Source organism: Xanthomonas bromi, from assembly GCF_900092025.1.
GTDB lineage: Bacteria > Pseudomonadota > Gammaproteobacteria > Xanthomonadales > Xanthomonadaceae > Xanthomonas > Xanthomonas bromi.
In genome coordinates this window covers 1-85,782 of record NZ_FLTX01000006.1, presented here as the reverse complement: position 1 = coordinate 85,782, position 85,782 = coordinate 1, and the positions used below count along the sequence as shown (strand labels likewise).

Sequence of the window (85,782 nt, the reverse complement as noted above, 5' to 3'; positions counted from 1 at the left end):
GCATCTGCAACGCGCGCAGGTCGGCGCCGTGGTTGAGCAGATGGGTGGCAAAACTGTGGCGCAGCCCATGCGGGCTGACCGTCGCCGGGTCGATGCCGGCCACCGCCGCGTAGCGTTTGACCAAGGCCCAGAAGTGCTGCCGGCTGAGCGGTTGGCGGGCGGCATCGATGAACAACGGCACCTGCCCGTCCACCGGCGCCACCGGCTTGTTCGCGGCCAGCAGCGAGCGCGCCTCGCGCAGGTAACGCTCCAACCAGTGCTGGGATTCCTCGCCCAGCGGCACCAGCCGGTCCTTGCTGCCCTTGCCGGTCACCCGCAACACGCCCTGACGCAAATTCACCCCGACCGCCGGCAGGTTGACCAGCTCACTCACACGCAGGCCCGCGGCGTACATCAGCTCCAGCATGGCGCGGTCGCGCAGGCCCAGCGGGGCGTCCACGTCGGGCGCAGCCAGCAGCGCCTCGATCTGGCTTTCGGTCAACGCCTTGGGCAGCGAGCGCGGCAGCTGTGGCGGGTCGATCAGGGCCGTGGGGTCGTCGCTGCGCACGCCATCGCGCAGGCACAGCCCGTAGAACGCACGCAAGGTCGACAACAGCCGCGCCGTGCTGCGTGGGGAGTAATTCGCCTGGGCACGCCAGCGTAAATAGTCGAACAACGCGGCGCGATTGATACCAGGCAGGCCACCGCCCTTGCCGTCGCGCCAGCGCGCGAGCCCTTCCAGATCGCGCCGATAGCTTTCCAGCGTCTGCCGCGCCACGCCTTGCTCGGCCCAAAACCGGTCGAGGAAGCGTTCGATCACCGTGGCATCGGCGGCCGGCACCGGCGGCAATTGGCGGGCAAGTTGACGGCGTTCGGCGGGGCTGCTGGCAGACATCCTCACAGCATAAAACGTGGCGCGCGTTTTGAGCGCCGCTGCACTGCAAGTCGCATGCGGCTTGATGTGGTGCGTTGGGCGGTGGTGCAAGTGCGCGGTGCATCGTTGTTAAGCGTCGCTAGCACGCATCGGCCGCAGGCGCTAAGGCAACCCGGAACGGGACGCCGGAGATGCAGCGTCAACACGACCGTGCGTTGGCGCCATGGGGAGTGGATTCCGGGCATGGGATCCGCACCATCGAACACCATTACGCCCCCGCCGTTGCGCCAGCATTGCGTTGATGGTGGATCGATCTATCCAATGCGTCAGCGCGAGCGCCAGAGCGCGGCTACCGCAGCGCGGCGTTGCGCCGCGCTTGGCGGCCGTTATGCTCGTGGCATGACCGCAATCCCTTCGCCTCGCGTTGAGCGCGCGCCTGCCCTGGTGGGCTGGCGGCTGCTGGGGCTGTGCTACGACGCCTGGCCGGTGCTGGCGCTGTCGATGCTCATCTCCACCGCGTTCACGCTGGGCTTTACGCTTGCCGGGCACCCGGCGCGCGAAAACATCGCGCCTTTCAGCGGCTGGCAATGGCTGTTGTGGCTGTGCTGCTGGATCGCCGCCGGGGTGTACGCCACCGTGAGTTGGCGCCGCGGCGGGCAGACGCTGGGCATGCGCCCATGGCGACTGCGCCTGATCGATCCACAGGCCTCATGGCGTGCGCTGTGGATCCGCTACGCGGTCGGCACCTTGTCGCTGGGGCTGGCCGGGATAGGATTCTGGTGGGCGTGGCTGGATCGCGATCGGCTGACCTGGCACGACCGCGCAAGCGGGACCAGGCTGCAACGCATTTCCAGACCGCCGCGCTGACAGGCGATCACGGCGCGGCACGCGTCAGGTGACACTGCGTGCCGGCACGACGATGCGGCCTTCCAGTCCGCGCCACCTGTTTGGACCCGACGCACACATCGCGCTCAGCGCCCAGGCCGAGTGCAGCCCCCCCCATCCTGCCTGGCCGATGCTTCCTTCCCTGGCCGGCCACGGACTCTGAAAGCGCCCAACCGACCACGTAAAGCAGCACGAACGCTGGTGTCGCAAACCACACGGATGTCACCACGTAGGGGAGCCAGCCGAACACAGGCTCAAGACCTACAGCCGAAGTCAACACCATCTGCGGCAAGACCGGCACTTGTTCCCACACCAGCCGGTTTTGTCGTTGACCTACGGCGCGTGCGCCAACCGCTGCCACTGTCCGATCAGGCCTGCGCAAGGCACACACATCGCCAGTCCGCTCAGCTTGGTCGCCTCATGCCGCCTAGATCCTCGGTCGTCGTGCTGCCCATTGCGGATCAATCCCGCACAGGCACGCACATGCGTCACCCGAGCCAGCTCGCCGTCGCATGACGCTTTAGGGAATCTCTGAACAACTCGTGGCGTTGCGAGCAAACTTGGGATTTCGCTTGATCGCGGCGGTCGCTCATTCTGCGAATCAAGGACTTGCGCGTTATGGAGGCTGCCCGAGGTACTGATCGGATGCTAGCGAAACAGTTGTTCAGAGGTTCCTTAGCTGCTTCGCCGCCGGAACAACCACGCCGACACCCCCAGCATCACCATCGGCGGCAGCGCGTAGGCGATGCGGTAGTCCAGCTTGAGCGCGCCGGCCATGCGGCCAAAGAACAGCTGCAATAGCCAGAAGCCCAGCGCGAACAGGATGCCCAGGAACAAGCGCTTGCCCAGACCGCCGCTACGCAGCGAACCGAACGAGAACGGAATGGCCGCCATGCAGAGCGCCAGCACGTTGACCGGATAGAACCAACGGCTCCAATACTGATCTTCGTAGTCGCGCGCATCCAGCCCGTTGCGGCGACGGTATTCGATGCTCTTCTCCAGATCGCGGGCAGACAGGTTGCGCGGCTTGGCAAGCCCGGCCGCCAGTGCTGCCGGGCTCAACTGCGATTGCCAGGGCAATTCCGGGAAGGTCTCGCGCTGCACCGAGCGTTCCTGGAAGGTGTCGCGACGCACCTGGCGCAAGGTCCAGCGGCCATCGCGATGTTCGGCCACGGCTGCATAGGTCAGTTGCTGCATCCGGCCGGCGGTGTCCAGGTGGTACAGGCGCACGTCGTGCAAGGCCAGCGCGGTGCCGCCGCTGTCGAGCAATTTTTCTTCGCCGCTCAGTGCATTGAGGAAGGTGTCGCCCTCGCGTGCCCACAGACCGGAATAACGCGCCATGGCCATGTCGCTGTTGTAACGGGCGCTGGTCTTGAGCGTATCGGCCTGGTTCTGCGCCCACGGCCCGATGGTCTCGCCGCTGATCACCATGGTGGCGGTCAGCAAGGCCATCGCAGCGACCACCGAGGCGGACATGCGCTTGCGCGACACGCCCAGCGCGCGCAATGCGGTCAGTTCCGAGGTGGCCGCCAGTTGCCCCAGGCCCATCAACGCGCCGATCACCGCAGCGGTGGGGAACAAGGTGTAGGCACGGCGCGGCACCGTGTAGGCCACATACGCCACGACATGGCCGAAGGTGTAGCTGCCCTGACCGATGTTCTTGGCCTCGCTGGCGAAGGCATTGACCAGATCCAGCCCCAGCAGCACCGCCCAGGTCAGCAGCACGGTGGACACCACCACGCGGCCGACATACCAATCATGGACCCGCGGCATCAGCCTCATGCGCGTGCCCTCGGCCGACGCACGCGGCCATCGCGCGCATACGCCCACACCGCCACTGACAGCAGCGGCAGCGTCAGCCACCACAGGCCCAGCGCCGCCGGGGTCTTGCCGTTGGCGATCCACTGGGTGCCGACGATCATCAGATTGGTGCCCACCATGTAGGCCAGGAACGCCAACATGATCCGTCCATAGCGCTGTTGCCGCGGCGCGCTGCGCGACAGCGGCAAGGTGAGCAATGCAAACGCCAGGGCCAGTAAGGGCGGTGCCAGGCGCTCATGCAACTGGGCACGCGCGGCGGGCCGCTGGTCGGACAGCAGTTGGGTGGTCCACATCACTTCCGGGTCGTTGGCATCGTGCACCCGGGTGCGGTCAGGCAAGGCGATGTCGCTGCTGGCGAACTTCATCAAACGATAGTCCAAGGTGGCGCCGCCCGCCGGACCCTCGGTCCGGTAGCCATCGTCCAGGCGCAGGTAACGGTCGGTCTTGCCTTCGAAGAACATGGCGCCGCGGTCGGCGGTGACCACATCGATGCGGTCGTTTTGCTGCCGCTGCATGAAGACCTTGCCCAGGCCCTTGCCGTCGGCAGAGATCGTCTGCATGTACACCACCCCACCGCCGGACAACGGCGTGAACTGGCCCGATTCCAGGCCGGCCATCAGCACGCTGCGGTTGGCATCTTCCAGCATCGCCTCGGCGGTGCGGCTCGCCCAAGGGCCAAGCCACAGCGAGCACAGCCCGATGATCACCACCACCGGCACCACCAGCATCAGCATTGGGCGCAACATGCGCTTGGGGCCGACGCCAATGGCGGTGATGACGGCCATTTCTGAATCGCGGTACAGCCGCGCCAGTGCCAACAACAGGCCCAGCATCAACGCCAGCGGCAGGATGATGGGCAGGTAAGCCACGAATTGCAGCCCCACCTGCGACAGCAGCAAGCGAGCCGGGATGCGGCCATCGGCGATATTGCCGAGGATATCCACCAGGACACCGCCGACGCTGACGACCAGCAGCACGATCAAGGTGGCCAGGAAGCTCTGGGTGAAATCGCTAAGCAGGTATCGATCGAGCTTCGGCATGGGGTGGGCTTGTTTTAAACTCTCGGATTCGTTCGCGGCGCCGCCAGCCTAGTCCGGTTGGCGTAAACAGCCCGCGATTGTACGGATTTGCCTACGGAATCTGATCAATGGCCCTGCAATTCACCCTGAACCAAGACGCGCCGGCAAGCGCTGCCGTCGACTGCATCGTGGTTGGCGTGTTCGCCGACAAGACCCTTTCGCCCGCTGCCCAGGCGCTGGACAGCGCCAGCCAGGGCCGTTTGACGGCCTTGGTGGCACGCGGCGACGTGGCCGGCAAGACCGGCAGCACCACCCTGGTCCACGACCTGCCGGGCGTCAGCGCCCCGCGCGTGCTGGTGGTCGGGCTGGGCGAAGCCGGAAAATTCGGCGTGGCGCCCTACCTGAAGGCGATCGGCGATGCGACCCGTGCGCTGAAAACCGGCGCAGTCGGCACCGCCCTGCTGACCCTGACCGAGCTCACCGTCAAGGCCCGCGACAGCGCCTGGAACATCCGCCAGGCCGTGATCGTCAGCGACCACGCCGCATACCGCTACACCGCCACCCTGGGCAAGAAGAAGGTCGACGAGAGCGGCCTGACCACCCTGGCCATCGCCGGCGACGACGCCCGCGCATTGGCCGTGGGCGTGGCCACCGCCGAGGGCGTGGAATTTGCCCGCGAGCTGGGCAACCTGCCGCCCAACTACTGCACCCCGGCCTACCTGGCCGACACCGCGGCTGCATTTGCCGGCAAGTACACCGGCGCCGAAGCCGAGATCCTGGATGAGGCGCAGATGGACGCGCTGGGCATGGGCTCGCTGCTGTCGGTGGCGCGCGGTTCGGCGAACCGCCCGCGCCTGATCGTGCTGAAGTGGAACGGCGGCGGCGACGCGCGCCCGTATGTACTGGTCGGCAAGGGCATCACCTTCGATACCGGCGGCGTCAATCTCAAGACGCAGGGCGGCATCGAGGAAATGAAGTACGACATGTGCGGTGGCGCCAACGTCATCGGCACCTTCGTGGCCACGGTCAAGGCCGAACTGCCGATCAACCTGGTGGTGGTGGTGCCGGCGGTGGAAAACGCCATCGACGGCAATGCCTACCGCCCGTCGGACGTGATCACCAGTATGTCCGGCAAGACCATCGAGGTCGGCAATACCGACGCCGAAGGTCGCCTGATCCTGTGCGATGCGCTGACCTACGCCGAGCGTTTCAACCCCGAAGCGCTGGTGGACGTGGCCACGTTGACCGGTGCCTGCATGGTGGCGCTGGGCCACCAGACTGCCGGCCTGATGAGCAAGCACGACGACCTGGCCAATGAACTTCTGGCCGCCGGCGAGCACGTGTTCGACCGCGCCTGGCGCCTGCCGCTGTGGGACGAGTACCAGGGCCTGCTGGATTCCACCTTCGCCGACGTCTACAACATCGGCGGCCGCTGGGGCGGCGCGATCACCGCGGGCTGCTTCCTGTCGCGCTTCACCGAGAACCAGCGCTGGGCGCATCTGGACATCGCCGGCGTGGCCAGCGACGAAGGCAAGCGCGGCATGGCCACCGGTCGCCCGGTCGGCCTGCTGACGCAGTGGTTGCTGGATCGCGCCGCAGGTGGGAATTGAGAATCGGGAATAGGGAATCGTGAATTCCATCTTCTCTCAGTCATCGCCGCGACCTTCGAGGTCGCGGCGGTGCCGTGACCATTCCCAATTTTCCTCTCCCGATTCCCTGCCCTGATGCCCCGTGCCGACTTCTACCTGATCGCCAAGCCGCGCTTCCTCAACGAACCGCTGCGGCTGGTGTGCGAGCTGGCGCGCAAGGCCAACGATGCCAACCTGTCCACGCTGATCCTGGCGCGCGATGCCGCACAGGCCGAGGCGCTGGACGACTTGTTGTGGGCATTCGACGACGAAGCCTACGTGCCGCACCAGATCGCCGGCACCGACGAGGAGGACGAACTGGCGCCGGTGCTGATCGCCACGCCAGAGTTCGCCGCGCCCTCGCGCCCCCTGGTCATCAACCTGCGCGACGACCCGTTCCTGGGCGCCTGCGACCGCGTGCTGGAAGTGGTGCCCGCTGATCCCGCCGCCCGCGAACCGCTGCGCGAACGCTGGAAGCAGTACAAGGCCCTGGGCCTGGAACTGACCAAGTACGACATGTGAGTGGGGCGGGGATTGGGGATTCGTCAGAGCAGATTTCTGCGTGCCCCGAGGCTACATCCAACGACCAATCGAAAACGGCCGATGTTCGCTCCATCGCACCAACACTGACGTTATTGAGTGGATTGCCAGCGATTCTCGCCGGCCCCATGACGCAACTAATCCCGAATCCCGAATCAACGAATCCCAGCCCCACTATGACCACCCTCGCCTCCAGCTACGACCCCGCTTCCTTCGAATCGCGCCTGTACGCGCAGTGGGAGGCGGCCGGTTACTTCGTGCCGTCCGGCAAGGGCGAGCCCTATACCGTGCTGCTGCCGCCGCCGAACGTGACCGGCACGCTGCACATGGGGCATGCGTTTCAGCAGACGCTGATGGATGCGCTGGTGCGCTATCACCGCATGCGCGGCTTCGACACGCTGTGGCAGGTGGGCACCGACCACGCCGGTATCGCCACCGAGATGGTGGTGTCGCGCAACCTGGCGCTGGAGGGCAATGGCGACACGCGCGATTCGCTCGGGCGCGAGGGCTTCATCGCCAAGGTGTGGGAATGGAAGGCCGAATCCGGCGACACCATCGAGCGCCAGATGCGCCGTTTGGGCACCTCCAGCGACTGGTCGCGCAGTACCTTCACCATGGACGCGCAGCCGTCGGCCGCGGTCAACGAAGCCTTCGTGCGCTGGTACGAGCAGGGCCTGATCTATCGCGGCCAGCGCCTGGTCAACTGGGACCCGGTGCTGAAGACCGCCATCTCCGATCTGGAAGTGGAAAACGTCGAAGAAGACGGCTTTTTGTGGTCGATCCGCTATCCGCTGGCCGATGGCGTGACCTACGCGCACGTCGAGCACGATGCCGACGGCGTCGAAATCCTGCGCGAAATCCGCGATTACCTGGTGGTGGCCACCACGCGCCCGGAAACCATGCTGGGCGACACCGCCGTGATGGTGCACCCGGACGATGCGCGCTACGCCACCCTGCACAGCGCACGCATCGTGCTGCCGCTGACCGGCCGCCAGGTTCCGGTGATCACCGACGAGTATGTCGATCGCGCCTTCGGCACCGGCGTGGTCAAGGTCACGCCTGCGCATGATTTCAACGATTACCAGGTGGGTGTGCGGCACTCGCTGCCGATGATCAACCTGTTCACCGTCACCGCAACCCTCAACGACGAAGCGCCGGAGCGCTATCGCGGTCTGGATCGCTACGACGCACGCAAGCTGGTGCTGTCCGAACTGGAAGACCTCGGCCTGTTGGTGGAAACCAAACCGCACAAACTGCAAGTTCCGCGCGGCGACCGCACCGGCCAGGTGATCGAGCCGTATCTCACCGACCAGTGGTTCGTGAAGATGGACGCACTGGCCAAGCGTGGCCTGGAACAGGTCGAAACCGGCAAGATCAAATTCGTGCCGCCGAACTGGATCAACACCTATCGCCACTGGATGGAAAACATCCAGGATTGGTGCATCAGCCGCCAGCTGTGGTGGGGCCATCGCATTCCGGCGTGGTTCGACGAGGCCGGCAAGTGCTACGTCGGCCACGACGAAGCCGAGGTACGCGCCAAGCACGGTTTGGGTACCGAGATCGCCTTGCATCAGGACAGCGACGTGCTCGAAACCTGGTTCTCCTCGCAACTGTGGCCATTTTCCACGCTGGGCTGGCCGGACGCCGATGCGATGGCCGAACGCGGTTTCGCCCGCTATCTGCCGTCCAGCGTGCTGGTCACCGGCTTCGACATCATCTTCTTCTGGGTGGCCCGCATGATCATGGCCACCGACAGCTTCACCGGCCAGGTGCCGTTCCGCGATGTCTACATCACCGGTCTGATTCGCGATGCGCAGGGCCAGAAGATGTCCAAGTCCAAGGGCAATGTGCTCGACCCGCTGGACATCATCGACGGCATCAGCATCGAGAACCTGGTGGCCAAGCGCACCAATGGCTTGATGCAGCCGCGCATGGCCGAGAAGATCGAAAAAGCCACGCGCAAGGAATTCCCGGACGGCATCATCGCCCACGGTGCCGATGCGCTGCGCTTCACCATCGCCGCACTTGCTACGCATGGCCGCGACATCAAGTTCGATCTGGGCCGCGCCGAGGGCTACAAGAACTTCTGCAACAAGCTGTGGAACGCCACGCGCTTCGTGCTGATGAACACCGAAGGCGCGCGTTTTGCCGGCGTGCCGCAACCGCGCACCGAAGCGGAGAAGTGGATCCTGGCGCGGCTGGACAAGGTCACTGCGGAAACCCACGCGCACTACGCCAACTATCGCTTCGACCTGCTGACGCAGGCGTTGTACGAATTCGCCTGGAATGCGTTCTGCGATTGGTTCGTGGAGCTGGCAAAGCCTGCGCTCAACGGTGCGGTGCAGGACAACGATGCCGCCGTGAGCACGCGCCACACCCTGCTGTATGTGCTCGAATCGCTGCTGCGCCTGTTGCACCCGCTCACCCCGTTCGTCACCGAAGAGTTGTGGCAGCAGGTCGCACCGCGCCTGGGCATCACCACCGCGACGATTTCGCTGCAGCGCTTCCCGCAGGTTGGCGATGTCGATACCAGCGGCTATGCCAGCGCCGAAGCCGATGTCGAATGGCTGAAATCGATGGTGTCGGCGCTGCGCCGCGTGCGCAGCGAATTGAACGTACCGCCCTCCAAGCAGGTGGGTTTGCTGCTGCAAGCCGGCACCGCCGACGACCGCCCGCGCGTTGCCCGTTTTGCCTCGCAGCTGTCGTTCCTGCTCAAGCTGGAGAGCATCGACTGGTTGGACGCCGGCCAGGACACGCCGCCGTCGGCCGCCGCCATCGTCGGCGAACTCACGCTACTGGTGCCGCTGGAAGGCCTGGTCGACATGGATGCCGAACGCACCCGCCTGGACAAGGAAATCAAGCGCGTGGAAGCGGAGATTGGCAAGTGCAACGGCAAACTCGGCAGCGCCACCTTCGTGCAAAACGCACCGGCCGCGGTGGTCGAGCAGGAGCGTGCGCGCTTGAACGACTGGACCATGCAACTGACCGGCCTGCGCGAGCAGCGCGCCAAGATCTGAGGAATTGATCAGCCAGGCGCGGCGCCGTCATGCGGTCGCGCCCAGTGGCAGAGCAGCTGGAGAAATCATTGGCGTGCTCCGACGATCCGATGTGAGAATCGAATCGGTCGGAACATCGCATGACCGGCGTGGTTCGCCGACATGGCCCCACACCGCCTGCAAGCGAGCACACCACGCACTGCACGGGTCTAACCAAGCCCCGTGGACTCCTCACGGTCACGTTGAAGATCGCGCTGCTTCACAAAGCATGGCGTAGCAAGTGCGCGGTGCCCCCGCCGCTCACAGGACACTGCACCGTGAACCCGTCTATGCGGGACCGATAGCGGCATCCTTGGCGCCATCGGTCCCGCAAGCGGTGAGGACACCGCGCTAGACAGTTGGTCGCTGGATCTGTTGAAGAACGAGCACACCGCGTCGCTGGTTTGCTCGTTGCCTTTCTAAAAAACTCTGCGCACCGATCAACTCAACCGGCCCTTGCGCGCGTACCGTCGCGGGACCCTGGGCGGCATGGATGCCGCCAAGGAGCTTACAAGGACGCGCTTGCAGCGTGTCCGGCAAGGGTGGGCGGGAAGAGCCCTGCAGTGAAGTGACACTTCACTGCTTTCCCACAATGCCCTGCGCCCACTTCACCGCACCAGCCATGCGCCGTTGGACTAGAACTTCAAATCCACACGCGCATACCAGAACCGTCCACCGGGAATATCGTAGGTGGAGGCGTCGTAGCCATTGAGTGAGCACGACAGGCAGATCGGCGGATCCTTGTCGAACACGTTGTTCAAGCCGGCCGTGAGCTGCAGGCCCTTGAGCCAATCGACGCGATAGCCCACTTGCGCATCGTGGTAGGTCACCGCATCCAACCGGTTGGTTCCCGTCGACGGATCCGAACACACCGCAAACTCCACGGCATCACCGCATTGCTCGGTGAGTTTGGAGATGTGCCGCGCGGTCCACGATGCCGTCCAGTTGCCCAGCGACCAATCCAGTACTGCGTTGCTGGTCCACTCCGGAATTGCGCTGTCGACCACCTCGATGCCCGGCCCTTGCGGCTGCCGCTGCCCCGCCGCGCCCAGCGCCTCGTAACGGCCCACCAAGGTGTTCTGCCACGACAGTTTGAAGCGCCCGAACGCAGTTTCCGGCAAGGTCCAGAACAGATCCACGTCCCACCCATCGGTCTTGATCGAGCCAAGATTGGTCAACCGGTTGTTGAAGGCGTTGATGCCGCCGGTGGATGCCCGCCCGATGCCATTGCAGTACAACGCATCCAGCGTATCCACGCACAGATCCAGCTGCGTCTGCGCATTGATGGCCTGGATCGCACCGTCCACATGATGGCGATAGAAGGTCACTTCCATGTCGAGCCGATCCGACCAACTGGCATTGCTGGCAAAGCCCGGACTGAAGACGAAACCCGTACTGAAACTGCGCGAACGCTCCGGATCCAGTTGCTCGTTACCGCCGGTGGTGACCGAGATCTGCTGATTGGCCTGCTGATAGCCGGCAGGCACGCCGAGCGCCGCGCAGTTGGTCGCGCTGCCACGCGGCGCGGTGCCGCCCAGGCCGATCGAGCACGGGTCCGACAACTGCAGGTCCGCACGTGCCGCCGAACCGAACAACTCGCCAATGGTTGGCGCACGGAACCCTTCCGCATAACTGGTGCGCAACACCAACTCATCGGTGACCTGCCAACGCAGGCCGTACTTCGGCGTGAACTCGCCACCGAATGTCGAATAGTCCGAATAGCGCCCGGCGATATTCAGATCGAGTTTGTCACCCAGCGACGAGTTGGCGAAGATCGGAATATTGAGTTCAAGATAGGCTTCGTTGACGTCGTAGCTGCCCGAGGTGGGCAAGGATGGCACGCCGTTGTAACGCCCGGCCACCGTGAGCGGATCGGGTTGATAAGCACCTTCGTACTTGCGGTATTCGTAGCCGCTGGCGAACGACACCGCGCCGCCCGGCAACTGGAACAACTCGCTGCTGAGGTTGGCCGTGAACAGGCTCAATTCGTTCTGGCTGCGGTCGTGCACCACTGGCTGGATCCAGCGCAACATCTCCGGTGTGATGCTGCCGGCGCCGCTGAAAATATCCAGCGGCACACAGCCGGCCACGGCCGCGCAGGCAGCTGGGTCGCCCAGCGCCAGGTTGATGTTGTAAAGGTTGTAGCTGCCGTAGTTGGTCTGTTCGGCCTTGTTCTTGCTGTACATGCCGTTGACGTCCCAGAACCAGGTCCGCCCTGCAGCTTCGAACGTGCCGACCAAGCCGGTGCCGAAGTACTGCGTGTCCACCTGTTGCTCGTAGCGCCGTGGCCCGCCTTCCACCGGCCGCCGGCCGATCTGGATCAGGTTGGTGGCCGAGTTCAGATCGAAACCAAACGGATTGAATGGGTTGAGCGCAGAAATCACGATGTTGTCGGCCAGCGGATTGCCGGTACCGGCGTCGGGCCCGAGGAAGATCGGCTCCGGTGCGGCCTGGTTGGTCGATTCGCGCCGATTGCCCAAGGCCTTGACGTACCACTGCACATCGTCGGTGAAGTAATAGCGGAACTGCGCGAACACGCCCTCGCGCTCGGACGGTGTCAGCAGCAGATTCTGCTCGGCGAAGTTGTAGCGGTCTGCGGTGCCGAAGCAGTGGTAATCGTCGCTGCGCGTGCACCCGCCGCTGCCGTCGTATTGCGGTGTGCCCACGCCGGCATTGGGTGTGAGGTTCTGGCGCACGCCAGTATTGGGATCGACGAACTGGAAACGGCCATCCGGTGTTGCCGAGCTGGCGAAGGTCAGCCCGGTGCCAGGAATCGGAAAGCGCGCCTGCGCACGATCGCGCGCATAGATCGGATCCTGTTTGACGTAGCTGGCGCCCAGAAACAGGCTGAAATTCTCGCCACTTTTGCCCCAGGCCAGATCCATGCCCTGGTTGGCGCCATCCCCCTTACCGTATTGCCCGTAGTTGAGCGTGACCTGCGCACCGTCGAAGGTGCGACGGGTAATGATGTTGACCACACCAGCAATCGCATCCGAGCCGTACAGCGACGAGGCGCCGTCTTCGAGTACTTCGATGCGCTCGACGATCGCCAGCGGAATGGTGTTGAGATCGGTGGACGAACCCACGCCTGAGGCCGAGGATTCATTGACCCAACGAATACCATCGACCAAGACCAGCACACGCTTGGAGCCGAGATGGCGCAGATCCACCTGCGCAGAGCCCGCGCCCACGCCGCCGCCGTCGGGCGGAAAGCCGAAGTTACCGGAAGAATTGAACTTGGCATTGAGCGCCGAACCGGAGGCCGTGAGCTCCTGCAGCACTTCGCCAATCGAGGTCAGGCCAGTGCGTTCGATGTCGGCGCGGTTGAGCGTCTGGATCGGTACCTGGCCCTGCAATTCGGCGGTTTTGATACGCGTGCCGGTGACCTGCACGCTGTCGAGCGTGCGCGTGCTCGGTGCAGCCGCGGGCTGTTGCGCCCAGGCGAGTGTGGGAATCAGGCACAACGACAACTGCACGGCCAGGCACGACCGATGGGGACCAATCAGACGCTTCATCCTTTCTCTCTCCAGAAGGATTCTTAAGTGTCCGCACGCCCCCGTGCCCTGCGGTCCATCCCAACTTGTAAACGAAACATTAACGTGCCGCAACTGGCAGTGCAGCAGCGCGCGCCTGCCGCAGCGGTGGCTACCGCGTGGTGTCCGCAGGTCAGTGCGTCTCTGACGCGCCGCACATGCAGGCGAGTGCAGCGCATTCACCCAGGTCCACGATGCGTATTCACTCAGGCACTCAGGCGTGCTTCGGTATCATCGCGCCATGACTTATGCCCCCCGCCTTGCCACTGTTTTCATCGGCCTGCTGTGCTTTGGCAGCACTGCACTGCATGCGCAAACGCTCGACCCGCAATTGACTGCCATGCGCGATGCCATCGCGGCCGCAGAGCGCGGCCAGACCGACGCCGGCCAGCTCACCGCATTGAGCCGCCATCCGCTGTATGGATGGCTAGAATTTGCCACGCTCAAGCGCAACATCGATGCTGTCTCCAATGCGCAAGCGCAAGGGTTTCTGCAGCGCTATGCCGGCCAACCGGTGGCCGAGAGCTTCCGCAGCACGTGGTTGCCGGCGGTGGCGCGTCGGCAGGACTGGAACACGCTGCTGGCCAACTGGAAGTCCACCGACAACCTCGGCCTGCGCTGCGCACAGCTAACCGCGCGCCTGGCCACCGGGAAAGCCGATGCGCAGTGGAGCCGCGATGCGCTGACGCTGTGGCGCAATGGCAAGGCGCTGCCAGATGCCTGCGATGCCGTGGTGGCCGGGCTGGAATCGCGCGGTGAACTCACCCCGGCGCTGCGCTGGGAGCGCGTGGAGGCGGCTGCCGATGCGCAGCTGCCTGCGGTGATGCGTACCGCGGCGCGCGGCTTGCCGTCGGCTGATCTGGCCCTGGCAACCGATTACGCTGCCTTTCTCGACAACGTCCACCCGCGTGCACTAGGTTGGCCCAAGACCGAGCGCAGCCGCCGCATCGCGGTCGATGGCCTGGCCAAGCTGGCCAAGAGCGACCCGGATGCTGCCGAACAGCAGTTGCCGCAGCTTGCCGGCGCGCTGGGTTTCAACGAGGCACAGCGCGGGCAGGTGCTGTATCAGATCGCGTTGTGGACGGTCGCTTCGTATCTGCCGGATTCGGCGCGTCGGCTCAACGCCGTGCCGGAGGCATCCTACGACGAGCGCCTGCACGAATGGCGCGCGCGCGAGGCGATGTCGCGTAGCGACTGGCCGGCAGCGTTGGCTGCGATTCGCAAGATGCCGGCGAGCCAGCGCAGCGATTCGCGCTGGCAGTACTTCGAAGCACGCCTGGCCGAAAAGACCGGCGCTGCCGCGGCCGCACAGCCGCTGTATCGCGCCGCTGCGCAATCGCCGACCTTCCACGGTTTCCTGGCCGCCGACCGTCTGCAGCAACCGTACCGACTGTGCCCGTGGGAGCCCAGCGACAGCCCGCAGGCGAAGGCGGCCGTTGCACGCGACCCGGCCTTGATCCGCGCAATCGCCTTGTTCCAGATCGACCGCCCCGGCTGGGCGGTGGCCGAATGGAACGATGCCGCAACCCGCTTCGACGACACCCAGCGCCGTCTGGCAGTGGAAGTGGCCAGCGACAACGGCTGGTTCGACCGCGCGGTGTTCGCGCTCGGCAAGCAACCGGACGAACAACGTCTGTATTCGTTGCGCTTCCCATTGCATCACGACGACAGCATTCGTCGCGAAGCCGCCAAGAACGCAATCGACCCGGCCTGGGTGGCTGGGGAAATTCGTGCCGAAAGCATCTTCAACCCGCGCGCACGTTCGCCGGCCAATGCAATGGGCCTGATGCAGGTGTTGCCGGGCACCGGCGCGGCCGTCGCCAAGGGCATCGCCCTGCCCGGCTATGCGGGTGCCAACAGCCTGTACGAGCCGGACACCAACATCGCCATCGGCACGGCGTATCTGCGCCAGTTGCTCAACACTTACGGGCTACCCTACCTCACCATCGCCGCCTACAACGCCGGTCCCGGCCCCACCGGGCGCTGGCAGTCGCAGCGGCCGAATTTCGAGCCGGACTTCTGGATCGAGACCATCAGCTACAAGGAAACCCGCGACTATGTCGCGCGCGTGCTGGCCTTCAGCGTGATCTACGACTGGCGCCTCAACGGCGACATGCTGCCGCTGAGCGACCGGCTGATGGGCAAGCGGGTGGACAAGCGCCTCAAGCCGATGTGTCCACCGGGGCAGGCTGCGAATAACGCGGCGCAGGATTGAGCCAAGGTGGGGGACTATCGCCGGGTTCAGTCGATGGCGTGATGCCTTTACCGCTGGCCGGATGCGCCATGCACCCGTTGATGAGGTTCGATGGCGGTATCCATGCCAACAGCAGCGCAATCGGTGCGCACACCGCATCGGACAGTCTGCTGGCTGTTTTATCGAAACCGATACACTGCCGCATCTCGGCTGGTCTTTGCAGCCACCACGCGGACCTGCGGCTCTACGACTGATCCATCCGCGCCATCCAACTCTCTCGAACGAGCGATCGTGCCTGCCGACATGGTTTGGCCTTGCCCGCGCTCGGCCAACAATCGTGAGCAACAGGTGCGGATCATTTCGGCCCAACCACCGCATCGGGCATCATGCGCGTATGAAGATCTATCTCGTTGGCGGCGCAGTCCGCGATGCATTGCTTGGTCAGCCGGCTGGCGACCGCGACTGGGTGGTGGTCGGTGCCGATCAAGCGCGGATGGAAGCGCAGGGGTTCAAGCCGGTCGGCAAGGATTTCCCGGTCTTTCTGCATCCGCGCAGTGGCGAGGAATACGCACTGGCCCGCACGGAGCGCAAGTCCGGCCGCGGGTATCGCGGCTTCGTCGTGGATGCCGATCCATCGGTGACGCTGGAAGAGGATCTGCTGCGCCGCGACTTCACCATCAACGCGATCGCACGCGACGAGGACACCGGCGAGTTGTTCGACCCGTACAACGGCGCACGCGATCTGCAGGCGCGCGTCGTGCGGCATGTCGGTCCGGCGTTTGTCGAAGATCCCGTGCGCGTCTTGCGTGCCGCACGCTTCATGGCGCGATTGGCGCCGCTGGGCTTCACCATCGCCGCGGAAACTGCAGAATTGATGCGGCAAATGGCCGCCAGTGGCGAACTGGATAGCCTGGTGCCGGAGCGCGTCTGGCAGGAGCTGCGTCGCGCATTGACCTGTGCGCAACCTTCGGCGTTCCTGCGCACGCTGCACGAGACCGATGCGCTACGCGTCGTGCTGCCGGAAATCGATGCGCTGTACGGCGTGCCGCAGCGCGCCGAATTCCATCCGGAAGTGGATACCGGGATTCACCAGGAAATGGTCAGCGACAGGGCCGCGCGCCTAGCGCCTGGCGATGCGCTGGTGGGCTTTGCCGCACTGACGCACGATTTGGGCAAGGCACTCACGCCGCCAGAGGAATGGCCGCGCCATGTCATGCACGAACAACGCGGCGTCGCGCCGCTGCAGGCGCTATGCGAGCGGCTCAAGGTGCCGCTGGAGTATCGGCAGCTTGCCGTCATCGTCTGCCGTGAACACTTGAACGTGCATCGCCTGGCCGAGCTCCGCGACCGCACCGTGCACGAGCTATTGGTCCGTTGCGATGCATTCCGCCGGCCCGAACGCATCGCGCAGCTGGCATTGGCCTGTGAAGCCGACAAGCGTGGCCGCCTGGGCCATGAAGATGCCGCCTACCCGCAAGGCGAAGCACTCAAGCGACTGCACGCCGCCGCGCTGGCGATCAATGCACGCGATCTGGCGGCCGAGGGCCTGCAAGGACCGCAGATCGGCGAGGCGCTGACAAAGGCGCGTATTGCCGCGATTGCAGCAGCGCGTAAAACCACCGCTTAGCGCATGCCGTTGCATAGACAACGGCGATGTGAGCGAAGTAAATAAGAGCCTTATTGCACCGACCGACGAAAAATTTCCAGTTCCAATTCGGGAATCCGTTGCGAACGTGGGTTGTCCGCAATCAAATAAAAGCGGCTGCACACGTGCAGCCGCCCCGGTCAGGCATCACAACTTGAAATTTAGACTCAGCATGAAAGAGCGGCCGTTCTTGTAGATGTAGTACGGCTGGTTCTTGTTGCCGATGTAGCTGAAGTAGGTTTCATCCAGCAGATTGGTGGCTTCCAGCGCAACGCGCAAGCGCTCGGTGGCCTGGTAACCGAATGATGCATCCACTTGGGTAAATGCATCGGTCATTTGCTGACCGTTGAGCCGGCCGATCTGGGTGAAGTATTCCGAACGCCAGCCCAGATTCACCCGCGCGCTCCACTTGCCTTGCTCGTAGTACGGGCTGATGTTGTACGCATTGCGTGAGTTGTACGGCAGGCTGTAGTCGCCATCGGTCTTGGAATCGGAATAGGTGTAGTTGGCTACCACGCCGAAGCCATTGCCGAAATTATGCTGCAGATTGAGCGCCACACCGCGCACCTTGGCATCGCCTGCATTGGTGGGCACCGATGTCTGGTAGGTGCTCGATCCGCCAGTGGCGTTATTGAAGAACACGCGGTCCTGCACGGTGGTCAAAATATAGTTGGAGATGTCACGCGAGAAGAATTCACCGCTGAGCAAGCTGCTGTCGGAGAAATACCACTCCAGCGATGCGCCGAGGTTGGTCGACGCGTACGGGCTCAGACCCGGGTTACCGGTCGACGCCGTCAGCGTGGTGTCGTCGGTGGCCACATACGGGGTCATGTTGGTGTAGCGCGGCCGCGCGATGACCTTGGAGGCGGCAAAGCGCAGCATCAGGTCATCGCGCAAGTCGTACGCAAGATTGAACGAGGGCAGCCATTTGCCGTAGCTACTCAGAAAATTGACCGGCGTGTAGCCGCCACCCGGCGCATAACTGTAACCACCTGTGGAATCGCGCGAATGCACGTAGCGCACCCCGATGTTGCCGCGATAACGCTCACCGGAGAAGTTGCCTTGCAGGAACCATGCACGGTTCTGCTCCTCGATGCTGTAGTTGCCCGCATAGCTGATGGGCAACCCGTCATCGCCCTCCAATCCACCGATGTACCGGCTGATCGCACCCCGATCGATGGTAGACCAGCGCTGCATGTCGGCGCTGGTCGAGAGTCCATCCAGATAGCCCGATGGTGTGGTGCCCGGCGAGAACGCCGCAAGCGTGCTGCCATCGTTTGGGGCCCAGGTGCGGCTATAGGCCGACTGCCCGGTGGCATGATTGGTGAGCTTGATACCGGTAAGGATCTGCGTAAACGGCCCCCACTCCACCGCATGATCGACATCCAGCTGCAGATAGCGCTCTTTGTCGTATTGCGGGCTGTGGCTGGCCGAGGCGTTGTTGAGCTGCATGGCAGCCGCATTGGTGGGATCAGTGCTGTAGTCCATCGCGGTACGGCGCCCGTCGATGTTGTAGCGATAGCCGGCGAGATTGCGGAACTGGATACCGTAGATACGCTCGGCACCGCCCTGCGAGCTGGTGTAGCCCACCTGGCTCGACGCATTCCAGCCATCGCCATGCCAGTCGGCACGCAAGTGGATGCTGCCGGTGGTGACGTCGCTGTTGCGCAGGTAGCCATCCAGGAACGTGGTGGACTGGTCGCCAAACGTACCGGAGGTGGCCACGCCGTTTTCGAAGCCCAAGGCCTGTGCGTCGCCCGGATTGGAGCCCCAGTAGCCGTAGCGGCTCTGATTGTAGTTATCGAAGCTTTCCTTGACGTACAGGCCGGTCAGGTTGAGCTCGAAGTCGGCATCGGGTTTCCACTGCAGCGCGGCGCTGACACCATCGCGCTTGCGCGTCTGCTGGAACAACGCGGTGTTGATCGAGGTCGGGAACACACCGGTGTTGTTGCCGACCACAGCGGCGGGAAACCCGGCGCCTTGCACATTATCGTAGCCGAAGATCTCCACGCCATCGCGGCGCAAGACACGCTGCGAATGCATCACCGACGTCAACACGCCCAGCGTTTCGTCCTGATTCTTCCAGCTATACAGCGCCGACGCATTCGGCTTGCCTTGATCGGAACGATCGTTGTAGCCATAACTCACGGTGCCGGTGAGCGTATTGCGATCCAGATCGAGCGGCCTGCGCGTATGCACGATCACGGTGCCGCCGATGGAGCCTTCGTCGATCCGGGCTTCAGGGGTCTTGTAGACCTCCATCAAGCCAACCACTTCCGGCGCCAGCGTGCTGTAGTTGAACGAGCGGCTATCCGGGTCGTTGGGATCGCCGCCCCAACTGGTCGATGCAATCGTCTGACCATTGAGCAGCACGCGGTTGAGCGCCGGGTCGGTGCCCAGGATGCTGACTTTTTCGCCCTCGCCGAACTGGCGATCGACGGTGATGCCGGACAGGCGCGACAACGATTCGGCCACGTTGGTGTCGGGGAACTTGCCGATGTCTTCGGCGCTGATCGCATCGACGATCGCATCGGCGTTGCGCTTGACGTTGAGCGCCTTACCCAGACTGGCCTGGTAACCCACCACCTTGATTTCGTCCAGCGTGGAGACCGAAGGATTTGTTTGTGCTGGCGCCTGTTGCTGCGTGGGTGCTGCCTGCTCCTGCGCAAACGCTGGAAGGCTTGCAACGCAGGCCAAGGTGGCCCCACCGACCAGCAAGCGCCTCACGGCAGCACTCAATGGCGAGTGGCGCAGCGGTTTGACAGAAGCAGATACCGGCACACGAGAAGATGAAGCGGACATACGGGGAAACAGCATTGCGTAGACCTCATGACTGATATCGAATAGCAACCGTCTGGCTGCACAACGGCGCGCGTGCCATGCCCGCGATCCGCCCCTGTGCCGGATACGAGCAGCAACCCGCATTGCGTGACGACACGCGGGCAAAAACCGGACTGCTGGAACAACGGCCGGCTGTCGTCGTCTCAAACGTGGAGCGGATTCTTCCCCGCTGAGACTGTGGTCAACGAAGGTGCCTTTCACACATTGCACTGTCAACCCGACACTACTCACATGCAGGTTTATGCGCTAAACGACGTATTGCCTGCGGATATCGGGATGATGGCGTGATCGCTGTCTCACTGCATTTGGCTCACATGCAGACCACTGCGCCTTGTACCCTGCTTGCACAAGGTTGCGCACCCGAATGTTGCAACGCAGAGTGCCTGCGCAGGCAACGTGTGTTGCGCATGCAAGGATGGCTTCGCGCGAAGCGGTGCCAGGAAGCGCACTGCGCTGCAGCCCGATAGCGGATCGCCATCTGCACGCGTGTGGCGTCAAATGCCGGCATTACCACTGCAGCACCGGTTACATCGCTGACGCGAGACAGGCCGGCACCCGAAGTATGTCAGTCGTCCGAGCGTCAATACTGAAGCCAGCAACGCAGACAGTTCGCCTGTTTTTGGATCAGCAAGGCGGAACGCAAGCGCGCATGCGATGCACGCCGCAGCTGCATGAGCGTTTGCAAGACCGCGTCATTCAGCCATTAGATGCGAGCGCCGCGTCCTGCAACGCAGCGTGTCGGGACGTGCAGCAACCAAAGAACGTAGCAACCGGTCGCCAGCTGGGCACGGACGACGCACAGGAACGGCAACGGACCGGCGGCGCAACCGATTCCGAGCACCGGCCACACCCGGCTGGCGGCGATGCAGCGTTTCGTCAGCAGCCCTTAATCGCGCTGCCCGGCCACCCAGGTGTTCAACACCTGCACGTCGTCATCCACCAGCACCAAATCGGCCTGGTAGCCGGGTGCGATGCGACCCAGGCGTTCGCCCAGGCCAATGCATTGCGCGGGATAGGTGGAGGCCATGCGTGCGGCTTCGGCCAGGTCCACGCCGAGCCAGCGCACGCTGTTGCGCACAGCGGTGGCCATGTCCAGCGCGGAACCGGCGAGTGCGCCATCGGCGTTGCGTACCACACCGTCCACCGCAGTGATGGTTTCGCCATACAGGTCGAAGCTGGGGCTGTCGCTGCCGACCATCGGCATGGCGTCGGTCACCAGCAACAGCTTGCCGCGTGGCTTGGCCGCCAACGCTACGCGCAGGCTGGCCGGATGCACGTGCACGCCATCGACGATGACACCGCACCACACGTTGGGGTCTTCCAGCGCCGCGCCGACTGCATTGGGTTCGCGGCCAGCCAGTTGCGACATCGCGTTGTACACGTGCGTAAACCCGCTGACGCCGGCAGCGATGCCGTCGCGTGCCTGCTCATAGGTCGCCGCGGTATGGCCGGCGAAGACGATCGCGCCGCCGGCGATGAAGGCGCGAATGTCGTCCAACGGCACGCGCTCGGGTGCGAGCGTGATCAAGGTGACGCCGTTGTCCAATGAGGTATCGACAGCAATCTCATGCGCGTCCGGCAGGCGGAACTTGTGCACGTCGTGCGTGCCCTTGCGTGCAGGACTCAGGTACGGACCTTCCAGATGGATGCCGAGCACCCCGGGAACGCCTTGTGCGATCGCTTGGCGGGTAGCGTCGATCGCTTCGGCCATCACCTGCGCGGTGTCGCTGATCAAGGTCGGCAGCATGCCGGTGGTGCCGAAGCGACGATGCGCGGCGGCAATGGTGGCCAGCGCCTGCAGGTCGCGCGCGTTGTTGAACAACACCCCGCCACCGCCATTGACCTGGATGTCGATAAAGCCGGGCAACAAGGTGGCGCCGCCCAGATCCACGCGCATGTGCGCCTGCGCAACGCGCGCGTCGTCGGCCGGCACGATCGCCTGGATCCGCGTGCCAGCCAGCAGCACGACCAGGCCTTCCTGCAATCCGTGGTCGGTGAGCACGCGTACATTGCACAGTGCCTGAGTCGTGAGAGCGTGCATGATCAGACGGTTTCCGTGACCTTGTTCAGATGCGGCGGAAGATCGGGATTGTTGCCGCGCTGCAGCGCCAGTGCGTTGATCGCGCGATAGAAGCTTTGCACGGTCAGCAGCGGCGCGCAGGCCGGATGCGCGGCATCTGCCAGCGGCAAATCGCCACCGGGCGCGGCCAGCCATACCTGCGCGCCGCGCGCACGAAATTCTTCGGCCAGTGCGCGGGTGCCGGCACCGGTTTCGTCGGGCTGTGCGAATACCAGCACCGGGAAGCCCGGCCCCACCAGGGCCATCGGGCCGTGCTTGACCTCGGCCGAGCTGTAGGCTTCGGCATGCAGGCCGCAGGTTTCCTTGAACTTCAGCGCCGCTTCCTGCGCCGCACCCAATCCCAGGCCGCGACCGAGCACGAACAAGTTGTGTGCGGGCACCAAGCCGGCGGTGAGTGCAGACCAATCGGCCTGCCAGGCATTGCGCAACTGCTGCGGCAAGGCGTCGAGCGCGGCAAGCAACGCCGGGTCGTTCTTCCACACCGCGCCCAGGTGCAGCACCGCGGCCAGCGAGGCGAGATAGCTCTTGGTGGCGGCCACGCTTTTTTCCGGGCCTGCGCACAGCGGAATCACCACCTCGGCCAGTTGCGCCAGCGGCGAGTCTTCCACGTTGACCAGGGCGACCACGCGCGCGCCGGCGGCCTTGGCGGCTTCGGCATTGCGCAACAGGTCCGGGCTTTTGCCCGATTGCGAAATCACGATGTACAGCGCGCCCCGCAACTGCAGCGGCGCCGCATACACCGAGCCCACCGACGGCGACGCAGAGGCAGTGACGATGCCGAGCTGGGTTTCGAACAGATACTTGGCATAGGTCGCCGCATGGTCGGAACTGCCACGCGCGCAGGTCACCACGAACGGCGGCGGCGTGTCGCGCAGCGACTGCGCAAGCGCGGCGATGGTGCTGGCGTTACGGGTGAACTGTGCAGCAACCACATCGGCGGTCTGCGCCGCTTCGCGGAACATCAAGGTGTCGGTTTCGGAGGGAAGGCTCATCGTGGCTCAGGCGGATTCGGGGAGGAGGGGTTTGCCGATGGAGGCGGGCGCCGGCGCGGTGGAGCCGCGCACGACCAATTGCGGCACGAAGCCGCGGTTCTGCAATTGCGCGGGCTGGTCGTCGTAGGCATCGCTGCGCAACTGGCTGATCAACAAGCGCGCGGCATGCCGGGCAATGTCTTCGGTGGCCTGCTTGGCGGTGGTCAATGCCGGCCACGACTGCCGCGAGAACGGGCTGTCTTCGAACCCGGCGATCGACAATTCATACGGCACGTTCATGCCGATGGACTTGGCTGCCGCCAACACGCCTGCAGCGATCTCGTCGTTGCTGCCGAAGATGGCGGTGGGCGGCTCGCGCAGCGAGAGCAGCCGGCGCGCACCACGGAAACCATCGTCGAAGGTGTAGTCGCCCGGGATGACCAGGTGCTTGTCCAGGTTGATGCCGTAATCCTTCAGCGCGGCTTCGTAGCCGGCGTAGCGCTCACCGCTGGAGCGATGCTGCGGGCCGCCCCACAGGAAACCGATGCGCTGATGGCCGAGCTGGATCAGATGCTCGGTGATTTCATAGGCGGCAGCACGGTCGTCGATATGCACGCACGGGCCGTCACCGGGATCATCGGTGGCGGCGATGATGCGCACGCTCTTGATGCCGCGCGCCGCCAGCCCGGCCAACAACTCCGGGCGTTCGGACATCGGCGCGGTCAACACCACACCGGCCAGACGCGAGCGCTGCACCCATTCGGCCAGTTCTTCGGCCAACAACGGCGAGGTGGAATCGCAGGGATGGATCTGCAAGCCGAAGCCGGTTTCGCGACACGCGGCCAGCACGCCGTTCTGGATGCCGATGATGTGGTACGGGTTGGGGTTGTCGTACACCAGGCCGATCACGAACGGCGTGCCGCTGCGCAGATTGCGCGCAGACGGATCCGGTTCGTAGTCGAGATCGGCGATGGCGCGCAACACGCGCGCACGCGTGGCCTGCATCACCGATGGCTCGTTGTTGATCACCCGCGACACGGTCTTCAACGAGACCTTGGCGCGTTCGGCGACATCTTTGATGGTGGGCCTGCGCATGGATGTACCTTGTCCGTCGGCACGCATCATGTCCGCGATCACTTGGCCTGGGCCGGCAGGCCCACGCGATAACCACGCAGCGAATAGAACAGGATGTACAGATAGCACGGCACCATCAGCGCAGCGAACACGAGCTGGAAGTCGTAGTGCTGTTTGAGAATGGCAAACAGCTGCGGAATGATCGCGCCGCCGGCGATGCCCATCACCAGCAATGCCGATCCGATCTCGGTGAAGCGGCCCAGCCCGCGGATGGCCAGCGGGAAGATCGCCGGCCACATCATCGCGTTGGCGAAGCCGAGCGCGGCGACGAAGCCCACCGACACGTAGCCATGGGTGAACAACGCGCCCAGCGAAAACAGCACGCCCAGCACCGCAGATACGCTCAAATAGCGCGCCTGCGAGATGACGTTGGGAATCAGCACCAGCCCGGCGATGTAGCCCAGCAACATCGCGCCCAGCGTGTAGGAGGTGAAGATCTTGGTGCTGTCCAGCGGCAGATCGAAACCGTGGCCGTAGGTGCCGATGGCATCGCCGGCCATCACCTCAACGCCCACATAGACGAACAGGCACAGCACACCCAGCCACAGATGCGGAAACTGGAAAATGCTGGATTTCTGCACGCCGCTCTTGGCGTGGGGCGTGGCATTGGCCTCGGACGCCTTGAGCTCCGGCAGCGGCGAGAACAGCACACCGACGGCCAGCAGCAGCAGCACGCCGGACATCACCAGATACGGTGCATGGATCTTGGCGGCGAACGCAGTCAACAAGGTTTCCTTGGTGGCGGCATCGGCGCTGGCCACCTGCTCGGACAGGTCGCCGATGCCATGCAGCACCAGCGTGCCGATCAGGATCGGCGCCAGGATGCCGGCGATCTTGTTGCAGATGCCCATCAAGGCGATGCGGCGCGCGGCGCTTTCGATCGGCCCGAGAATGCTGATGTACGGGTTGATCGCGGTTTGCAGCAAGGCCAGGCCGCTACCGATCACGAACAGGCCGCCCAGCGCGCCCGGATACCAACGCTGCGTGGCGAACTGACCGAAACTTGCTGCGCCGACGGCCATCACCACCAGGCTCAACGCCAGACCTTTCTTCATGCCGGTGCGCTTGAGAATCCAAGACGAGGGCAATGCCAGGAAGAAGTACGACAGGTAGAACACCATCAGCACCAGGAACGCATTGACCTCATTGAGATCGAACGCCAGCCGCACGAAGGTGATCAGCGGCCCGTTGATCCAGGTGAAAAAGCCGATGATGAAAAACAGCACGCCGACGATGGCGATCGAGACAACGGGATTTGCAGGCCTGGCGGTAGTCATGGATCGGCTGGCTCTAAGGTTGTCGTAAGGAATGCCGTCGGCGTCAACGGCGCAGTTCGGCGACGAAATCGTAGAAATCGTTGTGGCAATAAGTATCGGTCAATTCGATCGCGCTGCCGTCGCGGGCATAGCCCACGCGCACCACGTGCAAAATCGCCTCGCCGGTTTTCATGCGCAGATGTTCTGCCAATCGCGCCGGCAGATTGATGGCGCGAAAATATTGCAGGGCGCGCACCACCGGCGTGCCCTGCGTATCCAGATAGCTGTAAAGCGAATCGCCGATCTGCTGCGGGTCGGCCACGATGCGTTGCGGCAACACCGCATGTTCGTAGGCCATGACGCGGTCGTCGGCGCTGCGCAGACGCGTGAGCGAGGCCACCGCCGCATCCGGCGACAACCCCAACCGCAAAATCTCTTCGCCGTGCGCCGGGCGCAACCGCCGCTCCAGCCAGCGCGTGCCGGGCTCGTAGCCTTTGATGCGTAGCGTCTCGCTGAAACTGGTCAGGCCGCTGAGCTGATGCTGGATCTGGGTAGTGACGAAGGTGCCCGCACCCTGCCGGCGCGAGACCAGACCTTGTTCGACCAACACATCCACCGCCTGGCGCAGGGTGACCCGCGAGATCTGCAGCCGCTCGCACAGCTGGCGCTCGGCCGGCAGCGCCTCGCCGGCCTTCCACTGACCGCCGCGAATGGCGTCGGTGAGCTTGGCGGCCAGTTGCAGATACAGCGGGGTCGGCGCGGAGACATCCAGCGCCAGCGCCTCCATCCTGGGGTCGTCGTCCGTCCTGGCGTTGGTTCTCGGTTTGGCCATTGCCTGTCCTCCAGACCGACTTAAATTTGTTAGGTCCAATATAGTACCAATTTGCCCCGCGCGCATCAGGCCGCGATCACCCGTATAAGCCTGGGACATCCGACCCGCCATGACGCGCCCCATGGACTGCATCCCCTGGTCGGCATGGTGCCGCCGTGGACGGAGCCGGTCAGTGCGGCAGACTGGCGCATCGCCCGATTGGCGATGCAGTCACAGCCGCAGATACCAGCGTCGCCGATCCATCCACCAACCCACGGCGCAACACACCAGCGTGTAGCTCAGCGCGCACAGCAGCGACCCGAGTGGGCCCGGCGCGATGGTCTGGAACACGCGGATGCCCAACCAGGCGTACAGGTCCAGGCCGGAGCTGCCGGCCGGCAGCAGCCGCAGCACCACCACGAACAATTCGGAGAACAGGTAGATCGCCAGCGGGTTGCGCCCGAGCACGGTGAACACGCCGCTGCCTCCGGTCCAGCCACGCAACTCCAGCAAATACACCAGCACGCCCAGCGCCAGCAGATCCAGGCCGACCGTGCAAGCGACGAACGACCCGCTCCAGAGCTTCTTCGACAACGGCCAGGCGGGCGCCCAGAGCAGCGCCAGCACCACCAGCCCCGCGCCTACCAACCACAAGGTGCGTGTGCTGGCAGGGGTCTTGCCGTGCCCCTGCAGGAAGCGCCCGGCCAGATAGCCGGCCAGTACGTTGACCGTGGCCGACAACGTGCCCAGCAGGCCCTCGGGATCAAAGCCGCCGTCCTTGCGGTACAGATGCGCGCGCCCGAACAACCATAGATCGAGCCGGGTGCCAGCGTTGCCGGTCTTGCTCAATTCCTCGCCGGGCTGGCCGAAGGCATACAACACTGCCCAGTAGCCCAGCAGGAGCAGCACGCAGGCAGGCGCGATGCCGCGTGGTGGCAGATAGCGCACCAGCAACGCCGCGGCCAGGTAGCACAGGCCAATCCGCTGCAACACGCCGGTCAGGCGGATCTGATCGATCGCGGTGAACGCCCATCCCCCATCGGGCTGCAGATGGAAAAACGGAAACCAGTACATCAGCACACCGCACAGCACGATCAACACCGCGCGCTTGCTCACGCGGCCGAGAAACTGCCGATGCGGCGTGTTCGTTGCCAGCGCAAAACTCATCGCGCTGCCAACGGCGAACAGGAACGAGGGAAACACCAGATCGGCCAGGGTGAAGCCGAACCAGGCCGCATGGGTCAGTTGCGCGTATGCCTGCGCGCCTGGCCCGGCGGTGTTGACCAGAATCATCAGGAAGATGGTGAGGCCGCGGAACACGTCCAGCGACAGGAAGCGTTCGCGCTTTGGCGGTGCGGTTGCAATGGCAGCCACGGGTGTGTGTGCGCTCATTGCACTCCCTCGCCGACGTCGTCGAGACGGATGCGGCATGCACACGCACCGCTCGTGGCCTGGGTCCTCGCATCGACGCACTCGCGCGCGCGCATCGCCCCACCGTGCAAGACAGAGCCCTTCATTGGACCGCTCCTTGCAGGGTGCCGCGCACGGTGGGGTGCGCACTCTCCTGCGACCGGCCTTGTCCGTGCTCCTGCCACGCGCGTTGCGCCGCGCCTGGCGCGTCCACCTGCGCCAGCAAGCTGTGCAGCAAGCTCAGTGGATCGTGTGGTGGCTGACGCTTCGGCACCTGGTCCTGATCGGCCCATTGGCGTTCCCATGTTGCAAGCTGCTGATCCACTGCCGCCGCGTCGAACGGCGTACCGGCCTTGCGTGCAGCGCGGTACGCACCGAGAAAGCGCGTCCAGCGCTGCAGATAGAAATCCGCATACATGCCCTGCCACGCCTTGGACGCGTAATCGGCCAGGTTGCCGCCGCCGCCCCAGACGCTGACCTGCGCACGCGCATTGCCGACATAGGCGCGACGCAACCCGGCATCGTTGCCAGCGGCCGCTGCGGCCTGGCCGGTCCAGTCGGCAAGGGTTTCGTGCTGACCGCCGACCAGTGCATCCAGCCCCTGCACCAGGCGCGTGGTGCGCGCCAGCAGCGCATCGCCGCGTGCGAAGTCGCCGGCGTCGTACGCCTGCACTACCGCCTGCAATTGACGGTCGGCCTGCAAGCTCAGGTAATGCCGCGCGTCTTCGATCAGGTCGTAGCGGTACAGCGGCGCATCGGCATAACGGTCGGCCTGCTGCAGCAACGCATCGATGGCGCGGCGCAGACGTTGCGGATCGCCGGGGCGATCGTCGAACTTGACGATGTCGGCCGTCGGCCGCTTGAACAGCAGGTAGGCACCGGCACGCTTGTTCCACCAGCGTGGCGACCAGTAGCGGGTCTGGTAGATGCCTGCTTCCAGATCAGACCACGCACTCAGTAATGCCGCATCGCTGCGGCCGTAGCGCGCACGCGTGTACTGAGCGAGCCATTGCGACCAGGATTGCTGCGGGCCTTCCCAAGCCAGCGCGTAGAGATACTCGTGGACCACCGAGTTGCTATGCAGCCCTTCCGGAAACACGCCAAAGCCGCGCAGATTGCGTTTGTCCGGATCGGCCAGCAAGGCCTGCAGATCCTGGCGATAAAATGCGAAGTCGCCGTACAGCGGATTGCTGGCGCCGTAGTTGTGCACGTAGCCGTAGATCCACTGCTTGTTGTCGAAGGCCTGCGAGGCCTTCCAGGTACCGGGATAACGGTCGTTGCCGATGTCCAGCACCATCAAGCGCGCGTCGGGCACCTTGCCGAGAAATGCGGCGATCGCCTGCGGTTGCCAGAATTCGCGGTCGGCACCGAACAGCCAGCCCTGCATGACCCAGGTGGCCTTCGGATTCACCTGCGCGATGGAGCGATACAACGCCTGCCCGTACTCGGCCAGGCGCGCATCGCGTTGCGCTGGCGGTACCGCCTTGGCGCGTGCGGCATCCGAGTTGGCGATGCTGTCGCCGTACTTGGCGGCGGCCACGTCGCTGCCGTCGTCGGCCACTGGCGGCAGCATTTCGTTGAAGGCATCGGCCAGGTAGAACTCGCCTGCGCCATAGGTCTGCGTGTACAGCTCCAGGAATCGCCGCGCGACCTTGGCGAACAACGGATCGCGCGGATCCAGCCAATAGGTTTCGTGGAAGCCTTCCCAGGCGCGCATGCGGTAGATACGTGCCTTTGGATGGGCGTGCGCGAACGCCTTGGGCACGTAGCCGGCAAATGCCGGCAGCACCGGTTGCATGCCCAACTCGCGCATGCGGGTGAGGATCTGCGTCTGCAGCACGCGCTTGCTGTCGATCCATTGCTGCGGCAGCGGCGCACGATAGCCTTCGATATTGCCCATGCGCTGCCACGGCGTGAACGCAGGGCCGGAGAAATACTCCGCCAGTGCGTCATCGCTGACATCGAACTCGCGCCACAGCGCTTGCCAGATCGCTTCCTGGCCTTCCATCGCCAGCGGCATGTCGATGCCGTGCAAGGCCATCCAGTCGATCTCGCGCTGCCAGCGCGGCCAGTCCCAGAACGGTGTGGTGTAGCCGTAGGTGCAGGTGTTGAGATAGGCGCGATGGGCAAACGGCGTGCGCACCTGGCCGCTGCGGTAGGCCGGCCATTGCGCCGGCAGCGCCACGCGGTCGCCTTCCCAACTCATCGACGCGGCGCCGGCCTGGCCGAGATAAGCATAGGCACCACGCGCCAATGCCACTTGCGAGGAACCGGCGATGCGCACCGTGTCGCCGCCGGCATCGATGCGATACCAGTCCGCGCCGTCTCCGCGCGGCGCCACGGTCATCTCGAACTGCGCAGCGCGCGAGCCGATCAAGCGTTGCAGCACGGCCTGTGCGGGCGGCGCGGCCAGCACGGTGGCGGGAATGGCGAGCAACGCGCCCAGCACCGCCGCGAACAGGCGCGCCGGCGACGACGGGGAAAACAGTGGGGCGGTCATGGCGATTTCCGGTAATGCACGGTGACGACGTCGTGGAATCCAAACGGCTGATCGGCAGCGACCTGCAGGATCACCGCCAGTGTGCGTGCGCCGGCGGCGGGAGCAAGCGTCAATGTAATCGGCGTGCCGGCCGCTGCACGGGCAACCGCGCGACCATCCAGAAACACCTGCGCCGGCCCGCTGAGGCGGCCCAGATCGAGCGTGCCGCCGTGGGTTTGCACGCCCTGCCAGGGCGTGAATTGGGTGCGGTACAGCACATAGCCGGCACGCTCGGGAGCGCTTTCCAGCGTGCCGGGCAGCGTGTTGCTCCAGCTGTTATTGTCGTTGGGCCGACGCGACAGATCCGGCGCCGGCGGCTGCGCGAAGGCAGCGGTGTGGCGCCAGCTTTCGACCACCATCACCGGCGCCACGCTCGGCACCGTCGCTGGCGGTGGCACTGCCACGCAGGCGATCTCGATGACCGCATCGCGCAAGCCAGCGCTACGCGCCTGCAGCCGTAACGCCCCTGCACCGCGCCCGGCTTGCACGATCGCCTGCGCCAATCCGTTGAACAAGGCCACCTGCATGCTCTGATCGGCAGCATGCGAATTGGGGTCGCCATTGCCGACACCCAGCAACCGGCCGCCGCTGACCTGTAGTGTCAATACTGCGTTGCAATCGGGCACGTGACGCCCCTGCGCGTCCACCGCTTCCAAGGTGACCGGCTGCGCATCGCGGCCATCGCCGCGTAGCCCACTGCGGTCGGGAGTGAGCTTGAGCGCGACCGGCGCGCCGGTGGTTTCCACCCGCGTGCGCGCCACTTCCTGCCCATCGCGCCAGGCCACCGCTTCGAGCACGCCCGGCACGTAATCCACCTGCCATTGATTCGACTGCGCGCGATCCACCGCTTGTTTCCCGAGCGAGCGGCCGTTGAGCCACAGCTCCACCTGCGCGGCATTGCAGAACGCCATCACCTTGATCGGCTGACCTTCGCGGCCGGGCCAGTTCCAGTGCGGCAACAGATGCAACACCGGCGCATCGTCGATCCACAAGGCGCGGCGCAACCAATAGGCGCCCTTGGCAAATCCGCACTGGTCCATGATGCCGAAGAACGATCCCACCGATGGCCATTCGAACGGCGTGGGTTCGCCGCGATAATCGAAGCCGGTCCACACGAAACTGCCGGCGACGAACGGGCGTTCGGCAATCAGCTGCCAGGCGCGGCGATGGGTATTGCCCCAGTCCGCAGCCAGGCTGTCGTCTTCGGCGACCACGTGTGCGTCCAGATCGGTGAACCACGCACCACGCGTCTGGAACGCACTGGTGTCTTCGCTGGACAGCATCGGCGTGCACGGACGCGCCGCATGCACGCGGTCGTAGTTGTACTGGCGATAGTTGAAACCGAGCACGTCCACCATATCGGCAGCGCCGCGCGTGGCGAACATGCCGTCGTTCATTCCGGCGGTGATCGGGCGGGTGTCGTCGAGCGCGCGCACCGCGCTGGCGGCGCGCGCCATGATCGCGTAACCGTTGGCGGTGCCCTGCAGCGGCTCTTCGTTGAGCAGCGACCACAGGAACACGCTGGGATGATTGCGCTGGCGCCGCACCATGTTGCGCAGCAGCGCCACATAGTCCGGCGCAGGATTGAACAGCCGGTTCTCGGCCATCACCAGCATGCCAAGACGGTCGCAGGCCTGCAGCAGTTCCGGCGCCACGGCATGGTGCAGACGGATGGCATTGCAGCCCATCGATTTCAGCCGCTGCAGACGAAAGACATGCAAGGCATCGGGCAGCGCCACGCCAACGCCGGCGTGGTCCTGGTGCAGGCACACGCCCTTGATCTTGAGCGGGCAGCCATTGAGAAAGAAGCCATGGTCGGCATCGAAGCGCAGGCTGCGAAAGCCGATGTCGCACGCGGCACGGTCGCTACGGCCGTCTGCGCCGCGCACGCTGGCCTGCACGCGATACAGCACCGGCGTTTCCACGCTCCAGCGCTGCGGCTGCGGCACCGCGATGCTGAGCGCCGCCTGCGCAGTACCGAAGGCAGCGACACTGAGTTGCGTCTGGCCTTGCGCCACGACAGCGCCATGCGCATCGCGCAAGACGACCTCTACCCATGCGTCAGCAGGCTGCTCGCCGCTGTTGAGCAGGTCCAGCTGCACCGGCACCTGCCAGACATCGCCCGGACCTTCGCGCGGCACCGCAGCCAGGCCGTCGCCGGCGATATGCAGGGGCGCACGCAGCACCAGCCAGGTGTGCCGGTAGATGCCGCCGCCTTCGTACCACCAGCCATCCATGGCCTCGGCATCGACGCGGATGGCGATGCTGTTCAAGGCATTGCCGTAGCGGGCGACGGACGTCAGGTCGATCACCAGCCCGTTGTAGCCGCTCCAACTGCGCGCCAGCAGCATGCCGTTGACCCACACCGTGGCATGGCTGGCGATACCGTCCAGACGCAATTCCACCGCCTGCCCGCGCATGGACTCTTCCAGCCGCAGCGTGCGGCGGTACCAGCCGATCCCGCGCGGGCGATAGCCCTGCGCGATGTTGGCATCCGCGCGCACCGCCTGCTCCACCACAAAATCGTGCGGCAATTGCAGCTGCAGCCAGGCGGTATCGTCGAAGTCCGGCGCCGCCGCGCCCCAGGCGCGGCCGCCCTTGGCATTGTCGTAGGTCTCGTCCTGCGCGAGCAGGCGCGGAAACGGCAGATCGCCGGCATGGAAGCGCCACCCCTCGTCCAGATCCAGCCATTGGCCGCCGTCATCTGCCGCCAATGTTTGCGGCGCGGGCCGCGGCTTGGCGCCCTTGCCGACACGCGTGGTTCCGGTGGCTGCCGCTCCGGACACCAACGCAGGCACGCCAAGCAGCGAGGAAGCACAGACACTGCCAGCGAGGAACTCACGCCTGCGCACGGCAACGCCCGCCGGTCAAGTGGATTGCATGCACGCCGCGTCGTGCCTGCGCGGCTGCCGTTGCCGGGCACGCGTCCACCGCACCTGCACCGTTGCATTCGCTGCTAGCCGCCGCACGCAACTGCGTACGGCGGCCCGAGGCGCGCTGGTCGCGCATCAAAGCATGTCCCACTGCATCGACAGGTAGTAGCTGCGACCGGTGACGCCGGTCATCTGCCAGCGGCTGGGGATGTCCTTGTACGCTTCTTCCTTTCGGTTGGTGAGATTCAGGCCGCCCAGCTGGAAGCTCAGCTTGTCGTTGACCTGGTAGCCAAGGACCGCATCCAGTTGCGTGCGCGCCTTCATGACATGGCCTTCGCGCGCGAAGAAACTGTCGCTGCTGTCCTGTTCGTACTCGCTGCGATGGTTGAGCGAGAGGCGTGCCGAGTAGTGCTCACTCTCCCAATACGCGGTGGCGTTCCAGGTCTGTTCGGACAGGTTGCGGATCTTGAAATCGGTATCGCGCTGCGGAATGACCCGGGTGAAATTGGTGGTCACCCCGAAGCCGTCGATCGGCAGCCAGGCATCCAGTGACTGGGTCCAGCCCAGCTCGTAACCGCGGATCTTGACCTTGCTCGGATCGTTGGTGGTGGCGGTGATCTCGTAGATATCGCCGTCACTGCTCACGCAGTCGCCGGCTGCATTGCTGGACAGCGCAATGCCGTTGAAAGCGGCCGGACAGACGATGCGATTGAACGTGCCGTTCTTGATGTTTTTCCAGAACCCGGCCACCGTCAACGCGCCGCCTTTGCCGTAATACCACTCCAGGCTCAAGTCGGCCTGGCCGGCGGTCAGCGCCTTCAGATCGGTCTGCCCCTGGGTGACGATGAAGGTGGTGGTGCCGCCGGTATTGGTCCCAGTGGAGATCGTCGAGGCGATGGCGGTATCGCTGTCGAGAATCGGCCGCACCAGCACCTTGGCGGCCGCAAAGCGCAGCAACAGGTCTTCACGCATGTCCAGCACCAGATTCAGGCTGGGCAGCCAGTTGGAATACTCATACGGCGCACGCGCGTTGCCGATCACCACATTGGCGTCATCGCTGACGGCCTGTGCCTGGGTCAGGTAGGTATCAGTGGTGCGCTTGGTATTTTCGTAGCGCATGCCGACGTTGCCGCGCAGACGCATGCTGCCGACATCGGTATCGATGCGCGCCATCGCATAGGCGGACGAGATATCGTTCTCGATGCTGTAGCTGCTTTGCGGCGCAAACAGGACGGGCACCGTAATGCCCGCAGCCGCCAGCGAGCGCGCATACGCCGCGATGTCCGGGGTGACCCAGCTGTCCTGCGAGGCCAGCTGCCCGTCGAGAAAATGATTGACCGTGCTGTTGGCGGCAGACAGTTCCGGGAACATATCGAAGCCCGACACCGCACCGGTCCTGAGCAAGTACAGGAAATCGCGCCGGCGCACATCGCGATCGAAGGTCTCGCGGCGGTATTTGGCACCGAAGCGCACCGCGTTCAACGGACCCAGCTCCAGATACCGCTCGGCATCCAGCTGCAGCGACCATTCCTTGTTGCTGAGCGACTGGATGGAGCCGTTGGGGTATTCGCTACGCACCAGATTGGTCTTGTTCCAGGCGCTGGCATCGGTGGCGTCGGCATCGGTGGTCAGCGAGATCGCATCGGGATTGGAGGTATCCAGCAGCGTCGCCGAGGGGATCCGGCCCAGGATCGCGGCGCGCTCGTTCTCGTCGGTCTTGCCCTGGGTGTAATTGGCCGCGCCACTGAGCGTCCAGGCATCGCCCTTCCATTTGAAGTCGTAGGTGAGCAACTGCGTGGACAGATCGTGTTGTTCGACCTGGTGATTGTTCTCCAGCCAGTAATCCGATGCCGACACCCGTGTGGCGGTCAGCCCGTTGGTCTGCAGCACCGTCAGCGGATTGCGCTCGAACGAGTACACCAACTGGTTCATGTCGTTGGCGGTCTTGTCCTGCGAATACAGCGCAGTGAGGTTCATTTCCAGCTGCTCGCTGGGCTTCCACTGCAACCCGCCATCGAACATCTTGCGCGCCGTCTCGCGCTCGATCGAGCGATAACGCGGGCGGCGTGGGATATACAAGGTGCCGGCGTCGGTGTCTTGCGTATACCAACGGTCGATCCACAGATAATCGGCGCGGTCCCTGAGCTTTTGATAGCCGGCACTGAGAAACACGCCAAGATCGCCTCCACCGAACTTGAACTGGTCGATATAGGTCAGCACGCCCTTGGGCGTTGGCGAGCCGCCGGCAAATTCGGAATATTGGGTCTTGGCCGAGAACAACAGCTTGGTCTGTTGGTAGTCCAGTGGTTTGGTGGTGTTGATGTCGACCGTGCCCGACAGGCCACCGGCATCCATGTCCGCCGATGGCGATTTGATCACCTCGATCCCGGCGGCCACTTCCGGCTGGATGATGTCGTAGCGGAATCCATCGGTGAAATCGGCACTCTTGATCACTTGTCCATTGATGGTAGTGGCCGAGTACTGCGGCCCCAGGCCACGCACGCTGATGGTGGAGCCGCGCCCGTTGATGGTGGAGATCTGCACGCCGGGAATGCGCTGGATCGCCTCGGCGATGTTTTCGGCGGGGAACTTGCCGATGTCCTGCGCCGAGATTCCGTCGGTCATGCGCACGTCGTCGCGCTTGTTGTCCATCGCGGTGATCAGGCTCTTCTGGTACGAGCTGGTGACCTTGACGGTGTCGAGCTGGGAGATCTGCGCCGATGCCGCCGGCGGCGCTTCCTGCGCCTGCGCGTTGGAGCTGCCGGCAAGCAACGACAGCGCGATGGCAATGGACAGCGACGAGGGCGAATAACAACGCAGCGGGGCACGCGGGAGAGCTGACATGAGAAATCCTGAAGTGGAATGGCTGGACGACGACGCGACTGGCATTCCGATCGATCAGCGATGACAGATCCCCGCGTTGGGTCACCAACTACACGCGCACAGGCCACCCGTCCCGGACGTCCGGAACCGCCTGCGATCTGTTGTCTGCGAGCACCCCATACGGCCCCCCGTGGGTGCCGATGCCGCGTCCCTGCCGGGACGAACACCGCATGCCATTGCTGACCAACGGCGCTGACTGGAAAGTACCAATTCAGTGGAGTTGATTCTTATGGTCTCTAAAAGATCGTGTCAACAGTCACTTTCGAAAGTGTTCGATCGGTGGCTGATTAGGCGCCGGATGCCTGCTGTGATTCGCCTTCGACGGTGCTGCAGAGTACCGAGCTGCGTGACGGGCATCGTTGTCACGGGACCAGTCACCGACCAATTCTTATCGACCAGACCAATTCCGTGCGGTCGATGCGGTGGTCCAGGCATCGCACTCATTGCGTGCTGCATCACAGTCCTTGGCAACGTGCTCATGTGCGATCCAAACCGAGGTGCCACGTCTCCTTGCCCAGGCGAGCGACTACCGCGATGACTGAGCGCAGCACCACGACGACAACGTTGTCAGCGGACAAGCCAGCCCGCCCTCACCTTGGCCGAAACGCCTGCGTCATGCATGACGCGTGCGCACTGATGGGTGCACGAGAGCTTTGCTACGGCGCGCAGGCAGTCACGCCGCGTCTAGCGCAACCGACCCTGGTCGTTGCGCAGAAATCCGCGCTCCGGGGTGGCAGCGAAGCCCAGCAATTGCAGGCCGACGCCCAACACTGCGTCCTGCGCTGGATCGACCCGCGACTGCAGCTGCCAGCGCCCATCGCGCCAGAGTTGCAGCTGTGCCTCGGCCTGCACGCCGGCAGGCAGCGCGGTGTCGGGCAACAGGGTCAGCACGGCGGTGTCATCCACGCACGCCGGCTGCCCGGACAACCGCAACGGCGGCAGACCGGGTAGCTCACCCGCACCGCTCGCCAGCAGTTGCAGGCTGACCCGCCCCCGCGCCTGCACGCAGCCAGTGGCATCGAACAGCAGATCTACCTGCTGCAACTGCAACGCCAGATCGACCAGCGCCACGCCACCTGGCTGACGCAACAGGAGCTGGCCCTGTGCATTGCGAATGCCGTGTTGCGCGCCATCCACCAGCAGCAGTTGCAGCTGCGTGGACTGCAGGTGCACCTCACGCTCGCCACGCAACAGCGGCCAGAGGCGCGGCCGCACTGCGACATCGCCGAGCGCCATGCCTTGCCATTGCACCTGACGCAACGTGCCGGCCCATAGCGGGCCCTCCACGTCCAGCACAGAGAACGGCAAGCCCTCGCGCGGCAGCACCAGGCGCAACGGCAGCGATGCCAGCAACGCAATGCCTACCATCGACAGGAAGACCAACACCCAACCCAGACGCGTCATGGGACAGATTCCGCAAACCCGCAGCGTACGCGGAGTTGGCCCTGATCGCGTACGACGCTCAGCTGGGTCGGCGCCAGCCCATGTGCTTGCCGCAACCGCTCGAGCCAGCCGAACAAGGCGTCGGCGCTGACCGCATCGATCTGTACGTCCATCCCGCCCGAGGCGCTGCGCTGCTGGGAGCTGATGTTGACGCCGGCCTCGCGTGCGCTGCTTGCGATGATCTGGGCCAATGCCGCGTTGCCCGGCGCGGTAACGCGCTTGGTCGTTGCTGTCTGCGCCGATGCATCGAGAACCAGCTGCGCGGCATCGGCGTAGTGCGCCCAAGCCCGGGCATGCCAGTGCCGCAGTGGGACGTAAAGCGCATACCAACCGACGAATGCTGCCAGCGCGGCGCACATCACGCCCAGCATGCGCCGCTCTCGCGGCGCACGCGTCTGCCACCACTGAGTACCACGCTGCTGCAAACCTGCCTTCATCGCAACGGCTCCAGTGCGAACGGCGTGCGCAGGCGATCGTCCTCGACCTGACTGCTGCCGGGCTGTACGTGCCAGCCCGCGTCGGCAAGCCGCGCAGAAAGCTGTTGCAGGCTTGCACCATCGGGGGACAGCAAGGTCGCGCGCAGTGGCTGTGCGGGCTGGTAATCGAGCTGATCCAGTTCCGCACCCGGAAGGGCATCGACCGCTGCGAACAAGGTACGCAGTTGCACAGCCAGGCGATCGGCCGCGGTTCCCGCCTGCCGATGTGCCTGCAGTGCGGCCGGCACCGCCGCTGCATCGCGCACCCCCAACTGTGCGGCGGCGCGCCCTTGCAGCACGCGCGCGCCGATCTCGTAGCGCAAGGTCTGCGCCAGCAACAGCACCATCGGCGAGAGCAGCACCACCGCGGCCACGGCGGTAAGCCGGCGCAGGGTGAGCGTCTGCACAACGGCCTTCTGCTTCGCGAACGCGTGCTGCAGAAGAGTGATCGGCAGGTGTGGCGCGCAGCGCGCAAAGCAGGCAATGGACAGCGCAGTCTCGGCCTTCGGCGCTTGTGCCGGCGCGCGATCGCCCAGCAGCATGCGCGCCGCCTCCGGCTCCAGACTGCAGGCTGCAGGCCAGGCCAGCGCCGCGGATCAGCCAGCGGCCATCCCAGTGCATCACCGCTGCCGGCGCATCGGCGCAGGGCTCCAGCAACAGGCAGTCCGGCACCACCGCATCGGGTACGATGCCGAGCTGCGCTACGCGCGCCAACCACTGCTGCATCACCCCGCTGTCCACCGCAGCAACCAAACGCGTGCCATCGGCATCAGCGCGATCGGCGATCACGACATGCAAGCCCTGCGTTTCGACCGCCACATGCTCGGCTAATTGCAGGCGGGCAGCGGCCACTGATTGCGCGATGCTGCGGTCGGGCAAGGTCAACCAGCGTAGATGCACATCCACGCCCGGCACCACCAGAACAGTGCGTGCGGATGGTTCGCGCGGCGTGCTGGCTTCGCCCACCGACTGCACCCGGCCCTGCGCATCCACGCGCACGGCGGTGGCTTGCGCGGTGGCATCGGCCGGCAACAACAGCAAGGTGGTACTCATTGGTCAGAACTCCATTGGCGCGCCACCAGCCGCACACGTCCCGAAGGATCCTGCTGCAGCAAGGCATCCAGCATGACCTGCGCGCCGGCGTGGTCGACCTGGCTGTAGAGAGAAAAATAGCGGGTGCGTAGTTCGAGCTGTTCCAGGACTGCATTGGACAACTCGGCCTGCAGCAACGCCGGCTGGCTCAGAAACATCCTGACGTCGCGCCATCCTCCGGCCGGTCGTGCTGCGATAACGCGTCGCGCGGCCGGCAACTCCAGTGCACCGTCGGTCAACGCCACCAGCACCGGCGCATCCTCCGGGCGCAGCGCGTTGACGTTGATCGGCGACAAGCGCCCTTCCGGCAATGCACAGACATACGGCTGCAGTTGCGCGATCAGTTGCGGCGTGTAGCCGACGATGGCGCGCAGTTCGCTGACGCCTGCCAACAAGGTGGCACCGGTGCGCAGCGGCACGGCGGCCTGCAGATAGCGGTCGTCTTCGGCGCCTTGCGTGCCCGGCTGTGTGTCGCTGTCGATCCAGTCCACCAATGCAGCGGTCAATGCCTGCGCCTGTTGCGGGACGATGCCGAGCACGTCCAACAACGCGCGATATTGACGTGCGCCCTCATCGCTGCGCTGCCATTGTTCGGGCGCACCGACAACCACGCTATTGGGGTTGAAGCAGCCGCCGCGATCGCGCAGACGCACGCTCACGGCCCCGTGGTCCAGCGGAAAACGGATCGGTTGGTCGTTCCAGCCGCCGTCCAGCGTGGTGCGCAGCGGGTCGCGCTTGGCCAAGGCCTGCAACCGTTGCCGTGCGACCGCCTCGCTGCCCAGCGCGTACCACTGCGCCTGCGTCATCGCCTCGCCATTGCCGCTACGGCGCAGGCCAAAGCGCAAATCCTCCAGCACGTCAGCCATCAGCAAGGTCATGACGGCAACCAGCAGCAACACCGTCAGCAAGGCGACGCCGCGTTGCCCGGCAGGTGCATGCAGCGCCCTCACGTGCGCCCCTCCGGCAGCAGGAATAGCTGGCGCACGCGTCCCCAGTGTTCCAGCTCCAGCTCCAACGCGACGGCATCCGGCAATGCTTCCAGACCGCCGCTGCAGCCATCGCTCCATTGCGTGCGGTAATGGAATGCCATCACCGCCGAGCGCACACCGCGCAACAGCACTTGCGGCGTGCCGGCTGCCGCGCCGTCGAGCGCGGAGCGTGCACTGCGCTCCAGCCGTCCCTCCACCACGCGGTATTCCACGTATTGCAGCGATGCACGCGGCGCCTGGTCCGGGTTGCTCCAGCCACGCCGCACGAATCCAAACAACGGCCCATGCGTACCGGGCGCACTCGCGATAAATGCGCTGCGTGCGGCGCTGCCGTCGTCGTTGCGGGTGCGCCGCACCGCAGCCTGCTGCAGGTCGCTGCGCAGCAGACCATGGGCAAGCTGAAAGTCGCGGATCTGTTGCAGCCGCGCGCGCACGGCATCGCGCTGATCGATGCTCTGCCGCATCACCGCCACCGCGGCTGCGGCGACCAGCGCGAACACCGCCAAGGCCACCAGCAGTTCGATCAAGGTGAAGCCGCGCGTGCGCTGCTGCGGATCATTCGGCACTCCGCAACACGCTGAGGCTGGCAACTTCCTGCGCCTGGCCTGCGGCACGCACGCGCACCTCGATCCGCAACAGGCCTGCAGCGCCCGCTGGCATCGACTGACGTTGCCACTCCCAGCTGCGTCCGCCGAGCTCCACTTGCCCGTTCGCAGGCGCGCGCACGGCGGACGCTGGCGCCAGTGTCGCCTCGATCGCCTGATTTTCCGCCACCACCGTGGCCAAGGCGCGCTCTGCCAGCACCACCGCAGTGCGGGTGCTTTCACCGGACAGGTTCAATAGGCCGACCACGGCCATGCCGAAGATCGCCAGCGCGACCATCAGTTCGAGCAGCGAGAATCCGCCCGCTGTGCTTGCATTAGCGAGATGGCGCATCGACCTGCACCACGCCGTTGGCATCCACCACCACCTGCATCTGCTGCCGGCCATCCCCCAACGCGATGCGTTGCGGCGTGGCCGCGCCAGTGGGGTCGAAGCGCACGCTCAGCTGCTTGCTGCCCGCGGGCAGCTGTGCCTGAATGCCCTCCGGCCAGCGCATGGCGGCGAATGGCGGTTCGTCCAACGCACTCCACCGCTGCTGCGCCTGACGACGGGACGCATAGCCGCCGGCATCGATGCTCACCTCCACCATGCGCAAACTCATCATCGCCTCATCGCGGGCATGCATCAGCGCACTCGCCAGCGAGTCGGCATGATCGTGCAGATCGCGCCGTGTCTCCGGCAAGGTCATCACCACCAGCATGCCGGCGAGCGCGGTAATCACCAGCACAGCCAGCACTTCGAGCAGGGTGAAGCCACGCGCACGTCGTGCCGCTATGTGCGTCCACATGAGCGATTGCTGTGCGGTGGCAGAACCTGCAGACACTGCCAGCACTCAGCGCCAGTTGCCGATATCGGCATTGTCGGCATCGCCGCCTTCAGCACCGTCTGCGCCGAACGAGTACACGTCGAAGCCGCCATTGCGGCCCGGGCGCCGGTACTGGTAGGCATGGCCCCATGGATCTTCCGGCAGCCGGCGGATATAGCCGCCCTGCCGATAGCGCTCCGGTCGCGTCAGTCCGCTCGGCGGGTTGAGCAAGGCTTGCAGGCCTTGCTCGGTACTCGGGTAGCTCAGGTTGTCCAGCCGATAGGTTTCCAGCGCCTGCTCCAGTACCGCCACATCGGCGCGCGCTTTTTCGACCATCGCCCGGTCCTGGCTGGGCATCACATTGATCATGACCACGGTGGCAAGCAGGCCGATGATGACGATGACCACCATGAGTTCGACCAGGGTGAAGCCACGTGCGAGGCGATGTGCCGTGAGCGCGCCGACACCTGCGCGGGGGTGGATGGACTGCATGACGATCTCCGAGATAAGCGGTCGCGCTCAACCAAGCGCGAGGGTGTTGAATTGCAGGATCGACAGCACGATCACCGCCACCACCCCGCCCGGCAGCACGCGCAGGTGTTCTGCATCGAGCGTGCGGCCGTTGATCTGGGTCAGCACATCGCCCGGCGCCAGACCGGCCTGACGCTGCCACGCGTGGTGGTGCTGGGCGGTTTTCTTTCCGACGACGAATGCGATGGGTTGATCGCCTTGGCCCAGCCGCGCCTGGCGCGCTCGCGCACCGTGGACAATGCCAATGGCGCGCATGTGGTGCATGCAGCGCGCACCAGCGACAGCATGTGTCTGCGCGTTGGCCAGGATGCGCTGTGCGAACGTATCGAGGCGCGTATCGCACGTTTGCTCGACTGGCCGGTCGATCACGGCGAAGGCCTGCAAGTGCTGCGTTACGCCACCGGTGGGCAATATCAGCCGCATTACGATTACTTCGACCCGGACGCGGCCGGCACACCGATGTTGTTGCAGGCCGGCGGCCAACGCGTCGCCTCACTGGCGATGTACCTCAACACGCCCGAACGTGGCGGCGCCACGCGTTTTCCGGACGAGCATCTGGATGTTGCGGCGGTCAAAGGCAACGCGGTGTTTTTCAGCTACGACCGGCCACACCCGATGACGCGTAGCCTGCACGCCGGCGCACCGATCCTGGCTGGGGAAAAGTGGGTCGCCACCAAGTGGCTGCGCGAACGCCCGGTGCGCATGTCCGGCTGAGCGCGGCGACAAGCACGTCGCAAACAACGGCCAATGGCGTGCCGTCGGCGCGAACGCATCATCATGCTTTCCCGGGAGGCGGCACCTTCGTCCAGGCGCCCGATCGCGTCACCCACGCGACATCTTCCAGCAAGCGCAGATCAGTTCCAGCCACCGGCCACGCATCGGCGCGATGCGCTGTGCTGCGGAGCCCTTCCGTCCAGGCGATGCTCCCGAGAATACGCAGGGACGCCTGATCGGACACATGCCATTTATGTTATAATATTGCAATCACTGACACATTCGCTGGTCAGCCTCGCCACTTCGCATTGGTGCTGTCCGATCCATGAAAACCCACCTTCTCGCAGCGGCTGTCGTCGCTACCCTGCTTGCCCCCGAAGCGCGCGCGCAGTCGTCGGATTCGGCGCTGACGCTCGGCAAGGTCGATGTTCACCAGCATGGCGAAGGCCAGCTCACCGCCCACCAGGTGTTGACCTCGGTGGATGTGCTCGGCGCCGACCAGATCGCAGACAAGAACGTCTCCTACAGCTGGGAACTGCTCGGACAGATGCCGGGCATCCAGCTCACCGAGACCCGCCAGGGCGCCGAGTCCGGCAAGGTCAGCTTCCGCGCATTCAATGGCGAAGGCTATCTGAATGCGATCAAGACGCTGATCGACGGCATTCCCAGCAACGTCAACAGCGGCAACCAGCGTTTCATCGACATGCTGTTTCCGCTGGAAATCAGCTACATCGAAGTGGTGCGCGGCACCAACGACCCACGCTACGGGCTGCACAACATCGGCGGAAACATCAACTTCGGCACTCGCCAGGGCGGCAACTACACCGACGCGCGCATGGCCTACGGCAGCTTCAACACCCGCGGCGCACAGATCGCCGTGGGGCGCGAACGCGATGGCTTCGCACAGAACTACTTCGTGGGCGTCCAGGCATCGGACGGGTATCGCGACCACGATCGCTCCAGCAAATATGCGTTGGGCGGCAAGTGGTTCTACGGCAATCTCGATGACGGCATGCGCATCGGCCTGACCGCACGCCTGTACCACAACCAGGCCGATGAACCCGGCTTCATGACCGCCGCGGAGATGCAGGCCGACCGCCGCGCCTCTGACCTGCGCAATCGCAACGATGGCGACGACCGCGACATGCGCCAACTCGGCGTGCATATGGACGTGAAGCTGGCCGAAGGCCTGTTCCTGGGGACCAAGCTGTACTACAACAGCTACGCCGACGACCGTCGGGTGACCTTCAGCGACCTGCCCACCGGCAATGCACCGCGCCAGCGCCGGATGTGGGACGAGTCGCAGGTCGGCATGCTCAACACACTGACCTGGCGCACCAACGACACCCTTACCCTGGAAGGCGGCGTCAATTACGAACATCAAGACAACGCTTACAGGCGCGAGCGCTTCAGCTATGCCGAGCCCACCGATTTCAACGCCACCCCGGCGCGTGTCCAGAACGACGACCGCCACACCTTCGACAACTGGGGCGCCTACGTGCAGGCGATCTACCAGCCGATCGACGCGCTGAAGATCGTCCCGGCCTACCGCGTGGATCGCTTCGATGGCGACACCCAGTTGCCGGGCGGCGTGCGCGCACCGCTGCAGCGCTACGGCACCATCGGGCAACCCAAGCTCAGCCTGGTCTACGCGTTTAGCCCGACGACCAACCTGTATGCCAACTGGGGCCGCACCTTCCAGGTGCTGACCGGCTCCACCGCACCGGCCTATCTGACCGCCGGCCAGGCCGAGGTGCGCCCGTCCACCAACACCGGCATGGAGTTGGGCATGAAATTCAGCCCGTTTGCAGGCAGCCAGGCGCGCATCGCGGTGTGGCAGCAGGATGCCGAAAACGAGGTCTCCAACATGCCGGCTACCGCTACCACCGTCACCCTGGGCAAGACCCGCCGTCGCGGCGTGGACGCGCAGATCAGCGCGCAGCTGGGCGACAACTGGACGCTGTGGGCGTCGCATGCCTATCAGGAAGCCAAGATCGCCCGCGACGACCGCGATGCCAGTGTGTCGCTGCAAGGCAACGAAGTGGCTGCAACGCCGCGCTACATCAGCAACATCGGCCTGGACTATCGCGCAACCGATGCCCTGCAACTTGGGCTGCAGGGACGCGCCCAGGGCGATTACTACCTGGAAGAGCGCAACCAGGCAGGCAAGTACGGCGGTTTTGCGACGCTGGACCTCACCGCCAGATACACCCTCAACCCCGCCTGGAGCGTAGACCTTCAGGTTCGCAATGCCACCGGCCGCGACTACGCCTATGCCTGGTACGACAGCTTTTTCTGGTCGCAGGCACAACCGATGTTTTCGCCGGCGGCCGGGCGCCAGCTCTACATCGGTCTGAACATGAAGCTGTGACGCGACCGGATCGGTTGACCGGCCCGCGCGCGCGCGGCAACGGCCACCTGCGCGCGGAATGCTGCGGCACGTGCCATGGCATGCAGACAACGCACCGAATATGCGGTGAGCCTGGTGGCGACGTCCGCTGATCGTTGCCACGTCACTGTTGCGGTCACACCGCCAGCAACGGACCGGGATTGCTAGCGATCCGGCTCAACGCGTGCAGGCATCCACGCCAGGCACACCAACGCGGCGCACTCAACGCCGCGCAAACAGGCGCTGATCGATCCGCAACATCACAAAGCGCAGCGGCGTCCAGGCCAGGCATAAACCGGCCAGGATGCCCAGCGTGTCGGCCAGCGCGTCGTAGGGGTCGGCGCTTCGATTGGTCGTCAGTGCGCCTTGCGCGATTTCGATGCCGATCCCCAACCCCACCAGGCCGATGGCCGCAACGAGCTGCGCGCGACGGCGAGCAAACAACTGCACCGCGCCCCAGCACAACAGCGCAAAGGTCAAAAAGTGCTCGCCCTTGTCGCTGTTATCCGGCAGCTCCGGAATCTCCGGCGGCGGCCCCAGGCAGACCGCGATCACCACGACGATCGCAGCGATCCACAAGCCCACCCACAACCGCGGCCGATGAAACGGCCGTAGCGCCGACGTCACAACCGCCATGTGAGATCGCCTGCAAGGAATGCAGGTGCAAAGTCGACATCGCGCGAGAAGCCCATCACCTGGAAGCGCTCGCCCATCTCGCTGGGCAGCGTCAGCCGCTTGATCTGTTCGCGCAGACGCATCCGCCCCACTTCATCGGTGCGCGTATCGGCCTGTGCCAGTAATGCATCCAGCCCGTTACCGAGCAAGAAGCTTGCCTGCGTGCAATAACCGGCCAACTCGAAACCTGCGCCGGTGCCCGCCTCGGCCAACGCGGTGAAGTCCACCGATGCGGTCAGATCCTGCAGACCCGGCCAACGATACAGATCTTCATGCATGCGATGCCGATAGAACGCACGCAAGGTGCCGTCCTCGCGCTGCGCACGATAGAACTCGCCACGCGGGTAACCGTAGTCGACGAACAACATCGCACCGCGCTTCAATCCGCCGGCCACCGCCTGAATCCAGTACGGCAACTGCGGCAGCAACTCGGAGCGATAGCCATCGGCGAACGGCTGCTTCAGATAGCGCTCAAGATGCCGCACGGCCGCGCCGAGCAACGCATCGGCCGGTTGCTCGCCGCGTGCGAACTGCTGCTGCGCATCCAGCACCACGGTTTCTTCGTACACCTCGCCATTGCGCAGTGCGAAGCGCGGCGTGGGCAATGCATCGATGACTTCGTTCGCGAACAGGACGCCATCCCAATCGTCAGGGAACGGCGCATCCAGCCACTCCACCAGATCGAATACCGGCGGAATCAGACTGCGCCCCAGCCGCTCGCGCTGACGCTCGCGCAGGTCGGCGCTGGGCTCCAGGATCGCGTAACGCTCGGGCAGCGCGTCCAGCTCCAACAGCCGCTTGAGCGTGACTTCGGCAAACGCGCCGCTACCACCGCCCACTTCCAGCACCCGTGCCTGCGGCCCGAGCTGCTGCAACACCGGCGCCAACGCGCCGGAGACGGTGGCTGCAAACAGCGGCCCCAATTCCGGCGCGGTGACGAAATCCCCGGCCTCGCCGAACTTGCTCGCACCGGCGCTGTAATAGCCCAGGCCGGGGGCATACAGCGCCAGCTCCATGAAGCGCGAAAACGCAATCGCACCGCCGGCGGCCTGGATTTCGGCGCGCACATGCGCAGCCAGCCGGTCGCTGTGCGCCAGCGCGTCCGGATCGGGTGTGGGAAGGTCGGCGTGCATGCAGGCACCGGTTGCGGGGACAATGCACAGGATAGCCGAGCCCTTTGCAACGCCGAGCGAGTACGCCATGACAGACAGTTCCAAGGTGGTGTTGATCACCGGCGCAGGCCGCCGCATCGGCGCGCAGATCGCCACCACGCTGCATGCCGCCGGCTACTGCGTGGCCTTGCACGCACACCGCTCTGGCGACGCGCTGGACGCGCGCGTGGCCGAGCTGTGCGCACAGCGTGCCGGCAGTGCCCACGCCTTGCACGCCGATCTGCGCCTGCCCGACGCGCCTGCGCAATTGGTGGCCGATTGCCTGGCCGCGTTTGGTCGCCTGGATGGCGTGGTCAACAACGCCTCGGCGTTCTACCCCACCACCATTGGCGAGGCCACTGCAGCGCAATGGGACGAATTGTTTGCGGTGAATGCACGTGCGCCGTTCTTCATCGCCCAGGCAGCCGCAGCACAGTTGCGCCAGCACCGCGGCGCCATCGTCAACCTCACCGATCTGCACGCGCAGCAGCCCATGCGCAACCACCCGCTGTACGGCGCGTCCAAGAGCGCGCTGGACATGCTGACCCGCTCGCTCGCGCTGGAACTGGCGCCGCACGTGCGCGTCAACGCGGTCGCACCTGGGGCGATCCTGTGGCCGGAAGAAGGCAAGCCCTCCGAGGCCAAGCAGGCGCTGCTCGCACGCACGCCACTGGCGCGCATCGGTACGCCGGAAGAAGTTGCCGAAGCGGTGCGTTGGTTGCTGGACGAGGCCAGCTTCGTTACCGGGCATACCCTGCACGTCGATGGTGGCCGACAGCTCAGTTAGCGCGTCCCGCTCCTGCATGCGTTCGCTGCGCAGGGTCGCTCTGCGGGCAGCGCGCGTCAGCTGCGTTGCCACATCGCCAAGTGGCCACTGCCAGACAGTTTCCGCACCTCGTACCGCGACTCGCACGCTTGCGCGGCCGCGCTCATCTACGCCGTCAGAACGGTGCTACTGCGCCGCACTCAACTCCGGCGCAGCGACCTCATCCAGCTCCACCGTGGCAAACGCGCTGCCGTATTGCGGATGCGCTTGCCACAACGCCGCCAACGTTCGCCCACTGAGCGGGTCGATGAAGTGCGGCGCGATATCGGCCAGCGGCTTGAGCACGAATGCGTGCTTGAGCTCGGGCCGCGGGATGCGCAGATGCCCTGGACCTTCGATGATGCAATCGCCGAAGAACACCACATCCACATCCAGGGTGCGGTCGCTGAAACGCGGCCCGCTACGATCGCGGCCGTGCGCGTCTTCCAATGCATGCAGCCAATCATCGAGCGCGTGCAGGTCCAGATCGGTCTCCAGCATCACCGCGTTATTGACGAAGTCCGGCCCGTCGAAACCCACCGCCGGCGTGCGGTACGCGGGGGAAACATCGAGCTGGCCAAAGCGTGTGCGCAAGGCGGAGACGGCCAAGCGCAAGTAGTGGGCCGGCTGGACGTTGCTGCCGAGGCTGAGAAGCACGGTGGTCATGCGGTATTCGCGCATGAGGCCGGCGTGGGCGTCAACTGTTGCAATCGCATTGAACCGACCAACGCACATGCCGAGTGCGTAGAAACGTGATGTCAGGCAACTTCCAGCGCGTGCGAGACGGCGCGAAATACCCGGCGCATTTCCAGCGGTTTGCGCAGCACATGCACCGGCAGATCCGACGGAAAATGCGCACGATGCAGCGGCTTGCCAACATCTTCCAGCACAATCGCCGGGCCCTGATATCCAAGTTCCTGCATGCTCAACAGAATGCTCACTGCCGAGAGCAGGATGATGTCGCTGTCGATGATCACCAGATCCGGCATCGCATGCTGCTGCACCAGCTGCAGCGCCGCAGCACCATCGCTGGCCAACTGCGGTTGATAGCCCTGACTGGAGAGCGCGTTGCCCAGCAGCGACAGGCGCGTGGCCTCGCCATCGACCAACAAGATGCGCTGCCCATGGCCAAGTGCGAACGGCAGTTCGGTTTCGGTCACCGCCACCGACACCGCGCGCATCGGCACGATCATGTCGAAGCGCGTGCCCTCGCCCAGGCGGCTATCGACCACGATGCTGCCGCCGTAACTCTCCACGATGCGCTTGCACGAAATCAGCCCCAGCCCGGTGCCATCAACCTTGGTGGTGAAAAACGGGCTGAACAGGCGCACGCGGGTTTCATCGCTCATGCCCATGCCGGTGTCGACAACACTCATGCGCACGCGCGTGGCATCGAAGTGATCGGCCGACAGGATCAGGGTGCCGCCCGCCGGCATCGCCTGGATCGCGTTCAAGCCCAGGTTGAGCAGGCATTGCTGCAATTCGGTGTAGTTGGCCTCGATGGTCAGATCCGCGGCGATGGTGTCCATCTGCAGGCGTACGCCATCGGGCAGGCTGCTCTTGAGCAGCATCTGCACGGCCTGGAACAGACTGGCAAGGGACACCTGCTCGCGCGGTTTGTTGGACCCCCGCACGAACGACAGCATCGACTCGGCCATCTCATGCCCGCGCCGGCCGCATTCGGCCACCACGTTGGCCAGCTGACGCAGCTGCGGGTCGTCGGTGCGCCCGGCCAACAGGTCGGGCACGATCAACAACGGCTGCAGGATATTGCGCAGATCATGGCTCAGGCCGGCCGCCAGCATCGCCAGGCTTTCCAGTCGCTGCGCGCGCATCAACTCGCTTTCCACGCGCTGACGTTCCAGATCGGCGCGCGCCTCGCGGATCGCACGGATCACCGCGCTCGGCAGGCGGGTCGGGTTGTGTTTGATGATGTAGTCGTTGGCGCCATCCTGCAGCGCCTTGACCGCGGTCTCCTCACCCATGGTGCCGGAGACGAAGATGAAGGGCGTGGCACCGTTCTGGCGCACCAGACGCAGCGCCTGATGGCCGGAAAAGCCAGGCATGCTCAGGTCCGAGAGCACGATGTCCGGCTGGAAGGTATCCAGCGCGGCGCGCAGCGAAGGCTCGCTGTCCACGCGCTCGAATGCCGCATCCAGACCGGCATCGAGCAACTGGTCGGACAACAGCTCGGCATCTTCCGGTGAATCTTCCACCAGAAGGATCTTCAGCTGCTCCAGGTTGCCACCCTCATGCGGCATGGTTCAGTCCAGCTCCGGTGCCTGATTGATCACCGCCCAGAACGTGCCGAGCGTCTTGACCGCGTTGAAGAACTGATCCACATCCACCGGCTTGACGACATAGGCATTCACGCCCAGGTCCCAGCTGCGGGCCAGATCGCTTTCTTCGCGCGAGGACGAGAGGATCACGACCGGCAGGCGCTTGAGCGTTTCGTCGCTGCGCACCTGCTTGAGCACTTCCAGCCCGTCCAGGCGCGGCATCTTGATGTCCAGCAGCAGCACTGCCGGCAGGCCTTCCTCGCGATCGGCGAACATGCCCCGGCGCAACAGATAGTCCATGGCTTCCACGCCATCTTCGACGTGCACGATGGGGTTGGCAAGGCGGGCTTCGCGCAAGGCGTCGACCGCCATCTCCGCATCGGCCGGGCTGTCTTCTGCCAGAAGAATGGTACGGATGGCGGTCATACACTGAACTCTTGGTTGGGCGCTTCAAGCGCAGGAGGTAACACGAAATAAAACGTTGCACCTTCGTCGACGATGCCTTCAGCCCAGACCCGGCCGCCGTGACGCGTCAATACGCGCCGCACGCTGGCCAGGCCGATACCGGTGCCGGCGTACTCGCTAGCCTTGTGCAGCCGCTGAAACACACCGAATAGCTTAGCGCTGTACTCCATGTCGAAGCCGGCGCCGTTGTCGCGCACGCTGAACTGATGGCCGCCGTCGGCCATCGGCGTATAAGCGACCTCGACCTTGGCCACCTCGCGCTTGGCGCTGTACTTGACCGCGTTGCCGAGCAGGTTCATCCACAGCTGGCGCATCATGTTTTCGTCGGCCACCAGCACCGGCAGCGGCGCGATGTGCCATTCCACGCGGTGCCCGGTGTTCTCGCTCTGCACGTTGGAATCCAGGATGGCGCGCGTCTCGGCCACCAGCGATTGCATGTCCACCGCCTGCAGGCGTAGCGCACCTCGGCCCAGGCGCGAATACACCAGCAAATCGTCGATCAGCGAGGCCATACGCCGCGCCGAGCTGCTGATCACTTCCATGTAATGGCGCGATTTCTCGTCGGCCGTATCGCCCAGATGGCGGGCAAGCTTGTCGGAGAATCCGGCCACGTGCCGCAGCGGCGCGCGCAGATCGTGCGAGACCGAATAGCTGAAGGCTTCCAGCTCGCGGTTGACCTCCGATACCTGCTCCACCTTGCCTTCCATCTGCCGGTTGAGCTCCTGGATACGCAGCTGCGCGGCCTTTTGTACGCTGATGTCGCTCACCGTCATCAGCACCACGTCTTCATCGGTGGTGTCGGGCAGGGGCATGCGGCGTGCGTTGATCAACATGGTGCGCAGCACGCCGTCGGCGGTGCGCTGCTCATGTTCGTAATCCCACAACTCGCGCCCACGCAGCAACACATCGGCCAGCCGCTGATGGATTTGCGCATCGCGCCAGACGCCCTCGCCCACATCCTCCAACGCCATCGATTCGTTGCCGCGCTCCTCCAGGTCATACAACTCGGCGAAGGCAGGGTTATGCAACAAGATGCGCTGGCTGCTATCCAGCAACACGATCGGCTCGCGCACGGTCTGCAGCACCGAGCTGGCGCGGCCGTTGGCGCGCAGGTATTCCTGCTCGGCTGCCAGTCGGCGCCGGATCTGCCGTTGCAGCAGCCAGGTCACCGTGCCCAGCAACAACAGCTGCACCGCCAGCGCCGCCCAGCTCAGCACCGCGTAATGCATGCGCTCGGTCTTGGCGCGCAGATGGCGCAGCGCCAGCAACCGGCTTTCGGCGCTTTGCAGATCATCGAGCAGCAACCGGATCGGGTTGTTCGCCGTCAGGTCGTTGATCAACGTGCGGATCTGCTCCGGCGCAGTGGTCACCGCGATGCGCTCGGCCAGCTGCAGCCGCCGCTCGATGGTGCTCTGGATGCGCCCGATGCGCACCAGCTGCGCCGGGTTGTCCTTGGTCAGTTCGATCAACCGCTGCACTGCGGCCACGGATTCGCGCCGCCCGCGCCGCATGTGCTCCTGCAGCGCCTCGCGCTCCACCCCGTACGAGCGCATCAGCGCCGCCGATTCGGTATCGCGCATCGCCGCCTCCAGGTGCTGCGCGGTCTCCTGCACTTCCTGACTATGCGAGACCCAAACGGCGGCCAGGTTGGCGTTACGCGCCATCTGCTGCAGCAGCAACGACGGCACCACCACAATCAGGAACACGGCAACCGCCAACAAAGGCAGGCGCCAGCGATCCCACTTGTCTGCTTCGACCGTTGTTTGCATTGCTGGACCGGTTTCCGCTCGCTAAAGAGGCCAAGGACAGGTCGGTATTGTCTCCGATCGCACACCTTGCCAGATTAATGATTCAGAGAAATCCTGTCGGTCCGTGACATAGCTGAATGGGCATAGCATACGTGCTGTTGGCGTAAAAACCACGCGAGCGCCGCGCCGCCTGTCGGCTCGCCGGGCTGTTTCTTCAGAACGAAAAAAGGCGCACTCCGTAGAGTGCGCCTGGTGCGCGGGCCTGCCGCCTCGCCTCGGCAGCCCCGGCATTCGCAGCGGCTGCGCCTACTTCTTCGCAGCAGTGACCTTCAGGCCAGTCGACTTGACGCTCTTGACGCCCTCGATGCTCTTGGCAACGGCCACGGCCTTGTCGTGCTCAGCCTGGGTCGCGACGGTGCCCGTCAGGGTCACGATGCCGTTCTTGGTCTCGACCTTCACGTCGGTGCCCGACACGTTATCGGTGGCCAGCAGATCGGCCTTGACCTTGGTGGTGATCCAGGTGTCTGTGACCGGCTTCTTGGATTCGTTCATGCCGGCAGTGTGGTCCTTGTGGGCGCCCATGTCCTGCGGCGCGGCAAACGCCTGCGACGCGCCAAGGGTCAGACCGAGCGACAGCGACAGCGCCAACAACTTGTGTGCATGCGTCATGTTCTTCATACCAAGCACCTTCTGTTGAATGTGGCTGTAGTTTGCGGTGGCACTCGTCGAGCGGACGTGACCGTTGCATGCAGAGGCTGTGAACCCTGCGCACACGGGCAGGTGCAATACCATGCGGACTCCACTCGTCGTTGCGATGAACCGTTTTCAATGCCTAAACCGTTCAATCTGGCCGTCGTCGGCTACGGCTATGTCGGCCGCACCTTTCATGCACCGCTGATCGCAAGCACCTCTGGCTTGCAACTGCACAGCGTGGTGTCGTCCAAGCCGCAACAGCCGCAGTCCGACTTCCCCGGCATCGACGTAGTTGCCGACCTCGACCGCGCACTGGCCGATCCCGCACTGGATGCTGTGGTATTGGCCACCCCCAACCAGACCCACGCGCCCTTCGCGCTGCAGGCCCTGGCCGCCGGCAAGCATGTGCTGGTGGACAAGCCGTTCGCACTGGATGCTGCGCAGGCGCAGCAGATGGTCGATGCCGCAAACGCGGCCGGACGCGTCATCAGCGTGTTCCAGAATCGCCGTTGGGATGCCGACTTTCTCACCGTGCAGCGGCTCATCGAAGAAGGCCAGCTGGGTGAAGTGGTGGAGTTCCATTCGCACTTCGATCGCTATCGCCCGCAAGTGCGCGACCGTTGGCGCGAGAGCGATAGTCCCGGCGCCGGGCTCTGGTACGACCTGGGACCGCATCTGCTCGATCAGGCGCTGCAGTTGTTCGGTTTGCCGCAGGGTATCGGCGCGGATCTGCAACGTCAGCGCGACCAGGCACGCAGTGTCGATTATTTCCACGTCACCCTGCACTACTCGCGGCTGCGCGTGGTGCTGCATGCAGGATCCCTGGTGGCCGATGGCAGCCTGCGCTTCGCCGTGCACGGCACGCGCGGCAGTTACCTCAAGCGCGGCCTGGATACGCAGGAAGACCAATTGCGCACCGGCCGTCGTCCCGGCACGGTCGGCTGGGGCATCGACCCGTTACCCGGCACGCTCACCCGCGTGGATGACGAGGGCCGCATCCACACCCATCAACCCGACAACCTGCCGGGCGACTATCGGCAGTACTACGCCGCCTTCCGCGACGCGCTAGCCGGCACCGGCCCGGCGCCGGTCAGCGGCCACGACGCGGTGCAGCTCATGCAGCTGGTGGAACTTGCGCAACGCAGTGCTGCCAATGGCCAGGTGCAGTGGCTGGACGCTGCGCGCGGGCTGTAGCGCCGGAAAGTCGGTGAGGCGCCATGCGTGTGGATACCGCTTGCATATCTTGCATCTGCGCGCGGTCACCCCTGTCTCGCTGCGTGCGGCGTTACATATAACGTCGCAAGCACGTGCAGGTGATCGTCGATGCATGGCGTTGAGCAGTCGGCACCAGGCACTCGGTAAATGATGCTAGGTGCTCGACAGGTTGCATGGCCGGGTAACGAAGCGGCAGCGACATTACCAATGTCGCTCGATGCTTCAAGCACCATCGCACTCTGTTTGACGGCGCGATGCGCTCACCAGTGTCGGTAGCCGCTTCAAACCAGGCGGCTAAGCGCCATAGAACGCCGATGCCGACAGTGCGCGCCGCAATGCAGGCGCGTACTGTCATTGCATCGACGCCTTACGCGTCCTTGCTACCGATCGTCGGCGTAGCAGAAGTCGTGGTCATCACTGCATGCCCACCGAACTGGTTGCGCATCGCCGCCAGCAGTTTGTCGGTGAACGAATCCTTGTCGCGCGAGCGTAGCCGCTCCATCAGCGACAAGGTGATGACCGGTGCCGACACTTCCAGATCGATCGCCTCGGCCACCGTCCAGCGGCCTTCGCCCGAATCGGCAACGAACGGCGCGATGCCGGCCATGGTCGGGTTATGCGTCAACGCATCGGCAGTGAGATCCAGCAGCCACGAACGCACCACGCTGCCATCTCGCCAGATGTCGGCAACCTGGTGCAGATCCAGCGCAAAATCGGTCTTGTGCTGCATCAGCGCAAAGCCTTCCGCATAGGCCTGCATCATTCCGTATTCGATGCCGTTGTGAACCATCTTGGTGAAGTGGCCGGCACCGCTCGGGCCAACCCGTCCCCAGCCCTTGTCCGGCGCAGGCGCCAGCGTGGCCAGGACCGGATGCAGTGTGGTCACCGCCGCCTCTTCGCCGCCAACCATCAGGCTATAGCCTTCCTTCAAGCCCCACACGCCACCACTGGTACCGCAATCGACAAACGCGATACCGCTTTCCTGCAGCTGCGCCGCGCGACGCTGTGAATCCTTGTAATACGAATTTCCGCCATCGATGACGATGTCGCCGGCCTGCAGCAACGGCTGCAGCTGCGCCAGCGTGTCATCGACGATCTTGCCGGCCGGCACCATCAGCCACACCACGCGCGGGCTCGGCAGTGCGGAGACCAGCGCTGCCAGCGCATCGGCGGTGACAATGCCCTTGGCTTGCGCGCTGGTGCGCGCGCCCGCACCCGGATCGTAGCCATGCACGCGATGCCCGCCGTTGACCAATCGCTCGGCCATGTTGGCGCCCATGCGGCCCAGTCCCACCATACCCAGTTCCATACTCGCTCCTCATGATCTGATCAGTGCAGGGTGCCATGCTCAGCTGATGCTGGCATGGCGGAATTCTCAATGGATTGTTCCGCGACGGCGACGGCGACGGCGGCGGCGCTGCACTGCTGCATCTGCCAATCGATCCACCGCCAGTACAACGTGGTGCGCAGATTGTGCAAGGTCAGGTCGATCGCGTACGGCGTGCGCGGGTTACGATCCAGCAGGCGCGCCACGTGATAGCCGATCGGCTTGGTGCCCTTGGGATGCACGTACACCGCAAAGCCTTGGTAGAACGGGTCGTCCAGCAACCTCTGTAATTCCTGCAATCGGGCCTGTTGCTGCGGGTCCAGCGTTGCCCGCAATCCCGCGTCGCGTTCGTAAAGCAAGCGTTCGAAGCGGCGCTTGCCAGGCCCGCGCAGCTGTTTGGCCAACTCCCAGATCTGCCGGTTGCGCGCGTCGTAATACGCAAAGCCGCCGTGCTGCGCCAGCGCCTGGGCAGCTGCATCGCTGACGTCGACCACCACGAAATTTTCGGCCTGATTGTGGATGTCGTCCAGATAGGCCTTGTCGAACACATGCGCAATGAACCCCGGCGCGCCGACAAACGCTTGCCGCCCGAGTTGCGAGGTTTTCACCGCCTTGCCGTCGGCGAAAAATTCGCCGGCATGCGCACCGAGCAGGATGCTGTCGGTGTCGTGCAAGGTCAGAAACGTGCCGATCGAAAGTTCGCCAGGTGTAAACGCCTGATCGAACCCGGCATCGCCGAACAATTCGCGCTGCGTGGCGAGCTGAGCCACCTGCCGGCCCACGCCGCACTCGGAGCGCACCTGGCCGCGGTAGAAGGCCTCCAGCGCCTGGGCATTGCTGCCGCGCGGCTGATATCCGCGACCGAAACTCTTGAATCCACTCCAGCCCTGCGCAGCGGCGCCACGCCAGCCAAATCCAATCCACCCCAGTTGCACTGCCGAGAAGCGGTAGCGCGCGTTGTTCTGCAATTGCGTCACCGCACGACGGGTGGCTGCGCCGAGTTCGAACGCATAGGCGCACTGCGTCGCGGTATCGTCCAGCAAGGCGGTGAGCGCTGCGTGGCGCTGTTGCGTCTTCCAGCCGGCCGGAAGTAGTAGCTGCAGATCGCCGGCGGCCTGCACCTGTGCAAGCGTGCCACGCGTGCACGGTTGACCACGCTGTATCACCGGTGCACTTACCGCGGCGACACGGATGGTCCAACCCAGCCGTCGCAGCAGTGCTTCCACGCAGTCCGCGCTAGCGGCGTTTGCAGTCTCGCTCGGCGCAGCCCCCGCCACCTGCAGCAGTTGCACCGCAAACAGGGCGCTTGCACATACCAACGCGGCAACTCTGCGCCTGCCTGCATGCCACAGCGGCATCGGCGCAGCGGGCGGTTGCGGTAACGACGAACGGCGGTGCGCGTGGGCAACACTCATCGAGGACATGCGCAATCAATCGTCGGCACGGCGCCGCACCCCCAAACGTAGAAAGCCCCGGCATGGCCGGGGCTCGCAAGACTCACAGCAGGCCAGTCACTTCACCAGCCTCAGCGACGTTCGCAGACGCGCTCGACCTGACGATTGCCGTTGGCCTGCTGGCGATTGCCCTGGATGGTGCGGCCGGCTGCCCCGCCCGCCACTGCCCCGGCCACGGTCGCCAGCTTCTTGCCGTTGCCGCCGCCGACCTGGTTGCCCAGCAAGCCACCGATCGCGGCGCCAGCCAGCGTACCGCCGATGCGATTCGGGTCGGTCGAGTTCTTCTGCACCTCGACATTCCGGCAGCGAACGCGGGTGCCATCGTTGAACCTGCGGCCTTCATCTGCTTCCGAATAGCGATGCTGATGCGAATAGTTTTGAGCCTGTGCGAAGGTGCTCGTCGCCATCAGGCCGATCAAGGACATACCCAGCAGGGAGGTGCGCATTTTCATCGTTGTTCTCCACGTTTCTCGCTCGCTCGGCGAGCCATGGGCGCACTGTGGCCAGTGGGTCGAGAACACAACGTGAAGCGCAAGCCCGGCTATTCAGGCTTTAGAGCGGAGCGTGAACCGCGTCGTCACGGCTGTTTGGCCGGTTCGCTCTGCGGCAGCTTCGCCGGTGCCGGTGGCGGGTCCTGCGCTTCGACCGGCAATGGCGCCACCGGCGGCTGGGCAACCGTTGCGGGAGCTGCCGCAGCGGGCGCAGGCGGTGCCGGGGTCGGGGTGGTTGCGGCAGGGGTGGCCGGACCCGCAGCTGCCGGCGCTGGTGCCGCCGCATGCGCGGGTGCGGGCGTGGGCGCCGTACTCGCGGCAGCAGGCACCGCTTCGGTGACCTTGGGGAGATACGAATTCAGGCGTTCGAAAAAACGCTTGTAGAAGGCCGCATCCTGCACCGTGGTGCTGGACACGCGCACCAGCGAATCGCCACTGCTACCGACCGGCAGCGACACCGACCCCAGCATGCCCACGCCTACGCTGGCCGAGGTGGAGCTCTTCTTCAGCGCGTACCGGTCCTGCAGCGCACTCACGAAGACCTGCGCCTTGCCGCCGTCCTGAGTGGCGCAGGAAATGCGCAGATTGAGCTGCTCGCTTTGGTCGGCTTCCTTGAGCTGGAAGTTCTTGCTGCCTTCCACCGCAGCGGCATCGGCACGCGTGACGGCGTAGCCCTGACTCAACAGCACACGCCGCGCCGCCTCGCAAGCTTGCGGCGAACTGGCCACCACGCTGCGCGAATAGGTGTCATCGGAATTGAACGACTCGCGCATCAGCATCGTGTCGCCCTTGCTGCCACCGCAGCCAGCCAGGGTTGACAACGCGCCAAGCAATGCGCCGCGCGCGATCAGGGAAGAACAAGACATAGGGAGATTCCGGCATCCAAAACCGGCATAGAGCATAGCGGCAACTCATGTGTGCGCGCCGTCGCGTTGCCGAATCAGGGCAATGGCGGTTCATCCGCCGGCAGTTGCAGGTCCACCTGCAAGCGACTGCCATCGGCGCCGATGCGCTCGGCGCGCAGGTAGTGGCGCGCACGCACCATCGCCAGCGCTACCGGCGCACGGCACGGCTCGCCCCACAGGCTCAACGCGAAGCCCTGCTGCTGCAGCCAGTGGGTCAGACGGTCCCAGAGCGATTGCTCTGCGCGCAGCATGAGGTCCAGATCGGCCGGGCGCTCGGGCACCAACGTCGGCGACTCCAGCCAGCGCGCGTAGCTGCCATGCACCACCACCGGCAGTTCCTGCGCTTGCACCGCCTGCAGCAAGTGCGCGGCCTGCTGCAGGTCGAGCCGGGAGCGGCTGTGCTGGAAGATCAGCGCGTATTCGTGGCTGCGATTGCTCCGTGCATCTGCATGCGCCAGCGCTGCGCCCGGATGCCGACAGCACAGCACCCGCTCCTCGCGCAGGGTGAACAGGCTGGCCAGGATCCGGCCTAGATCCCACGCCTGCGGAATCACGCGGCCGCCGACCACCACGTTCTGCACCATCGTCACACCCACGCCTTCGGGCCGCAGCTGCTGGCGCAGCGCATGAAAGACCGCACGCATGCCGGCCAGATAGCTGGCGTAATCGCCACTGGCGTAGAGCTGACCAGGCAACGCGCCGCCCTGCCAGTGACAACCGAAATACGGCACGTTGGTCAGACACAGATCGATCGGCGCAGCCGGCGCGGTCTCGGCCAGGCTGCCGACCACCACCGGCGCCTCCACCGCGTGCCGTTGCAGGCGCGTGCGCGCCACCTGCGCGCGTGCCGGATCGATCTCCATGCCATGCGCCTTGCGGCCTTCCAGTGCGGCTGCCAGCAAGGTGCTGCCGAAGCCGCAAAACGGGTCGAACACCTGCTCGCCCGGGCGGCTGAAATGGCGCACGAAAGGGCGCATCTGATCGACCCAGCCACAGTCGCGTCCGTTCAGCGGGTCGGCCGCGCTCAGATCCCCTGGCAACGCCCAGGCGACATCGTCCGAGGTTGGCGTCCACCAACTGCGTTGATCGAACTCATCCATCGGCAGGCTCCCACAGCACATCTGCGTCCGGGTTCCAGCCGGCGCACAGGCGACCATTGGCAAAGAACACCAGCTTGTACAGATCGCCAGTGGCGTGGCGCGCGTGCATCGCCGCATAGTCCGCGCTTTCGAAGACCACCTGTAAGCCGGCCTCGTCGCGCAGTCGTACATTCCAGAAGTAATAGCCTTCGGTCAGACCGTCGGGTTGCCAGCGCGACCACCAGGGCTGCTGCATGCACTCGGCCAGCAATGTGTCCACGCCGACGCGGTGCTCGCCGATGTAGCGCAGTGTGCCGTTGCTGCGATAGGCATCGTCCAGCTGCGACAATTCGCGAAAGATCACCTGCGTGGCGCCACAGCTGCGCGCACATGCGATGTACCGCGCAATGGCATCGGCATTGTCCACGCCACCGCGCTGCACGATACAGACCAAGCGCAGCGGCAACCGCGCCGCGAGACGCTGCGCCGTGTGCACGAAGGTCGCCGCATCGGCGATGGGCTCGTCCGCGCGGAAACGCATGATCGCGTCATTGCGCTCCTGCAACGGATGGTGACGCGACAGCTCGACACACGACACACGACACACGACACACGACAGCCTGAAGGCGACCAGCGCATCGATCAACTGCGCACCGTGTTCGCGCGCCAACCCGGCGCCATTGGTGTACAGCACGCGCTGCTCGACACGTGGACCGTTCGCTGTTGTTGCCAAGGTCTGCAGCAAGGTCTGCAACCACGCTGCATCGTCGGTCATTTCCAGACCGGACAACGAATACGACAGCGGCACAGCATGCAACAGCTGCAAAGCGTCGCTCAACTGCCGGAAATACGCGGGCCCGGGTCGCAACATTGCTCCGGCGCGGCCGCTGCCGTGCTGACGCAGGTTTTCCGAACAGAACCCGCAGCGCGCAGAACACGGCCGCACCGATGCATATGGGGTAAAGGTAATCGGCAACGCCGCGCGATAGGTCCGCGCACCGATGCGCAGTGCATGCCATCGGCTGGCTTCGTCCTGCAGCGGCACGCGCCGCTGCAGGCTAGGCGCTGCAGCACGTAAACGCGCCAACAGCGGTGAAGCAGGCGACAAGGAACTGTCGTCGATGGAAGCGTGCATGGCGAACCCTGCGCGCCGCACCTCAGCGACGCGCGGCGTTGGCACGCGCGCGCACCTGCTCCAGCGTCCACTCCTGTTGCGACACGCCGTTTTCCCACACCGTCACCAGCGCATCTTCGCTGTCGGCATGCGTGCCAACCTCATCGAGCAACGCGCTACGGTAACTGCCATCGTTGCGGTTGCGCAGCAAGGTCAGGCGACCGCGTTTGCTCTGCTTGCCCTGGTCGGTGATCGGATCCTTGTAGACATCGATCCACTGCCCGTCCACGCGTACGGCCGAGCACTTCAACGCGAACTTCTGGGTGTCGCGATCCACCTTCTGCAGCAACGCACCACCCATACCGAAAGCGACATTGTCCGCGGCATAGCCTGCGGCGGTGATGCGCTCCAGAATCGCGCGCAACGAGCCGGGGTTGATGCCGTCGCCCTGGATCACCCGCACATGGTTGAGCACCTTATACCCCTTGCCATTGACCTGATGGCCGAAGGCTTCGTCCAGCAACAGCAGGCACTGTTCGACCACATCCACCGGGTCGCCCGAGTCCGGGCGAATCACCACGGTTGCACCAGAAGCAATCACTTCCTCGCGCAAGGTGGCGCCCCAATGCTCGCGAATGGCACGGTAGATGTCGTAGCTGTCGGATACCACCGCCACGATGGAACCGGGTCGCGCGAACTGCGTCAGCATGTTGCGATACGCATCCACCTCGCGCTCGCGGCCCCAGCTGGTGATGGTGCTGTGCTCGGCAGCGGGAATCGAATACCCGGCCACCGGCGTGTGGTAATGCGCACGCGCCAGCAGCAACGCCGACAAGGTATCGGTGCCAAGAAAATTCACCAGATGCGCGGCACCGCCCAATGCCGCCGAGCCAAGACTGGACACACCACGCGCGCCAAAATCATGCAGTTTGAAAGGCAACTGCCCTTCCGGATCGTCGCTGGTACGCTCCAGGTAGTCGCGCACGATCTGCTTCACCTGCCAGCTCACCGTGGCCACCGTCACCGGGTACCACACCCGCAACAGCAAGGTTTCCAGATACGACGGCACCCAGAACGCCTTGGCGTCGGTGGATTCGATTGTCATCAGCACGTTGTGCGTGGGCACCACCGCACCTTCGGGCACGGCACGGATGCGGATCGGCAACTGCCCACCGAGGCGGTCGACGATATCGCGCCAACCGGCTTCGTTGAACGGCTCGCCGTGCGCGGCCAGCAAGGCCTTGGCATCGTCGATGTCGGCGTGCGTCACCGGCCGGTTGATCGCTTCTTTCAGGATCGATTGCAGGCCGAAGAAGACGGTTTGCTCGTACAGGCCGCCGCGCGATTCGACGTAGAAAAACGAGGCATCGGTGCCGGGCGGATATTGCAGCCAGTGGCTGGCCTTGTAGCTATCGGTATTGAGCAGCAGGTTATCGAGGTAATGCATGACGGAAGCTCCTTCGCGTCGAATGAACCAGCGGTCTGTCCGCCGGCGGGAGGTCGCGGTCCACGCGCTCACACTGCATGCGGTGCGGCTGCATCACCGCAACATGCAGTCGTTTGCGCGCTCAGCCACGGCCCAGAAAGAATTCGAGAATATGCAGATGGTCTTCGTACAGGCGCGGGCCCATCGCCATCACCTCGGCGATCGGGATCCAGCGCGCTTTATCGGCATCGTCGCCACCGCGTACCGCAGGCAATTCGCCGGCGGGAAATTCGAAATGGAATGCATGGGTAATCGTGCGTCCACGCTGGCTACGCTCGGGGTGATCGAACACCTGCCGGCCACGCAACGACCCCTTGAGCACCGGCACCGGCAACTTGAGCCGGGTTTCCTCGCGCAGCTCGCGCAGGCAGCAATCCAGCAGGCCTTCGTCCTGGCCGACAAAACCACCCGGCAACGCCCATAAGCCCTTGCCCGGCTCGGCGCGCCGCCGCACCAACAGCACATGCCCCGAGTGCACCACCACTGCATCGGTGGTTACGAACGTCGGCGGATACGGTGCGTCTTTCCACGCAGCGCGGTATTGCTCGATAAAACGGTATTCGGCCACCAGTTGCGCGTAGCTCGGCGAATTACGCCGGAACGCTTCCAGCATGTCGTACACCGGCGCCGGCACATTGCCGCGCAGCATCAACAACCCGCCATGGAACCCGATGTCGCCGGCTTCGAACAGGTAGCGGCGCAATTCGGTCGCCGACAGCGAGGCCGTATGTTGCACATCCTCCAGCGGCCACTGCGGAAATTCGCGCAGGTAATAACTGCTGGCATCCTTGTCCATGCCGATCAGGCCGATGTGCGCATCCAGCGTGCCGCCATCGGCTTGCACCGCGTCGGCAACCTGACGTTGCACCTCAGCAATCCACAGACTTTCGTTATAAAGATGATCACGTAGCGGGCGCACGATCAGCCGCGCGGTTTCGTCCGGCAATGCCGATTCGATCATCACCGCGCGTTCGGCGACGGTCCACGGGTTGCGGATGGTGCGGGGCGTGTCGGCCGAGCCGATCAGCAGGATGAGCGTTTTCGCCTTGCCCAGCGCGTGGCGGGCGACGGCGGCGTGGCCGTTATGAAAGGGCTCGAAGCGCCCGATAAACACGAGATAGTCGTACGGTGTTGCCATGAGAATCCCTCACGGTTGAGTGGTCAGCTGGCGGTCTCTCCACCGGCGTGCTGCAAAGGCTACGCCGATGCGCGACGGCGTCAAGCGCCTGTCTGGTGCACTGACACAACGGTCATGCATGCTGGCTAGACTCGCCTGCTGCCTTCTGGAGATCCACGACATGCCACGCTCATTGCTACGTGTTGCGCCACGTTGTTTTCTCGCCGCCATCCTCGCGCTATGCATGACGCTGCCAGCCTTTGCCACCTCCGCGCCGGCACCGTTGCGGGTGATGTCGTTCAACGTGCGCGTGCCAGTGGACAGCGACGGCGACAAACGCTGGACGGTGCGGCGGACCTCGATGGTCGCGTTGATCAAACAGGCCCATCCCGATGTGTTCGGCACCCAGGAACTGGTGCAGGCACAGGCGCAGTATCTGGCCTCTCACCTGCCAACCTATCGCTGGTTCGGCAAGGGACGGCGTGCCGATGGCAGCGACGAACATATGGGCGTGTTTTACGACAGCAACGCACTGCGCGTTATCGAATCAGGCGACTTCTGGTTATCCGAAACCCCCGAGGTGCCTGGCAGCAGCAGTTGGGACACCGACCTGCCGCGCATGGTCACCTGGGCATTGTTCGAACGCCGCAGCGACAAGCGCCGCTTTTATCTACTGAATACCCATTTTCCGCATCGCGCTCAGGATGAAGCCGCACGCGAGCACGGCGCACGCGTGATCCTGTCGCGTATCGCAACGCTACCTGCCGAGATCCCGGTGATCGTGACCGGCGATTTCAATAGCGATCCCGATCAAGGCACCTATCGCACGCTCACCGCCGTGCTCGACGATGCGCGTACGCATGTGGCGAAGCCGCAGGGCCCGGAAAAGACCTTCCAGGATTTCACCACCCAGCCAACGCGACGTATCGACTGGATCTTGTTCCGTGGGCTGACGCCGACCCGTTGTTCAACGCTCGACACGCGCCCAGGCGGCATCTTGCCGTCCGACCATTATCCGGTGATGGCCGAATTCAGCTGGCCGCAATGAGTCGCAGGCACACGCAGTGCTTGGGCGACTGGCGCTTGGCGGCAGACACAGCGGTTGCGCTACTGACGCTTGGTGGCAATGCTATCGCGGCGACAGCAGCCTGTTGCAAGCGCACGTGTAGCATGCACTGACGTTGCCCCATGCGGGTCGTGGTTGCCACCACGCTCCGCGATCGCGACGTACCGCACCTCCATCCCACGACCATATACCACCAAAAAAATGCCACCGCAGTGCGGTGGCATGTGTGTTTTCAAACGCTCTCAGCCTTCAAGGGGCCGCCGCCGGTTCAATCCGCCCAGCGCCCCGGCGCGGTCGACTTCGGCAGCACCTCGACAGAGAGCGGCTGATCCTTCGACAGCAGACCCAGGGCATCGGCCAGGATGGCGGCCGATTCGTGCAACAACGGATCCGGACGCTTTTCGGCGGCCTTTTCGCGTGCAGTGTCCTTGACGATGTCGCGCTCGTTACCGGTCAGCCCGTCGTCGCTGTCTTCGGCAAGCGGATCCAGCGGCAGGCCGAGTTGCTTACGAATTTGCTGGCGATCCTTGCGCTGCTGATCCTGCTTCTGGCGCTCGGCAACGCGCTCGGCTTCGTTCAACGAAATGTACTTCTTGGCCTTTTCATCGCGGAACTGCTTGACGTCCTCTTCCCACCACTGGAACTCCTTGTCGGTGGCGATGCGCGCCGTGTGCAGTGCCTGCAACTTGGGCAGCAGCGGCGCGAAATTGCCGTACTGTGTATGCGGCGCAGCGGCGATGCGCGTCCACGGCAATGCATTGTCGTAGGTGCTCTCGCCGAACTCGGTGGCATCCACGCTGGCCGGGAAAGCGATGTCCGGTACCACGCCCTTGTGCTGGGTACTGGAGCCGCTGACGCGGAAGAACTGCGCGATCGTCAGCTTGACCTGCCCATAGCGCTGCCCCTCGGCAGCCGGCCAGCGGTCCAGGTCGACGATGTTTTGCACGGTGCCCTTGCCGAAGCTGGTTTCGCCGATCACCAGACCGCGACCGTAATCCTGGATGGCACCGGCAAAGATCTCCGATGCCGACGCCGAGCCGCGGTTGATCAACACGCTGAGCGGGCCGTCCCAGGCAACCTTGGGATCGCTGTCACCATTGACGGTCACGCGCCCGCCGGATTCGCGTACCTGCACGACCGGCCCCTGCTCGATGAACAGGCCGGTGAGTTCGATCGCCTCATCGAGCGAGCCGCCGCCGTTGTTGCGCAGATCCAGCACCACGCCATCGACCTTGTCGGTCTTGAAGCCGGCCAGCAGCTTGGCGACGTCGCGGGTCGCCGACGCGTAATCGGTTGCATTGCGACGACGTCCTTCGAAATCCTGATAGAAGCCCGGCAGCTTGATGATGCCGATGCGGCGCTGCGGCTCGGTGCCCGTGGCCGGCAATGTAATGGTTTCGCCCTTGGCAGCCTGCTCGGCCAGACGCACCTTCTGGCGGGTCAGGGTCACGGTGCGGTGCTTGCCGTCGATGCCCGATTCAGCCGGGATGTACTCCAGGCGCACCTGGGTGTCCTTGCTGCCGCGGATCTTGGCCACCACGTCATCGATGCGCCAGCCGATCACATCTTCGATCGCGCCAGTCTTGGCCTGACCTACACCGACGATACGATCGCCCGGCTTGAGCGTGCCGTCCACCGCCGCCGGACCGCCGGGGATCACCTCGCGGATCACCACCATATCGTCCTGCTTCTGCAACTGCGCGCCGATGCCTTCCAGCGACAGCGACATCTGCTGGTTGAACGTCTCGGCCGTGCGCGGGGTGAAGTAATCGGTGTGCGGGTCCACGGCGTTGGTATAGGCGTTGACGAAGAACTGGAACACGTCTTCGCCCTTGAGCTGCTTGACCGAATCGGCCAGCGCCGCGTAGCGCTTATCCAGCGTCTTGCGGATGTCGTCGGGCTTCTTGCCGGCCAGTTTCAGGCGCAGCCAGTCGTTCATGACCGACTGGCGCCACAGCACGTCCAACTGCTTGTCGTCAGCAGCCCACGGCACGTCCTTGCGGTCGTATTCGAACTTGTCGCTACCGTTGAAATCGAAGTCCTGCTTGAGCAGGTCGCGCGCGTACTTGACGCGTTGATCGACACGCTTCTTGTAGACCGAAAACACCTGGAAGGCCGGCTCCAGATTGCCGCCGCGCAGCGCATCGCCAACACCCGCCTGCAGCGGCGCGAAGCCGTCGATGTCGGCCTGGGTGAAGAATTGCTTGCCGCCGTCCAGCGTTTCCAGATAGCGCTTGAACACATCCTTGGACATCGCCTCGTCCAGCGCGCGCGGCCGATAGGCGTAGCGGCTGTCGGAGAGCAGGCCGTAGACGAGCTTGGTGGCCGTCGCCTGGTCGGGCGTGGCGGCGGCAGGCAGCGCGGTGTCGGCGCGCGCGAGCAAGGCCATCGGAGTGGTCAACACCAGCGCCAGCAGGCCGGCCTTCATGGACGCAGAAACGTTGTAGGTCATCGAATGGCTCTCGGCACAAGGCCGATGAAAGGAAGGCGGTGAACGGATCGGACAGCATGACAGTGCCGAAAGTTGCTGGCGTTGTCATCCACTGCTGAATCAGCCTAGCGCCGGGCCTGTAGCGGATTGTGAACGAGACCGTACCCTGCGGCTGCGCGCCGCATGGCCCAAAGACGACTCGGCCCCGCGCAGTGCACAGGGCCGGATGGGTTGTTCAACTGAAAGCCGAGGCGTGACCGGCCGAGAAAAAATCGCGGTGCTCGGCGAATCGTGTCATCACAGCAGGCGGGACCTGGCGTTCCGGCGTACCGATGAAGCGACCAATACAGTTGGCTGATTCGAACTTTCGCCTGGGCGGTCATCCCACCGCCTGTCGCTGACTCAGGCAGCGACGCCGGCGCCAGCGGCCTGCCGATCGGCGTGATACGAGGAACGCACCATCGGGCCGGAGGCGACATGACTGAAGCCCAGCGCGTTGCCGTAATCTTCCAGCGCTTTGTATTCCTCCGGCGTCCAATACCGCATCACTGGGTGATGGTGCGGCGTCGGCTGCAGGTACTGGCCGATGGTGATCATGTCCACATCGTGCGCGCGCAGGTCGCGCAGCGTGGCCTGCACCTGCTCCATCGTCTCGCCAAGGCCGAGCATGATGCCGGACTTGGTGGCGATGGCCGGATGCTGCGCCTTGAAGCGCTGCAACAGGGTCAGCGACCACTGGTAATCCGCACCGGGGCGCACGTTCGGGTACAGGTCAGGCACCGTTTCGATGTTGTGGTTGAACACATCCGGCGGGCTCAACGCCAGGACCTCCAGCGCACGATCCATCCGGCCCTTACCACGGAAATCCGGGGTCAGGATCTCGATGCGGGTGTTGGGCGAACTGGCGCGGATGGCAGAGATGCAATCCACGAAGTGCTGGGCACCCCCGTCGCGCAGATCATCGCGGTCCACGCTGGTGACCACCACGTACTTCAAGCCCATGTCCGCCACCGTGGTGGCCAGGCTGGCCGGCTCGTTGGCATCCGGCGGCTTGGGCCGGCCATGCGCCACATCGCAGAACGAACAGCGTCGCGTGCACACCTCGCCCAAAATCATGAAGGTCGCGGTGCCGTGGCTGAAGCACTCGTGGATATTCGGGCAGCTGGCTTCTTCGCAGACCGTGACCAGGCGGTTTTCGCGTAGCTTGGCCTTGAGGTTCTGCACCGCATTGCCGGACGGAATCCGCACACGGATCCACGATGGTTTGCGCAGCACCGGCGCATCCACAAATTGCACCGGCGAACGATTGATCTTGTCGCCACCGATCTGCTTGACGCCGGTCTGCAGCGGCGCAGGCGCGGCGGTGTCGCCGGAGACGACCTGCAAGGGAATGGAACGGGCGATAGGCTGGGTCATGGCAGTAACGGGCGCTCAGGCCGGAAGCGAAAGGTCGGGCAATGCGGAGGCGGGCTGCAGCGTCAGGCCGAACTGGCATGCCAACTGCTGGAGCAGCACAGCCTTGACGGCCTCCATCCCGGAGGGGCCGCCCAAGTCTAGCACCGAGGTCACCTGCAGGCCCTGGTAGCCGCAGGGGTTGATGCGGTGGAACGGCTCCAGGTCCATCGCCACGTTGAACGACAAGCCGTGGAAGGTGCAGCCACGGCGCACCCGGATGCCGAGTGCGGCGATCTTGGCCCCGCCCACGTAAACACCTGGGGCGCCGTCACGCCGCTCGGCCACGATGTTCCATTCGTCCAGCGTGTCGATCAGCGCCTGCTCGATCTTGCACACGTAATCGCGCACACCGATCTTGAGCCGGCGCAGATCCAGCAGCGGGTAGACCACCAGTTGGCCGGGACCGTGATAGGTGACCTGCCCGCCGCGATCGACCTGCAACACCGGGATTTCGCCCGGTGCCAGCACATGCTCGGGTCTGCCTGCCTGGCCAAGCGTAAACACCGGCGCATGCTCGACCACCCACACCTCGTCCATCGTGTGCTCATCGCGCGCATCAGTGAAACGCTGCATTGCGCGCCACACCGGGGCGTAGTCCTGCGGGCCGAGGTCGCGCAACTGCGCAGGCAGACCGACCGAGGAACTGCTCACAGGCTCGGCCGCTACAGCGTCCACTTCACTTCCGGATGATCGCGCAGCGCCTGATGCGCGGCTTCGAACTGCTCCCGGCTGTCGGCGCGAAAGCCAATCTTGACCGAGACATATTTGCCGCTGGACGAATGCTTCCAACTCACGCTTTCCTGCAGCAGCTCCACGCCGGTGGCGGCAAGCAACCGCGGGAGCTCGGTTTCCAGCCCGCGCTCGGCCGTACCCATGGCGCTGAGCTCGAAAGTACCGGGAAACTGAAAGCCGTGATCGGGGTTGTCGGTGCTGATATCCATCCTTCCATTATCGGGCCGGCGATGGGCAAACCCAAGCCTTTGCAACCGATCAGTCCGCCTGGCTCGTCAGCACCGTCAGCACGCAAGCACCAGCAAATTTTCCGCAATGTGATGCAAATACACTGCTCGAATAAACACAGCGATATATACGTAGCGAGTCGGTAGTAGCGAGCCGAAGCGGTAGAGAATGCGAACTCGGCTACTCGCTTCACACAGCGCAGCAGGAGACGTAGGCACCTTTCTGAATCCGCCATCCTCCCCAGGCCCTCCATGTTCCGACCCCGCGCGCTGTCAGCTGCCTTGTTGCTTTCTCTTTCCGGGCTGTCGCTGCCGGCGCTGGCGGCGGATCAATGCGATTCCAGCCGGCTCGGGCGCACGCCGCCTGCGGTGAATTTTCGGGTCGATAACGACTTGTTCGGTGGCGAAGACCAGGACCAGGGCTATTCCAACGGCGCGGTGCTGACGCTGGTCTCGCCCAATCTGGTCGATTACACCGACGACCCCTGCTTGCCGCGTACCGCGCGGTGGGTCAACAGCTACCTGGAACGGCTGCATCCGGGCGAGTTCGACCAGCAGAACATGGTGTTTTCGATCGGACAGGGGATCTTTACCCCGACCGATTACACCCGCCGCGATGCAATCCCGGAAGACCGTCCGTATGCGGGCATCCTGCTGGCGAGCTTCGGCTACAACGCGCGCAACGATGCGCACCTGCGTACCACGCAGCTCCAGATCGGCGTCGTCGGTCCGTGGGCATTTGCGAAGGAGGCGCAGGATGCGATCCACGATGCGCTCGGGGACGAAAAATTCCAGGGCTGGGACAACCAGTTGCACAACGAGCCGCTGATCAACCTGGTGCACGAGCGCATGCACCGCTGGCCTGCCGACGCGAGCGGCAATGCCGATGGGTTCGGCTGGGATTTCATTTCGCATTGGGGTGGCGCGGTGGGCAACATGGCCACGCATCTGAATGCCGGCGGCGAAGCCCGCTTCGGCTGGAAGCTGCCCGACGACTTCGGCAGCACGCCCACCCGGCCCGCGGGTGAAAACACCGCCCCCAGCCGGCTCGGACGCGCCAGCGGCTGGTCTGGCCATCTGTTTGTGACCACCGATGCACGCTGGGTAATCCGCGACATCACGTTGGACGGCAACACGTTCCGCAACAGCCACAGCGTGGACAAACGCCCGTTCGTGGGCGATGTGGGCTACGGCCTGGCGGTAATGTACGGCCGCTGGAAATTCGCCCTCGCCCGTTACCACCGCACCCGCGAATTCGAGACCCAGCGCCAGACGCCGGTGTATGGCAGTTTCACGATTAGTCGGATGCTTTGAGGGCTGGGATTTGGGATTTGGGATTAGGGATTAGGGATTCGTAAGAGCAGTCCGCGTGACGCAGTTCCGACCGCCGCTTTTGCGAATCCCAAATCCCGAATCCCTACCCAAAGAAAAGCCGGCTTTCGCCGGCTTTTCTTTGGATCACTCCGATTTCCACCACATCCAGAACGCGTCCCAGAGGCGCTTGAAGAATCCGCCCTCTTCGACCGCGTTGATGGCGACCAGCGGGGCCTGGGCGATGACCTTGCCGTCCAGGCTCACCTCCACCGTGCCGACCTGCTGGCCCTGCTTGATCGGTGCCTGCAGATTCTTGGGCACTTCCATACTGGGCTTGAGGTCGTTGTAGCGGCCGCGCTGCAAGCTGACAAGCAACGGCTGTGCCACACCGAGCTGCACGTCGTCCTGCTGGCCCTTCCAGACTTTCTGCTTGGTCACGACCTTGCCGGGCGCGTACAGGCTGTGGGTCTCGAAGAAGCGGAAGCCCCAATTGAGCAGGGCCAGGCTATCGGTGGCGCGCTGCTCTTCGGAGCTGTCGCCCATGACCACGGCGATCAGCCGCTGGTCGCCACGCTTGGCAGAGCTCAACAGGCAGTAGCCGGCCTCGGAGGTGTGGCCGGTCTTGATGCCGTCCACCGCCGGGTCGCGCCACAGCAGCCGGTTGCGGTTGCTCTGCTTGATGGTGCCGACCTGGAATTCCTTGATCTTGTTGTAGGCGTAGGTCTCCGGGTAATCGCGCACCATCGCACGGCCCAGCATGGCCAGATCGTAGGCGGTGGAGTGGTGCCCTTCGGCGCTCAGGCCATGCGCGTTGACGAAGTACGAATTCTTCATGCCGATCTTGGCGGCATAGCTGTTCATCAGCGAGGCGAAGGCTTCTTCGCTGCCAGCCACATGCTCGGCCAGCGCGATGGCGGCATCGTTGCCGGACTGGATCGCCATGCCCTTTTCCATGTCTTCCAGACGCGCGGTCTGGTTGACCGGGAAGCCGCTGTAGCTGCCGTCAGTGCCGGCCCCGCCCTCGCGCCAGGCACGCTCGCTCATCATGACCTGGTCGTCGCGCTTGACCTTGCCGTTCTTGATCTCGGCAGCGACCACGTAGGACGTCATCACCTTGGTGATGCTGGCCGGCGCCAGTTGCTGGTGGATGTTTTCACCGGCCAGCACCTGTCCGGTGGCGTAGTCCATCAGGATCCAGGACTTGGACACGGCCGGTGCCGGCGCCGGCGGCACCGGCAAGGCGGCCGGGGCGGTAGCCACGGCGGGAGTCGGCTGCGGCGCAGGTGTCTGGGCGCAGACCAGGCCGAAGGCGAACGTGGCCACGGCAGCGGCGGCGAAGCGGAATTTCATTGAAGAACGACTCCTGACGGGCCCGAAAGCTGGGCAATGCGAAATTGTAAGGCGCCAGGACGATCTGGGCGACGCATGGCAGCTTGCACGCGCTTGCGCAGTTCAGCGATGGCGGTGGCTAAGGCGCACCGTCGTGGCGCATGCAGCGGGACTGGATGGCGACGACAGGCAGCGCGCCTGGCCTGCATCGGGTTCGACCGACGGGCTGCTGCGTGCTCGGTCGGTATCCGGGCGCACACGCCACCCTGGGAGCCGGGGCACAGGGCGGGCGCCAGGCAGATGCTGGTCTGGTCGTCACCGCGTCCGCCTTGCGGCGCGCGATGTTGGCTTCGCTGCTGCTAACCGCTCGTGCCGTTGCGAGAAGGGTCCCTACGCTGTGCGCGAAAGGCCAAGGCATTCACGCACTATTGGTCAGCGCAATGACCGACCCATTCGCGCTCAATTGGCAACGATCTGCGGGCGGCCGAAGCCCAGACCGGCGATGCGCTGGGCAATCTCCGAGGCGTTGGCGTGGTCGCGTGCATTCACGCGCAGCCGCCACAGGGTGCGCCCGCCGCTGACGATGTCGCTGACGCTGGCGCCGGCAATCCCCGCCGAGGCCAGTTGCGACAGTGCGCGATTGGCGTTTTCGCGGCTGGCGAAGCTGGCGACCTGCAGCAGGATGTCGCCGAGCGCAGCTTCCGCCACGCTGGGGGCCTTGGCGGGCACTGGCTCGGCCTTGAGCGGACGCGAAGCAGTGCTCTCGGACGGCTTGACCGCCGCGACCGCGACCGGCGTCGCTGCCGCGGGCACGGCGGCAGATGCTGGCGACGTCGGTCGCGGGGCCGCTGCGGTCGGCTTGCCGGTAGCCACACGCACGCCCTGCGCTTTCATCCAGGTATCGAAGTTGTCGGCATTGCCGGGATGGCGCGAGTCGGCAACGCGGTAGCGCCAACGCTCGCCAGCCGCAATGACCGGCGCGCTGGCAGTGGGTGCAGCGGCGGATGCGGCAACCGCGGCGCCGGCACCTGTCGCGACTGCACGCGGCGGCACGGTGCGGGTGGGCAGACGTTGCACCAGTCCATCGATCTGGCTGGCGCTGGCAGCCGGCCGCACCGTGGCGACTGCGGTAGTCACCGGTGCCTGGCCATTACGACGCTTGGCGAGCAGATTGCCGTTGTCCGCTTCGGTCAGACCGCGGACTTCGACATTGCCGGTGCCCTTGCCGGTGATACCCAGCTTGACCGCCGCCGCGTAGCTCAGATCGATCACGCGGCCGTCGTGGAACGGGCCGCGGTCGTTCACGCGTACCACCACCGACTGCCCGGTGTCGGTGTTGGTGACCAGCGCGAAGCTGGGCAACGGCAAGGTCTTGTGCGCGGCGGTGAAGGCATACATGTCGTAGACCTCCTTATTGGAGGTCAGCCGGCCATGGAACTTGTTGCCGTAGTACGAAGCCGTGCCGCGCTCGACATAGTCGCCAGGGTTGTCCATCACCACATAGCGCTTGCCCAGCACTTCGTAGGGCGAGCGATTGCCCACCTCCGAGCGCGGCTCGTTGGTGACCAGCGGTTCGGGGATGCAGGCCACATTGGGCACATGCTCGGGCGTGGTGTCTTTCACGCCGGGCTTGTACAAGCCGCCGGCGGTGTAATCGCCGCGTGTGGACGGGTCTTCCTTGGCAGCCGCGTACGGCGAACTGGATGGGCAACCGGTGGCGACATACGCCGGCCCCTTGCCTTCGACCTTCACACCCTTGACCGCGCCGCTGCCGGTGCTGCCGGCGGTTTTCTTCGGTGCGCTGCTACAGGCCGCCAGGCCGAGCATCAACGCCATCGGAATCAGCCACTTGGCGCCTGCAATGCTGTTCATGCCGGGGGTAACTCCTTGCCGGCGATGGCCTCGGACAGCTGGAACACGGCCATCGCATACATCTTGGAAATGTTGTACCGGGTGATCGCATAGAAGTTCTGGAAGCCCAGCCAATACTGCTTGCCGTTGGCGTCGTCCAGGCTGATCGGTGTGGCGGTGCTGCCGGCCACCACCGGTGCGCTCGGGTGGTACCCGCGCGCCGACAGGTCGGCCAGCGTGTACACCGGCGACCAGTCGGTGGGATTGAATTCTTCGTGCCCGGCGGCCAGCGTGGCCGGTATCGCGACCTGCCCGCCCCGCACCCAGCCGCCCTTCTTGACGAAGTAGTTGGCGATCGAGGCAAACATATCGTTGTAATCGGTGAACAGGTTGCGCTTGCCATCGGCGTCGCCATCCGCGCCGAACTGGCGATAGCTGGACGGCATGAATTGCCCCATGCCCATCGCACCGGCGTAGCTGCCGATCAACGTGGTGACGTCGAGTTGCTCTTCCTTGCCGAGCGCGAACAACTGGCCGAGTTCATCGCGGAAGAACAGTTCGCGGCGCACTTCGCGTTCGAGCTTGGCCGGGTCGCCGCTGCGCGGGTAGCGGAACGCCAGCGTGTACAGCGCATCCAGCACGCGGTATTTGCCGGCGTTGCTACCGTAACTGGTTTCCACCCCGATGATGGCCACGATCACCTGCGCCGGCACGCCGGTGGCGGCTTCGACCTTGCTCAGCTCGGCGCGATGTTCGGCGAGAAACTTGCGGCCGCCGTCGATGCGCGCCTGGGTGATGAACATCGGCCGGTATTCGTTCCACGGCTTGACCCGTTCGGCCGGACGCGACATCGCAGCGACAATGGCGTCCTTGAATTGCGCCTGCGCCAACGCCGCTTCGATCTGCGCCGCGTCGATGCCGTACTTGGCCGAGGTGTCGCGCACGAAATTGGCGCGGGCGATCTCGAACGGGACCGGGGTCAGGTCAACCGGCGGAAGCGCGGGCGCTTCGGCAGCGGCACTGGCCGGCGTGGCTGACGCCGCTGGCGCAATCGGCGGCTTGGCCGGTGGCGCGCTGGCAGCCGGTGGCGGGGACGGAGGGCTGGGCTGGGTCGCGCAGGCGACAAGGCCGAGGGTGAGCAGACAGGTCAGTGTGCGTCGAATCATGGGTTGAGGGTAACAGACATCGGATGAACTTTTGGCAATAAGGCTATGAAACACAAAGACTTTAGCCAAAGTCAAGATTACAGCGTTTGCAGTCAGGGATTCGGGAGGTGGAATTCGGGATGCGGTAGCGTCTGCAGGCGAAAAGACGCTGCACGCCACGCGCTGGCGATGCATGGGGCTACAGACCCATGCGGCATGTTCAAAAGACGCGTTCGCGGGCCACGCGTCAGTACCCGTGCACCGGTCGATGCGTTTTGACCGCCATCACCAGCCCCAGGCCGGCCAGCAACGACACCGCCGAGGTACCGCCGTAACTCATCAGCGGCATCGGCACGCCCACCACCGGCAGCAGGCCGGAGATCATGCCGCCGTTGACCAGCACGTAGACGAAGAACGCAAGGCCGGTGGCGCCGGCAACCAGGCGCGAATAGGTGTCGCGCGCCTGCGAGGCGATCCACAGACAGCGGCCGATGACGATGAGATACAAGCTCAACACGGTGGCCACACCGATCCAGCCGAATTCTTCGCTGAGCACCGAAAACGCAAAGTCGGTGGTCTGTTCGGGAATGAAGTTCAGATGCGATTGCGAGCCTAGACCCCAGCCCTTGCCGTTCAACCCGCCCGAGCCAATCGCAATCTTGGACTGGATGATGTTCCAGCCAGCGCCAAGCGCGTCGTTCTCGGGATTGAGGAACATCATGATGCGATCCTTCTGGTACGGCCGTAGCAGCCAGAACCACGCCACCGGCGCAGCCGCAGATACACCGCCCACACCGATCGCCACCCACCACCACGGCAAGCCGGCCAGCAGCAACACGAATACGCCGCTGGCAGCGATCAACACGCCGGTGCCGAAGTCCGGCTGCAGCATGATCAGCGCGGTGGGTACGCCGATGATCATGCAGGTGACCAATACGGTGGAGATGCGCGGCGGTAGCGGCATGCGGTGCAGATACCAGGCCGCCATCATCGGCAGGCTGATCTTGAGCAGCTCGGCCGGTTGCAGATAGAACACTTTCAGATCCAGCCACTGCCGGCCGTATTTGCCGGTACCCAGTGCGAAGACCGCCAGCAGCGGCAGCATCGACAAACCGTAGACCCACGGTGTCCAGGCGCGCAGGCGCAGCACCGACATGCGCGAAATGCCCCACATCGCCGCCGCCCCGATGATGAAGCGGATGCATTGGGCCACCATCAGGTGCTCGCCGTTGGCAGTGCCGCCGGCGCTCTTGAGCACCGACAGGCCGATCACCATCAGCCCGCCCAGCGCCAGGCACAGCACCCAGTCCAGGCTGCGCGTCAAGCGCGCGGCCATGTCCACCAACCAGCGCAGGATGTCGCTCAATGGTCGGTCTCCTGCACCGCGTCCGGCACATCCGGTACGACCGGTTGCGCGGGCGTGTTGGGGTCCAGCGCGACGGCGGTCTGGCCGATCACCACCGGCAATTCGTCCAGCGTGGCAGCGGCAGCGTCGCCGGCTGCGCGCGCGTCGGTGACGCCGGCTTCGAACTGATTGACGCCCACCGCGGTCATGCCGAGCTCGCTGTCCAGCGGCTCCAGGCCGGCCGGCATCTTGCCCAGCAGCCAGGCATCGAAGATCTTGCGCGCGATCGGCGCCGCCGAGCTGGTGCCGAATCCGCCGCCTTCCACCGCCACCGCCACCGCGATGACCGGGTTGTCGGCCGGCGCGAAGCCGACGAACAGGCCACGGTGGCGCAGGTGCATCGGCAGGCTGCGCGGGTCCACGGCGGCCACGCCCTTGCGGCTGACCACCTGTGCGGTGCCGGTCTTGCCGGCCATCTGGTATGGCGCGCCAGGGGTAATCGCATAGCCGGTGCCGCCGGGCCGCATGGTGTCCATCATGCCCTCGCGCACGACCTGAAGATGTGCCGGATTCGGGCTGATCGGCTTGCCCGGCGGCTGGATCATCGGCTCCCAGGGATGATCGAAGCCGGTGCGTTCTTCCAGTACCAGATGCGGACGCAGCAGCAGGCCGCTGGCGATCGCCGAGACGCCGCGCACCAACTGCAGCGGGGTCACCTTCCAGTCGCCCTGGCCGATGGCGATGTTGACGGTGTCGCCGGGATACCAGCGCTCCTTGCGGGTCTTGTACTTATAGGCCGGCGACGGCAGGATGCCGCCGATTTCGCCCAGCAGGTCCACCCCGGTCGGCTGGCCGAAGCCGTACTCGCCCAGGTAACGGTCGAAGCGCTCGATACCCATGTCCACCGCCAGGCGGTAGTAATAAGTATTGACCGACTGGGCGATGGATTTGCGCAGATCGGTCCAGCCATGGCCACCGCGGTGCGAGTCGCCCCAGCCGCGGCTGACACCGGGCAGGTAGAACATGCCGGTGGACAGCACGCGGTCTTCCGGCCGGCGCAGGCCGCTATCGAGCCCAGCCAGCGCAATCAGCGGCTTGAGCGTGGAGCCCGGCGCCACGCCGCCCAGCACCAGCCGGTTGAACTGCGGCCGCGACGGGTTGTCGTTGAGCATCTTGAAATCGGTGTGCGAGATGCCGTTGACGAACAGGTTGGGGTCGTAGCTGGGCAGGCTGACCATGCCCAGGATCTCGCCGGTACGCGGGTCCATCGCAATGGCCGCGCCTTCGTGCTCGCCGAACGCGGCCACCATCGCGCGCTGCAGGTCGGCATCCACCGACAGGCGCAGGTCCGCCCCCGACTGCGGCGCGACCCGGCCGACGGTGCGGATCGCGCGGCCCTGCACATTGGTCTCGACCTGCTCGTAGCCGACCTGCCCGCGCAGATCCTGTTCGTAGTAGCGCTCCAGCCCGGATTTGCCCATGTGGGTGAGCGCGGCATTGCCCTCGCCCAGCACCGCCAGGTCTTTTTCGTCGATGCGGCCGACGTAGCCGATGATGTGCGCGAACAACGGGCCGTAGGGATAACGCCGGGTCAGATATGGCTCCAGCTCCACACCGGGGAAGCGCCAGCGCTCCACCGCAAACTGCGCCATCTCTTCGTCGCTCATGCGCAGCTTGAGTGTCACCGGCAGGAAGCTGCGCCGTGCATGCCGCTCGCGGTTGAAGCGCTCCAAGTCCTCCGGCGAGATCGGGATCACCTTGCCCAGCGCGTCCAGCATGGCGTTCATGTCGGCGACCTTGTCCGGGGTCACGTCCAGACGGAACGCCGGCACGTTTTCGGCCAGCAGCCGACCGGTACGGTCGTAGATCATGCCGCGCCCGGGCACCACCGGCTTGGGCTTGATGCGGTTGGCTTCCGAGCGGGTGGCATAGACCTCGTGGTCGAGCACCTGCAGCTTGAAATACCAGCCGCCCAGGCCGACCAGGCAGATCACCACCATCACAAACCCCAGCACCGCGCGGCGACGGAACTGTTCGGCCTCCGCATGCGGATTCTTGGGTTGGCGCCGACCGTGCATGGGCTAGTTCTTGCTCCGCTTGCCCAGGCGCACCGCATCCAGCAAGACGAACAGCGGCGGCCACAGCGCCATGCCCAGCAGCGGCGCCCACCAGTAACTCCACGGCAGGGTCGGCTCGCCGACCGCCAGATGCACAGCAGAAGACACGATGCGGTCGTTGAGCAACAGCCCACCGATTGCCAGCGCCTGTTGCGACACCGGGAAGAACCGCATCCGCGCGCGGAAGCGCTGCAGGATGAAGGTCATGATCACCAGCCGCAGCGCCTGCTCGCCCAGCAGGCCGCCGTAGAGCAGATCGGCCAGCACGCCGGCAACGAAGGCCACACCCAAGCCCACCCGATCCGGTTCTTCGATGACCCAGTAGGCCAGCACCAGCGCCACCCAGTACGGGCGCAGCGGCTGCACCACCGCCGGCAACGGCAACAGACCCAGCACCAGCGCGATGACGATGCTCGCCGGCAGGATGCAGGTGTTGCGCATGCGGGTCACTGGTCCGTCTCCGGTGGAGACGGACGGGAATCGGGAATCGGGAGTCGGGAATCGGCAGGAGCGGTGCTCCGCGGCGGTGAGGCGTTGCGGTTGCCTGTTCCGGATTGTCCATTTACTGCCGCCCGCGAGCCCTGCGTTGACGCCGGGCGGGAGTCGGGAGTCGGGAGTCGGGAGTCGTTAGAAGCAGCGCCACGCGTCGGTGCGGTGGTTGGCGCCCGACCCGCTGGCGCTGGCGCACTGCTGCCGTTCCTGGTTCCCGAGTTGCTAGTCCTCACACCTGCTGGCTGCGCGCCGGACGCGGCAGGTACCGGCGTCGGTTGCGAGCGGGGTGCGGTCCCGATGCCCGCTACCGTACGGGCCGGATCGACCACTGCATTGGAGCCGTCGGCCGCCGGAGTGCGTGGTGTCGCGGTCACGGGCGCATTTACTGGCGCAGCGGCGTTGCCGTTGCCCCTCCCGATTCCCGATTCCCCATTCCCCATTCCCGCCACCCGCAGCGGCTTGCCGGCGCGCAGCAGCAACACGTCGCGGCCGCGGTCGAGCTTGGCGGCCGGGGTCAGTTCGCCCACCAAAAAGGCATGGGTGTCGTCGGGATGCAGCTCGGAGACCTTGCCGACCGGGAAGCCGGCCGGGAAGCGGCCGCCCAGGCCGGAGGTGACGATCTCATCGCCCACCTGCACGCCGGCGCTGAGCGGGATGTCGCGCAGTTCCAGGCGGTCGCCGCGGCCGTAGACGATCAGGCGCACACCGTTGCGCGCCACGCTGACCGGCACCGCATGGTCCGGGTCGGTGAGCAGCAGCACGGTCGAATGCAGCGGGGTCACTTCGATCACCTGGCCCATCAGCCCGCCGGCATCGATCACCGCCTGGCCCAGCAGCACGCCATCGCGGCTGCCGGCATCCAGCAGCAGGCGCTGGCGGGTGGGGTCCAGGTCGATATCCAGGATCGGCGCCAGCTGCACGTCCAGGCCGCGGCGTTCGGCCACGTTGAGCAACTCGCGCAACTGCGCATTGTCCAGCGCGGCGGTCTGCAGCCGGGTCAGGCGCGCGTTGGCCACCAGCAGTTGGTTACGCAGGTCGCGGGTCTCTTCCACCAGCTGCGCATGGGTTGCAGCGTTGTCGCGCACCTGCGAGCCGATCCGCCCCGGCAACCCGGCCACCGCCCAGATCGGCTGGATCAGCAGATTGGCCTGCATGCGCACCTGGCTCAGCCAACCGCCACGGCTATCGAGCGCAATCAGCACCACCGCCAGCACCAGATAGACCAGCAGCCGCAGCGTGGAGGTGACTTCGCCCGGACGGGAGGCGACGGGAGGACCGGCGTAGGAGGGCACGTTCAGGGCCGGGAATGGGGAATCGGGAATGGGGAATCGGGAATGGGGAATCGGTGGGCAGTGTGCTGCCCACGGAAGGACTAGGGGCGACACGAACGGGATTGCGCAGTAACCGCGCAAGGCCGAAGGCGGGGAGCCGCACGACGATTCCCCACTCCCGATTCCCCATTCCCAGCTCCATCACTCCGGCGCGAAGAACTCATTGCCGTGCATGTCCACCAGCTCCAGCGCCCGGCCGCCGCCGCGGGCCACGCAGGTGAGCGGGTCGTCGGCCACCTGCACGTGCAGGCCGGTTTCTTCGGAGATCAGACGGTCCAGGTCGCGCAGCAGCGCGCCGCCGCCGGTGAGCACGATGCCGCGCTCGGCAACGTCGGCGCACAGTTCCGGCGGGGTCTGCTCCAGCGCCAGCTTCACCGCCGAGACAATGCCCGACAGCGGCTCGTGCAGCGCTTCGAGCACTTCGTTGGAGTTGATCTTGATCATCTTCGGCACGCCTTCGGCAAGATTACGGCCGGAGATTTCCATCTCCTGCACCTCGTCCTGCGGGTAGGCGCAACCGATCTGCAGCTTGATGCGCTCGGCGGTGGCTTCACCGATCAGCATGCCGTGGTTGCGGCGCACGTAGTTGGTGATCGACTCGTCGAAGCGGTCGCCGCCCACGCGCACCGACTGCGAGTAGACGATGCCGTTGAGCGAGATCACCGCCACTTCGGTGGTGCCGCCGCCGATGTCGATGACCATCGAGCCGCGCGCTTCGGTCACCGGCATGCCGGCACCGATGGCAGCGGCCATGGGTTCTTCGATCAGGTACACATCGCGCGCACCGGCCTCTTCCGCCGATTCCTTGATCGCGCGGCGCTCCACCTGTGTGGAACCGGCCGGCACGCACACCAGCACGCGTGGGCTGGGGCGCAGGAAGCGCGACTTGTGCACCTTTTTGATGAAGTGCTTCAGCATCGCTTCGGTGTAGGTGAAATCGGCGATGACGCCGTCCTTCATCGGGCGAATCGTGGTGATGTGGCCGGGAGTACGGCCGAGCATCTGCTTGGCCTCTGCACCGACCGCGGCTACCGAGCGCGTGCCGCCGATCGCGCGATCCTGACGCACCGCCACCACCGACGGCTCGTTCAGCACGATGCCCTGTCCGCGTACGTAGATCAGCGTATTGGCCGTGCCCAGATCGATGGACAGGTCGTTGGAGAACATGCCGCGCAGTTTCTTGAACATCGAGGGAGTTGTTCCTGGGTAAGTCGCGTGCCCGCCGCCAGACTGGCGAAATTTTGGGCAGAAAACGAAGTCCGCTAGCCTAGCAATCCCCCCCGGTACGGGCAAGGAAAAATCGGTGATTGCGCATCCGTTTTCATGTGCCGGTCACGCCGGGCATGGCATGCGGTTCTGGCCCTGATCGGTCGCAGCCGTTACCCTTTGCGCCGCGGCGCTCGCGTCGTCCCGCTGCCATGCCCGGCAATTGGCGGATTTTCCTAACGCAAAGGCCCGACTCGATGTCCGCACTGATCTGTGGTTCCCTCGCCTACGACACCATCATGGTGTTCCCGGACCAGTTCAAGAACCACATCCTGCCGGACAAGGTGCACATCCTGAATGTGTCGTTCCTGGTGCCGCGCATGCGCCGCGAGTTCGGCGGCTGCGCCGGCAACATCGCCTACAACCTGCATCTGCTCGGTGGTGCGCCGATCCCGATGGGCACCGTGGGCCAGGATTTCGGCCCCTACCGCGAACATTTCGAGACGCTGGGCATCGACCTGTCGCGGGTGAAGATCATTGAGGACCTGTTCACCCCGCAGGCCTTCATCACCACTGACCACGACAACAACCAGATCACCGCCTTCCATCCGGGCGCGATGATGCGCAGCCACGAAAACCACGTGAGGGATGTGCCGGGCGTGACCCTGGGCCTGGTCGGCCCGGACGGACGCGAAGGCATGATCCAGAATGCGGAAGAGTTCGCTGCCGGCGGTATCCCCTTCATCTTCGACCCCGGCCAGGCGATGCCGCTGTTCAACGGCCCGGAGCTGCGCCAATTCATCGAGCAAGCCCAGTACGTGGTGGTCAACGACTACGAGTCCAACCTCTTGCAGGAGCGCACCGGCTGGGACGAAAAGGACATCGTTTCGCGCGTGCAGGCCTACATCACCACCCAGGGCCCCAAGGGCGCACTAGTGCATACCCCCGAGAAGACCTACGACATCCCGCCGGCGCATGAACGCCGCGTGGTCGACCCCACCGGCTGTGGCGATGCGTTCCGCGCCGGCCTGATCTACGGCATCCAGGGCGGCTACGACTGGCTGACGATCGGCCGCATGGGCAACCTGATGGGCGCGCTGAAGGTCGAACATCCCGGCACCCAGAACCAGCGCTTCGACTTCGCCGAATTCAACGACCAGTTCAAGCAGCAGTTCGGTTACGCGCTTTGAATTTGCGCTGATCGCGCACCGGCGGCGCCCCGGCCGTGCGCCGCACAGATTGAATCCTCCCCTCCTTCTACGGGTGGGAGAAGGTGCCCCAACGGGGGGATTTTAAAACGTCGAGTTGCGATACACGCTGCGCCAAAATAGCTTTCCGGTATCCTGCTACGACAGGATGCTAAAGCGTCATCTCTTGGCACGCAGCTTAGCAGGAAATCGCACTTATTCTTTCGTTAACAAAGGAAATACGATGAAACACAGTAAATTTCTGCTAGTCATTGCAATTGCCACTGCTACCTGACCACCAGCAGCTGCAGCTGCACAGTTAGGTAGTACGCAGCCAGTGAGCGTCAGTCCCAGCCAACTTGAACTGCAGGTCCAACAGGCATGGCAAACAGAGCTTGTAAGGTCTGATACGCCGACGACCGGATGCTTTCACGCCAAATACCCAAGCATGATTTGGGAGTCGGTACCCTGCAACGCATTGCCACGTCGAAACCACCCTTTACCAGTCGGTAAAATGACCACTCAGGGCGCCGCTGGACGAACGGCACTTCCAGATGTCGTCGGTGCAACGCAAGGCCCCGTGAGCTACGCGCTAAGAGGGCATGGTCTTATTAGCGAGGCGGCGGGAAGTTTTCCGACGGTAACCGGGCTGAAGACCGTAAACAATGACTCTAGTCCGGATGAGTATAGTGTGCAGCTGAATACTAATTACGATGGAACAACGTCAGCGTGCCAAAATAATTCGGGCTGCACAGTATGGGAACAATTCCTCTACGGGAACGATGGCCCCGCAAACTCAGCATACGTTTTAATCGAATACTGGATGATAAACTTCGGCAGCACATGCCCGCACGAATGGAGCAGCGACGGAGACACTAGTTGCTTCAGGCAAAGTAAAGCGGTACCGACGCCGCATTACCCAATCGGACAACTACCTAACTTCCGATTGACGGCGAGAGCGGCCGCCAACGGCAACGATACCGTGATTTTCACAAATGGTGCTGATGCCTACAGCGTAAGCGCGAAAGGCAATATTCTCAACATCAGTTCCGTATGGACGCAGGCAGACTTCAATGTCGACGGCAGCAATAGTGGCAAGAAAGCATACTTCAATACAGGCACATCAATTACCACAAAATTGGTTGTGAAGGATGGGACAACCCTGTCGCCCATGCGCATCAGTGACGGCGGTACGACTGCTGAGATTAACAATCTCATCCTGGGTGCCTGCGCTGTGTCAGCAGGCATCATGCCCTCAATTGAATTTACCGGGAAGCTCTGAGAGACAACTCGAAGTCGGCATCAGGATAGATCGGGCGTAACCAGACCAATACATCGATTCGACCGTTCCGCCAGTGGGTATAGCTCTGCCTGACAGCTTGACGCTGTTGAGAGTCGATAGGGATTCGTACGAGAAACATCCAATTCGTCGGCAGCTCATTAATTGCTAAGCGACACCAGTGTCCCAAGAAAGGCTAGGCCTAGGCGATTGGCATTTCTTGCTGTTAAACGATTAAGAAATTTACTGCAAGAGTACTCAAGCAAGCTACCCACATTCGCTGGCTCAAGCTCGTCTGGCGCGAGCCAGGCGATTTAACCCTCTCGTTCGATGTTGCCGCTGCGCTGGTGTCTTTCAGTGCAGCGCGCTGCTTGAGCTCATAGACAACAATCCGCAGACGTAGAAAACGAGTGCCCGAAAAGACTTCGGCACTCGTTGCCTCGCATTCGCAATGCCTCAGCCAGGGAAAGCCGGGAACTTCTCATCCGGATGCTTGGCTTTCCATTCCTTGTAAGAAGCACTGCCCTGCCAGATGGTGAAGGCTTTGGGCGGACGGCCACGCCCTGACCACGTTTCTTGGTTGTGTGGCAGCCAATACTTCGGCGCCACTTCCTTCTTTGGGGAAGCAGCTTTTTTCGGCTTAGCCACACCAGCACCGATCAGAGCCGCAATTTCAGATTTTTGCTTTGCACTGAAATGCTCGGTGTATTGGTCGAGCAACTTGACGATCTCTGAATAGGCTTCAGATGATTGCTGCTGGCGTAGCTGAGCTTCCTGCTCTTCCAACTTCCGAATTTCTTCTGCCAATTTTTCTTTAGCAGCGGCAAGGGCACTCAAAGACGCGGTTGTCATTCAGGACTGTTCCAAGCGGTTGATTAGCAAATTATTCGTGAGAAATCTATTGCAGTAAAGCTGCACGGCGACCTATCGACAAGCTCTACTATTCTATCGTATTGCTCGCAGCGCCTTCTATCTTTTTTGGATATCGGGAGGGCATGAGGCAGGTCGGCCTCCTCAACTTGAACAGCTTGACTACTGGAACAACCCTTGAAAGCATGTAGGTCAAGACAGGGGGTGTCTATGGATAAAGCAAGGGATCGTCGAAGCGACCAGGACTACACGTCCCAGGAAGTGGCGGACCTGGATGTGTCTGCTCGCCGAGCATTGAAGCCTCATTTACGTTGCCCTTACTACGAGGCAACGGCTCATTTCAGGTTGGCGTCCAGACCCAGTCCGAGGCGACGCAGCAAGGCCGCTTATTCTACGCCCTACCCCACGGAGACGAGTGCGGCATCCCCCGAAGTTATGGTGATCCATGGGAGGACGACGATCAGACGTTGCGATCGACATCGCTGGTAAGCCTCATCCAGGGTGCCAAGCTCATCGTTTATCCGGGCGCACCGCACGGCTTGACTGAAACCTACAAAAATCGGGTAAACCAAGACCTGATGACTTTTAATCAGCAATTAATCGCTAAGCCAGTGGCCGGCAGGACGAGCCGGCCGCTTTTTTGTGTCTAGGCCAGTTGGTTGAAGAAGTCTTTGAGCTCGCGGTCGTTACTTACGTCGTAAGCGAACAGATCAATTACGCCGGGTAGTTTCCGCATCAGCTCGTGCATACGCTCCTTCTGTTCCAGATACTCCTCATCCTCAAGAGCGGCTAACAAAACCCAGGAAGCATGCGTAAGCAGATGATGGAGCATGCAAGCGAGAGCAACGCCAAGTGGATATCGATGCGGCGTTCGAAGCGGATACGCAGCTTGCCCATGCCGGCAAACCAAGCGTGCGTGCGCTTGAGGACCCAGCAGTGCTGGGCCAGGCGGTCGTTGCGTTCGATGCCCTTGCGAGCAATCCGCGCAATGATGCCGCGCTGCTTGAGGGCGTTGCGGCAACGGTCGATGTCGTAAGCCTTGTCGGCATGCAGTTTGCGTGGACAGCGTCGTGCATGCCCTGGTTTTCCGCCGATCTCAGAATGCATCAAGCAACTCCTCGAAGACAACCGAGTCGTGTCGATTGGCACCGGTGGCGCCCACAGCCAGCGGCACGCCGTTGCGATCAACGATCAGATGCCGTTTGCTGCCGAGTTTGCCGCGATCGGTCGGGTTTGGCCCTGTATACGGGCCCCCCGGGGGGAGGCCACGCTGGCGGCGTCCAGACTTGCTTGGCTCAGATCCAGTGTGTCGGCGCGACGTCGCTCAGCCAGCAGCACTTGATGTAGACGATGCCACACCCCGTTGGCTTGCCAATCTGAACCGCCCCGGGAATCCCGGAGGCTCCAT

62 protein-coding genes and 3 pseudogenes are annotated in these 85,782 nt (G+C 64.4%); 14 read left to right on the top strand and 51 right to left on the bottom strand.

Translation table 11 applies throughout. From position 1 onward, the window contains the following. Positions 1-874, bottom strand: an 874-nt coding sequence (locus XBLMG947_RS02620) for a site-specific tyrosine recombinase XerD (RefSeq protein ID WP_065466247.1), incomplete at its 3' end; no start/stop codon positions are given. 378 nt (positions 875-1,252) lie between these two features. Here XBLMG947_RS02620 and XBLMG947_RS02615 point away from each other — a divergent pair. Next, positions 1,253-1,720, top strand: a complete 468-nt coding sequence (locus XBLMG947_RS02615; protein ID WP_065466254.1) for an RDD family protein — start codon at positions 1,253-1,255, stop codon at positions 1,718-1,720. A gap of 693 nt (positions 1,721-2,413) precedes the next feature. Here XBLMG947_RS02615 and lptG read toward each other — a convergent pair. Together lptG and lptF are read right to left on the bottom strand one after the other, a co-directional pair. Then, the gene (lptG, locus tag XBLMG947_RS02610) at positions 2,414-3,520 is read right to left on the bottom strand and encodes an LPS export ABC transporter permease LptG (RefSeq protein WP_065466253.1); all 1,107 of its coding nucleotides are present in this window, start codon (positions 3,518-3,520) and stop codon (positions 2,414-2,416) included. Beyond that, positions 3,517-4,599, bottom strand: coding sequence for an LPS export ABC transporter permease LptF (gene lptF, locus XBLMG947_RS02605; RefSeq protein WP_065466246.1), 1,083 nt, complete (start codon positions 4,597-4,599; stop codon positions 3,517-3,519). The genes lptG and lptF overlap by 4 nt, the downstream gene beginning before the upstream one ends. Positions 4,600-4,706: 107 nt before the next feature. Between lptF and XBLMG947_RS02600 the strand changes: the two genes are divergently transcribed. The 3 genes from XBLMG947_RS02600 (at position 4,707) to XBLMG947_RS02590 (ending at position 9,763) form a co-directional block, all read left to right on the top strand. Continuing rightward, positions 4,707-6,188, top strand: a complete 1,482-nt coding sequence (locus tag XBLMG947_RS02600) for a leucyl aminopeptidase (protein WP_065466245.1) — start codon at positions 4,707-4,709, stop codon at positions 6,186-6,188. 114 nt (positions 6,189-6,302) lie between these two features. Further along, positions 6,303-6,728: a DNA polymerase III subunit chi gene (locus XBLMG947_RS02595; protein ID WP_065466244.1), complete on the top strand. Its 426-nt coding sequence runs from the start codon at positions 6,303-6,305 to the stop codon at positions 6,726-6,728. Positions 6,729-6,922: 194 nt separating this feature from the next. Then, positions 6,923-9,763, top strand: a complete 2,841-nt coding sequence (locus XBLMG947_RS02590) for a valine--tRNA ligase (protein WP_065466243.1) — start codon at positions 6,923-6,925, stop codon at positions 9,761-9,763. Between the two features lie 653 nt (positions 9,764-10,416). Here XBLMG947_RS02590 and XBLMG947_RS02585 read toward each other — a convergent pair. After that, a complete protein-coding gene (locus XBLMG947_RS02585) occupies positions 10,417-13,296 on the bottom strand; it encodes a TonB-dependent receptor (RefSeq protein ID WP_065466242.1) in 2,880 nt (959 codons plus the stop codon). A gap of 259 nt (positions 13,297-13,555) precedes the next feature. On the opposite strand from XBLMG947_RS02585, the gene XBLMG947_RS02580 reads away from it, so the two are divergent. Together XBLMG947_RS02580 and XBLMG947_RS02575 are read left to right on the top strand one after the other, a co-directional pair. Beyond that, the gene (locus XBLMG947_RS02580) at positions 13,556-15,529 is read left to right on the top strand and encodes a lytic murein transglycosylase (RefSeq protein WP_065466241.1); all 1,974 of its coding nucleotides are present in this window, start codon (positions 13,556-13,558) and stop codon (positions 15,527-15,529) included. Between the two features lie 373 nt (positions 15,530-15,902). Then, positions 15,903-17,135: a multifunctional CCA addition/repair protein gene (locus tag XBLMG947_RS02575; RefSeq protein WP_065466240.1), complete on the top strand. Its 1,233-nt coding sequence runs from the start codon at positions 15,903-15,905 to the stop codon at positions 17,133-17,135. Positions 17,136-17,300: 165 nt separating this feature from the next. Here XBLMG947_RS02575 and XBLMG947_RS02570 read toward each other — a convergent pair whose 3' ends face one another. The 18 genes and pseudogenes from XBLMG947_RS02570 to XBLMG947_RS23095 form a co-directional block, all read right to left on the bottom strand. Next, positions 17,301-19,970, bottom strand: coding sequence for a TonB-dependent receptor (locus XBLMG947_RS02570; RefSeq protein WP_065466239.1), 2,670 nt, complete (start codon positions 19,968-19,970; stop codon positions 17,301-17,303). 910 nt (positions 19,971-20,880) lie between these two features. Further along, positions 20,881-22,035, bottom strand: a complete 1,155-nt coding sequence (gene nagA, locus XBLMG947_RS02565) for an N-acetylglucosamine-6-phosphate deacetylase (protein WP_065466238.1) — start codon at positions 22,033-22,035, stop codon at positions 20,881-20,883. Between the two features lie 2 nt (positions 22,036-22,037). Next, positions 22,038-23,066 carry an SIS domain-containing protein gene (locus tag XBLMG947_RS02560; RefSeq protein ID WP_065466237.1) on the bottom strand — a complete coding sequence of 343 codons (1,029 nt, stop codon included), beginning with the start codon at positions 23,064-23,066 and terminating at the stop codon, positions 22,038-22,040. A 6-nt stretch (positions 23,067-23,072) separates the two neighbouring features. Beyond that, a complete protein-coding gene (locus tag XBLMG947_RS02555) occupies positions 23,073-24,140 on the bottom strand; it encodes a LacI family DNA-binding transcriptional regulator (protein ID WP_065466252.1) in 1,068 nt (355 codons plus the stop codon). A gap of 38 nt (positions 24,141-24,178) precedes the next feature. After that, the gene (locus XBLMG947_RS02550) at positions 24,179-25,456 is read right to left on the bottom strand and encodes a sugar MFS transporter (protein ID WP_065466236.1); all 1,278 of its coding nucleotides are present in this window, start codon (positions 25,454-25,456) and stop codon (positions 24,179-24,181) included. Between the two features lie 43 nt (positions 25,457-25,499). Next, positions 25,500-26,222, bottom strand: coding sequence for a GntR family transcriptional regulator (locus XBLMG947_RS02545; RefSeq protein WP_065466235.1), 723 nt, complete (start codon positions 26,220-26,222; stop codon positions 25,500-25,502). 255 nt (positions 26,223-26,477) lie between these two features. Then, positions 26,478-27,638, bottom strand: a complete 1,161-nt coding sequence (locus XBLMG947_RS02540; RefSeq protein ID WP_065466234.1) for an acyltransferase family protein — start codon at positions 27,636-27,638, stop codon at positions 26,478-26,480. A gap of 121 nt (positions 27,639-27,759) precedes the next feature. Further along, complete coding sequence (locus XBLMG947_RS02535) at positions 27,760-30,156, bottom strand: alpha-N-acetylglucosaminidase (RefSeq protein ID WP_065466233.1); 2,397 nt, start codon at positions 30,154-30,156, stop codon at positions 27,760-27,762. After that, positions 30,153-33,047: a beta-galactosidase GalA gene (gene galA / locus XBLMG947_RS02530; protein ID WP_065466232.1), complete on the bottom strand. Its 2,895-nt coding sequence runs from the start codon at positions 33,045-33,047 to the stop codon at positions 30,153-30,155. Before galA ends, XBLMG947_RS02535 begins: the two co-directional genes overlap by 4 nt. Positions 33,048-33,203: 156 nt before the next feature. After that, complete coding sequence (locus XBLMG947_RS02525; protein ID WP_065466231.1) at positions 33,204-35,912, bottom strand: TonB-dependent receptor; 2,709 nt, start codon at positions 35,910-35,912, stop codon at positions 33,204-33,206. Between the two features lie 723 nt (positions 35,913-36,635). Continuing rightward, positions 36,636-37,355: a type II secretion system protein N gene (gspN, locus tag XBLMG947_RS02520; protein ID WP_065466230.1), complete on the bottom strand. Its 720-nt coding sequence runs from the start codon at positions 37,353-37,355 to the stop codon at positions 36,636-36,638. After that, positions 37,352-38,923 (bottom strand): type II secretion system protein GspL, encoded by a 1,572-nt coding sequence (gene gspL, locus XBLMG947_RS02510; protein WP_245228095.1) that lies wholly within the window; start codon positions 38,921-38,923, stop codon positions 37,352-37,354. Before gspL ends, gspN begins: the two co-directional genes overlap by 4 nt. Beyond that, positions 38,920-39,912, bottom strand: a complete 993-nt coding sequence (gene gspK / locus XBLMG947_RS02505) for a type II secretion system minor pseudopilin GspK (protein ID WP_065466228.1) — start codon at positions 39,910-39,912, stop codon at positions 38,920-38,922. The genes gspL and gspK overlap by 4 nt, the downstream gene beginning before the upstream one ends. Beyond that, a complete protein-coding gene (gspJ, locus tag XBLMG947_RS02500; protein ID WP_065466227.1) occupies positions 39,909-40,517 on the bottom strand; it encodes a type II secretion system minor pseudopilin GspJ in 609 nt (202 codons plus the stop codon). The genes gspK and gspJ overlap by 4 nt, the downstream gene beginning before the upstream one ends. Next, the gene (gene gspI, locus XBLMG947_RS02495) at positions 40,507-40,887 is read right to left on the bottom strand and encodes a type II secretion system minor pseudopilin GspI (protein WP_065466226.1); all 381 of its coding nucleotides are present in this window, start codon (positions 40,885-40,887) and stop codon (positions 40,507-40,509) included. Before gspI ends, gspJ begins: the two co-directional genes overlap by 11 nt. Then, positions 40,871-41,341, bottom strand: a complete 471-nt coding sequence (locus XBLMG947_RS02490) for a GspH/FimT family pseudopilin (protein WP_065466251.1) — start codon at positions 41,339-41,341, stop codon at positions 40,871-40,873. The genes gspI and XBLMG947_RS02490 overlap by 17 nt, the downstream gene beginning before the upstream one ends. A 45-nt stretch (positions 41,342-41,386) precedes the next feature. Further along, entirely contained in the window at positions 41,387-41,851 is a 465-nt protein-coding gene (gene gspG / locus XBLMG947_RS02485; RefSeq protein ID WP_065466225.1) for a type II secretion system major pseudopilin GspG, read from the bottom strand. A gap of 93 nt (positions 41,852-41,944) precedes the next feature. Continuing rightward, positions 41,945-42,025, bottom strand: a pseudogene (locus XBLMG947_RS23095) (type II secretion system protein N); the annotation flags it as partial. Here XBLMG947_RS23095 and XBLMG947_RS02480 point away from each other — a divergent pair. After that, a pseudogene (locus XBLMG947_RS02480) lies at positions 42,020-42,604 on the top strand (2OG-Fe(II) oxygenase); the annotation flags it as partial. The pseudogenes XBLMG947_RS23095 and XBLMG947_RS02480 sit on opposite strands and share 6 nt — an antisense overlap. Before the next feature lie 325 nt (positions 42,605-42,929). After that, entirely contained in the window at positions 42,930-44,975 is a 2,046-nt protein-coding gene (locus tag XBLMG947_RS02475) for a TonB-dependent receptor (protein ID WP_065466224.1), read from the top strand. Positions 44,976-45,215: 240 nt separating this feature from the next. Here the strand turns inward: XBLMG947_RS02475 and XBLMG947_RS02470 are convergent, their stop codons facing one another. Next, positions 45,216-45,629 carry a VanZ family protein gene (locus XBLMG947_RS02470; protein ID WP_065466223.1) on the bottom strand — a complete coding sequence of 138 codons (414 nt, stop codon included), beginning with the start codon at positions 45,627-45,629 and terminating at the stop codon, positions 45,216-45,218. After that, positions 45,617-46,870, bottom strand: a complete 1,254-nt coding sequence (locus XBLMG947_RS02465) for a class I SAM-dependent methyltransferase (RefSeq protein ID WP_181093058.1) — start codon at positions 46,868-46,870, stop codon at positions 45,617-45,619. Before XBLMG947_RS02465 ends, XBLMG947_RS02470 begins: the two co-directional genes overlap by 13 nt. Here XBLMG947_RS02465 and XBLMG947_RS02460 point away from each other — a divergent pair. Further along, positions 46,869-47,606, top strand: a complete 738-nt coding sequence (locus XBLMG947_RS02460) for a pteridine reductase (protein ID WP_065466222.1) — start codon at positions 46,869-46,871, stop codon at positions 47,604-47,606. The genes XBLMG947_RS02465 and XBLMG947_RS02460 overlap by 2 nt on opposite strands. A gap of 165 nt (positions 47,607-47,771) precedes the next feature. On the opposite strand, the gene folK is transcribed toward XBLMG947_RS02460, so the two are convergent. From folK to XBLMG947_RS02435, 5 genes are all read right to left on the bottom strand, one after another. Next, complete coding sequence (gene folK / locus XBLMG947_RS02455; RefSeq protein WP_065466249.1) at positions 47,772-48,290, bottom strand: 2-amino-4-hydroxy-6-hydroxymethyldihydropteridine diphosphokinase; 519 nt, start codon at positions 48,288-48,290, stop codon at positions 47,772-47,774. Positions 48,291-48,382: 92 nt separating this feature from the next. Further along, positions 48,383-49,885: an ATP-binding response regulator gene (locus tag XBLMG947_RS02450; RefSeq protein WP_065466221.1), complete on the bottom strand. Its 1,503-nt coding sequence runs from the start codon at positions 49,883-49,885 to the stop codon at positions 48,383-48,385. Between the two features lie 3 nt (positions 49,886-49,888). Next, a complete protein-coding gene (locus XBLMG947_RS02445) occupies positions 49,889-50,329 on the bottom strand; it encodes a response regulator (RefSeq protein WP_003482689.1) in 441 nt (146 codons plus the stop codon). Beyond that, a complete protein-coding gene (locus tag XBLMG947_RS02440; RefSeq protein WP_065466220.1) occupies positions 50,326-52,137 on the bottom strand; it encodes a sensor histidine kinase in 1,812 nt (603 codons plus the stop codon). Before XBLMG947_RS02440 ends, XBLMG947_RS02445 begins: the two co-directional genes overlap by 4 nt. 285 nt (positions 52,138-52,422) lie before the next feature. Next, positions 52,423-52,794 carry a BON domain-containing protein gene (locus tag XBLMG947_RS02435; protein ID WP_065466219.1) on the bottom strand — a complete coding sequence of 124 codons (372 nt, stop codon included), beginning with the start codon at positions 52,792-52,794 and terminating at the stop codon, positions 52,423-52,425. A gap of 150 nt (positions 52,795-52,944) precedes the next feature. On the opposite strand from XBLMG947_RS02435, the gene XBLMG947_RS02430 reads away from it, so the two are divergent. Then, on the top strand, positions 52,945-54,003 hold the full coding sequence (locus tag XBLMG947_RS02430; protein ID WP_065466218.1) for an oxidoreductase: 1,059 nt from the start codon (positions 52,945-52,947) through the stop codon (positions 54,001-54,003). A 388-nt stretch (positions 54,004-54,391) separates the two neighbouring features. Here XBLMG947_RS02430 and gnd read toward each other — a convergent pair whose 3' ends face one another. The 8 genes from gnd to XBLMG947_RS02390 all read right to left on the bottom strand — a co-directional run bounded on the left by gnd (position 54,392) and on the right by XBLMG947_RS02390 (position 63,018). Beyond that, positions 54,392-55,333: a phosphogluconate dehydrogenase (NAD(+)-dependent, decarboxylating) gene (gene gnd / locus XBLMG947_RS02425; protein WP_065466217.1), complete on the bottom strand. Its 942-nt coding sequence runs from the start codon at positions 55,331-55,333 to the stop codon at positions 54,392-54,394. A 20-nt stretch (positions 55,334-55,353) separates the two neighbouring features. Continuing rightward, a complete protein-coding gene (locus XBLMG947_RS02420) occupies positions 55,354-56,709 on the bottom strand; it encodes a hypothetical protein (RefSeq protein ID WP_065466216.1) in 1,356 nt (451 codons plus the stop codon). A gap of 167 nt (positions 56,710-56,876) precedes the next feature. Further along, complete coding sequence (locus tag XBLMG947_RS02415; protein ID WP_065466215.1) at positions 56,877-57,257, bottom strand: glycine zipper 2TM domain-containing protein; 381 nt, start codon at positions 57,255-57,257, stop codon at positions 56,877-56,879. 125 nt (positions 57,258-57,382) lie between these two features. Beyond that, positions 57,383-58,162 carry a DUF2242 domain-containing protein gene (locus tag XBLMG947_RS02410; RefSeq protein ID WP_065466214.1) on the bottom strand — a complete coding sequence of 260 codons (780 nt, stop codon included), beginning with the start codon at positions 58,160-58,162 and terminating at the stop codon, positions 57,383-57,385. Between the two features lie 74 nt (positions 58,163-58,236). Beyond that, on the bottom strand, positions 58,237-59,301 hold the full coding sequence (locus XBLMG947_RS02405) for a DNA methyltransferase (RefSeq protein WP_065466213.1): 1,065 nt from the start codon (positions 59,299-59,301) through the stop codon (positions 58,237-58,239). Continuing rightward, complete coding sequence (locus XBLMG947_RS02400; protein WP_065466248.1) at positions 59,294-60,415, bottom strand: hypothetical protein; 1,122 nt, start codon at positions 60,413-60,415, stop codon at positions 59,294-59,296. Before XBLMG947_RS02400 ends, XBLMG947_RS02405 begins: the two co-directional genes overlap by 8 nt. Positions 60,416-60,437: 22 nt before the next feature. After that, positions 60,438-61,841, bottom strand: a complete 1,404-nt coding sequence (locus XBLMG947_RS02395) for a nicotinate phosphoribosyltransferase (protein WP_065466212.1) — start codon at positions 61,839-61,841, stop codon at positions 60,438-60,440. A 121-nt stretch (positions 61,842-61,962) separates the two neighbouring features. Continuing rightward, positions 61,963-63,018 carry a bifunctional nicotinamide-nucleotide adenylyltransferase/Nudix hydroxylase gene (locus tag XBLMG947_RS02390; RefSeq protein WP_065466211.1) on the bottom strand — a complete coding sequence of 352 codons (1,056 nt, stop codon included), beginning with the start codon at positions 63,016-63,018 and terminating at the stop codon, positions 61,963-61,965. Positions 63,019-63,178: 160 nt separating this feature from the next. Here XBLMG947_RS02390 and XBLMG947_RS02385 point away from each other — a divergent pair, with 160 nt between their 5' ends. Continuing rightward, positions 63,179-64,045: an endonuclease/exonuclease/phosphatase family protein gene (locus tag XBLMG947_RS02385; protein ID WP_065466210.1), complete on the top strand. Its 867-nt coding sequence runs from the start codon at positions 63,179-63,181 to the stop codon at positions 64,043-64,045. Positions 64,046-64,331: 286 nt separating this feature from the next. Here XBLMG947_RS02385 and XBLMG947_RS02380 read toward each other — a convergent pair whose 3' ends face one another. The 4 genes from XBLMG947_RS02380 to XBLMG947_RS02365 all read right to left on the bottom strand — a co-directional run bounded on the left by XBLMG947_RS02380 (position 64,332) and on the right by XBLMG947_RS02365 (position 68,890). Beyond that, positions 64,332-66,491, bottom strand: a complete 2,160-nt coding sequence (locus XBLMG947_RS02380) for a carboxy terminal-processing peptidase (RefSeq protein ID WP_181093056.1) — start codon at positions 66,489-66,491, stop codon at positions 64,332-64,334. Positions 66,492-66,896: 405 nt separating this feature from the next. Then, positions 66,897-67,910: a lipoyl synthase gene (gene lipA / locus XBLMG947_RS02375; protein WP_065466208.1), complete on the bottom strand. Its 1,014-nt coding sequence runs from the start codon at positions 67,908-67,910 to the stop codon at positions 66,897-66,899. Between the two features lie 15 nt (positions 67,911-67,925). Next, positions 67,926-68,624, bottom strand: a complete 699-nt coding sequence (gene lipB, locus XBLMG947_RS02370; RefSeq protein WP_065466207.1) for a lipoyl(octanoyl) transferase LipB — start codon at positions 68,622-68,624, stop codon at positions 67,926-67,928. Next, on the bottom strand, positions 68,612-68,890 hold the full coding sequence (locus XBLMG947_RS02365) for a YbeD family protein (RefSeq protein ID WP_065466206.1): 279 nt from the start codon (positions 68,888-68,890) through the stop codon (positions 68,612-68,614). The genes lipB and XBLMG947_RS02365 overlap by 13 nt, the downstream gene beginning before the upstream one ends. Before the next feature lie 270 nt (positions 68,891-69,160). Between XBLMG947_RS02365 and XBLMG947_RS02360 the strand changes: the two genes are divergently transcribed. After that, a complete protein-coding gene (locus XBLMG947_RS02360; protein WP_065466205.1) occupies positions 69,161-70,222 on the top strand; it encodes a lipid A deacylase LpxR family protein in 1,062 nt (353 codons plus the stop codon). Between the two features lie 144 nt (positions 70,223-70,366). Here XBLMG947_RS02360 and XBLMG947_RS02355 read toward each other — a convergent pair whose 3' ends face one another. From XBLMG947_RS02355 to XBLMG947_RS02320, 8 genes are all read right to left on the bottom strand, one after another. After that, on the bottom strand, positions 70,367-71,572 hold the full coding sequence (locus XBLMG947_RS02355; RefSeq protein WP_065466204.1) for a D-alanyl-D-alanine carboxypeptidase family protein: 1,206 nt from the start codon (positions 71,570-71,572) through the stop codon (positions 70,367-70,369). A 438-nt stretch (positions 71,573-72,010) separates the two neighbouring features. Continuing rightward, positions 72,011-73,423 (bottom strand): septal ring lytic transglycosylase RlpA family protein, encoded by a 1,413-nt coding sequence (locus XBLMG947_RS02350; protein ID WP_065466203.1) that lies wholly within the window; start codon positions 73,421-73,423, stop codon positions 72,011-72,013. Then, positions 73,420-74,568: a lytic murein transglycosylase B gene (gene mltB, locus XBLMG947_RS02345; protein ID WP_065466202.1), complete on the bottom strand. Its 1,149-nt coding sequence runs from the start codon at positions 74,566-74,568 to the stop codon at positions 73,420-73,422. The genes XBLMG947_RS02350 and mltB overlap by 4 nt, the downstream gene beginning before the upstream one ends. A 226-nt stretch (positions 74,569-74,794) precedes the next feature. Beyond that, the gene (gene rodA, locus XBLMG947_RS02340) at positions 74,795-75,913 is read right to left on the bottom strand and encodes a rod shape-determining protein RodA (protein ID WP_065466201.1); all 1,119 of its coding nucleotides are present in this window, start codon (positions 75,911-75,913) and stop codon (positions 74,795-74,797) included. After that, on the bottom strand, positions 75,910-77,970 hold the full coding sequence (mrdA, locus tag XBLMG947_RS02335; protein ID WP_065466200.1) for a penicillin-binding protein 2: 2,061 nt from the start codon (positions 77,968-77,970) through the stop codon (positions 75,910-75,912). The genes rodA and mrdA overlap by 4 nt, the downstream gene beginning before the upstream one ends. Before the next feature lie 3 nt (positions 77,971-77,973). Then, on the bottom strand, positions 77,974-78,459 hold the full coding sequence (mreD, locus tag XBLMG947_RS02330; RefSeq protein WP_065466199.1) for a rod shape-determining protein MreD: 486 nt from the start codon (positions 78,457-78,459) through the stop codon (positions 77,974-77,976). Beyond that, entirely contained in the window at positions 78,456-79,793 is a 1,338-nt protein-coding gene (mreC, locus tag XBLMG947_RS02325; RefSeq protein WP_065466198.1) for a rod shape-determining protein MreC, read from the bottom strand. Before mreC ends, mreD begins: the two co-directional genes overlap by 4 nt. A gap of 180 nt (positions 79,794-79,973) precedes the next feature. Then, entirely contained in the window at positions 79,974-81,020 is a 1,047-nt protein-coding gene (locus XBLMG947_RS02320; RefSeq protein WP_003482734.1) for a rod shape-determining protein, read from the bottom strand. A gap of 275 nt (positions 81,021-81,295) precedes the next feature. Here XBLMG947_RS02320 and XBLMG947_RS02315 point away from each other — a divergent pair, with 275 nt between their 5' ends. Continuing rightward, positions 81,296-82,228 (top strand): carbohydrate kinase family protein, encoded by a 933-nt coding sequence (locus XBLMG947_RS02315; protein ID WP_065466197.1) that lies wholly within the window; start codon positions 81,296-81,298, stop codon positions 82,226-82,228. 511 nt (positions 82,229-82,739) lie between these two features. Beyond that, positions 82,740-83,507: a hypothetical protein gene (locus XBLMG947_RS02310; RefSeq protein WP_245228094.1), complete on the top strand. Its 768-nt coding sequence runs from the start codon at positions 82,740-82,742 to the stop codon at positions 83,505-83,507. 453 nt (positions 83,508-83,960) lie between these two features. Here XBLMG947_RS02310 and XBLMG947_RS02305 read toward each other — a convergent pair whose 3' ends face one another. Beyond that, entirely contained in the window at positions 83,961-84,356 is a 396-nt protein-coding gene (locus XBLMG947_RS02305; RefSeq protein ID WP_065466195.1) for an H-NS histone family protein, read from the bottom strand. An 807-nt stretch (positions 84,357-85,163) separates the two neighbouring features. Next, positions 85,164-85,782, bottom strand: a pseudogene (locus tag XBLMG947_RS02295) (IS5 family transposase); the annotation flags it as partial.

Bases quoted from the DNA above. Each gene is read 5' to 3' on its own strand.
- XBLMG947_RS02615 (WP_065466254.1), top strand. From the start codon at position 1,253: ATGACCGCAATCCCTTCGCCTCGCGTTGAGCGCGCGCCTGCCCTGGTG.
- lptG (WP_065466253.1), bottom strand. From the start codon at position 3,520: ATGAGGCTGATGCCGCGGGTCCATGATTGGTATGTCGGCCGCGTGGTG.
- lptF (WP_065466246.1), bottom strand. From the start codon at position 4,599: ATGCCGAAGCTCGATCGATACCTGCTTAGCGATTTCACCCAGAGCTTC.
- XBLMG947_RS02600 (WP_065466245.1), top strand. From the start codon at position 4,707: ATGGCCCTGCAATTCACCCTGAACCAAGACGCGCCGGCAAGCGCTGCC.
- XBLMG947_RS02595 (WP_065466244.1), top strand. From the start codon at position 6,303: ATGCCCCGTGCCGACTTCTACCTGATCGCCAAGCCGCGCTTCCTCAAC.
- XBLMG947_RS02590 (WP_065466243.1), top strand. From the start codon at position 6,923: ATGACCACCCTCGCCTCCAGCTACGACCCCGCTTCCTTCGAATCGCGC.
- XBLMG947_RS02585 (WP_065466242.1), bottom strand. From the start codon at position 13,296: ATGAAGCGTCTGATTGGTCCCCATCGGTCGTGCCTGGCCGTGCAGTTG.
- XBLMG947_RS02580 (WP_065466241.1), top strand. From the start codon at position 13,556: ATGACTTATGCCCCCCGCCTTGCCACTGTTTTCATCGGCCTGCTGTGC.
- XBLMG947_RS02575 (WP_065466240.1), top strand. From the start codon at position 15,903: ATGAAGATCTATCTCGTTGGCGGCGCAGTCCGCGATGCATTGCTTGGT.
- XBLMG947_RS02570 (WP_065466239.1), bottom strand. From the start codon at position 19,970: ATGCTGTTTCCCCGTATGTCCGCTTCATCTTCTCGTGTGCCGGTATCT.
- nagA (WP_065466238.1), bottom strand. From the start codon at position 22,035: ATGCACGCTCTCACGACTCAGGCACTGTGCAATGTACGCGTGCTCACC.
- XBLMG947_RS02560 (WP_065466237.1), bottom strand. From the start codon at position 23,066: ATGAGCCTTCCCTCCGAAACCGACACCTTGATGTTCCGCGAAGCGGCG.
- XBLMG947_RS02555 (WP_065466252.1), bottom strand. From the start codon at position 24,140: ATGCGCAGGCCCACCATCAAAGATGTCGCCGAACGCGCCAAGGTCTCG.
- XBLMG947_RS02550 (WP_065466236.1), bottom strand. From the start codon at position 25,456: ATGACTACCGCCAGGCCTGCAAATCCCGTTGTCTCGATCGCCATCGTC.
- XBLMG947_RS02545 (WP_065466235.1), bottom strand. From the start codon at position 26,222: ATGGAGGCGCTGGCGCTGGATGTCTCCGCGCCGACCCCGCTGTATCTG.
- XBLMG947_RS02540 (WP_065466234.1), bottom strand. From the start codon at position 27,638: ATGAGCGCACACACACCCGTGGCTGCCATTGCAACCGCACCGCCAAAG.
- XBLMG947_RS02535 (WP_065466233.1), bottom strand. From the start codon at position 30,156: ATGACCGCCCCACTGTTTTCCCCGTCGTCGCCGGCGCGCCTGTTCGCG.
- XBLMG947_RS02525 (WP_065466231.1), bottom strand. From the start codon at position 35,912: ATGTCAGCTCTCCCGCGTGCCCCGCTGCGTTGTTATTCGCCCTCGTCG.
- gspN (WP_065466230.1), bottom strand. From the start codon at position 37,355: ATGACGCGTCTGGGTTGGGTGTTGGTCTTCCTGTCGATGGTAGGCATT.
- gspL (WP_245228095.1), bottom strand. From the start codon at position 38,923: ATGAGTACCACCTTGCTGTTGTTGCCGGCCGATGCCACCGCGCAAGCC.
- gspI (WP_065466226.1), bottom strand. From the start codon at position 40,887: ATGCGCCATCTCGCTAATGCAAGCACAGCGGGCGGATTCTCGCTGCTC.
- XBLMG947_RS02490 (WP_065466251.1), bottom strand. From the start codon at position 41,341: ATGTGGACGCACATAGCGGCACGACGTGCGCGTGGCTTCACCCTGCTC.
- gspG (WP_065466225.1), bottom strand. From the start codon at position 41,851: ATGCAGTCCATCCACCCCCGCGCAGGTGTCGGCGCGCTCACGGCACAT.
- XBLMG947_RS02475 (WP_065466224.1), top strand. From the start codon at position 42,930: ATGAAAACCCACCTTCTCGCAGCGGCTGTCGTCGCTACCCTGCTTGCC.
- XBLMG947_RS02470 (WP_065466223.1), bottom strand. From the start codon at position 45,629: ATGGCGGTTGTGACGTCGGCGCTACGGCCGTTTCATCGGCCGCGGTTG.
- XBLMG947_RS02460 (WP_065466222.1), top strand. From the start codon at position 46,869: ATGACAGACAGTTCCAAGGTGGTGTTGATCACCGGCGCAGGCCGCCGC.
- XBLMG947_RS02465 (WP_181093058.1), bottom strand. From the start codon at position 46,870: ATGGCGTACTCGCTCGGCGTTGCAAAGGGCTCGGCTATCCTGTGCATT.
- folK (WP_065466249.1), bottom strand. From the start codon at position 48,290: ATGACCACCGTGCTTCTCAGCCTCGGCAGCAACGTCCAGCCGGCCCAC.
- XBLMG947_RS02450 (WP_065466221.1), bottom strand. From the start codon at position 49,885: ATGCCGCATGAGGGTGGCAACCTGGAGCAGCTGAAGATCCTTCTGGTG.
- XBLMG947_RS02445 (WP_003482689.1), bottom strand. From the start codon at position 50,329: ATGACCGCCATCCGTACCATTCTTCTGGCAGAAGACAGCCCGGCCGAT.
- XBLMG947_RS02440 (WP_065466220.1), bottom strand. From the start codon at position 52,137: ATGCAAACAACGGTCGAAGCAGACAAGTGGGATCGCTGGCGCCTGCCT.
- XBLMG947_RS02435 (WP_065466219.1), bottom strand. From the start codon at position 52,794: ATGAAGAACATGACGCATGCACACAAGTTGTTGGCGCTGTCGCTGTCG.
- XBLMG947_RS02430 (WP_065466218.1), top strand. From the start codon at position 52,945: ATGCCTAAACCGTTCAATCTGGCCGTCGTCGGCTACGGCTATGTCGGC.
- gnd (WP_065466217.1), bottom strand. From the start codon at position 55,333: ATGGAACTGGGTATGGTGGGACTGGGCCGCATGGGCGCCAACATGGCC.
- XBLMG947_RS02420 (WP_065466216.1), bottom strand. From the start codon at position 56,709: ATGCCGCTGTGGCATGCAGGCAGGCGCAGAGTTGCCGCGTTGGTATGT.
- XBLMG947_RS02415 (WP_065466215.1), bottom strand. From the start codon at position 57,257: ATGAAAATGCGCACCTCCCTGCTGGGTATGTCCTTGATCGGCCTGATG.
- XBLMG947_RS02410 (WP_065466214.1), bottom strand. From the start codon at position 58,162: ATGTCTTGTTCTTCCCTGATCGCGCGCGGCGCATTGCTTGGCGCGTTG.
- XBLMG947_RS02405 (WP_065466213.1), bottom strand. From the start codon at position 59,301: ATGGATGAGTTCGATCAACGCAGTTGGTGGACGCCAACCTCGGACGAT.
- XBLMG947_RS02400 (WP_065466248.1), bottom strand. From the start codon at position 60,415: ATGCACGCTTCCATCGACGACAGTTCCTTGTCGCCTGCTTCACCGCTG.
- XBLMG947_RS02395 (WP_065466212.1), bottom strand. From the start codon at position 61,841: ATGCATTACCTCGATAACCTGCTGCTCAATACCGATAGCTACAAGGCC.
- XBLMG947_RS02390 (WP_065466211.1), bottom strand. From the start codon at position 63,018: ATGGCAACACCGTACGACTATCTCGTGTTTATCGGGCGCTTCGAGCCC.
- XBLMG947_RS02385 (WP_065466210.1), top strand. From the start codon at position 63,179: ATGCCACGCTCATTGCTACGTGTTGCGCCACGTTGTTTTCTCGCCGCC.
- XBLMG947_RS02380 (WP_181093056.1), bottom strand. From the start codon at position 66,491: ATGAAGGCCGGCCTGCTGGCGCTGGTGTTGACCACTCCGATGGCCTTG.
- lipA (WP_065466208.1), bottom strand. From the start codon at position 67,910: ATGACCCAGCCTATCGCCCGTTCCATTCCCTTGCAGGTCGTCTCCGGC.
- XBLMG947_RS02365 (WP_065466206.1), bottom strand. From the start codon at position 68,890: ATGGATATCAGCACCGACAACCCCGATCACGGCTTTCAGTTTCCCGGT.
- XBLMG947_RS02360 (WP_065466205.1), top strand. From the start codon at position 69,161: ATGTTCCGACCCCGCGCGCTGTCAGCTGCCTTGTTGCTTTCTCTTTCC.
- XBLMG947_RS02355 (WP_065466204.1), bottom strand. From the start codon at position 71,572: ATGAAATTCCGCTTCGCCGCCGCTGCCGTGGCCACGTTCGCCTTCGGC.
- XBLMG947_RS02350 (WP_065466203.1), bottom strand. From the start codon at position 73,423: ATGAACAGCATTGCAGGCGCCAAGTGGCTGATTCCGATGGCGTTGATG.
- mltB (WP_065466202.1), bottom strand. From the start codon at position 74,568: ATGATTCGACGCACACTGACCTGTCTGCTCACCCTCGGCCTTGTCGCC.
- mrdA (WP_065466200.1), bottom strand. From the start codon at position 77,970: ATGCACGGTCGGCGCCAACCCAAGAATCCGCATGCGGAGGCCGAACAG.
- XBLMG947_RS02320 (WP_003482734.1), bottom strand. From the start codon at position 81,020: ATGTTCAAGAAACTGCGCGGCATGTTCTCCAACGACCTGTCCATCGAT.
- XBLMG947_RS02315 (WP_065466197.1), top strand. From the start codon at position 81,296: ATGTCCGCACTGATCTGTGGTTCCCTCGCCTACGACACCATCATGGTG.
- XBLMG947_RS02310 (WP_245228094.1), top strand. From the start codon at position 82,740: ATGACCACTCAGGGCGCCGCTGGACGAACGGCACTTCCAGATGTCGTC.
- XBLMG947_RS02305 (WP_065466195.1), bottom strand. From the start codon at position 84,356: ATGACAACCGCGTCTTTGAGTGCCCTTGCCGCTGCTAAAGAAAAATTG.